This window comes from Streptomyces sp. NPDC051109, from assembly GCF_044455885.1.
Classification (GTDB): Bacteria; Actinomycetota; Actinomycetes; order Streptomycetales; family Streptomycetaceae; genus Streptomyces.
Map to the genome: position 1 here is coordinate 1 of NZ_JBITFF010000021.1, position 108,351 is coordinate 108,351.

Below are 108,351 nucleotides of genomic sequence, written 5' to 3' on the forward strand. Positions count from 1 at the left end.
ATCCACACCAGGCCAGAAGGCCCTCACCCATTTCAAGATCCCTCAGCGGAGACCTACATCACCCGTCCACAACCTCCCTGGACAGAACACCTAGCTCTCGCCTGCGGCCGCGAGCGCCAGTACGAAGAAGGGCAGCGCCAGACCCCGTTCTGCCCTGACTCGACGCCCAGGCCGTCGCGGACGAGCGCCGGGACCCGCCCGTGGGAGAAGGCTTGCTGTCCGAGCGCGGCATCCGTCGGCGCCAGGACGATGGCGACCAGGGCCGACTCCCGGACGGTCAGGCCGGGGCGGCAGGGGCCGTGCGACCAGCCATCCCGGCGCGATGGTGAGCGGCAGCCCTGCCACGAGGGGTCGCAGCGGCAGGAACTCCTCCGTGCGCAGGTCCCGGGTCTGATGGCTGCCGCGTCCGTGAACACCACCAGGATCAGCGCGCCCCTCCAGCAGTGCGCGGGTGACTTCCAGGTCCCGGTCCGCGCTCGACAGGTCCAGGCCCGAGGCCCGATCGCCAGTCCGCAGACGAGGAACACCAGGGGCCGGGCGGCACGGTCGTCGACAGCCGCCCGCGCGAGCGCCCCGTGGGCGACGACCACGCCCCACCACACTCCACCGGCTCATCCGTATGCCTCACCCGGGGCGCCGCTCGATGCGCCATGTGCCCGCGACCACGCGTACGGTCACACAGCGACATGAGCGTTGACCCCACGTGTTCATCGGGAGGGGCCGGGGATGCAAACTCCTGCACGTGGAATCCAGTGCCGGCCACGACCCACTGCGCTTGATGCACGCGCGCCCCGGCGCGAGCCACAGGGCCGCCGGAGTGAAGTTCTCGGGCGCGCCGGGGGCTGCATTGCCCCACGTACGTCCTGACGGCGTCAGTCGGCGGATGCTGCAGAGCGGCCGGCCAGGCTCAGCAGCACTCGTAGAGGGGCCGCCGGGGCTCTCTCGCGCTGCGGGGAGCGGCCGGGAGTGGTGCTGTTCCGGCGACGGGAGGCTCGGGTGCTGCCCCAGTGGCCCCTGACAGTCGGAGAGCACCGCGACTGACGACGTGGTCCGCACGTTCCCCTGCGAGGACCGGAGCGCGGAAGAGGTCGCGGAGGTCCTGTCTTCGGCAGCAGTCGGGCAGGGCCTCGCGGACGAGGTCTTCGTCGACGGGGAGGCAGCCATCGCCCCGCGGCCCTGGCTGACCGGATCAGCCCCCGGGTGTGGGAGTCGGATGCCCGCCGCCGCCTCTGGGACCGAACGTCGGCGGGTCCTCCACCGGCGGCCAGCTCCATGCGCCGCAAAAGCCGATCGCCCTGGCCTGACGCATCGCGGACGCTGCCGGGAATCCTAGGCCGGATCCCGGCGCGGAGTCGTGGTGCGGCGTACGGCTTCGGTGACCGCCGCGCGGTGGCGGGCGAGGCGCTCGGCCTCCCAGCCGGCGCCCGACTCGCCCGCCGCCGGGCCGCCCACCGCACCGAACCAGGCCTGGGACAGGCCCATCACCAGCGTCAGGACGTCGGCCGGGTCCATCGCGGCGTCGACGTACCCCGCCTTCTGCGCCTCCTCCACCACTGCGATCTTGCCGCGGTACGACGCCGACTCCGTGTCCGTGGCTCCGGGCCGTTCCAGCTGCTTCCACAGCACGAGCCGCATGAGGGAAGGCTGTGCGACGAGGTGGTCGAAGACGGCGCCCGCGTAGCCGGGCAGGTCCTCGGCGTTGAAGGGGACCGACTCCGCACCCGTCTCCAGCGCCCGCTGGAGCACGGCGTCGAAGAGCTGCTCCTTGTTGCCGTAGTAGACGTAGATGAGCCGCTTGTTCGCCTGCGCGGCCTCGGCGATGCGGTCGACGCGCGCGCCGGCGATGCCGTACGCGGCGAACTCGGAGAACGCCGCGTCGAGCAGGCGTGCCTTGGTCGCGCTGGAATCCCGTGCCATGGGCGAAGCCTAGCAAGTAACTATCCGGTTATTGACATGTGGCGCGGCCCGGTGCATAGTCGAACTATCCAGTTAGTTACTTACAGAGGAGTACGTCATGGAGATGCGCGCACTGGGCGGTCAGGGCCTTGAGGTCGGCGCCGAGGGCCTCGGCCTGATGGGGATGAGCGCCCACTACGGAGCCACCGACGAGACCGAGTCCCTCGCCACCATCGACCGCGCCCTGGAGCTGGGCGTCACCCTGCTCGACACCGCCGAGGGCTACGGCCCCTTCCTGAACGAGCAGCTCCTCGGCAAGGCCCTCGCCGGGCGCCGCGACGCCGCCGTCGTCGCCACCAAGACGGGCGTCGAGTTCACCGACGAGGGCGCCTTCCGCGGGCACAACGGCACCCCCGAGTACATCCGCAGGTCGGCCGACCGCTCCCTGCGCCACCTCGGCACCGACCACATCGACCTGTACTACCTGCACCGCGTCGACCCGAACGTCCCGATCGAGGAGAGCGTCGGCGCCTTGGCCGAGCTCGTCGCCGCCGGCAAGGTCCGCCACATCGGCCTGTGCGAGGCCGCGCCCGCCACCATCGCCCGCGCCCACGCCGTGCACCCGCTCGCCGCCGTGCAGACCGAGTACAGCCTCTTCGAACGCGGCATCGAGTACGACGGCGTCCTCGACACCCTGCGCGAGCTCGGCATCGGGCTCGTCGCGTACTCGCCGCTCGGCCGGGGCTTCCTGTCGGGTGCGATCACCACCCCGGACGATTTCGCGGCGGACGACTTCCGCCGTACGGACCCCCGCTTCCAGGGCGAGAACTTCGGCCGCAATCTGGCCGTCGTCGAGCAGGTGCGGCGCCTCGCCGCGGAGAAGGGCGTCACCCCCTCGCAGCTGGCCCTCGCCTGGACGCTGCGCCAGGGCGCCGTGCCGATCCCGGGCACGAAGCGCCGCCGGTACCTGGAGGAGAACATCGCCGCCACCGCGGTGACGATCACGGACGCGGAGATGGCCGCCATCGACGCCGTCGCCCCGCACGGAGTGGTCTCGGGCGACCGCTACGCCCCGGAGCTGATGCAGTCGCTGAACGGGTGAGCACCCGGCCCGGGGCGAGGACGGGCCCCGTACCCGCCCGGCACGGCCGGGCGGGTACGAGGCTGAGGAACGCAGACCGAGCCACACGGCAGTCATCCGGTGTGGCCGTGCAGGGCGGCTCCCTCCGACGGGCGGAATCGCACGCGGCAGAGGGGGACCGGTCATTTTCGCGTCGAGCGCGGCCGCCTGGAAAGCCGAGCGGCCACGCCGGGAACATCCTGTCCGGTCGGCACGGTTGCACCGATCGAGGGACCGGCGCCGCACGGGGGAACACGCAGACCACCAGGTCGTTCGCCCCAGCAGGATCCGTGCCCCAAGATCGCGGTACGCCCGCCGCACACTGGGACCAAGACGTATTCCTGCAGGAGGACCGTTTTCATGACCGACCGGCCTTTGACGCTCATGGCAGTACACGCCCACCCCGACGACGAGGCCACCGGAACCGGAGGGGTCCTCGCGCGGTACGCGGCTGAAGGCATCCGCACGGTTCTCGTGACGTGTACCGACGGCGGTTGCGGTGATGGGCCGGGAGGAGTCAAGCCGGGCGATCCCGGGCACGATTCGGCGGCGGTCGCCTTGATGCGCCGTCAAGAACTTGAGGCGAGCTGTGACGTCCTGAAGATCAGCGATCTGGAGATGCTGGACTATGCCGACTCCGGGATGATGGGCTGGCCGAGCAACGACGCTCCCGGATCCTTCTGGCAGACCCCCGTGCAGGAAGGCGCTGCCCGACTCGCGGAGCTCATGCGGCACTATCAGCCTGATGTGGTCGTCACCTACGACGAGAACGGCTTCTACGGTCACCCCGACCACATCCAGGCCCACCGCATCACGATGGCGGCGCTGGAGATGACCGCGCTGGCACCGAAGGTGTACTGGACGACGATGCCCCGCTCGATGATGCAGCGGTTCGGCGAGATCATGCGCGAGTTCCATGAGGACATGCCGGAGCCGGATCCCGCCGAGGCCGCCGCGATGGCCGAGATCGGCCTCCCCGACGACCAGATCACCACGTGGGTGGACGCCACCGCCTTCAGCGATCAGAAGTTCGACGCGTTGGCCGCGCACGCCAGCCAGGGCGAGAACATCTTCTTCCTCAAGATGGGCAAGAAGAGGTTCGGCGAGTTGATGGGCATGGAGACCTTCGTACGGGTCCGGGACACCACCGGCGCGGCCATACCCGAGAACGATCTCTTCGCCGGACTGCGCTGATCAGGCAGCGGCCGCTGGCGCGCGGCCGACGGCCGCGGCCTCCTCGGCCGCGCTCAAGGGCAACGCCCCGACCCGTCAGGGCAGGTCGGGGCGTGGCCTCTCCGTGCTTTCCCGCCGCTGAGGCGGATGCCGCGGGGCCCGGTGCCGGCGCCTGGTCAAGATGAGTACGAAGACCGGCCGACCCTGAGTACGCCCGCGCAGGCGAACCGGCGTCGGAGGTGATTGGCTCTCCCCATGCACGATACGACCCCCGCCCCGACCACCGACGGCGCCGCCGAGAACCCTGCCGTCGACGGGGTGTTGATGTGGACCACGACCCTGTCGGTGGCCCTGATCCCGGTGGCCCTCCTCTTCGGGGGCCTGGCCCAGATGGCCGCGAACGTCCACCCCCATACCGTCTCGGTCGTAACGGCCGGCTGGTGGGTGTCCTGGACGGCCACGCCGCTGCTCGCGTTGGCCTTCCGGCTGTCCCTGCGGCGCCCCCGCCCCGCACTGGCCCGGGCGGGCCGCTGGGCCGGGTGGATGGCGACGGTCCCGCCGACGCTCACCATCCTGTTGGCCCTCGGCCTGTAGTGGCGCTCGACGCGGGCCCGGACCCGGCGGTCTCCTCGGGTGTCCTCCTCCTCCCTGACCGCGCGGTAGCAGCCGTCGGGGTCATTTCACCGAGCCCGCCATCACGCCCTGGACGAAGTGCCGCTGGAAGGCGAAGAAGACGATCAGCGGGACCACCAGGGACAGGAACGCCCCCGGCGCGAGGACGCCGATGTTGCTTCCGAACTGCCGCATCTGGGACTGGAGGGCGACCGTGAGGGGCTGGGACTCGCTGTCCGCGAAGAGCAGCGCCACGAGCATGTCGTTCCAGACCCACAGGAACTGGAAGATGGCCAGGCTCGCGATGGCCGGGCGGCCGAGCGGCAGCACGAGCCGGGAGAAGATCCGCCATTCGGTGCCGCCGTCCATCCGGGCGGCTTCCAGCATTTCGCGCGGGATCTCGGCGAAGTAGTTGCGCAGCAGGAAGACCGCGAACGGCAGCCCGTAGGCCACGTGGAAGAGGACGACTCCCGGGATGGTGCCGAACAGGCCGACCGCACCGAAGAGTTTGGCCACGGGCAGCAGCCCGATCTGCACGGGCACGACCAGCAGACCGACGACCACGAGGAAGATGCCGTCCCGGCCGGGGAATTCCAACCACGCGAAGGCGTAACCGGCGAGTGCCGCGATGCCGACCACCAGGAGGGTGGTGGGCAGCGAGATCAGGACGGTGTTCCCGAAGGCCGTCGCGATGCCGGAATCCTTCAACAGGGCGCTGTAGTTGTCCAGGGACAGCTGGGACGGGTCGGTGAGTGCGTTCCACCAGCCGTCGGAGGCGTTGTCCCGTTCGGAGCGCATCGAGGACAGGAACAGGCCGGCCAGCGGAGTGATCCACACCAGGGCGACGAAGAGCAGCAGTGCCTGGACTGCCGATCTGCTCAGCAGGCGCGACAGCCGGCCCTTGTGGGGCGGCTTGGGCCTGGACGTGGCAGGGGCGGGCGGGATCCCGGTCGTACGCCGTGGTGCCCGGCGCTCGATGGTGCCGTGACTGCTCATGCCGCACTCCTTCGGAAGCGCCGGATGTTGAAGACCATCGCCGGGACGACCAGGAGGAGGAGCACCACGCTGAGCGCGCTTCCGAGCCCCTGGTTGTTGCCCCCGCCGAAGGAGACCAGCCACATGCGGGTGGCCAGCACGTTCGCTTCCTCCTGCACGGGTCCGGGCGCGATGATGTAGACGAGGTCGAAGACCTTCATCACGTTGATCACCAGCGTGACGAAGACGACGGTGAGCACCGGCGCGAGCAGCGGCACGGTGATCTTTCGGAAGATCTGGCCCTCGGTGGCACCGTCCATCCGCGCGGCCTCCAGCGCGTCGCGGGGGATGGCAGCGAGCCCTGCCCCGATCAGCACCATGGCGAAGCCGGTCCACACCCAGAGGTAGGCGCCGATGATGGCCGGCGTCACCAGGGCCGGGCCCAGCCAGTTCACTCCTTGGTACGGGACCGTGAAATTGGCCGCGGGCAGGCGCAGGACGTACTCGCCGTCGGCCAGCCCGGTGAAGCGGAAGGAGCCGTCGGCCGCAGAGGTGGCGGTCGCGGCCGTCCGGCCGTCCCGTACGGCCTCGACCGTCATGCCGGGCAGGCCCTTCTCACCCCGGTCCACCGCGCCCGGCCTTCCCGAGCCGCCGGGGGCGAAGTCGAGGTAGACGACGCCGCCGATGCCGTCGGGTCCGGGTGCCGCAGCGGCAGCCTGCTTCGCGCCGACGGGCACTGCGTCGGGGGCGACGCCGACGAGGCCGAGGTCGACCGAGCCGCCGGGACGCGTCGCTTTCGCGGTCGTGTAGGGGCCGCCCGCGCTCCCCGTCAGGGCCTGGCCCTCGCGGATCCGGGCCGTCGGATAGGCGGCCGCGTCCTCGAAGGTGTCATGGACCCCGACGACGACCGCGTTGAGCACGCCCCGGCCGGGATCCTGCTCGTAGGCGAGCCGGAAGACGATGCCCGCGGCGAGGAAGGAGACGGCCATCGGCAGGAAGAGCGTCAGCTTGAACGCGGTCGCCCAGCGCACCTTCTCGGTGAGCACGGCGAGCACCAGTCCGAGTCCGGTCAGCAGTGTCGGGGCCACGACGACCCATATCGCGCTGTTGCGGATCGCTTTGAGAGTGGCCGGATCGTGGGCGATCGCCACGTAGTTCCCGGCTCCGACGAAACGGTCGCCGCTGGCGTCGAAGAGGCTGCGGCAGAAGGAGAAGACGACCGGGTAGACGACCAGCGCGCCGAGCAGGAGCAGGGCGGGCAGTACGAAGACGACCGCGAGGCGGCGCCTCCTGTTGCGGGCCCGGCGCCGGGGATCGGTCGCGGCGCGGGCGGTCAGGGTGTCAGCCATGGGGGCCGCCTCAGTTCCCGTACGCCTTGGCGGCTTCGGCTTCGAGCTTCGCGGCCGTGCCCTGCGGATCCGCGGGGTGGCGCAGGAAGTCCTGGAGGAGCTTCCACTCGCCCGCGCCCTTGGTGCCGCCGAACGCCGCCGGTGCCTGGTCCGACATGTCGAAGCGGACCGAGTTGCCCGCGGCGACGAGCGACCGGGCGGTGCTGCGGGTGGTGTCGTCGCCGTACGCGCCGAAGTCGACCTTGGTGTTCGGGGACAGGAAGCCGCCCGCGCCGGCCCAGACCTCGGCGGCCTCGGGGCCGGCGAGGAATTCGAGCAGCCTCATGCCCGCCTTGCCGTTCTTCCCCGACTTGAGGACGACGGCCGCGTCCCCGCCGCTGACGACGGGTGCCTTGCCTCCGTCGACCGCGGGGAACGGGAAGAACTTGGCGTCCTGCCCCGGCTTCTTGCCGAACTGGTCCTTGGCGACGCCGCCGACGAAGTCGCCCTCATAGACCATGCCGGCCTTGGGCGCGGGCCCGAACACCTGCTCGACCGAGGAGGGGAAGTCGGTGCGCAGCGCCGTCTCGGCGCCACCGGCGACGAGTTGCTTGTCCTTGAACAGTTCGCCGAGGGTGGTAAGGGCTTTCACGACGCTGGCGTCGGTCCACGGGAGCTTGTGCTGTGCGAGTTGGTCGTACTTTTCCGGCCCTGCCTGGGAGAGGTAGATGTTCTCGAACCAGTCGGTGAGGGTCCAGCCGTCCTCGCCCGCCACCGCGAAGGCCGGGCGGCCGGAGTCGGAGAGGGCGCGGCCGGCCTTCAGCAGGTCGGCGTAGCTCTTGGGCTCGTCGACTCCGGCCTGGGCGAAGGCGTCGGGGGCGTACCAGACGGTGGACTTGTGGGCGGCTTTGAAGTACAGGCCGTAGTACGTGCCGTCGACGGTTCCGTAGTCCTTCCATACCGGGGGGAGGGTGGAGCCGGCCGTCCGGGCCGCCTCCTCGGACAGGGGCTGGAGCCAGCCCGCCTTCGCGAACTGCTGGAGTACGCCCACCTGGGGGATCATCACCACGTCGGGGGCGTTGCCGCCCTCGATCTTGCTTCCGACGAAGGTGGAGACGTTGTCGCCGGAGGGGACGAAGACCGTCTTGGCACCGGTCTTCTCGGTGAAGGCTTCCAGGACCTTCTTGAAGTTCTTCTGTTCGCTGCCCGTCCAGACACCCGCCACGGTCACGGTCTGGCCGCTGAGTTCGCCGCCGCTCGCGGGTGCGGTGGGGCCGCCGCAGGCGGTGGCTCCGAGGGCGAGCGCGAGGGCTGCCGAGGCGGTGGCCGCGGTCCGGCGGGTGGTCTTGCTGGGTCGTCGCATGGTGCGGTCCTTCGCTTCGAGGGGGTCGGTCCGGATCTGCGGAGCCGCATCCGGCGTCACCGCAAGGGGAGTTGCGTCGGCACTCGGGGCGCCGCGCGGGTTCAGGGAGCGGGGCACTCCGACGTCCACCAGGCGGCCGTCGCCGCGGGGAGCACTCCGTCCGGGCAGGGTGCGCTGGCGAGCAGCGGGGTCCCCGGGACGGGGGCGGGCACCGCCTCCGTGCCGAAGTTGACCGCGCAGACCAGGCCGTCGCCCCGGGCGATGGCCAGCACCTGTGGGGGCGTCTCCAGCCAGCGCAGGGTGCCGTCGCCGAGCTGCGGAAGGCTGCGCCGCAGCTGGAGGCCCTCGCGGTAGAGGTGCCAGAAGGAGCGGGTGTCGGCCAAGGCGCGGTCTGTGGCGTGCTCGGCGAACCACTCCGGCTGCGGCAGCCACGGCTTGGCGCCGGCCTCAGCCTGGCTGAAGCCGAACGGGGAGGCGTGGCCCGACCAGGGCAGTGGCACCCGGCAGCCGTCCCGGACCCGCTTGCGGCTGCCGGTGCGGTGCCAGATCGGATCGGTCAGAACGTCGTCGGGCAGGTCGAGGACCTCGGGCAGGCCGAGCTCCTCCCCCTGGTAGACGTAGGCCGCTCCGGGCAGGGCGAGCATCAGCAGGGCGGCGGCGCGGGCGCGGGCGGCTCCCAGTCCGCTGCCTTCCACGCCGGGCTCGCCCGCGTAGCGGGTGACGGTGCGGACCTGGTCGTGGTTGTTGAGCACCCAGGTGACGGTGGAGCCGGTGCCGGCGATGTCGCGCATCGCCACGGTGATCGTCGAACGGAAGGCATCGGCGTCCCAGGGGGCGCTGAGCAGGTCGAAGAAGAACGCCTGGTGCAGTTGGTCGGGCCGGACGTACTCGGCGTGTTCGCGCGCCGTCGGTACGGACACCTCGCCGACCAGCAGCCGCTCGTGGCCGTCCCGGGCCGAGTACTCCTCGCACACCGTGCGCCAGCGGCGCCACACGCCGTGGACCTCGGGCTGGTTCCAGGCGAGTTGGTTGACGGAGTCGCGGGCCCGCTCGTCGGCCCCGGGGTCGTCCGAGTCCGGCAGGTCGGGGTGCTTGAACAGCCCGGCGGCGACGTCGATGCGGAAGCCGTCGACACCGCGGTCCAGCCAGAAGCGAAGCACGCGCTCGAACTCGACGCCCACGGCCGGGTCGCGCCAGTTCCAGTCGGGCTGCTCGGGCGTGAACAGGTGCAGGTACCACTCTCCGGGAGAGCCGTCGGGCCCGGTGGTCCGGCTCCAGGCGGGGCCTCCGAACATGGCGCGCCAGTTGTTGGGCGGCTGCGCTCCGTCCGGTCCGCGGCCGGGCGCGAAGTGGAAACGGGAGCGCAGGGGGCTCCCGGGCGGCGCGGCGAGGGCCTCGCGGAACCACGGGTGCTCGCTGGAGCAGTGGTTGGGGACGATGTCGAGCAGCAGCTTCAGGCCGAGGCGGTGGGCGTCGGCCACCAGCCGGTCGAACTCGTCGAGGTCGCCGTACACGGGGTCGACGCCGCAGTAGTCGGCGACGTCGTAGCCGTGGTCGTGCTGCGGCGACGGGTAGAAGGGGCTGAGCCATATGCCGTCGACACCGAGCTTCCTGAGGTAGGGAAGCCCGGCCCGTACGCCGGCCAGGTCGCCGATGCCGTCCCCGGTGCTGTCGAGGAAGCTGCGGACGTAGACCTGGTAGATCACCGCGTCGCGCCACCAGGAGTCGGGCGTGGTGGCGCTGGGGGAGGGGTGGCCGGTGCCGGCCGGAAGGGTGCTGAGCATCTCGCGTCGACCTGTTTCTGCTGAATGCGAGAGCGCCCTGGATCAGGTGCGCTGTTATGCATGCATGTTAAGTAGCAGCAGCTGGAAGGTGTCAACGATGTGTCCGGAAACAGCGAGAAGCTGGGGTGGTTTGTCCCTAAGTGAGGGGATGCATGAAGAAGCGCGCCTACTTAACATGTAAGTAGACGCGCTGAAGGAGGGATCGTATGGGGTCAGCCGGTGCCGGAAACGCCGCGGAGTTCGCGCGCAAGCCGCGCCACCGCCTCGTCCGGCGTCTCGCGCTGCGTCATCAGGTCCTGGGCCACGGCCTGGACGGCCAGGCTCACCTGGTCGTAGCGGGCGCTCTTGGGGCGCGGCACCGCAGACAGCACGCTCTGGCGGAGCGTCGACAGGTAGGGATAGGCGCGCATCAGTTCGGGGTCTTCGTAGAGCGCGGCGCGCACCGGTGGGAGCGAGCCCTCGGTCAGCACCTTCCGCTGGACCCGCTCGCTCGTGAGGTAGGAGATCAGATCGGCCGCCGAGGCCGGATGGCGGGAACGGCTGCTGACGGCCAGGTTGGAGCCGCCCAGCACACTGCTGCCGGGCCCGTCGCGGCCGGGCAGCGGCACGACGCCGAACCTCCCCGCGACCTTCGACCCCGGCGCGCTCGCGTCCGCGTACACGTAGGGCCAGTTCCGCAGGAAGAGCAGACGGCCCTCCTGGAACGCCCGCCGGGACTCCTCCTCCTTGTAACCGAGGGCATCCCGGGAGATCCAGCCGTCCCGAACGCCGTCCGCGAGGAACCGCAGCCCGGCGCGTGCCGCGTCGGAGTCGACCGTCACACGGGCGCCGTCGTCGCGCAGGATCGAACCGCCCGCCGAGTGGACGGCTTCGGTGACGTTGACGGTGAGCCCCTCGTACGGCAGGAACTGGCCGGCGTACCCGTCCAGTCCGTGCTTCGGAGCGATCGTGCGCGCCTGGCGGACCAGATCGGCCCAGGTGCGCGGTGGCTGTTCGCCTTCCTCCTCCAGCACGTCCTTGCGGTAGTAGAGCAGCCCCGCGTTGGTGACGTACGGGACCGCGTACAGCCTGCCGTCGAAGGTGGCGGTGTCGACCACCGGCCGCAGGAACGCGTCCAGGGGGAAGCGGCTGCGGTCGAGCGGGGAGATCCATCCGGCCGCGGCGAACTCGGACGTCCAGGCGACGTCGATGTTCAGCACGTCGAAGCGGTTGCTGCCCGAACGCAGTTCGCTGATCATCTGGGCGCGGGTCTCGTCGGCCGAGTCGGGCAGTTCGACGAGCGTGACGCGCTCGCGGGGATGTCCGGCGTTCCAGTCGTCGAGCAGCGGGGCGAGGTAGCCGGTCAGGTCGCCCGCCGTGACGAGGGTCATGGGGCCGCGGCCGTCGGAGGCGAGGCCGTCGCGGGCGCCGAACCCGGAGTACCCCGCGAACACCACCGCCACGACCAGGAGAGCCCTACCCGCGGCACGCATCCACCGCATAGGTTCCTCCCGGTGCACGATCCGGCTGCGCCGCCGACCATCGGGGCTTATATATACCCGTTAGGCATGGGCGATACTAGACGCGTCCCGGCAGGCGGGCAGGATGGCGGTGCCACCCGGCCACTGCCCGGTGAACAGGTGACTACCGAGCGGGAGGGAGGAGGAGCGAGTGCGGCTGCCGCTCCTGGCACTCCTCACGCGTGGCCCCGCCCATGGTTACGAGCTGAAGCAGGACCTTGAGAAGCTCTTGGGCGCCGCGTACCCTCAGCCCAACGTCGGCCAGATCTACGTCACCCTCGGCCGGCTGGAGAAGAGCGGCTTGATCGACGGCGAGGACGTCGAGCAGTCGGGCCGGCCGAACAAGCGCACGTACAGGCTGACCGACGCCGGACGAGAGGCCGTACTGGCCTGGTTCGACGAGACCGCCGAGGAGCCCCGGGTACGGGACGAGTTCTTCATGAAGCTCGCCCTCGCGCCCCGGTCGGGTCTGGCCGACCCTGTCGCGTTGATCAACAAGCAGCGGCGGCAGTACCTCAATACGATGCGGGACCTGTCGAAGCTGGCCGCGGCCGAGGACCGCGAGAACAAGATCTCCCAACTGCTGATCGAGGGCGCCATGCTGCACCTGCAGGCCGACCTCGACTGGCTGGAACGCTGTCAGGAGGAGCTGGAATGAGCGAGGACGCCGCGACCGCTCCTGCCGCGCCCATCGTGCGGGCCGAGGGCCTGACCAAGACGCACCACGGCGAGGGCACTCCGGTGCACGCCGTGCGCGGGGTGGACCTCACCGTCCAGCCCGGCGAGTTCGTCGCGGTGACCGGGCCGTCGGGAGCCGGAAAGTCCACGCTGCTCCATCTGATCGGCGGACTCCAGCGGCCCGACGGCGGGAAGCTGTGGATCGGCGGAGAGCGCGTCGACGAGTACCGGGAGGCCCGCTGGGCGGTGCTCCGCCGCCGCAGCATCGGAGTCGTCTTCCAGTTCTTCAACCTGGTCTCCAACCTCACCGTCGCCGACAACGTCGAACTGCCCGCTCTGCTCGCCGGCGCCTCCCCGAAGTCCGCACGCCAGTCCCGCGCCGAACTGCTCGCCGAACTGGGGCTCGAAGGTCGCGAACGCTCGATGCCCGGCGAACTCTCGGGCGGCGAACAGCAGCGGGTGGCGCTCGCCCGGGCCCTGGTCAACCATCCCGCGCTGCTGCTCGCCGACGAGCCTGCCGGCAGCCTCGACAGCAAGGGCACCCGGGAGGTGCTGCGGCTGCTCTCCCGCTTCCACCAGCGCGGTCAGACGATCATGATGGTCACCCATGACGCCCGGATGGCCAGTGCCGCCGACCGCGTCATCAGCTTTTTCGACGGCCGCATCGCCGACGACGCCCAGCTCGGCGACGGACGCCGCGGGCCGGCCGGCGGGGTGTCCCGCGTACTCGAACTGAAGGAGTGAGCGTGCGGGCCACTCTGCGCTGGGCGCACGCCGACTTCCGCGCGCACCGCGGGGAAGCCCTCTTCGTCGTCCTGACCAGCGCCGGAATCATCGCCTCGCTCCTGCTCGCCGGCGCGATGTTCAGCTACGCCGCGAACCCGTGGCAGCGGATCTTCAACCAGTCCCAGGGCGCGCACATCTGGCTGCACACCCGTGCCGGGGCCGCCGACGTGGACGCCCTGGGCCACCTGGAGGGGGTCGCGGCCCTCTCCGGGCCCTACCGCACAGCGGCGACGACGGTCGAATCGCGCGGCGCGCGGGCCGGAGTGACACTGCGGGCGACCTCGGTGCAGCCCCCCGAGACCGGGCGGCCGCTCCTGACCGCGGGCAGCTGGCTCGCCGCGGCCGACAGCGGGGCCGGCGCCGGGGACGGGTCCGGGGGCGGGGACGGGTCCGGGGGCGGGTCCGGGGCCGAGGGCGGGGGCGGGTCCCGGGGCGGGACCGGAGCCGTCGTGCTGGAGGATTCCGTCGCGCGGGCGCTGTGGGCGGAGCCGGGGGAGACGGTGCGGGTCACCGGACCGGACGGCGTCCCGCACGAACTGCGGGTGGCCGGCATCGCCGAGGCGGCCGAGCCCCGCTACCAACCGGGCGGCGCACCGGGCATCGGCTGGGTGCTCCCCCCCACCCTCGACACGATCGCCCCCTCGGGCACCGGGCAGAGCGTCGGGCTGCGACTCAAGGATCCGGAAGACACCGACTTCATGGTCCAGCGCGCCGTGACCCTCCTGGGCGCCGACCGGGTCGCCCAGGTCACGAAGTGGCAGCAGGCCCGGGCGGAGGCGGGCGGTGACGACCGGCTCCTCGGGCAGATGTTCGCCGTGTTCGGTCTCGGCGCGCTGCTCGCGGCGGCACTGGCCGCTGCCGGAGCGATCGGTGCGCGCGTGCGCGGCCAGCTCCGGGACATAGCCGTCCTCAAGGCCATCGGTTTCACCCCCGGCCAAGTCGCCCGCGGCTTCCTCGTACAGCATCTGGCCTTCGCGCTGATCGGAGTGGCCCTCGGCACGACGGCGATCGCCCTGGTGGGCGCCCGGATACCGGGCCGCGTCGGGGAAGCGGCAGCGGTCTGGCAGGACCTGCCCGGCCACACGGCGCTCATGATCGGCGTCCCCTGCGGCGCGGTGCTGCTGATCGCGGCCGCCACGGGCATCTCGGCATGGCGGGCCGGGCGGGTGCCGCCGGTGCCCGCGGCCCGCGCGGCGTTGCCGACCGCCGCGCCGATGACCGCCCTGGGCAGGCGGGCGCTGGGCCTGCGGGTGCCCGCCGCCCTGGTGCTCGGGTGGCGCGCGGCGTTCCCGCGACGCGGCCGGACGCTGGCATCGGTGGGCCGGCTGGCCCTGCCGCTCGTGCTGATCACGGTGGCGCTCGTCGCGTGGTCGACGCTGGACCAGTTCCGCAGCCGGCCCGCGCAGATGGGGCTGCCCGCGGCCATGACCGTACGGGCCGAACGGCCCGCCGGGCTGTCGGACGCGGAGCTGGAGAAGACCCTGGCGGCGATCCCGGACATCGCCGCGGTCCATCCCGGTGCGGAGATGGCCGCCCTGGTGCCGGGGCAGACCGGCACCATCACGCTCCGCGGGCTGGGCACGGCCGCGCACCCGTACCCCTCCCCGGTGGTGGAGGGGCGGGCGGTCCGCGGCCCGGACGAGGCGGTGGCCGGGCAGGGACTGCTGGACCTCCTCGGCGTACGGGTCGGCGACTGGGTACGCATGACCGTCGAGGGACGTCCGCAGATCCTGCACCTCGTCGGCCGGACCATCGAGCCCGATTCCGGAGGTCGGGTCATCACCACCACCATCGACGCGCTGCGCGAGCGCGATCCGCAGCTGCGGCCCCACTTCCACGCCTTGGTGCTGCGCCCGGGCGCGGACCCTCGGGCCGTGAGGAGCACGCTCGCCGAGGCGGCCGGGGGAACGCTGGAGATCCGGGAGACGCCCAATCCGGCCGACCGGCTGGAACCGGCACGCGGAGTGATCGCCGCCCTGATCGCGGTACTCGCGCTGATCGGCTTGATCGAGCTGCTGACGCTGATCAGTGCGGGGGTGCGCGACCGGGGCCGGGACCTGCTCGCGCTCAAGGCGATGGGACTGACGCCCCGGCAGATCGGCTCGATGATCGTGACGGCCGCCGGACTGACCGCGCTGGCTTCCGCCGTGGCCGGAACGGCGGTGGGCGCGGTGTCCGGCAGCTGGCTCGTGGACGAGCAAGGAGCTTCGAGCGGGATCGGCGCCGGAATCGCCCAGCTGCCGTCGCTGCCCGTGCTGCTGACGGTGATCGTCGGTGCGGTGCTGGGTGCGGTGCTGGCGGCGACCCTGCCCGCCACGCGGACTGCGCGGCGTCGGCTGGCGGATTCGCTGAGCGAGACGCTCTGAGCCCGCGGGAAGGCCGTCGCCCGTGAGGAGCGGGCGCCGTGCGTAGTGCCGCGGCGGTTGTCGAGCGCGGCGGCCGGCGTCGCGGCGACGCGCCGCCACCGGGGCGCGAGAGCACCAACAGAGCCGGTCCTGCCGCCCGATTGCCGGAGCGCGGTCTGGCGACCGCTTGTGGCGTCCGTGTGGGCCGTGTGCTGCGGCCCCGGCCGCCCCTCGGCGTGCGGGAGTTTGACGACACGACCCGTGGTGGAGCCGCAGCTGGTACGGCCTCACCCCATCCACCGGCACCGTGCAGGCCCTGAACGCTGCGGGACCCGAAAATTTCTCGGCGCGGGGCGAATCCTTCCGCGCCCACCGTGTCTCTCATAGGTGTGCGGACGAACGCGTCCGCCCCGCACCCCACCGGGAGGACCCCACATGACCACCATCGTCATTGCCGCGGCCGCGGCGCTGCTGCTGTGCGCGTGCACCGTCACGCTGCTGCGTCGCCGGAGGCGGCAGCGTGGCTGACCGCACCTGGCCCGGCGCGACATTGGTTGCCGCGGCGCAGCGCGGCGACGCGGAGGCGCTCACCGCCCTGGTGTACGACTCGTACCCGCACGTGCGCCGATTCGCGCACACGCTGTGCGCCACACCCCAGGACGCCGAGGACGCCGCCCAGGAAGCGCTGATCATCCTCTACCGCAAGATCGGCATGCTGCGGGCCTCCGGGGCCCTGGCGTCGTGGATGTTCCGGATCGTCCGCAACGAATGCCTGCGCCGCACCCGCGACCTGCTCCCCCGGGGACCGCTCGCCCCGCACCGCGGCGGACCCGGCCGCCACGACGGGCCGGGCCGGTCCGAGGCGCCGGACGACCACGACGCGTCCGCCGGCACCGCCCGGTCCGCCGAGGAGGACGTCCTGCTGCGCCTGGAAGCCGAGCGCGTCGGAGCCGCCCTCGCCGCCCTCCCCGCCGACCAGAGACGGGTACTGGTCATGCGGGACATCCAAGGCCTGCCCGGCCGCACCGTCGCGGACCGGCTCCAACTGAGCACCGCCGCCATGAAATCCCGCCTCCACCGCGCCCGTTCGGCGCTGCGCGAGGCGCTGCGCGAAGAACCGGCCTGCACGAGGGGAGACGACGATGACACCTGACCTGAGCACGACGAAGACCACCGCCCGGCCCGGTTCCCCGCCCGGCGCCGCCGGTACCGACGCGCCGAAACGCGGCGGCTTCGCCAGCGCCACCGTCCCGCGCCATCTGGCCCGCGGCGCGGTCGGGTTCGGCGCGCTCGCAGGATCGCTGGCCCTGCTGCCGCTCGTCGGTCCGGCGAGCCTGCTGCTCGCTCCGGTCGGCCTGGTCGCCCTGCGCGGCTGCCCGATGTGCTGGGCGATCGGCCTGGTGGAGACCGTATCGGCCGGGCGGCTGCGCCGCTCCTGCACCAACGGGAGCTGCGAACTGCGGCGCGCCCAAGTGGACTGACACTTCGTGGCGATCACCTCGCGGCCCGGATGGGGAGGGCCGCGGGGTCCTGTACGGCCACGAGCGGCAGGTGCCCACTTCGGTGGCGCCTACGGCCGACCACCCTGGCAGGACGGCCTTCGGGATGGCTCCGCCGGGCAGATGCCCGATGTCCGGAAGGACCTGCCGGTGAGGGGATTGGTTTGTCGTGTACCTGTGAGACAGGCTGTGCCCATGGCGAGACGATCACAGGTCCGGGCGGGTACGGCAGGCGGTTGTGTGCTCAACGGCTGCCTGACCTTCCTGGGCCTGCTCCTCGTGGCCGCCGTCGGCATGTGGATCTGGCTGGAGACGCAGCCGGCGCGTGACGACGCCCAGGCGCGCAAGAACCTGCGGGCGCGCGTCGAGGTGTTCCGCCACCGGCTGGGCGGGGCAGCGGCCGACGGCATCCTGTCCGACACGGAGATCGCGCAGGTCTTCCCTCCGTCGAAGCCCGCCAGGGGCCTCGTCGGCGTGACGCGGCAGGGCGGTGCCGTCACCGTCGTCGCAGAAGTGCTCGGCCAGGGACCGCCTCGGAGCTTCCTCTCCGTGTACGAGCGATCGGTGGCGGGCTGTTACGCCTTCGAGGTGGCGGCCGCGTCCCCCGGGGCGCCGCGGCCGTCCGTCCGGGAACTGCCCCGGGAGGCGTGTGCGGCAAAGCCGGCCGCGCCCCGCGGATCCGGGCGTTAGGAACCCGCATTCGCACCCTCGAGCGGCCGTTCGTGCTTCGTGCGAGCCAGATTCTGGCAGTCTCCGCGAAATACCCTTGCCCAATGGTCAAGAATCGTTGACCATTGCTCGCATGCCTACCGATGACCTTCCCGAGACGTTTCACGTCACCACGGACGAGCAACTGCGCGCCGTCTCCAACCTCACGCGCCACCGGATCATGGCCGTGCTCCGCTTCGAGCCGGCGACGATCACGCAGATCGCCGAGCGGGTGGGCCTTGCGAAGGGGAGTTCCAGCTATCACGTACGGCTGCTGGAGCGGGCCGGCCTGGTGAAGGTGGTACGGACGCGGAAGGTGCGGGGTGTCACCGAGCGGTACTACGCGATGGCCGCGCGGTCGATCGCGCTGCCGGATCCGGGCGAGGGCGGGCCGGATGTGCTGATGCGCCATGCGGTGGCGGACCTGGAGGCGTCGCCGGCGGGTGAGCGGCACGTACGGATGGCGCATCTGCGGCTCACCGGCGAGCAGTTCGCGGAGCTGGGGACGCGGTTGCAGGCTCTGGCGGACGAGTACCGGGAGCTGTCCGATCCGTCGCTGCCGGACGCTTCACTCGTCTTCGCACTGTTCCACCCGACATCGCGCGAGCCGGCCGAAGGGGAGTCCAAGTGACCTCAGACGTTCGGAAGTTGCCGACCGGGTTCGGACGGCTGTGGACCGCGCAGACGGTGTCCTCGCTCGGTGACGGGGTGTCGCATGCCGCGCTGCCGCTGCTCGCGTTGACGTTGACGCGGGATCCGATGGCGCTCGCCGTCGTCGCGGCCGCCGGGACGCTGCCGTGGCTGCTGTTCGGGGTGCTCGGCGGTGCGCTGGTGGACCGCTGGGACCGCCGGCGCACGATGTGGGTCATGGACGCGGCGCGTGCGGTGCTGCTCGCGATACCGGCGGCAGCGGCCGCGCTCGACGTGCTGAGCGTTCCGATGCTCGGGGCCGTCGCCTTCCTGCTCGGCCTCGGCGGACTCTTCTTCGACACCGCCGCCACGGCCTATCTGCCGGAACTGCTCGGCCGCGACCCCGCACTCCTGGAGAGCGCCAACTCCCGTCTGCGCGGGGCCCAGACCGCCATGTCCGGCTTCGCCGGGCCGCCTGCGGGCAGTGCGCTGCTCGCGCTCGGGAGGGCGGTTCCACTGCTCGCCGACGCGGTGTCGTTCGCGCTCTCCGCGCTGCTCGTACGGTCGCTTCCCGCCATGCCCCGGCCCGTGCCGGAGGTTCGAGAGTCCCTGCTTCGGCAGGCGCGGGCCGGCGCCTCGTACGTCTTCCGGGACCGGCTGCTGCTCGGGCTCGCGCTCCGCCCGGCGGTCGGGAACGTCGCCTTCCTCGCTGTGGAGACCGTCCTCGCCCTCTTCGCGCACGATCGCCTCGGCATCGACACCTACGGCTTCGGCCTGCTCCTCACGGCGGAGGCCACCGGCGGCCTGCTCGGTGCAGGCATCGCCTCCTCCCTCGGCCGACGGCTCGGCACCGGCACCGCACTGACCTGCACGGCTGCCGTGGAAGGGCTTGCCATCACGGGCCTGGCCGCTGCCCCGAACCCGTACGTGGCAGGGCTGGCGCTCGCCGTCTGCGGGGCTGGAATGGGCGCCACGATGGTGCTCGGGCCCTCCCTCCGGCAGGCGATCGTCCCGGCCCACCTCATGGGGCGGGTCGCCTCCACCTCCCGCATGCTGGCCATGTGCGCCGCCCCGCTCGGGGCCTTCCTCGGCGGCTGGTTGGCCACCACCTACGACATCCGCACCCCGCTCTACGCCGCCGCCGGCCTCCTCCTGGCGATGACGGCCGTCACGGCGTCCATGACCAACAACCGCCGGGTCGAAGCAGCACTGCGTGCCGCAGCCCCCGTCGACGGCTCGGATCACCCGGCAGCCAGGGAACCCGCCCGGGAGAGTGCACCCGACGCGTTGTGAAGCCTGCGGTGAAGGCGTCACAACACGTCGGGTGCGTCGGGGGCCAGCCCCCGGAGGGGCGCAACAGTGGCCGGGGCCGCCGGTTTTGACAGCGATACCGGGCTTGTCAGCGCCGGCCTTCCCGAACCAGACCATGCGTCAGCGCGGTGAGTTCCGAGGTCGAGCGTTGGCGTCCGCTGACAGATCAGGCCTGCGACGATTCACGGGCAGCCGAGCGACGCCCCCCGACGGAAGCGACCAATGCGTCTGCCACGATCGCCGCGTCCGCCTCCGCGACGTCTGCCGGGTATTCCGGTAGCAGATCGTCCCAGACGGGCATCCATGATCCGTAGAGCTGGGTCTGTCCCTCGGGCCGTGCGAAGAACCAGATGTGCAGGTGCGCGCCTCCGTCGCCGATGCGGTAGACGTGGGCCCGCGAAATGTGTGGCAGGGCCTGCACGTGACGGACGATGTGAGTGGACAGGACGCCCAACTCGGCTGCCAGCTCATCGGGCAGGTCGGCCATGTCGTAGTGCTCACGCGTATGCAGCATGAGCACCAGCGGAACACCGACTCCCGTGATCCGGGTCAGCCGCCAACTGTCGTTGAACCAGATCCCTTCGTCTCGGTCACGGCACGCGTCGCAGTTCGACGGGTCCTCGCCGTGTCGCGGAGGCTCGGGCAGCACCGGAGGGCGCAGCGCCGCCACCCGCAATCCGTCCGCTTCGAACGGGCTGATGTCCCACCCCGTCATGCGCGCGAGCGGGAGCCGACGCTCGCCATCCGCAGAGGCAAGCGCGTGGTCGTAGAACTCGTCAGGTCGCAAAGCCATGATCGAAGGTTAGTTGGGCCTCGACGCCCGTCGAGGACCGGGGTGACCTGACTCCTCCTTGGTGGGGGCAGACCACGGTCCTGTCGGACACACGGCTGGTCGGTTCTACTGCCCCGTGACATCGGGTCCTTTGGGCCGGCAACGCGTACGGCGCCAGTCCCGGCGCGGCAGCCCGACCAGCAGCCACACCCGCTCTGTTCACACTCTCGGCGAGGCGGTCGGCGTAGGCGTCGGGGAGCTCATGGACCATGAGGTGGCGGGGCATCGCTCCGGGCGCTGACAAGAGGGATCTCCTGGACTGACGCCGTACCAGGCGACGTTCGCCGTGCAATTTTGCGGCGCGGTGTGGGACGGATGCCGTTAGAGTCACCTGCATGGCTGAGACACAGCGCCGCAGGGTGCCCCGCAATGACGGTGGCGAGCTGGACACCGCGATGGCTTTCCTATCGTTCGCCAGGCAGTCCGTGATGAAGAAGGCGGACGGTCTGACGGAGGAGCAGCTACGCCAGGTCCTGGTGGAGTCGGGGACCACGGTGTTGGGCCTGATTCATCACCTGACTCTGGCGGAGCGGTTCTGGTTCGGCTATCACGTGGCCGGTCGGGAGTCGGACGATCCCGGGGACATCGGCATGCAGGTGCCGGCCGGTCGCAGTTCCGGGCAGGTGCTGGCCGACTACCACGCGGCGATCGCGGCCAGCGACGCCGCGATTCGTGCCGCCGGTGATCTGGGAGAGCCTGTCGCGATACCGGTCGAGGGCACGTTCCTCTCGGTGCGGTGGGTCGTTGCCCACATGACCAGCGAGACCGCAAGACATGCCGGCCATGCGGACATCCTGCGGGAACAGATCGACGGGACGACCGGGCGCTGACCCCGCTCTGGACGCCCTCGCCCCCCATTACGCTGGACTCGCACCCACGACCCGCAGTTCAGGGCCCTCGATCCGCGGCGAACAGCCTTCCCCGCCGTGGGAACCAGTCCCCACGGCGGTGAAACCCCTACACCCAGTGGACTTCCAGGGAGAACCGCTCTCCACGAACGGGGGGATGGGGCCCCCGTCGACCCGATCCGGCGATGATCGCCCGTGAGCTGCTGTGTAGGCTGTGCAGGCTGAGCGCGTTCAAAAAACTGAAAACGGGGGGCTCGGTGCGCAATCGCCGACTCGTAGTGTCCGCTGCCGCCATCGTGGCGGGAGCCATCGGTTTCATGCCCGGACCGGCTCAGGCCGCTGATCCGGTCGAGCCCGCCGCGCAGGCCGCGGGAGCACCTGCCGTCGACGCGACAGAGGGCGTGGCGGCAGGGTTCGGAACCTTCACCAGCACAGCCGGCGCCACCGCCACCGGTAGCGCGCAGCTCAGTGTCTTCCTGAGCGCCCGGATGTCCTCGGCGCACGGCTTCGAGCTGACGACCTCGCTCAACAGGGGTACCCCGCCGTTGGACACCACCATCGACTGGGGTGACGGCAGCACGGACACGGTGGTGGCCTCGGGTTCTTCGGAGACGAGGACCAGGCACATCTACAAGGAGCTGGGCGAGTACACGATCAAGGCCGCTGTCGCCGATCCGGTACTCGGGACGCACGCCACCAACGAGGTCCGGGTCACGACGCTGGGCTCGGAGTTCACCCCGTACGGCCCCACCCGACTGCTGGACACCCGCAGCGGCACGGGCGCCGTCAAGGGCAAGGTCCAGGGGTACTCCTCCACCCGTCTCAAGGTCGCTGGGAACGGCAGCATCCCGGCCGGGGTCACCGCCGTCGCGCTCAACGTGACCGCCACCAACACCACCAGTGGCGGGCACGTCAGCGTCTTCGCCTCCGGTGCCACGCGGCCGACCGCGTCGAACATCAACTTCGAGGCCGGTCAGACCGTTCCGAACCTGGTGATCGCGAAGGTCGGCGAGGACGGCTGCGTCGAGCTGTACAACGGAGGCTGGGAGCCGGTCGATCTGATCGCGGACGTCACCGGCTACTTCAGCCGGCAGGAGGCCGGCGGGTACGCCCCGCAGGCCCCGGCCCGGGTCGTCGACACCCGCTACGGGACCGGCACGCAGCGCGGTCCGGTCGCCGGCCAAGGGTCCTTCACCGTCAAGGTCGCCGAACCGGGCGCCACCGCCGTCGCGCTGAACGTGACGGTCACCAACCCGCAGGAGGCCGGTCACCTGACCGTCCATCCGGCCGGGCAGACGGCGCCGACCACGTCCAACGTGAACTTCACCGCCGGGCAGACGGCAGCCAACTCGGTGATCGTGCCGGTCGGCAAGGACGGCGAGGTCACCGTCCGCAACGGAGCCTGGACCCGGGCCGACGTCATCGTGGATCTGGTCGGCACGTACGGCACCGCGAGCGGCGGTGCCGCTAACGTGCCGACCACGCCCGTCCGGACGATCGACACGCGGAGCTGGCCCAACGGACCGTGGCCCACGCGCGGGTACGTCCGGCAGGGTTTCTCGAGGGAGCAGGAGGCCTGGGTGCTGAACGCCACGGTCACCAACACGCGCGGCACGGGCTTCCTCTCGGTGGCACCGGACCCCAATTCCAGCAACGACTACGCCCACGGAACCGCCGTCACTCCGGAGCGTCCGGTGTCCTCCACACTGAACTGGACGGCGGGCAACACCGTCGCCAACCTGGTTCAGACGGGCACCGGTGCCCACGGCATCGTCGACCTCTGGAACCAGGGCTGGGACGCCGCCGACCTGGTCGTCGACATCTTCGGCTACTACGACAACGAGTAGCCGAGCACTGCTTCGAGGCGTCCCGGGACCGGCGCTCGGCCGTTCCCGGGACGTCGACTCAGATGATGTTCTTGTAGATGTTCCAACCGGTGCCGAACTTCACCCGGGCAGTGAAGGTCGCGGTGCCGGCGTTGCCCGTCGAGGTGTACCGGTACAGGTCGCCGTTCGGGAGACGGCCGATCAGGTCGCCCTTGCTGTCGCCGTCGATGTCACCCGGGACGAACAGCAGGTCGTACTGGCCGAAGCCGCTGCCGACCTGCTCCCGGGCGGCGAACGGCGCGGTGGCCGTCCCCGTTCCCTTGAAGAGGAACAGGCGGCCGGAGGTGTCCCGCGCGAGCAGGTCGGCCCGCCCGTCGCCGGAGTAGTCGCCCGCGCCGACGAGCGCGTCGTAGCCGTTCCAGCCGGTGCCCACCTTGATGCGGGCGCCGAGCTTGGTGTACAGCGCACCGTCGCCGGGGTGGAGCCACAGCGTGCCGCCCGAGTCGCGGCTGAGCAGGTCGCCCTTGCCGTCGCCGGTGAGATCACCGGGGCCGACCATCATGGTGTAGTTCCACGTCGTGCTGACCCGCTGGCCGCGGATGTACAGGTCACTGCCGATGTTCTGCACGTAGCTCGCGTGGTTGTGGTTGTTGAGTGCGGTGGCGTACGTGGTGCGGGAGCCGGGTGTCTCGGTACCCGCCGCGACCGGCGGCGTCAGGTAGTCGCCGTTGGCCAGGGCGCTGTACTTGGCAAGGACGCCGTTCGACTGCGTGGCGAGGTTCTGTGCCTTGCCGTAGAGCTGCGTGGTGCCGGCACCGACCATGAACTTGTTCCGTTCCCACCCGCTTCCGTAGTAGGTGGGGGCCGCGAACTTGCCGCCGCCGATCGACTTGTGGAAGTACTGCTTGCCGTCGCGGCTGCGAGCGATCAGGTCGCTCATGCCGTCGCCGTCGACGTCGTCCGGGCCGCTGATCACGTTGTACGTGTTCCAGCCGGTGCCGACCTTGACGCGGGCCTTGAGCGGGGCCGTGGCGCTGCCGGCTCCCTTGTGGAACCACAGCTCGCCGTTCAGCGTACGGGTGAGGACGTCGCCGAGCCCGTCGCCGTCGACGTCGCTGGCGCCGACCAGTTGGTCGTACACCCCCCAGCCGGAGCCGGCCTTGACCCGCGTGTTGAAGGGTTTGCTGACGCTTCCGGTGCCGGTGTACAGCCACAGGTCGCCGGCGTGGTCGCGGGCCAGCAGGTCGGGGTAGTGGTCCCCTGTGAGGTCGCCGGTGGCCATGACGCGGTCGTAGATCTGCCAGCCGCGGCCTGACCACAGGGGTGCGGAGGTGCCCTGCAGGCCGGTCTCGTAGAGCGTGAGCTCGCCGTCGAAGGAGAGGGAGAGCAGCTCCGCCTTCGTCGTGCCGCCCACATCGCCGACCGGCAGCAGGTCCTTGTACGAGGCATCGGGATCGGTGCTGTAGATCGCGTAGTCGCTCCAGGCCGCGACCTTCGACAGGTAGACGGCCGTGCTGTGGTCGTACTCCATGACGATCATGTCGCTGATGCCGTCGCCGTCGACGTCGTGCCGCGGTTTCGCGGCAGCCGCCACCCGCGCCGGATTCGCGGCGCGGGTCGGCAGGACGACGCTCGGGTGGTCGTGGTCGTGGTCGCGGTCGCTGCGCGGTGTGGCCGCGGAGACCGAATCCGCCGCCGGGTCGGCTGCGGGCCGGGTGGTGGCGGAGCCGGATACGCGGTGTTGCGGGGCTGCGCTGCTCGGGGCGGCCGCCAAGGCGCCGACGGCCAGGGCGAGTACGCCGCCGGCGGCCAGTGCACGCAGTCGTCCGCGGTGCGATGAAGTCAAGATCCCCCCTGAGGATCGAGCCGGGATACGCCCGGACACGTGTTGCTGTGTGCTCGTAGACGTGTATTCATACGCGAACGGTTCCCTCTTCCGTACGCGCCTCTTCCCGGAGCCGGGTCCGTCCTGACGTTCCGATGTTCGATCAGGGGAGTCGGGTGGCGACTTTCTCGTAGTCGGCAGTCTTTATCCAGGTGAGAAGCCTGCTGACGTGGACCGGGGTTGCGTCGCGGAGGTATTCGTATTCGGTGAGGGTGAGGGGTTGCCTTCATGACGGCTTGGATGTAGCCGTGGCGGGCTTGAGCATCAGTTGCGTTCGCGAAGGTTTCGATGCTGCCGCCGAGTTCGATGTCAGCGGGCTCGTTGCCCTCGATCTGGACGGCCGGGATCCGCCCGTCAGTGAACGTGGTCTTCGACGTGTGGTGACGGGGGCGCCCACGGCCCGACCCGCAGACCGGCGAGATCCTCGTGTGGGACCAGGCGCAAGGCGGAAGGAGCAGCCGCCTCCCGTGTTCCAGGGCGCCGGCGGCGGGCAGCACGGCGGCTGGGGCTTCGGAATGGCAGTACGCATCCGTCGGGTCGGCCACGATGGCGAACGGCTCGCCACCGAGCCCCTGTTCACGACGGAGCCCAACGCGGCCAGGCGGCAGCGCGGCGGCACCGGCCGCACTGGAGAGCGCCGGGCGGGGCGTGCGGGGGTGTCCGTGGCGCCATCCGGGTCCGTGGCGGGACCCGGCCGGGGTGGCTTCGACCGGCCGGGGCCCGCGCATGTGGACCTCTCGTCGCCGTGCCACCCTGACATGCCGTGCCCCGCGCTGCGCGCCGGGCACGGGGCGGGATGCGCCAGGCGGGTGACAAGCTCACGCCTGTGGCTGCACCAGGGCGCGGCGGGCACTGGGGCGGTCGAGGATGGGGTTTCCCCTTGTGCCTCGTCGAATGGAGCCCTTCATGTTGGAGCGCAGGTCGCGCAAGGACGGTACCGAGGTAACGTTCGTCCTCCCGCGGGAGGATCCGCCGGGGCCGGTGAGCGTGGTGGGGGACTTCAACGACTGGCGGCCCGGTGTCCACACGCTCCAGCCGCGCGAGGACGGCAGGCGGGCGGTCACGGTTGCGCTGCCGGGCGACACGACGCAGTCGTTCCGCTACCTGGCGGCCGGCGACTACTGGTTCAACGAGGAGAGCGCCGACGGCGACGGCGCCAACAGCCGCCTGCACACCTGACGAAGCCTCCCGCCATGGCTCCGTGCCCGGGCGTTGCCGGCACCCGGAGACATGGCGGAGTGCGCGGCCGTCGGGGGCCATGAGGAACGGCGGTCGCATAATCTGCTGCCGAGGTCAGCGAAGCCGGCCGACGCCGTAGTCGCGGACGGACCGGTGCCGGGGTAAGGCGAGGCGGCCCGCCCCGCCGCCACCCGTGGATGAAGGACAGCGCCGAATGAATCCCGATGACGTCGCGGCATACGCACTGGACCTGCCCGAAGCCAGTGAGGAAGAGCCGTGGGGCCCGCACCGGCCCGTCTACAAGACCGGCGGCAAGATCTTCGCCACCCTGGCGTCGGCCGGCACCTCGCAACCCGAGCGGCTGAGCGTGAAATGCGAATCCGCCCTCGCCCTGCACCTGTACGAGCAGTACCCGGCGGTCCGTCCCGGGTACGGGTACCAGGGCCCCCGGTGGCACTGGCTCACCGTGCACCTGGACGGAACGGTCCCCGACGAGGAACTCGCCGAGATGATCAGCCACTCCTGGCAGTGCGTGGTGGACGGTCTGCCCCGCACCACCCGCGACCGGCTGCACGGCCTTCGCCGTGATCAGACCCGGCCCCCGGCGCAGAGCCGGGTGGACGGTCCCGCGTCGCCGTAGCCGTTCGGCGCCGTCAATACCTGATGGGGGGTCAGGTATTGGGAGAGCGCGCGGCTACCACGTGGGCAACGCCGTGTATGCCTGCGACAACGAGCGGGACGGCAGGCAGCGGCGTGTACGTCGACCGGCGTTCGCCCGGCCCCGCTGGCCTCTCGCCCGGTGGGTGCTGCCTGACCTTCAGCGTCGCAGGTAGGCGAGGACGGCGAGGACCCGCCGGTTGTCCTCGGTCGAGGGGGCGATGCCGAGTTTCGCGAATATGCTCGCGGTGTGCTTGGCGACGGCGCTCTCGCTGAAGTGGAGAGCTCCCGCGATGGCGGCGTTGGAGCGGCCCTGCGCCATGAGTTCCAGCACGTCGCGTTCGCGCGGGGTGAGGGCCGAGATGGTGCCGCGGGCCTCGCCGCGCGACAGCAGCCGTCCGATCACCTGCGGGTCCAGGACGGTCCCGCCCGCGGCGACGCGGCGTACGGCGTCGACGAACTGGCCGGTGTCCGTGACCCGGTCCTTCAGCAGGTAGCCCACCCCGCCGTCGTCGCTCGACAGGAGCTCGTTCGCATAGAGCTGGTCGACGTACTGCGACAGCACGAGCACCGGCAGGCCGCGATGGCGGCGCCGGGCTTCGAGCGCGGCCTGGAGCCCCTCATCGGTGTAGGTCGGCGGCAGGCGTACGTCGACGACCGCCACGTCCGGTCGCTCCTCCAGCAGGGCGCGCGAGAGACCGGGGCCGTTGTCCACGGCGGCGACGACCTCGAAGCCGTGCTCGGTGAGCGTGCGGACCAGGCCGTCCCTCAGGAGGAAGAGGTCTTCGGCAAGTACGACGCGCACGGGATCTCCAGGGTGACTGTGGTCGGGCCGCCCTGCGGGCTGTGCAGGACGAGACTTCCGTCGAAGGTAGCCAATCGCCCTCGGACACCGAGCAGTCCGGTCCCCCGGGAGGGATCCGCGCCACCGCGGCCGTCGTCGGTGACGGTGACGCGCAGCCGCGGGCCGCCGGCGCAGGCGTCGTCGTGTGCGAGGGCGACGTCGACGCGGCCGGCACCGGAGTGCTTCGCCGCATTGGCCAGCAGCTCGTTGACGGCGAAGTAGGCGGCCGACTCCACAGCGGCAGACAGCCGCCCGGTCAACTGGACGTCGACATACACGTCGAGGAAGCTGTCGAGGGCCAAGGAGCGAACGGCGTCGCCCAAACCGCGGTCGGTGAGGACCGGCGGCTGGATGCCCCGGACCAGGCCGCGGAGGTCCTCAAGGGCCCGCCCGGACAGTTCGCGCACCTCAAGCAGCGCGGCCCGCGCGGCCGGTAGATCGTCCTCAAGCAGACGCGTCGCGCTGTCCAGGCGCATGCCGAGGGCGACGAGCCGTGCCTGCGCCCCGTCGTGCAGGTCCCGCTCGATGCGCCGGAGCTCAGCCGCCCGGTCGTCCAGCACGTCCGTGCGACTGTCGGTCAACTCACCGATGCGCCGCTGGAGTTCGGTGACGAGCGGGGTGGCGAGCAGTCGTTGCCCCCACCGCGCGTGCAGGCCCAGGACGGGCGGTGCGAGGAGGAGCCCCGCCGCCGTGAAGCCGAGGCCCAGCACGACGGCCGCGAGCATCAGGGGAGTGCTGTGCACGGGGACGAAGGCGTACCAGTTGCCGTCGTCCAAGAGCCGCCACACGAAGGGCTGCACGAGCACCCCGAACAGCCCGTACACGGCCAGGGACGGCGGTACGGCAACCAGCAGACCGCCCACTACGGGCTCCAGCCACGCCCAGGTCAGGTCCCGCCAGAACCCGGCGTCGGCCAGGACCGCACGCCCCCGCGGTCCTCGGGAGCGGATCGGGCGCAGCGATCCGTACGCCCGACCACTGCGCCGCCCGCTGCCGGGCGCGGTCACCGCAGCGGCGCAACGCGGCCGCGGCGGGAGGCAGTACGCGGAAGCCCACGCCGACGGGCAGCAACAGCAGGGCTCCCACGACGGCCGCTCCGACGGCTGCCACCTGCAGGCCCAGCAGACCGGCGAGCTGGCAGCGGCCGACGGCGGCCATGCGGCGGGACAACGCCCTGCGGAGCCGGAGGAAACTCGAACTCATGTCCTGTGCAGGGTAGCCGGTCCGGGCGCCGCCGGGTCCGGTGCACGCCAACCCGCCCGCAGCGCGCCCACGATCACAGCCACCGCCAGACAGGCCAGCCCGAAGCAGACCATGGGCAGGACCGCTCCTGACTCCTCGTCCATGAAAAGGAGCAGTCCGAGGTTGACCAGCGCGTGGAAGCCACCCGCGAGCAGCAGCCGCCGCCATCCGCCCACGCCCTCAAGTGCGATGCCCAAGACCACCGACATCGCCACGGTGGCCGCGAGGAATCCGGCGGCGTAGGCCGGCGCCTGCCCGAAGACCGGCACGTGCCAGGCCCCCCACAGCACTCCCACCGTCACCGAAGAGGCGACCGTGCCCAGACGGGTGCGCAGCAGCGGCTGGAGGTAGCAGCGCCAGCCGACCTCCTCCTCGCACGCCCCCACCAGCTGAGCCACGGCTATCAGCACGAAGGAGTGGTGCAGAGAGCCCGGCGGCGTGAAACGCACCTGCCCGCAGACCGCGTCGTACCCGAGCACGGCGAGCGCGACGATCAGCCCGGCAGCACCGAGAAGCACCACACCGCCGGCGGATCGAGCGCCCCCTCGTGTCCCCGTGCCCCGGAGCAGCTCACGCGTCTGCCGGCGCCGGTACAGTGCGGCCCCGCCCACCGCGAGGGCCGGCCCGAACTGGGTCAGCTGCACGACCTCGTCCGGAACACCGGTTCCCGGCTGCGCCGCTCCCAGCACTCCGGCCGCCACGAAGGCCACGGCAGTGAACACACCCACCGTGCTCCACACCTCGACACGCTCCGCCCGCCCCACACAATCCCCGTCCGTGCGTCCCATGAGCGCCTTCCCCCTCCGTCCGACGTATCCAGTACGCGGACCACGATGCCGCCCGACGGCCTGCGATCCGCTGTACCTGGCAGCAGAGTTGGGGTGGAGCTGGGTGCACCCGTTGACGGTCAGGCGGGTGCGGCCGTCGCGGGCCCGGCCTGATCCGAAAGAGGCACGGCTCGGCTGCGGCGGAAGTCCTGCATGTAGAACACCTTGTCGTAGCGGCGCTCCCCGACGGCGACGAAGTCGGGCAGGCGGCCGTACTCGGTGAAGCCGAGCGAGCGGTAGAGCCGTAGGGCATGGGTGTTGTCGCCCCGGACGTCCAGGGTGAGGACCTCGATGCCCGCGGCCCTGGCGTCCGCGACCAAGGCAGCGGTCAGCGCCCGGCCGATGCCGCGCCCGTGCGCGGCGGCGTCCACCGCGAGCTTCTCCAGATCGGCGTGCGGCCGGTGCGTCGGCCGGGCGTAGCGCCGCCAGTAGCCCAGTCCGACGAGGCGGCCGCCCAGGTAGGCGACGCGCAGGGCCGCGTCACCGGCCTCGGCGGCAGACAGCACCTGGTCGAGCAGCTGAGCCACCTCGTCCCGCGAGGGTGGATCGACCCAGCCGAGGGCCGCGCCGCCTGCGATCAGATCCGCCAGGATGCGGTGCACCGCCTCCGGGTCGCGGGTCCACTCGCGGCCGTCCAGGACGGTGATCTTCTCCGGCTTCATGTCCGCACCCTAGGTGATCGACTCCAGGGGTGGCTGCGAAGGCTGCCGGGGAGGGGAGGGGAGGGGAGGGGAGGGGGCATGGGGTGTGGTCTGCCGAAGCACGCCGAGATCTCTCCGCGACCGGTCGTCGCGAGAGCACCCTCTCGAGGGCGCTCTCCAGGGGCCCGGTAGAGCACCCGCGCGGGGCGCTCCGCTCTGGGCGAAGGCGCGTGACCCGGACCGGCCGGCCGTGGTCCAGTGGGCTGATGGAAATATTGGTACTGGGTGGAACGGCATGGTTGGGCCGCGAGATCTCGCGGCAGGCACATGGGCGGGGGCATCAAGTGACCTGTCTGGCCCGGGGGGAGAGCGGGGGTGTGGCCGAGGGTGCGCGTCTGGTGGCCGCCGACCGGCGCAACCCGGCAGCGTACGAGGCCCTGGCGGACCGCGACTGGGACGCCGTGGTGGAAGTGTCCTGGCAACCCGGCTTCGTGCGCGGTGCGCTGGCGGCCCTCGGCAGCCGCGCCCGCCACTGGTCGTACGTGTCGTCGGTCAGCGCGTACGCCGAGCACGCGCGGCCGGACGCGGATGAGTCGGCCGCACTGCTTCCGGCGGCCCAGCAGGCCGAAGCCGGCCGCGAGGTGTACGGGGAAGCGAAGGTGGCCTGCGAGAAGGCCTCCGCGGCCGCGGTGGGGGACCGGCTGCTCATCGCGCGGGCTGGGCTGATCGCCGGTCCCGGCGACTGGAGCGATCGCAGCGGCTACTGGGTGGCCCGCGCCGCCCGCGCCCCGCTGGCGCCCCTGTTGGTACCGGATTCCCGGGACCTCCTGACGCAGGTGATCGACGTCCGGGATCTCGCGTCGTGGCTGCTGGACGGCGCGGAGAACGGTACGAGGGGCACGTACGACGCGGTTGGCCCGGTCGTGCCCTTTGCCGAGTGGGTCGCCCTGTCCCGGGAGGTGGGCGGACACACCGGGCCGACGGTGGAGGCCGACCCCGAGCGGCTGCTCGCGCAGGGCGTGGAGCGGTTCATGGGTCCGGAATCGCTGGCCATGTGGATGCCCGATCGGGAGTGGGCCGGCTTCGGAGCGCGCAGCGGAGCCGCGGCGGTCGCGGCCGGCCTGCGCCACCGGCCCCGGGTCGAGCTGCTGAGGGACACCCTGCGCTGGGAGCGGGAGGAGGGCCTGGACCGGCCGCGCCGTGCGGGCCTGAGCGCCGAGCGCGAGCGCGCCCTCCTGGAGGCCCTCGCTCCGTAGGCCCTGGTCCGCGCAGGCGCAGCGCGGTGCGGGCGGAAGCGCGCAACTCGTCCACGGGGTGTGTGCCGAGCCCGTGAGGCAACGTCACCCGGCTCCGGCGAAAGGGGGGTTGTGGGCTCCCGGTAGCGTCGCCGGAGTCAACCGTACCGAAGGAGAGGCCCCTACTCGTGGACCTGGGCATCATCGGGCAGGCCGCCGGGCTGTTCGCCGTCACCAACATCGACGACATCCTGGTCCTGGCACTGTTCTTCGCCCAAGGGGCCGGCCACCCCGGCTCCGCCCGGCGCATCGTGCTCGGCCAGTACCTCGGCTTCGCCGCGATCCTGGCCGTGGCCGTGGCCGCCGCCTTCGGCGCCACCTTCCTGCCCGAGTCCGTGATCCCCTACCTCGGCCTGCTGCCGCTCGCCCTCGGCCTCAAGGCCGCCTGGCAGGCGTGGAAGGACCACCGCCACGGTGATGCGGACGACGGGGGGCCTCAGGGGAAGGAGGGCGGCCCCAGCCCGCTGGAGGTCGCCGCGGTCACCTTCGCCAACGGCGGCGACAACATCGGCGTCTACGTGCCCGTCTTCGCAGCCGCCGGCGTCGGCGGCATGACCGCGTACGCGGCGGTGTTCCTCGTCCTGGTCGCGGTGTGGTGCTTCGCAGGACGGTTCTTCGCCACCCGCCCCGTCATCGCCGAGGCCCTCGCCCGCTGGGGCCACGTCCTGCTGCCCCTGGTCCTCATCGCCATCGGACTGCTCATCCTCATCGAAGGGGGCGCTTTCGGCCTGTGACACGGCTGGACGCGTCCCAATCTCGACGAGGTCCGGGTGCCCCCGCTCGGCGACGCCATCCTCCGCCCTCAGCTGGACGTTCAGCGTTTCAGGCTGGAACGCGCGTCAGCGGGTGAGGAAGCGGGTGGCGCCCACGTAGACGCGCCCGGTGGAACCGATGGGCTCCTCCCTGACCGGGTCACCGGTGCGAGGCGAATTGATCATCATGGGTTCGCCGTTCCTCGTCCCCGAATAGATGCCGACGTGGGTGACCTCGGTACCGGTGGCGGGGCGGAACGCGACGATGTCGCCGAGCCTGAGGTCTTCCGTACCGGTGATCCGCACGCCCGCGGCCGAGCCGGCGGGCACCTGCCCGCCACCCGCATCGAACTGCGGCTGGGCGTCCCGGGGGATCGTCACGCCGAGGGCGGAGTAGACCTGGCCCGTGAGACCGGAGCAGTCGTAGCCGAATCCGGAGGTGCCCGACCACAGGTAGGGCAGACCCAGGAAGGCGCGTGCGGCAGCGACCACGTCCGCGCCGCTCGGGGCGGCGGCCGGCACCCTCGCCAGGTCGTCAGCCCGGAAGAACAGCCGGCCACCGCTGGGGGAGTAGGCGGCGACGACTCCGGGCAGTGGACCGGCCTTCACCGGGAAGGAGGTGTTGTACGAGTACTCGCCCGCCTGCCCGGACTGGCGGCCATCAAGCGCGGCCCGGGCGGTGGCGAAGCCCCGGGCCGTGGGACGGGCAACGCGTTCCTCGTGCGTACCGCCGGGCGCGCGCCGGTGCTCCGAGGTCAGTTGCCGGTCGGGAATCCAGCCGGGGTAGGCGCCCCGTCCTGCCTGGTCCCTGGGGGTGGGCTGGCCCTGCACCCATACGTGGTCCCAGAGCAGACCGCCGTGCCACTCGGTGCGGTCCACGCTCACCCGGATGCCGTGGAGAGCCTGCGTCTCCCCGGCGACCTCACGCCGCTCGTCCAGGGACATGGTGGTCAACCAGCCGCGGATGTCGGCGGGATTGGTGGTCGCCGGGGAGTCCACGGGGCGGACCTGTTCGGGGCTCACCCAGACCTGAGCGACCGTCACGTCGACGTAGCAGGTCGCGGCGCCGTTGCAGGGACGGGGCGCGGTGGACACGGAGGGGCGGGCCGATGTGGTGGGAGCCGCGGGGGCTGCGGTGGCCGGGGCGGCGAGGGCGAGGAGCATCGCGGAGGTTGCCGTCAGGACGGTCTTCACGGAATACATACGTCGATGCTGTCCAGGGCAGCACGCCTGCGAACCCCTCCGGCCCGGTCGACTCCCGCGGGGCGTGGGATCGACCTGACGCCGTCAACCGGTACCCGGCGTCGTGCAGGGGAACGGGTCGGGCAGCTGCTGCCGAGGCCGACCCGGACGTCCTCCTCGGCCGGACCCCGGCACGAGCGAACACCACCCACGCCCGCCCGCACCCGACTCTCTGCGCCATGCCCAGCGAGTCTCCGAACCGATCCCCTCACCGGGGAGTTGACAGGCGAAGGCTGTCCCGCGCGGCCAGTCCGGCGCCGCGGCCTTATGGTCCACGCGACGCCCTTCGAACGGCGAAGACTTCGCCGTGACCCGTCCTCACGCCAGGAGCCTTCGCATGCCCGCACCCATCGGTCTGATCGACGTCCACCACCACGCCATCCCGCCCTTCTACGCCGAGGCCCTCGGCGACCGGAAGGCCATCCCCGGTGTGGACTATCCGACGTGGACCCCCGAGCAAAGCCTGGAGGTCATGGACGCCCACGGCATCGCCGCCGCCGTCCTGTCCGTCACCGCCCCCGGCGTCACCTTCCTCGACGGCCCGGACGCCCAGAAGCTGGCCCGTCGCGTCAACGAGTACTTCGCCGAGCTGGTCCGCGAGCACCCCACCCGCTTCGGCGCCTTCGCGATCCTGCCCCTCCCCGACGTGGCCGCCGCCCGCGAGGAGCTCCGCTACGCGCTCGACGAGCTCGGCCTGGACGGCGCCGGCGTCCTGACCTCGTACGGCCACCGCTATCTCGGCGACCCCGAGTTCGAGCCCCTCTTCGCGGAGATCGCCGAGCGCGGCGCGGCCGTCCACGTCCACCCCGCCGCCCCGCCCAGCCGCGACCTGGCCACCTTCGACCTGCCGGTCTCCCTCTACGAGTTCACCTTCGAGACCACCCGCACCGCAGCCAGCCTGCTCTTCAACGGCGTCCTCGACCGACTGCCCGACCTGCGGATGATCCTCTCGCACGCCGGCGGCACCCTCCCCTTCCTGGCCCGCCGCCTCACCTACGGCACCACCATCGGCGCGTACCTCGCGGACCGCGCCCCGGAGGACGTCATCGGCACCCTCGGCCGCCTCCACTACGACATCGCGATGTCCGCCAACGACTTCGCGCTCCCCGCCCTGACCCGCCTCACCGGCACGGACCACATCCTCTACGGCAGCGACTACCCCTTCATGCCCGCTGCCCACACCACCGAGAACACCAACGGCTTCGCCGAGTTCGACGGCTGGACCGACGCCCAGCGCGCCGAGGTCGGCCGCACCAACGCCCTCCGCCTCCTGCCCACCCTGGCCGCCCGCCTCACCCCCTGAAAACCCGCCTGGCGCGGATGTGCCCCGATACGGCTTCGGCGGCTTCGCACCACGACGGCGCCCCCGTCACCTGGCCGGACGATCCCGTTTCCGGAGACCCCGACCCCGGACTCACACCCGTGAAGCCGGGGAGCGGGCCCCCGCAGTGCACTTCCCCACGGTTGCGCCCCGCCGTTGACCGTTCCGCAGCAGAGGACCCCGGCAATGATCGTCCGGGTCCTCTGCCGCGAGGCGTTTGCCGAACCGGGAGGACGCGCAGCGCCTGCCTGCTCCCACCCGGTCCGGTGGGGTCTCGCCCGTACCGGCTTCTCCGCGACGGCGAGGGTCCGTCGAGGCCCGGGCCCGCGGCAGGCACGTGAGTGCGGAGCGTGTCGGTCACGCCGTCGCATTCACTTCGGTTTACGGTGAGATCCAAGATCCCGGTCTCGTGGCGGGCGAGCGAGCGGGGGACGGTCGTGGAGGCAGCCGCCGCCACACGACTTCATCTTCGAGGAGCCGCAGATGAGTGCGACGTCATGGGCGAACGGCGCGACCCGCCGTGCCGCGACCCGCCGTGCCGTTACCGCGGCTGACCGTACGATCTGACCCGCCACCGAGCCCGGGCAGCAGTCGGCCGTGACCGGACACACTCCCTCCGATGCGAACCGTACGGGCGATCCGTACGAGCCGGAGCCGCAGCCTGCGCAGTCCGCAGAGAGCCGCTGGCCGATGGCCGGAGCCGTCATCGCCTCCGCGGTGCTGACCCTGCTCCTGCCCGACGATTTGCGCCTGGGGCCCCGGTGGGCGCTTCCCCTCGCCGAAGGACTGCTCCTGGTGGCGCTGCTCTCGGGCGACCCCCTTCGGATCAGCCGCCGCTCGACTGCCTTGCGCGCAGTGTCGATCGCCCTGGTCGGCGTGCTGGCGTGCGGCGCCATCTGGTCGACCGTCCGGCTGATCGACGATCTCATCCACGGCGGGAGCGAGACCAACTCCGCCACTGCCCTGCTGCTGGCCGGCAGCAGCGTCTGGGCCTCGACCGTCCTCGCGTTCTCCCTGCTGTACTTCGAACTCGACAGCGGCGGGCCTGCCGCCCGAGCCCACCGCATGCCCCGGACTCCCGCACTGGCCTTTCCCCAACAGCTCAGCCCCGAACTGAACGCCTCAGACTGGCGTCCCCGCTACATCGACTACTTCTACCTCGGATTCACCAATTCCACCGCCTTGAGCCCTACCGATGTCATGCCCCTCGCCCCTTGGGCCAAGATCGTCATGACCCTGCAGTCCATCGTCTCCCTGGTCATCCTGGGACTCGTCGTGGCCCGGGCCGTCAACGTCCTCGCCTGACAAACCGCCGAACCACCGCACCCGCGCGACACCTGCGACCCACCACGCCCCTCTGCAGGGGCGGAACCGCATCCGGAATCCACCGCAGGTTCCACAACACCACCCTGAGTCGGCAGGGTTGGGACGGCGGCATCCGCCGTGTGGCCGTGACGGCGGCCGGACGGCTCGGTGACCGGATCCCGGGTCCTCGGTCGTGCCGGGACCGGGAGCCGGTCATCGTCGTGGCAGAGGGTTATTCGCCCTGGAACTTGGTCAGGATCCACTCGCCGAGTTCCTCGGTCATCAGCGTGTGTCCCTCGTTGTCACTGGCGCACATGAAGGCGTCGAGTTCGCTGTCGGCCGGGTCGATCTTGCTGTAGAGCATGTCGCGGTCGTCGATGTCGCCGGCCGCCACCGCGCTGACGCTCGGGACGAACGTGCTCGTGTTGTAAGTGAGTTCGGCAGGCTGGCCTTCGAGAAGCCCGGCGAGGAGGGCGGCGGTCCCGAAGTTGCCGGGGTGGCCCGGAAGATTGTGCGCTTCGGGGAACAGACCTCCGGGAGCGCCGTCGATGTCGGGCAGGCCCCTGGTGGTGATCTGGATCTGGGGGGCTCCGGCCTTCTTCAGGACGGCGACGACCTGTTCTCCCGTGTTCTGCGTGTCCAGACGGGTACCGGTCAGCTCCTGACCGGTCGTGCGCATCGCCGTCACGCCGGCCGGAATGTTGTTGCCGGCGCCGGTGCCCATCCCGTTTCCGACACCGAGCCTGCGTACGCCCTCGGGCCAGCCGCCGACCCGTTCGAGTTCGGCGAGGAAGTCGGTGCGGGCCTGGTCCTGACGGGCCTCGGCCTCGACGGTACCGATGTGCCAGCGCAGCAGTTCTCGGGCGGCCGGGCTGTTGACCAGCACGGAGAAGCTGCTGAGGAGTTCACCGAACCCCGGCATCGAGCCCCAGTTGTCCTTCACCCAGTGCGCGAACGCCTGTACCCCGATGGGCAGCCAGGCGCCGCGGTGCGGGGTGTCGTAGGAGAGGTAGGTCGAGGTCTGGGGGTCGTCACCGTCGTGCTGCATCTTCGCGAGGGCGTAACGCGTGACCAGCCCACCCATACTGAAACCGCCGACCGTCAGCTTCGCGGTCCCTTCGCGGTCGTCGATCGTCTTCTTGATGCACTGGATCGCCACGTCGGCGTTGTCGATGATGGACGCGGACCGCTCGTCGAAGCCGAGGAGGACCAGATCGAAGCCGGCCTCCCGCAGCGAGGAGACGAACGGGTACTCGCCGTTCTCCAGGGCGTTCCACAGGGCATCGGGATCGCTCTTCCCGCCGGAGAAGCCGTCGGAGAGGATCACCGGCTTCCTGACCCGGCTCTGGCCCGGAGTGCTGTAGAACACCCAGGCGGTTCCCCCTTCGAATGGCCACGTGGTGTCCCACGCTGAAGTCCTCGGGTAGGCGGGCTGAGAGCCCGGCATGGCGTTGTCCCAGATGCTCACAACAGGCATGGTCATAATCCGGTTCCTCCCTCTCGTGGTGCGGCCGGGCTGCGCCACCCGTGAGGCCGCTGCTTTCAAGGCGAAAGCGGAACCCATGATTGCGAGGCTCGGTTCCCGCTACCAGCGGATCCACACCACGTCACCCTTTCGACCAGACGCCCTTTCTGTGCAGGTCACAGGGCTGACAGGGAAGAAACGATGATGCGGTCCCCGAGGTCCGGGAGCATTCGGCCGGGCGTGAAATTCGCCTGAGAGACGGCTTCGAGCGCCCCTGGTATTACGGGAATACCGTGATTTCGGTCAGCCGTGTGCGTCGACCAGAAGAAGGTGACCGAGAGGTGCATGGCGGTCAGGTGATCGGGTGCACGCAAGGGGGCGTGGTCAGCTCCTGACCGCCGTCACATCCGGCGGGGGTGGATGAGGTGACCGAGGACCGCAGACGGGCCACCGCCGAAGCGGTCACCGGGCCCTTGAATCCGGGATCTGGAACGGAAGTGCCGGCCAAGGCGGGATCAGCCACTTGCTCACTTCTTCAGCGGCCGACACCAAGCCCCGGCGTACCCAACAGCCGGCTCCGCGTCTTAGGACCGCTGGTGTCAGCGTCGGGCGTCAACTCTCGTCCGCGTATGTCACGCGGGATGTCGAACGCCGTGCTTCTCATGCCGCGCGATGGCCGGGCGTGGCTATGGTCGCCTCAGTCCGCGTCGAAAGGGCGTGCGCGGGCGAGGCCCGGTGACCAGAGCGCTCTGGCGGCAGTAACACCGGGCCGCCCCACCACCTGACGGACACCGGACCCCTCGGCCCGCCGACCGGCCGGCTGAGGGGGAGGCCGGCCGCGGCCTTAGGGTTCGGGAATATGACGAGGCCCCCGCCACCGCGCCCGCTCGACGTCGCGGTGCTCTTCCCCGGGCTCGCCGCCCACCGCGGCACGACCACCCCGCTGCACCCGCGGCCGGGCAGCCCCGACGCGTCGGTGAGCTCCGTGCGCGGGCCGATGCTCTGACCGGCGGACGAGCCGTGGCCGGTGTGCACCGACCGCACCCCCGCGGGCGTGGTCGGCGCCCCGCAGACATCCACCGGGAGCGGCAGCTCCTTGCCACCGCGGGGCGGACGAATCGACGGATACGTGTGGGTGGAGGTGCCCTGCGGGGCCGTAGCCGGTCAGCACCGTGGCGTAAGGGCGCTCCCAGGGCAGGGCGGCGCCGCTCACCGGTGCATGCGGGCGCCTTTGAGGACCTTGTCCACGGAGTTGCGCGGCCCGTGGACGGCGATCCCCACCAGGTCGAGCTGGTCCTTGCCCACCGCCGCCACCGCTGCCCGGTTCGCGAGGTCGTGGCCCGTGCCGAAGAGGTCCGAGGTGAACACCGCGGTCGGCAGTCCGCGCCGCACCGCCCGGTCGTGCGCCGCCGTCACCGCTTCCTTCGCGCCCTCGAAGACCAGAACGGGCTGGCGGAACATGGGCAGGTAGGGATTGCCATCGGCGTCCTGGTACGGCTCGCCGACCACCTCGGGGAGGGCCGTTCCGAGCCCGCTGACGAGGAACGCGGTGACGTTCAGCCGCTGCCACGTCTCCAGGTCCTCGCGCAGAAGCACCGCGATCTTGGTGTCGAAGCGTACGGGCACCTCCGCGCGGTCCGCTTCGGCCTGTTCCTCGTTCTCGTTCTTCGTCTCGTTGCTCATGGCTTCGAGACTGCCGTGCTCGGCCTCCCGCGGTCTTGTACGTTCTTTGCGTGCAGCTCCAGCAGGAAGTCTCGGCCTGGCGCCCGCGGGTCGCGGGTGTCGTCGAGGTCTTCCACGCCCGATTCACCGCGCACGCGTACCCCATGCACGTCCACGACGAGTGGACCCTGCTGATCGTCGATGACGGCGCCGTCCGCTACGACCTGGACCGCCACCGGCGCGGCACCCCGGGCGGCACCGTGAGCCTGCTCCCTCCCCAGGTTCCGCACAACGGTTCCGCGGCCACCTCGCACGGGTTCCGCAAACGCGTCGTCTACTTCGACACGACGGTGCTGGACGAGGGCTTCATCGGCGCCGCCGTAGACGGTCCGGACCTCGCCGACTCGCTCCTGCGCCGACGCGTCGGGCAGCTCCACCGGGCGCTGGTCTCTCCCGGTGACGAATTCGAGGCGGAGAGCCGGCTGGCCCTGATCGGCGAACGGCTGCGCCTGCTGCTCCAGCCGCGCCTCGAACTCCCCGGCGGCCACACTGCATCGCTCGGCGCCCGCACCCGCCACGGCATCGCGGGCGACCTGCGCGAACTCCTCGACGAGCGGGTCGTCGCGGGAATCTCCCTACTGGAAGCGGCCGGTCAGATCCAGGCCCACCCCGCCCATCTTGTGCGCTCGTTCAGCACCGCCTTCGGTATCGCACCGCACCAGTACCTCATTTCGCGCCGGGTCGCCCTGGCGCGCCGGCTGCTCCTCGATGGCCGCCCTGCCGCCGAGGTGGCGGTCGAGTCGGGGTTCCACGACCAGCCCCACTTCACCCGGCACTTCAAACGAGTCGTGGGCACCACTCCCGGGCGCTACGCCTGCTCTGCGGCTGTTCGATTGCCAGACGGCTAGGAGCTGTCCGGCCGATCGACGTCAGTCCCGAGTTGGCCTGGTTGCGAGCAGGTGTGGCCGTCCACTTGAATCGGCGGAAGATCGCTTGGTCTGTCGAGCCAATCGGCGGTATCCGCTGCTTCGACAGACGGCAGGCCTCAACAACGCACCAGGGGGAGCGCACCATGGCGGTCATTCACTACTGCCTGCACCGGGACGGCGAGCCGGAGTTCGGGGCCGATACGGCCCGCACCACCCGGCCCCTGCCGTATCCGACTGCGACGATCAGCGAGGACGGCACCCAGTACCAGTGCCATCAGTGCGGGGGCCGCAAGTGGGACGCCTGCGGGGATGAATGCTACCTGTGCGAGGTGACCGGCTGGTTGGACATGCCCGTCGGCTACGAGTGCTCGCCCAGCCCACAGGATCTGGTTGCCTTCGTCGCCGAGCGCGGGCGGCCCGCCGCTGACGGCGACCGCGTCATCGCCTTCGAGGGAACAGCCACCAGCTACCGCGACGGCACGCGCCTGCTGTACTACGGCATCCCGACCCACGTCGTGGAGAGCCTGCCCTGGAAGGGGTTCATCGCCCGCCACCTCGCCAGCTAGGACTTGTCCAGCTGATTATGTGACCACTCCGCCTCCGGGTCGTTGGCGTGGACATGGAGCGGGGTGATCTGAGTGATGCCGCGTTCGGGGCGAGTGGGAACGGCTGCGGACGTGCCTGCTGGTCAGTAACAGGCGTTGCGGCAGGTGGCTGCCCGAACGGTTCGGGCATTGGAAGACGGTCTACGAGCGGCACCGCCTGAGGTCCGGTGACGGGACGTGGGAGCGTCTGCTCCAGCAGGTCCAAGCCGCGGCCCACTCGGCCGGTGAGATCGACTGGGACATCTCGGTCGACTCCACCATCGTGCGGCGCATCGACACGCGGCCGGCGCCTGCACCGACCCGCCGCCAGCCCCGGCCCCGATCCGCGTCCCGAAACTCGGGCCGGGCAGGCCCCGCAAGAAGCCCGACAGCCTCGCGGCCGACAAGGCCTACAGCAACGGGCCGTGCCGGCAGTACCTGCGGCGCCGGGGTATCCGGCACAGGAGCTGAGAGGTCGGCCGAGCTGCCCCGCGTGAGGTTCCCCAGGGCCGCACGCGGCCAAGGGCTGCGCACGGCTGGTAGCCAGACCAAGGTGTGCCGGAAAGTCCCCCGGTCGGCCCGGAACAGGTGGGTGGGGAGCGGCACGTGCGGTTGGTGAGAGACCAGCCAAAGCCGCACCCCCCAGCGGGATGGCACGGGCACCAGATGTCCCGACGCCGTCGGGCCGGTCTGAGCGTTGAAAACACCCCGACGCGGACCCATCACGTTGAAGGTGGGCGCTTCGCAGGGGGCTTCAGGGTTCACGGGGTTGCCTCGTACTCGCCCTGGATGCGCATGTGCGCGCCGGCCGCCCAGATGTACGGGATCCGGCCAGGGGGTACCCAGCCGCCGTCCTTCGGGCGGCTCGCGAACACGGTCGCCACGCTGCCGCCGCCCGCGATGACGGGGGTCAGCGCCTTCCAGGTGCCGCGGGTGCCGTCACGGTAGCGGCCGGTGCCCTGCCAGCCCCAGTCGGTTCCGCCGGCTCCCGCCGCCGGGACGGGTAGCGACGCGTTGATCTCCGCCGGTCCCAGCGTGCTGCCGGCGCCCCAGGACAGTTCGGCGACGTAGAGGACGGTCGTACCGATCCGGGTGTACCGGCCGCCCGGTACGCAGGAGCCGAGCGCGGTCAGACCCGACCAGGTGGGGGTGTAGGGGATCCAGGCCGGCTGGTGTCCGTCGGCAGGCGGGACGGCCGCGGCCATGGCGAGGGCGCGCTCGATCGTCGGCCGGTCGGCGGGGGCCTTGGCGAGCAGTGCGGTGATCAGCGAGGTCAGGGGGGTGTCGGCGTGCTGCGGAGGGGGCGGGTGGTGCAGTGCCACCGCCGCCAGTGTGGCGGTGGGCGTCTCGCGCCGGAAGGGTGACCGGCCCTCCAGTGCCTCGTACAGGGTGACGCCGAGCGAGAAGAGATCCCCGGCGCCTTCGTCCTCCGTGCCGTTGAGCCTCTCGGGAGCCATGTACTCGGCGGAGCCGAGCACCCCGCCCGTCACCGTGAGCGCGGTGTCGGCCTCGTGCACGGCGATGCCGAAGTCGCCGAGCAGCACGTCACCGTCCGCGGCCAGCATGACGTTGGCGGGCTTGAGATCCCGGTGCACGATCCCCGCCGCATGGGCTGCCTGGAGCGCCTTGAGCAGCGCAGTGGCCACCTGCGCCACCCGGGCGGCGGGCATCAGCCCCTGGACGCGAAGGTACGCCTCCAGAGAGCATCCCTCCACCAGTTGCATGACGATCCACGGAATCCCGTCCTCGACCACCACGTCATGGACCGCGACGATGTGCGGCCTGTCCCGGAGCTTCGCCGCGTTGCGCGCCTCCCGTGCTGCGCGGGCCAGCCGCGACGCCTGCTCGCGCTCCGAGCCGACCTGCTGGGGCAGCCAGACTTCTTTGACCGCCACCTCCACGTCCAGTGCCTCGTCACGGGCGCTCCACACCCGGCCGAACCCCCCGGAGCCCAGGGGCCCGACGAGCCGGTAGCGCCCCCCGATGGCCTTGCCCGGCTCTGCCTCCGCTACCAAAGGCCCTTACCTCTCGCCTCGTTCGCCGCCCGACCCGCTGCCCCGAGCCGCCCGGAGACGACACTACGGACGCCCCCACCAAGGTTCAATGGCCACGCAGCGCGGTCGACGGAATCCGCGGTCGACGGGATCCGCGCTCCCGTCCACCGGCGTCTGCCGCCGTCAGCCGTGAGGCTTCAGCCGGCCAGGGCGACGAGCCTTCCGTACTCCAGCTGGCCAGTCCGCCTCGCGGTGAGGTGGACGTGAACGTCGGGGAGGTATTCCTTCAGGGCGTCGTACCCGGCCGTGTATGTCTCTTCGTGCCTGCCGGCGTCCGGCGGCATCCAGAAGATCAGGAGCTCTTCGTTCCTTCGCGTGCCCTCGGGGCTTGCGAAGGACAGCTGATGGACGACCAGTCGCGGTTCGTCCGAGGGCATGGCCTGCACGAGCTCGTCGTGCGTCAGGTTGCCCTCGACTTCGGGGACCAGAACTCCTGGGGCGTCCGCGTATCGCAGGATCACGGTATTGATCTCCCGGGTCTCCCTCAGGCTGTGCAGGGCGGTAAGGCAACCTTCCGAAAGGCCGATCGGGGTGTTCACGGGGGTCTCACCTCGGTGGTGGTCAGGACCTGGGCATCAAGGTGCGGCAGGCAGGCTGTCATGGCGGCCCAGCCGGGTGAGAACAGGCACCCTCTGCCGCCGCACGGGGCGGGTCGGCGACGGCGGCGGTCAGGTGTGGAGGTGGCTGTTGGTGCCGTCGTGGCTGTCCGCGTGTTCGTCGTTGAACCAGTGGCCGCCGGCGGCGAGGTAGCGGAACGAGTGCGCCTTGTGGGCGGGGAGCGTGACGGTCGCGGCGCGTGTGCCGTCGCCGCGGGGTTCGAGGGGGTGGGCTGCCGGGTTCCAGTGGTTGAAGTCGCCGACGACGCTGACCGGCCCGTCCGGGGTGTCCTCGGGGAGGACGAAGGTGACCTGGGTGCGGCCCTTGACCTGCTTGCGTTCGAGCACTGAAAAGACTCCAGGGCGAAGAGGCGGATGTCAGCTCGCCATCTTCGCGCCGGCGGCCCCGGTACACACGGGTACGGGGCCGTGGGCCGGTCGCAGGTCACCCGGGTGGTGGCGTACCGGCCTTCGCGTGGCCCCGGTGGTCGGAACGGCGGATCCCGAGCCTCCGGCCCACCGGCCGGAGTCCGGTTTCGAGGAACACCCCTCCTGGCCGAAGAGGGTGGACGAGGTCGGACAGGACCCGGCGGTCCGGATCGTCCGCCTCCGCGATTCGTTGGAGGCCGGCTGCCGCGCCGCCCTGGGCGTACCCGAGGAGAGACAGGTGGACGTGCATGATCTGGGGCGGCGTCAATCCCACGCACTGTTGTTCAACTCCTGCTCCAATGCCGGATCCGGCTCCGGACCGGCCGATGTTGCGGCCGCCGTGCTGCGGAGGGGGAGGGCCGGGATGGCGGGCCCTTTCCTCGCCAGGCTCCCACGCCCGGCGGCCGCCAGTACGAGCACGGCGGAGGCGGCGGCCGCGCCGCAGGACACGGCGAAGGCGGCCCGGTACCCGTACGCCTGCGCCAGCGGGCCCGCAGCCGCCGCGGCCAGCGCCTGGCCGATGATCAGGCCGCTGCCAACCGTGCTCATGGCCTCTCCCATCCGCTCGGCGGGGCCGGCACGTTCGACGAGCCCGAACAGCGCGATGAGGTGCGGAGCCACCATCAGTCCGATTCCGGCGACGGTGAACGCCGCGCCCCACAGGCTCGACACCGCGAGCAGCGGCAGGGTCAGCAAGGCCTGGAGGGCGATGGTGCGGCGCAATCGGCCGGTCAGGTCGGCCGTACCGGGCCGGGCCACCGTCACGAACCCGGCGATCGAGCTCGTCACGGCCATGGCGGACCATACGAGCCCGGCGGCCCCTGGGGAGCCGACGGACTCGGCGAGAGCGTTGACCCCGGTGTTGGCGCCGCTCCACGCGGCGCCCTGCAGGACGGCCACGGCGAACAGCAGCGCCAGGCCCGGGGACCACAGCCGTACGCGGCCGTGCGCGGCGGAGGCGATGGCCGTCGCCCCGGGCGCCGTGCGGTGCAGGGCGAAGAGCGTTCCGAAGATGACGATCAGGGCGGCTGCGAGGAGGAGCGCTGCCGTGGGGTGGAGGGTCACCGCGAGGATCCCGGCCAGCGCGGGTCCCACCATGAAGGCGACCTCGTCGAGGGTGGTGTCGAAGGAGAGCGCGGCCCCGACCAGAGCCTTGTCGTCTCCGGCCAGCCGAGCCCACCGGGCCCGGGCCAGCGGCCCGACCTGCGGCACGGTGAGGCCGGTGGCGACGGCCAGCGACAGCTGGCCGGCCAGGGGCCGTCCGGCGAGGACGGCTGCGACGAGGGCGAGGAGCACGGCTGCGTTCGCGGTACAGGCCGCCAACAGGACGGGGCGGTGGCCGCGCCGGTCGGCGAGCCGCCCGATGACGGGGCCGCCGAGGGCCTGGCCGAGCCAGAGAGCCGCCGCGACGGTGCCCGCGTCGGCGATGCCGGCGCGTTCGTTGACGAGCAGCAGCGTCCCGATGGGACACAGGGCGGCGGGGAGCCGGGCGAGGAACCCGTAGAGCGGGAGAGCGGCACCGCCGAGGGAGAGGACCCCACGGAATCCGCCGGACACGGATCCGGGTACGGGAGGAAGCGGGGAGCCGGGTGGGGAAACGGGGACGGGCACGGACATGGACGACCTCCAGTCACACGCCGACCCTCCCGTTTCTCCGGCGCGCGCTGTTGCCCGTTGACGGGGACCGTAGTGGAGGAACGAGTGGTTCGGTAGGCCCTGTTCGGGGGACGGGGCCATGCCCTGGGTGAAGGTGGTCGCAGCCCCCCACCGCCCCGGCTCCGGTCTCCGCGGCCGCGTGGGGCCCGTGCCCGTGCGATCGTCGGCCGCTCCATCGGCACTCCAGCCGGGGAGGGCCGAACGGGAGCGCAGCCAGGGCCGAACCTGGTCTAGGACGCTGCTGGTACCTCACTGCGGGTCGCCGTCATGCTCACGATCGTCCAGGAAGCCGTGGCCCACAGGGAGAGCGCGGCGCCCCCGCCCACAACCAGGCGTACGAGCGCGTCGGACCCGTCGGCCCAGTGGATGACGGCTGCCACCGCTCCGACGGCCACCAGCAGGGCGGCGGGGAACTTGAGGCGGGGCTGCTCGAACGTCGCGGCCAGGGGGAGGAAGTGCAACCCGACGACCACTGCGACCAAGGAAGGGATCAGCGCCTGGGCTCCCGTGCTCGCGCAGCCCGCCACCACGGCGGCGATCACCAGCCACTGCAGGGCGTTGATCTGGTTGAAACGCCGTCGCCGCGCCGGGTCGGCGAGTGGATCCGGCTGCGTGCCGTCGAGGAAGCGACGGCGTGCGACGAGCAGCAGCCCCACCGTCACGAGGCATCCGGCGATGACGGCGACCAACCGACCCGGTGCGCCGAACGCGCTGGTGCCCAGCAGCCACCAACCGAGACCGAACAGTGCAAGAATCCCTACCCCTGACTTGAACATGCCAGCACTGTAGATCGCTGGGGGCTACGCGCACCACGGAACAGCGCAGCCGTAGGCCGCGGCGGCTCTGGTGTCTGTTCCGCCGTGCGCCTTCGTGGTGAGCAGTTCCTGCGGGCGGTCTTTACGACTGCACGCCGACGGCCCCCGTGGCTGCCTGCCGTCGATCGTGTGGCAGGGACCTCGCTCAGCCGTCGGTCGGCAGCCAGCAGCCGTGCAGGCCCAGCGGGACCCGGACCGGGATCCGGGCGCGGGCCACGGGGCCGGAGGCCGGGTCCTGGGCCGGGACGACCAGGAACCAGGCGGACCCGTCGGTGCGGTCGGTGGCGAACGTCAGCCAGTGGCCGTCCTCCTCCGCCTCCCGCCCCGGCACCGGCGCGAAGACCGGCTCCCCGACGGACAGGTCGCCGGCATCCCAGACGCGGGTGGTCCCGGTCTCGGTGTCGTGGAAGCGCACGGCGTCGTACTCGCCGGGCAGCAGGTCCGTACGGCCGGTCTCGGTGGCCAGTGCCGCGTACCGGTGGCGGCGGCCGATGCGCCGGTCGTCGATGCGCGGGAACTCCACCCGCGCGTCGTCCAGCGGCGTCCGGGCCATGGTGCCCGCCTCCGGGTCGATGCGCGCCCGGACGAGTCCGCCGCTCGCGGGGGCCGCCCCCGGCTCCGGTTCTCCGCCGACGGTCAGCCGGCTCCACTGCACGTAGTCCAGGACCACCGGGGCCTCCGGGTCCGGTCCGTCGTCGTACGCGTTCACCGTGTGCCAGAGCCAGAACGCCTCGTCGGTGGCCCAGCGCGGAGGCCCGCCGTCACGCGGGACGAGGACCACGCGCGTGCCGCGCTCGGGCCGCCAGGCGAGGAACGAGCCGCCCGCCATGGCCGCGGCGAGGTCGAAGAAGGCGGGCGCGAGGACGATGACCGCGTAGCGCTCGGTCAGGGCCATGTCGTGGATCATCATCGGCTCGTCCACGCCGTCGATCGGTGTGGGCCCGCGCGTGACCGCGCCGTCGCGGCCGATGACCGACCAGGTCAGGTACGGCGCCTCCAGGCCGTAGCAGAAGACGACCATCTCGCCTGTGACCGGATCGATCTTGGGGTGGGCGGTGATGCCCATCGGCAGAGTGCCGTCGAAGTCCTCACGGCCGAGCGTCTCCAGGCCGGCGCCGATCCGGAAGGGGCAGGCGGACTCCGCGAGGGCCAGCAGCCGGCCGCCGTGCCGTACGACGTTGATGTCGGGCATCTCCCTGAAGGTGCCCGCGAGCTCGGGCCCGACCTGGTCGGCGTCCGGCACGATCATCGACTCCAGGCCGCCCCACAGGGCCCGGCCGACCCGCTCCTCGGCCAGCAGCGCGGGGGTGCGTACGAAGCGGTTGCGGTAGCGGGCGCGGCCTTCCGAGAGCCAGATCCCGTGCAGCATGCCGTCCCCGTCGATGGGGTACAGGTACGAGCCGATCGGGGTGAAGCGGGGATTGGGGCCGTTGCGGAGGTACAGCCCGTCCAGCGCCGTCGGGATCTCGCCGGTCACCTCCAGGTCCGCGACGTCGACCTCCTCGCTCACCGGCGCGAACGAGCCCAGCAGGTGGGGAACCCGGGTGGGGTCGAAGCGAGGCGGCGTGTGCGTGTTCACGGGACCTCCCGGGGTGTGCTGGCTCCGGTCCTGTCGACACTTTCCAGTGAAGCGCGGTGGCCGGGGCGGCGCCACGCGTCCGGCACGGCGCGGACGGGCCGCCGGGCGCCGCCCGGCACACCGGCGGAGCCGCCCCCCTCGACGGCGCGTACCCCGCCGTGCCCATCGGCCCCGGCGGAGCACGGAACTGCATCTTTGGGCCTACTGCGTTTTCGTACCTGAAGAGGACGATCTTGCGGCACCGCTGCGCGATCGTTGATCCGTGCGAACAACCATCGGATACACCCTCGAAAGCATCGGCTACGTCATAGGAGCCCAGGGGCTTGTCAGCTTCGTTTCGCAGACCTTCTTCGGTACGGAGTGGGGCTGGATGCACAAGCTCGTGGACCTTCCGTCCACCGCGTACCTCGGCATCCTCGCCGTGGGGCTGGCGCTCATCGTCGGCGGGGTGAAGACGCGGAAGACGCCCCAGCAGCAGAAGGTCGCTTGACCAGCGGGGATTTCAGCCCGACTGCCATTCCGGTGTCGAGTGGTTGAAGTCCGCAGGCCGAGGGGATGCCTTCGGGGATGCGGGCGTTCGGGCCGGGCTACGTCGGCCGGCCGGTTCCGTAGCGTGGGACAGGAGGGAGGCCCTGCGTTCAGAGCCATTTCGCTCGGTCGAGGACCGAACCCCTCCTCCCTGCGCCGCCGCGGGGGCTACCGTGGCGGTACGACCTGTCTGGAGGAGCCCGTGAGCGCCCGACCCGCCGACGACGTACCCGTCCCGCCGTACGCGCCCGCGCCCGGCGCGCCGGCCGAACTCCGCGCCCTGCTGCGCGCCGACCGTCGTGCGGACACGTGGGTGGCGGCGTTCGAACGGGACTGGGCCAAGGCCCTGGAGGATGCCCGCCACACCTTCAGCCTCACCCCCCTGCACGAGGTGGTGCGCGCCTGGCAGCTGCGCCTGGCCGCTGCCCCGGCCGTCGACGCTTTCATGGACTCGGGCCGCGACGATTCCACCTTCGTGGACCTGGACGACGTCCTCGGCGGCCGCGGCTGAGTGATCGGCCGTGGGGCGGTGCCTGCGGTCCAGCCGAGCGTCTGTTTGCGCAAGGGCCGGTGCCGGTTCCAGGGCTTGTGCGGTCGCGGTCGCGGTCGCGGTCCGGTGCCGGTCGGTGTCGGTGACGGAAACCGCGGTGGCCTCGCCCCACTTGGTCGGGGGTCATTTCAACCGGCGCTGTCAAGCGTCCGCAGGCCTCGATCCGGTCGAAGGGGCTTTCAGGCCTGCAAGGGACGTCGTTCCGAAGAAGTCGCTGAGGCATCCGTCGGGGCCCGTCGCCGTTCCCGACGTTCTCAGGCCGATGAGATCGCGTAATTGCCTGGGGGTATGGCCGGAGAGATTCCGGAAGTCCCGGTTCATGTGTGCCTGGTCGTGGTACCCGCTCATGGCCGCGAGCTCAGCCAGAGAACGGTAACGGCTGGACGGGAGTTTGAGAGCGTACTGAAAACGAATGATCCGGGACAGGGTCTGGGGCGGGATCCCTATGTTTTCACGGAAGAGAGTCTGGATGCGGCGGCTCCCCCTTCCCGTGGTCCGGCACAGCTCGCGAACGGACATACCGCCATGACTGGACCAGAGCTCGTTCCACGCTTCGGTCATCAGAGGTGAAACAGGCGGACGGTCCGCCACCCGTTCCGCCAGGGCGTCGTCGACCACGGCCCACCGGCTCGTCCAATCCTGGGCCGCTGCGAGCCGTTCAGTGGTCCTTGTGGTCCAACCCGGTCCCATGGCGTGGTCGGGGTGGGCGACTGCGTCGGTGAGGTGGTGCAGCGGCAGGCCGAGGCAGCGGTATGCGCCCATCGGCGTGAACTCCACCTCGATCGCGTGCCCCGCTCCCTGGTACCCGGCCACGAGGGGTGTGGTCCGCAGGCCTGCGAGCATCGAGCGCCGGCCGTCCGCTGTCGGCTCAGCGGCGTTGCCGTCGTGTACGTACAGAGGCTCCCCCCAGCCCAGGACCAAAGTCACCCTGGCGGAAGGGAGGTTGACCCTGGGCGGTCTCGCGCCAGGCGTCCGGTACCCCCGATACCTGATCACCTGATCTGACAACGATGCCGGGGGCCTTCGCTCGACGTTCTCGCCCCGGTCGGACTCCGGTGCCGGTGCCATGGCCCTCCCGGTCTCGTGGCGGGTTCATCCGTTCGTGACGGGCGGATGGGTGCGCATGCGTACAAGAAGCGCGTCGTTTCGGGCCTCATTCTGATGGGGCGTGAAAGCCGCGGTGTAGGTCATGACCGGACAAACCTGCGCGAGGGAGCTCTGGGTGCCGGAGAAGGGTCGGGCCGGAAGTTGCACGCGCGACGGGCCGCTCCCTGTGTCCGGCCCCTGCGGGCCGTCCCAGGCAGGGGATCCACCGCGGTCTGCGACCGGAAACGAATCAAGGAGAGATGCATATGCGTACACGTCGATTACTCACCGGAATGGCGCTCGGGGCCGCCGTGCTGGCCGGTATCACGGCCGCACCGGCCCAGGCCGCCCACGCCGCCCCTGCCGGGCCCGCAACCACGGCCGGAGGCCGGGCAATGTCCATCGGCGGCCCCATCAGGTCCTGTGCCTCGGTCAGCTGTGCTCCGGTCGGGCAGACCGAGTACGGGGACGACGTCTTCTGGACGTACTCCGTCGTCAACTCAGCCGGAAATCGGTGGTACCGAGTCACCTCTCCGCGCAACGGCTTCATCTACTGCATGAACATCACCGCACCCTGCTGACCTGCCGCCCCAGGTCCCTGATGCGCGTGGCCCCCACGGTGGCACCGACGGCATCCGGGCCGTACGCGGGCGGTGTTCGGTCGTAGCGGACGGGGGAGCGTGTCCGGGGTTCTCGACCCGGACCGGGTTCATGCCGACCAGGGGGAGGTCGGCCCGGCCCGCTGAATGCCCTCGTGGCTGCTCGCAGCCGTCTGAGCCATCAGGGCTCGGTTGTGCAGGGAGATCGTCTGCCGGTCCGCCACCGCAGTTCGTGGCGGGCCGGCTCGGCGCGGCGGGTAATCGTCAAGCACCAGGTGACGGGCGACGGCGCCGGCCACTCCCCACCCGCATCCGTCAGCCCACCACGAGCCACCGCGAGATCAATCGTCAGACAGGTCCCGGCGGCGGGCGAGTGAGGCGAGGAAGGAGTCGACCAGCGCGGTCTGCACGTCCAAGGTGAAGTGGTCGGGGTCGAACAGAGCCTGGACGACGAGGCCGTGGGTGAAGGCCACGGCGGTGGCGGCGAGTTGCTCCGGATCGGCGGTCGCGGGGAGCTCGCCTGCTTCGCGTGCGGCTTCCAGGTGCGGGCGGATCGTCGAGCGCAGCCGGGTGTAGCGCCCGGCCTGCGCCGCGGCGAGGCCGTCGTCGGCGAGGGAGAGGTCCCAGGAGCTGACCCAGATGCGGTTGCGTGCGGTGTCGCCAGGGGTCAGCGGCAGGATGTCGAGGAGCATCGCGCGCACCGTGGCGAGCCCCGGCGCCGGGCGCGCTCTGCGGGGTCGCTGCGCGGTCTCCTTCTCCAGCAGGTCCAGGGCGTGCGTGACGAGGGCCCGTTTGGTCGGGAAGTAGTGCATGAGCATCCCGGTCGAGACGCCCATCGCGGTGGCGACGGCGCGCAGGGTCAGCCCGCCGAACCCCTTGGCGGCGAGGACGCGCCACACCGCTTCTGATACGTCCTTGCGGCGGGCTTCACGGTCTCCAGGTGCGGGCGGCATGCTGCTAGCTTACGTACCGAACGCTTGTTACGTACCTGGAGAGCGAGGCCCCATGTTCACCCTGCCGCTCGGCGACCGTGCTCAGCTCCGCCCCCTGGAGCCCTGGCAGGCACCGGAGTTCCTGGCCCACATCGACCGGGCCCGGGCCACCGTCGACCCGTGGATACCCTGGGCCTCCCTCAGCACCGACCTCGCCTCCGCCGAGGCCACCCTCCAGCGCTACGCCGACCGGCAGGCCACGGACGGCGCCCGGATCCACGGCATCTGGCTGGACGGCACCCTGGTCGGCGGTGTCATGTTCACCCGCTTCGACGGCGCCTCCGGGGTGTGCGAGGTCGGCTGCTGGCTGGAGCCGGCGGGGGAGGGGCAGGGGCTGGTCACGCGGGCCTGCAGGGCGCTGATCGACTGGGCCTTCGCGCAGCGCGGGATGAGCCGGGTCGAATGGTGGGCCTCCTCGGGCAACGCCCGCAGCATCGCGGTCGCCCGCCGGCTCGGCATGAGCCGCGACGGTGTGCTGCGGCGGCACTCCGTCCACCGGGGCGAACGGCGTGACATCGAGGTCTGGTCGGTACTCGCCGAGGAGTGGCCGACCGTCGGTGACGAGTCCGAGGCCACCGTACGCGCTGAACTCGACCGGCTGATGGGCATGTTCGTGGGCGCCTTCAGCAACACCGGTGGTAGGCGGCCAGACCTCGACGTCATCCGTGACGTCTTCGTGCCGCAGGGGAGGATCATCGCGAACGTCGGCGACGAACCCGTGGTCTACGACCTCGACGGATTCATCGCACCACGCCAGAAAATGCTCACTGACGGGACCCTGACGGAGTTCTCCGAATGGGAGGTGACCGAGCGTACCGAGGTCTTCGGGTCGATAGCCCACCGGTTCAGCGAGTACCGCAAGTCCGGGTACCACAACGGCGAGTGGTTCGAGGGCCGCGGCCACAAGACCATCCAGTTCCTGCGCACCCCTGCGGGTTGGAGGATGTCCTCCCTGGCCTGGGACGACGTCCCCGCGGGGCCGTGAAGCCTCTCCAGCAGCGCGAGGCGTCCGTGGAGGGTCTTGACACGGCCCGGACCGCTTGGGCAGTCCCCGCGGGGCACACAGGCGTACCCGCGCCCCGGCCCCCTGGGTGCCCTCGCCCGGGCGGTCCCCGGAATGCTCGCGGCCGCCACCGCCCACGTGTCCGGCGACGCAGGGCCGGACGGCCGCCGACCGGCCCTCACCCGGCCTGGGTCGAAGAGTTCCTCACCGGGGCGGGCCTCGACCCCGAGGGAGGTGGCCTTCGTCGTCCAGGGGGAGTACGGGCCGAGAGGCGCCGCAGAAGCGGCGTTTCGCCGGTGCGGGGCCCCGGCTGTTGCTGACCGGGTTGGGCGGAGAGGGGGTGGGGCCCGGGCGTCAGGGGGGAAGGGGTGACAGCCCGGGCCGGTGTCGCGGTACCGCGGGGGAGCGGTGTGCATTTCGTCGCGACACATGAAGGAACGATTCATCAGTCGAGAGGTAACGGGTCTGGAAGGCGGAAACGATCCACGTGTTAACCGGCAACGGGGCGGGAGCCGGCGGGTCAGACCTTCTGGCGCGGCCTGTCGGGAGAGTTCCTGGTCGGAGCGAGTCGGGGGTCGTGGTGGAGCGGCCGGGGATGCGCGGCGCGGTGGCCTTCTCATGCGGCTCGGCCCTGGTCGGCCCGTCCGCTCGTTGAAGCGGCGGTTCCGGATCCCGTCGGCGGTGCCCCGCTGCAGCTGGTGGAAGTGGATGGTGTGACTGCGAGCCACCGGCGACGTCCAAAGGCCGGCTCTGGCGCGCTCCGGTCCCGGTACCCCCAGCAGCACGAACCGGCCAGCTGCCCTGGTAACACCAGCTCGAGTGCGCCGCAACGGAGGCTTCTCGGCCAATGCGGGGGGCGAATCGGGCAGTTCGGAGCATCGATGGTGTGCCGCAGGCCGTCCCGCTCCATGATCTGCGGCAGCAGGGCGCCGTCCACAACCGAGACACGCCCCAGGAAAGGGAGGGCAGTGTCAGACAGCAGGCCGCAGGCCGCCGGCCGCCGGCTTCGAGGCGGGGATAGGGGCCGGAGACGTGTACAACGTCCCGCTGATCGTCACCGTTTCCTCGCGGCTGCACGAGCCCTGCTTCCCTTTCGGCTCGGAGCGAACCGGGGCCTCGCAGCCGCTCTACGCGCGGACGTTGCCCGGAGCGTCGGAGCCGCTCAGCCCGCTGGCCCCTACGCATCAGGCGCTGGCCCGCACCGACCAGATCGCTCGGGCCGAGCCCTGGACCATGTCGCGGCCGCGGTCCGTCTCGACGCTCTCCACGGGCGCCGCCGGGACCCCGCCCGCCGCATCGGCGAACGCTGACAGAAGGGAACGTCCACGTGAGCCAGCACGCCATCGCGTACGTGCACAGCAGGAACATCGGCGACGAGACGGCCCGGCGGGTGTTCCTGGCCGTGGCCGAGCAGAGCAAGGGGGAGGGCGACGTCCTCGGCCTGAACCTGTGGGACGCCGACATCCCCGTTCTCGCCCAGCGGGCCGGCATCGACGCGGACGAGTTCCGCCACCAGCTGCGTACGCTCAAGCAGCACGTGCGGATGGACGTCCTTGAGCACTCCGACGGCCTGTGGGAGATCGTCTACGGGCCGACGTACACCCAGCCGCCCCGTCCCCGGCCGGTGACCCCGGACGCGCACCGGGCCGGTCCGCAGGCGTTCTGGATGCCGGGCTGGGACCACTACAGCACCTGGGGCTACGACGAAGGACTGGACTGCCTGTACGCCCAGCTCTTCGCGAACCAGGACGACCCCGATGCCGCGCCCCGCATCTGGATCACCCCGCCCGGGTACCAGGTCCGCACCGTCGGCGAACTCGCGGCATCCATCGCCGAGGCCCTCACCCCGTACCTACCGGTGCCGGTGGCGGCCGAAGCCGTCAAGGCCTGGCTGACCACCCCGCCACGCTGAGCGCGCCCAGGCACCTGCTCCTGACCGGGCCGGACACTGCGCGCACATGCTGGTCGTGCGCCGCGCCGGCCTCGGCAAGCCCCCAGCCCGAACCCGCCCCGCCTCCACAGACCGGCGACCGCGGCACGACGCGGGGCCTTCAGGACGGGGTGGTGGACGTGACCCTCGGCGCTCGCCCGAATGCGCTGTTCAGCTCTTGCGGGCCAACGGTTGCCCGGCGAACCTCACCCCTGCCAGGCCATGGGCCATGAGGTTGCGGATGTTGCCGTGATCATTGTCGTTCGGCGTTGCGAGCACACTGCGGTAGTGCTCACCGAACGCGAGCAGCGCCTCTTGGTCGCTCAGCCCCTCCAGCAGGGCCAGTCCCAGCGTCTTGCAGGAACCCTCGTTCTCACCTGCGGCATTTTCCAGTTCCCCGTTGCGGAACGCCTGCGGCCGGTACTCGTAGTGCGCGGTGACGAAGGCCAGGGTGTCGGCGAACTCGTGCTCACCTGACGCAAGGCTTGCCCGCAGCGAGTTCAGATCAGTCATGTTGCTTCCCCTGGGTTGAGCAGACGATCCGATCGTCGTCCGTGATCGGACGAAGATACCCCCTCGTCGCCAGCCGGCAGGGATCGCGCCACATGTCGGAACGGCGGCAACTGCGCAGGTCACGGTGTGCGTCTGTGAGACCCGGCGGAAGCTGCTTTCGGTCCGCGCGATCGGCAGGGAGGGCAGTGCTGATCAGCGGGGCCGTTGCTGTTCTCGCCCCGCGCGCCCCCGCGCCGCAAAGCGGCTCGGTTGCGTGCCGTGGCACCGCGGGGCCGGGCGGTGGCGTTGTCAGTGCCGGGCAGGATGATGACCCTCATGACCGAAAACAGTGCCCTGCTCTCTCCTGCCGCCTACGTGGAGGCCGTGACCACCGCCGTGGCTGCGTCGGCCGCGTACTACGGCGACGGGACCACCCCGCTCGGTGACGACGAGTACGACGGGCTGCTGCGCGCCATCGCGGCCTACGAGGAAGCCCACCCGGACGAGGCGCTTGCCGAGTCGCCGACCGGGAAGGTGGCGGGCGGGGCCGTACAGGGTGACGTGCCGCACTCGGTGCCGATGCTCTCCCTCGACAACGTCTTCGACGCCGACGAGCTCGCCGAGTGGGCCGCAGGGCTGGAACGGCGTCTGGGGCGCCCTGTGGCCGGGTGGTGCGTGGAGCCGAAGCTCGACGGGCTCGCGGTGGCCGCCCGGTACCGGGGTGGTCGGCTCGTGCAGGTCCTCACCCGCGGCGACGGCTTGGCCGGCGAGGACATCACACACGCCGCCGACGCCGTTCTCGGTCTTCCGCCGGTGCTCACCGAGCCGATCGATGTCGAGTTGCGCGGCGAGGTGCTGCTGACGGCCGCGCAGTTCGAGGAGGCGAACCGGATCCGCCTCGCCCACCAGGCCACGCCCTTCGCGCACCCGCGCAGCGGAGCGGCCGGCACCCTGCGGGCCAAGGACCGCCCCTACCGGATCGAGTTGACCTTCTTCGCCTACAGCGCGATCGGCCTGGACGACCTCGGCCACGTCGCTCTGCTGGAGAATCTGGCCGCGCTCGGCGCGAACACGGCCGCCAGCACGGCCGCCGCCCCGATGCGATGCGAGACCGTGGAGCAGGTACAGGATCGCATCGACGTGATCACCGGCCTGCGCGGAGACCTCCCGTTCGGGATCGACGGTGTCGTCGTCAAGGCCGACACCGCCGAGGACCAGCGGCAGGCCGGCAACGGGTCGCGCGCCCCGAGGTGGGCGGTGGCCCGGAAACTGGCGGCCGAACACAAGGTGACGCGCCTGCTGGCGGTGGAGTGGAACGTCGGCCGGACCGGGATCATCGCCCCGCGCGCCGTCCTGGAACCCGTGGTCATCGACGGGGTGACGGTCACCTACGCCACGCTCCACAATCCGTCCGACATCACCCGTCGCGGGCTCATGATCGGCGACCAGGTGTTCGTGTACCGCGCCGGCGACGTGATCCCCCGGGTCGAGGCGCCGCTGGCCGACCAGCGCACCGGCGCCGAGAGCCCGATCGTCTTCCCCGAGGCCTGCCCCCGCTGTGGCGACGCGATCGACACCTCCGAGCAGCGGTGGCGGTGCGTACGCGGCCGAAACTGTCAGGCAGTAGCCTCGGTGATCTACGCGGCGGGCCGGGACCAGCTCGACATCGAAGGACTCGGCGGCACGCGCGCGATCCAGCTGGTGGAAGCCGGTCTGGTCAAGGACGTCGCCGACCTGTTCACGCTGACCCGCGAGCAGCTCCTGGGTCTGGAGCGGATGGGTGAGACCAGCGCCGCCAACCTCCTGGCCGCCATCGAGACCGCCCGCGGTGCCGCATTGAGTCGCGTGTTCTGCGCCCTCGGCGTCCGCGGCACCGGGCGCACGATGTCCCGCCGCATCGCCGCGCACTTCGGCTCGATGGCCGCGATCCGGGCCGCCGACGCGGACACGCTGGCCGGGGTCGACGGCATCGGCGCCGAGAAGGCACGCGTCATCGCGGCCGAACTCCTCGAACTCGGCCCGCTCCTCGACAAACTCCAGGCCCAGCAGGTCGGCACGCAGGTCACCGAGCCGCAGAAGCCCGCGACCGACGGAGGCGACGGCGAGGACTCGGCGGGCGGCCCGCTGGCCGGACAGGCCGTCGTGGTAACCGGCTCCATGACCGGCCCCCTTGCGGTGTTGTCCCGGAACGAGATGAACGAGCTGATCGAGCGGGCCGGGGGAAAGGCATCGTCGTCGGTGTCCAAGCGCACCACTCTCGTGGTGGCGGGAGAGAAGGCCGGCTCCAAGCGCACCAAGGCCGAAGAACTGGGCATCCGCATCCTCGACCCCGAGGAATTCGCCGTCCTCGTCGCCGACTTCCTCCCCACCACCTAGTGACCTGAGTCAGACGTCTCCTGGTAGATCTACCGCCGCCTGGTCCGGGAAGGAACGTCTGCCACCAGCCGGGAGCCAGCCAGCTCGAACGTCGTGTCTAGGAGAGAATCTCTGACTCAGGTCACTGGAAGCCGTCCGGCCGATCACGCGCGAAGCCGGATTACCAGGGCGGCGTCGGGGATGGTGTCAAGGAACGCCGCCCAGGTGGAGCGTCGTGAGGCTCATGGGATGGTGCCACCCCGGCCCGGGGATGATCGTTCTTGTCGAGGGCGCCCGGGCCGAACCGTGGCGGCAGCTCCCGGCCCGCAGCCGGAACGCACTCAGCCAGCTCGCGCTCGGCGAGGCGGGCCGGGATCAGACGGTCAACTTCCTGATCGCCGGCGCCCTGCTGGTCATGGGGGGCGTCGGTTTGCGCCGGGTGCTGGGCGGCCACCCGGGTGGCATCTGGGGTCCGGTCCTGGTCGGTGTCTTCGGTGCCTCCTTCGGGGCTGCGGCGGCTTTCCCGGCCGACGCCGGAGCGGGCTTTCCCGCCGGAGCGCCCGACGTGACCGTGATGAGCGGCCACGGCGCCGTCCACATGGCGGCCGGAATGGTCGGCTACCTCGCTGTGTGCGCCGCCTTCGTCCTGCTGGCCGGCTCGCGCGCCGCCCGAGGCCGCCGCGGGTGGGCCGTGGCCTCGCGTCTCGTCCCGGCCGTCGTCCTCGCCGGCTTCGCGGCCTCCGCAGCCTCCGTCCTGGCCTTCACCGCCGGAGCGGGCTTGGCCTGTTGTGGCTGAGCGCGGTGACGGCCCGTCTGGCTTCCGTCCCGGTGAACCGCTGAGCGCTGCTCGACGGCCACTCACGCCACGGCCCTCGTCGGCCACACCCTCGCCGAGGACGCCGCCACGTCCTTCGGACGCGAGAGCCGAGTGCGCCTACCCCTCGCCCAGGCGGTCCGGCAGCCCGAAGAGGCAGAAGAGGCGGTCGGTGTCACGGTAGGCCGTGATGCCGCTGATCCGGTCGTCGCGGAACTCGACGACTTGGAGGGCCCAGGGCACGTAGCCGGTGCCGTCGGCCTGGGGGCGGTACTGACCGAACGCGGGCGAGCCGTTCGCCACGGTCGCAACCAGACGTGAGCCGCGGCAGCCGATCGCGGGGCCGGTGAGCCACGCCTGGATGTCGGGGACACCGCGCATCCACTTCGCGTACGGGGGCAGGCACAGCGTGGCGTCGACGTGGAGGAGCATCTTCAGCTCCTCCATGTCGTAGCGGGAGAAGGCCGTGGCGTACCGCTCGGCCAACACCCGGCGGACGCCGTCGTCCGACGGCCGTGCGGCCGACCCGTCCGGCGCGTGGCGGCGGTCGGCCAGCGTGGCCCGGGCCCGCTGCAGGGCACTGTTGACCGAGGCGACGGTGGAGCCGTGCAGGTCGGCTACCTCCCGTGCCGAGAAGCCCAGCACGTCCCGCAGGATCAGCGTGGCCCGCTGCCTGGGCGGCAGGTGCTGCAGCGCGGCGACGAACGCCAACCGGACCGACTCGACCGTTGTCGCGGCGGTCTCCGGATCGCCTCCCGGGCACGGTTCCACCCACAGGACGGAGTCCTGCGGCGGCGCCGGCGGGGTGCCGCCCCCGCTCGGGCCGGACAGGTCCATCGGCAGCGCCCGCCGTTTGCCCGAAGCGAGAGTGTCCAGGCAGACGTTGGTGGCTATGCGGTACACCCACGTCCGCAGCGCTGAGCGGCCCTCGAAGCGGTCCATGTTCCGCCACGCCCGAACCAGCGCCTCCTGCACGGCGTCCTCGGCCTCGGCGTACGACCCCAACATGCGGTAGCAGTACCCGGTCAGCTCCCCCCGGTATTCCTCAAGCCCTTCCGCCACTGCGACGGCCGCCCTCGTTTCCCCCATGCCGCACTCCTTCAAAGAGACAGTCCCAGGCCGTGGACCTGGCGCTCCACTGTAGGAGGAGACTCCATGGACGAAGCGCTGGGCTCCTCCGAGTACTTGCTCGCTCGGTGACGTGCCGGCGGCGACAATCGCCCGCTTCAGTTCGCATACCGGGCGGCGTCCGCGGGGTGTGTTCGCAGGCAGTCCCGCAGGATGCGCTGGTTCCGGGTCGGCCAACTCCTCAGGCTGACCGCATGCAGGATGTGGCTGCGACGCCGGCCGTCTGGCAGGGACTGGGGCGCCACCGACGTCGTGGCCGAGCGCGGGGAGGAGGGCATCACGAGGGTGATGGACCTGACGGGCGGAGAGGGCTCACACGTCGTCCTGGAGGCTGTCGGGCTGATGCCCGCGTACGAGCAGGCGTACGGCATCGTGCGTCCCGGCGGGATCATCTCCCGCGTCGGTGTCCCGCAGTACGAGGAGGCCCCGGTAGGGTTCGGGTCGCTGTTCGGGAGGAACGCCCAACTGGCGGGAGTTCCCGTCGCGGTGCGCGCGTACCTGGAGCCCGCCATCGACGACGTGCTCGCCGGCCGCATCGACCCGGGCCGGGTGTCCGATGCCCAGGTAGGACTGGACCAGGTCGCCGACGCCACACGGCCATGGACGCCCGTACCCGCCTGAAGGTGCTGGTCCGCCCGTGACCGCCCCCCATCGGCGTCACCCCGATTCAGGAACGGATCGTCGGCGAAGAGGACGTGGACGACATGTACGCGAACGCGCCCGCCGACGAGCAGCACGTCCGGCGTCTCCTGGGCGCGAGTTCCGGCGACGACCACACCCGCACCGGCGTCGACTTACCCGCACGGGCACTGCTGACCTTCGCGATGCTCGCCGCGCTCTGCGGCGCGGACGCCCAGGTGGAGGGCCATGTCGCCACGAACCCGTAAGTCGGCACGCGCATCATTGAATCCGCCGACACCGACCCTGCCCCGCTGCGGATGGTCCTCGGCTCTCGGGCCCTGGACTCCACGCTCGGGGTGCCGCGCAAGCGGGGCGACGACTTCGAGGCGCAGCTCGACCTGGCAGCGGCGGAAGCAGGCCGGAGCAGCCGACCGCTCCCGTACACCCGAACGACAAGGAGACCCCCGTGCAGACCGTCACCCTGAACAACGGCATCGAGATGCCGATCCTCGGCTTCGGTGTCTACCAGATCCCGCCGGACCAGACCGAGCAGGCCGTCTCCGACGCCCTCGCCGCCGGCTACCGGCTCCTGGACACCGCAGCCGCCTACGGCAACGAAGAAGCCGTCGGCCGCGCCATCGAGAACAGCGGCGTCCCGCGCGAGGAGCTGTTCGTCACCACCAAGCTGTGGATCCAGGACGCACCCGCCCAGGACAACGCGCGCCGCGCCCTGGAAGCCTCCCTGGCCAAGCTGGGCCTGGACCGCGTCGACCTCTACCTGATGCACCAGCCCTACGGCGACGTCTACGGGCAGTGGCGCGCCATGGAGGCCGCGAACCGGGAGGGCCTGGCCAAGGCGATCGGTGTCGCCAACTTCTACCCCGACCGGCTCTTGGAGCTGATCCTCAACAACGAGATCGCCCCGGCGATCAACCAGATCGAGACCCACCCCTTCTTCCAGCGCACCGTCGACCAGGCGCTGATGCGGCAGCACGGCGTCCAACACCAGTCCTGGGGCGGCTTCGCCGAGGGCAAGAACGACCTGTTCACCCACCCCGTCCTCAGCGAGATCGGCGACGCCCACGCCAAATCCGCGGCTCAGGTCGTGCTCCGCTGGCTGATCCAGCGCGACATCGTCACCATCCCGAAGTCGGTCAAACCCGACCGCATGGCGCAGAACTTCGACGTCTTCGACTTCGACCTCACCGACCGGCAGATGGCGCAGATCGCCGGCCTCGACACCGGCACGACGCTGTTCTTCGACCACCGCGACCCCGAAATGGTCGCCTGGCTCAGCAAGCGCCGCCTCGACGGCTGACCCGCTGCACCACGCAGCAGCTGCCGGCAGGAGTCCGCCACTGCCGGCCGCCGCCGCGGCGCGCGCTCGGGCGCGGAGTCGATCCGCACCGTCCACCACGCCAACGGCGGAGGCGACGTCCGGCGCGGCAACCCGCGCTTCACCGGGGAGGACTGCCAGCGGAACCTGGCATGCGCCGATGCGGTGCTGGCCGCGTTGCCTTCCGCCTCCGGCCCCCGATGCCCCGGCTGACGATCTGGCGCCTTGGGTCGTCTCGTAGGCAGTGGGGCACGCCCTCGCACGGCAGCTCGGGCAGGACTACGTGTCAGTGGCGATGACCAGCGGCAGCGAGCGGCAGGACCGTGAAGAACGTGTGGCGGCCTTGGACGCCTACGACGCAGTCCTCTGCGTTCCACGCACCACGCTCAGCGCCGACCTTATGGGCAGGTGAACCTCATGCCCACAGCCGGCACCGAGGGCGGGGGCTCAGCGGGCGCGGAGGTGGTCACCACTCGTCCAGCCTCTACTACCCCTATGCGGCCCTGGGACGATGCGGGGCACGGCAGCGACCACCCTCCCTCAGCCAGTCACGGTACGCCCCCGCCCGTTCGTGCAGTTGGCAACGGCGGGTAGTCGTCGACGGCCATGGAGTTGTGGAGGCGAGCAGTCCTGGTGGTCAGGCGCAGGAGCGCGCGGCTGGGTCCTGCGGGCAGGGCGGAGATCAGGCGGGCGCCCTGTGACAGTGCGTGCACGCCCAGGCGGGAGGCGGGGATGAGGGGCTTCGCCGCGCTGAGCGCGGCCGCGCGGCTGTTTTGCACGTGGGGAGTCATCACCCGCTCGTAGGCGGGGAAGGCGCGCTCGTGGTCACCTCCCGCGCGTGCCAGTTCGCCGGCCAGGACGTAGGCTCCGACGACGGCGAGGCTGGTGCTGCCTCCCACGGCCGGCCCCGGGGAGTAGCCCGCGTCGCCCACGAGCGTCACCCGTCCCCGTGACCACGTGTCCATGCGGAGCTGGGTGATCGAGTCGAAGTAGAACGCCGGGGTGCGGTCGAGGCCGTCCAGCCAGCAGTCGACGTCGGGGTGCAGGCCGGTGAACGCAGTGCGCAGCACTTGCTTCTGCCGGGTCAGGTCGTGGTGGTGGTAGTCGAGGCCGTGCTCGCTGCGAAAGAGGAACAGTGCCCGCGCATCGCCGAGGTGCCGGGCCCCGTACATGCCGGCAGTGCGGTCTTTGCCGGTGTGCATGACGAGCTCGCGGTCAAGCCCCGCGAGGTTCGGCAGGACGAGAACCCCGAGGTAGGCCCCCACGGGGACGCTGAAGCGGGACTCGTCGCCGAAGACGAGGCGGCGCACGTTGGAGTGGAGTCCGTCCGCGCCGACGACGAGTTCGAAGCGCCGCGGCGGGGCCTTCTCGAACTGCACCTCGCCGTCGGGCGAGATCGCGGTGATCGAGTCGCCGAAGACATATTCGACGTCCTCGACCGTGAGGTCGTAGTAGATCTCGCTCAGGTCGTCGCGCATGATCTCGACGTGCCGGTCGGAGGCGGCAGTGAAGATCTTGGAGAGGTCCGCCCGGACGGGACGCCGCGCGCCTTCCCGGTAGATGGTCATCCGGTTCGTGCCAGTGGCTCGCGCCTCGATGCGCGGCAGTGCGCCCATCTTCTCCGAGATGTTCATCGCGGGCCGGAACAGGTCGATCGCGTGTCCTCCGGTCCTGCGCGGCGTCGGCGCGCGCTCGACGACGGTGACGCGGAAGCCGTGCCGGGTGAGCCAGTAGGCCACGACCGGACCGGTGACACCGGCGCCGGAGACCAGGATTCGCATCGCACTCCTCCGTGTCATTCAGTCCACCCGCGCGGTCCGCGGCGCGGTGAAGGCCAGCAGGGCGGTGGCCGTCCGCCGCGGATCCTCAAGCAGGGGCGAGTGCCCGAGGCCGGGCAGCAACTCGACCTCCGCACCCGCGACCGCGCGGTAGTCGGCTGCGGAGGAGGATCGCCATCGGCGGTCGTCCTCGCCGAAGAGCACCAAAAGAGGCTTGCCCAGAGCCGCCAGCCGATCCGGCAGCGGCCGCTGTCGGAGGTAGGAGCGGGTGGCTTCCATCGTCGTGGTCAGTGTGTCGGAGGTCATGCCTCGTACGTCGTCCAGGAGCTCTTCGGGGATCTGGTATCCCGCGCGGCTGACGCTGGTGCCCGCGAACGCCCGGAGTTGCTCATCGGTCGGCGGCCACTGCGAGAAGTCCATCGCGGCGGTCTCCGGTGCGATGAAGGCGTCCAGGCCGGGGCCGGTGTTGATGAGCGCGAGCGCCGTGACCAGGTCAGGCCGCTGTTCGGCGAGGGCGGTGGCGACGGCGCCGCCGCTGGAGTGGCCGACGACCACGGTGTGTTCGACGCCGAGCCGGTCCAGCGCCGTGCCGGCCCGGCGCGCCTGGTCCGGGATCGCGTAACTGCTCTCGGCCGGACGGGCCGACCTGCCGTGCCCCAGCAGGTCGATCCGGACGACGCGGTGGGATGCGGTCAGCAGCGGAACCATGGGGTCCCACGAGCGGGTCGAGGATGCGGACCCGTGGATGAGCAGGAGCACGGGGGCGCCGCGCGGGCCGTCCTGGCGTACGTGGATGTCGCCGTCCTCCATCGACAGCGTCGTACTTCCGGTGGCCTCGGCGTCATCGCTCACGAACGAGTCGTCGTCAGAATGGGTCATGAGCCCACTGTCTCCGCCGCTCGCGCCGGTGGATTGGATGAATGTTCCCTCGGGCCGACTCGCCGTAGCATGAGTCGATGCAGACGTTCACGCACGGCGCGGTCATGTGGAATGTCGAGTGCCCGCGGCAGCGCAGCCGAGTGACGGGCGTCACCATGGCCGGGTTCGATATACGTGACCTGGACGTGCTCCAGATCGTCCCGCACCCGGCCGTCACGCTGCTCGTCGAGTTCGGCGAAGGTTCGTCCGTCATAGACTGCGCACCGGGCCGGCAGGAGCGGGGAAGCGTCGCCGCGGGACCCGGCCTCGGGTCCGGGGGCGCAATCCGGGCACGGGGAGAGGACATCAAGTGCGTGCAGGTGCGCCTGTCCCCGGTGCTCGCACGCGCAGTTCTGGGCACTCCGCCCGCCGAGCTCGACGGCGCCGTCGTACCGTTGGGCGACCTGTGGGGCCGGGAGGCGTCACGCATCCGCGAGCAACTCGCCGATGCCACGTCGTGGCAGGACCGCTTCGCGCTGACGGACGCGCTACTCGCCCGGCGGCACGAGGCGGGGCCCACGGTGGACCCGGAAGTGGCCTGGGCCTGGCAACGCATCGTAGTCAGCCGCGGCCTGGCCCGGGTTGACGCACTGGCGGCCGAGGTCGGCTGGAGCCGCAAGCGCCTGTGGTCCCGGTTCCGGTCGCAGCTCGGCCTGCCTCCGAAGCGCGCTGTGAAGCTGGTCCGCTTCGACCACGCCGCTCACCGCCTGATCGCCGGGGAAGGCGCGGCCCGTGTCGCGGCCGACGCCGGTTACGCCGACCAGTCCCATCTGCATCGAGACGTCATGGCCTTCACCGGGACAACGCCCTCAACCATGGCCGGGGAGCCGTTCCTTGCCGTTGACGACATGGCATGGCCGCTCCATCGAACGGCCGCCGAGCCCGTGTACCGCGCGGGACCCCCGGCACGGTAGGCAACCACATAGGAGGAGTCACGCTGCAAGGCCGCCCAACCCAATCGAAGGCCCCTTGGACATCTCGCGGCGCACCGTTGAGCGGGTGGCGTGCCGCCGGATGGGAGTGCGGGCGCAGATGGGCCGTGGCGGCCGCCACCGGCATCAGCTCCGCGCTGGCCGATGGCCGCGGTCCGGGCACTGCGTAACAGGACGACAGTGCGGGGTCGCCCCGGCCGCGATTCCTTTGAATGCAATCGTTGATCTTGGTGCTGGTTCTAGGCTTGCGGTGTGGAGGCGAGGGGCGAGCGTTCAAGTCCAGCTGCGCGGAACGTGATGCGCTGGTCGTTGAGCCTGCATGTCACCGTCGTGCTGCTGCTGGCAGTACTGACGGCCTGCCTCGTCGCGGGAGTCCTGTGGCTGCTTTTGGGCACGCCTCCTCTGCACGTGGCCGGGCCGCTCAAGCCGGGAGACATCTACGACGGCATCAAGATCGCTCTGGCGATCGTCGCGGGGACCGGTGGCGCGGTGGCTCTGGTGGTCGGCTATCGGCGTCAGCACCTCAGTGAGGTGAGCGAGGCGCGCGAGCACGAAAGGGCATTCGCCGACCGGTTCGGTGCCGCCGCCGATCAGCTCGGGGCCGATCAGCCCGCCGCTCGGATGGCGGGCGCGTACGCCATGGCCAGACTTGCCGACGCGTGGTACGAGGAACGACAGACGTGCATCGACGTACTGTGCGGCTATCTGAGGATGCCCTTTGCGCCGGAACCCCCCGCCGGTGAGCAGGCTTTCGACGCCTGGCGGCGCGAACGTGAGGTTCGCAAGACCGTCCTGCGGCTCATCGCCGCCCGTCTGCGAGACGACTCCGTCGCATCCTGGCGGGGTTACGATCTCGACTTCACAGGAGCCGTCCTCGACGAAGCCGGCTTCCGCGGCGCCCGCTTCACCGGAGGCGAGATAATTTTCGTCAATGCGCTCTTCGTCGGCCACGATCGCGACCAGGTCGTTTTCGACGAGGTCGAATTCGCCGAGGGCAGTTACGTGTACTTCCGTCTCGCCGAGTTCCGCAGCGGTCAGATCCGCTTCGACCGGGCCACCTTCAGCGGCGGCTGGGTGACGTTCGACAACGCGCGTTTCACCGGCGCCCGTGTCAACTTCCGAGATGCCGCCTTCACGGCAGGAGAGGTCCGATTCGAGGGCGCGGAGTTCACCGACGGACTCATCGACTTCGCCGGCTCCGCCTTCACCGGCACCGAAATGAACTTCGGCGAGCGCCATCTCGCACACCTCCACAGCGCGGTCCCACCCGCCCGATTCAACGGAGGCACCGTCGACTTCTCCCACACCGCGATGTTCACCCGCCCCCCGCGCTTCGGCCTGAGCACAACCCCCGAAGGGCTCTTGCTGCCGCCCGGTACCAGCATCTCGGACCTGCCGTGACGACGACCAGGCGTCGCGGGGGGAGGACTGGGGCGGGTGTTGCCGCCGTGGCCTTCTCGTGCAGCTCGGCTTTGACCAGCCCGTCCGGCTCGTCTTCTTCGGCGCGGAGCGAGTCCGCTGCCTCACGGACGGTGGGTGGGGCATGTCCCGAGGTCGTTTTCGGCTTTCACGGCGATGAGAGATACGTGCTGTCGCGCACGAACGTCGCGATCCCCCGTTCCAGGCCTGCCAGGGCGGCAGCGTTCGGCCTCGCCGGGGCTGTTGCCGGTCTGAGCGCGCTGGACGACGCGACCAGGGGGTGCGCCGGGCTGCTGCCGTCGGGTCCGCGCCCGGGGGTCGGCGGTATGAGCGCCGGTTCCGGGGGTTCGCCGGGCGGCTCCTGTTCCGGCCGGGGAGGTAGCCGGAACGGGGCGTCCGGGTGCCGTACGGATCCGGGCGGCAGCCCGTCGTGCGGGCGGGCCTTCCCCATGACGCCGGGTGGAAGGGCGGCGTCCGGCGGGGCCCGCTCAGGGAGCGCCCCATCCTTGGCGGGGGCTTCCCCTATCACGCGTCTAACCCGGCCTTCCGCCTCCAAACGCCCTGTCATCCAGGTTTTTGAGAGCACGTCAAAATCATCAAGGCTGTAGTGGTCCGCGCGCGGGGGTGATTCCCGGTGCCGGACAGGCCGGCTCGCCTGCGGGGTCCTCCGAACGCCTGCGTGTCCCTCTGTGCGCGGCTGCTGCATTTCAGGGCGTCGTGGTCGTATGACGGTGATGGCCATTGCCGCGATTTCCGGCGCTGCCGCGGCCCGGTTCGCGCCACCCGCCCCGGCGGTCAGCCTTTTGGGACCGTGCCGCTCTCTCCCGCTGGGGTCGTCGGTTCCGCGGGTGCGGTGGTGGCGCAGGGGCGTGGGACACGCTGGCGAGGATCGAAGCCGGGCAATGGCCGCCGTACGACGGCTCGGGCACCCGCGGTGGCACGGCTTGGCCGAGCCGAGAGAGCCGGCCGCCCCGTGCCGATGCGGCCGGCAAGCAGGACGGCAAACGCGCCCTTGGCCTGCTGCACGCAGGCGGGGAGCTGCCCGCGATAGCGCCAGCCGGGTCCGGGACGGGCCGGGCGAAGGTCGGCGCGCAGCGCCGCCGTAGCGCCCTTGCCGACTCGGCGTGGCCCGCACGACTCCTCCTCCGGCTCTCTCGCCCTCCACCGCGTCCGGCGCCGCCAGAAGGGACACCTCCTCCTGGCGGGCCAACGCTCACAGCTCCACCACCTGCAACTGACTCCCGAGGCGCAGCCCGTAGTGCCATGCTCGCCTGAGCGACGTCGCCGCGTGGCCCAGCACGGTACCGAGGATGCGGTCCTGCACGCAGAAAGCCGTGAAGAGCCGGACCGATTTGGCGCACTGCGCCGACGGGGCGTCGCCGCCCCCCGACCCGGCGGATTCTGTGCGAGAGGCCTTCGGTGGCCTGCTATTTAGGCGTTTGCGGAAGCCAGGGGCTGTTCCAGTCATCGATCGCCTCCCGGGTACGGGGAGGTTCCGGCCTGTCGCGGGTCTGGTCCGTGTGGCGGGGGAGCGGGCGGCTGGCGGCGAGGCAGCTGAGGATGTTGGTCCAGGTGCCGTCGGTGTTCCACAGGCGCAGGCGTTCGGCGCAGCGGTGCCAGGGTCCATAGCGGGTGGGCAGGTCGTGCCAGCGGCGGCCGCCTCTTTGCTGCCACAGGATGCCGTTGACGATGGTCCGATAGTCCGGGCCGCCGGGCCCGCAGCGGGGCAGCAGCGCGCGGATCGCGGCCCATTCCTGGTCGTCGAGGTCGTCGGATGCGTTCATACCACTTCAACGGTTCTTCCTGAATACCGACACGTCCCGCCGTCAGGGGGATGTCCTCCCTCTGCTCCGGTGGCAAGAACGCGCTCTGGGGCGAGTGCGTCCAACTGCGGCCGGAGACCGCGCCGGAGCCGACGCCCCGGCCAGGTTCCCGTCCCCCTGGGGGAGCCTTGCGCGTCCACGTCGGACTTCAAAGGCGTGAGCCGCGTCATCTGCGGAGGAATGCCGCCGTGGTCGCCACGAAGCAGTCGGCGTCGTCGAGCCACGGATAGTGGCCTGCTCCCGGCTGCACCACGAGCGTGGCGTCAGGGAACGCTTCCGCGAACTCGGCCGCGGCCACCGGCGGGCTGTTCAAATCGAACTCCCCGGTCAGCAGCAGAACGGGAGCCTCGCAGGAGGCGAGCGCCGCACGAGTGCTCTTCGGGCTGAAGGCGCCCTCGGCCGCGAAGAGAGCGACGGCTTCCTGGTTGCTCGGCTGGCTGGCTGCGTGGTGCTTCTGCGCCACGGCGTCCCATCGGCCCCAGAAGAAGGGGGCGATGGCTTCCCAGTCGCTGCCGGTGCCCTCGGTGATCGCCTGCAGGGCGGCGAACGCCGTCGGGAACCACGGCTCGTCCTTCCGGAGCTGCGCGAGCTCGCGCCGCGTCTCTGCCGTGATCGCCACGTCGACAGCTCGGGGACTGGGGCCGATGAGGGCGAGCTTGCGGACCTTCTCCGGGTGCCGGGCCGCGTATTGCGTCGCGATGTTCGTGCCGGCGGAGTGGCCGAGCAGGTCCATCCGGGGAAGGCCGAGGCGCTCGCGCAGTGCCTCGACATCGTCGACCAGGCGATCGCAGCGGTAGGAGGAGGTGTCTTGGGGAACCGCGGACCGGCCGGTGCCGCGAAGGTCGAGGACGATCAGCTGGCGGTGCGCGGACAGGCCGCCGAGGTCGCCGAGGTAGACGGAGTCCGCAGGCCCTCCCGGGATGCAGACGACGGGGTCGCCATCACCGATCACGCGGTAGGAGAGCTGGGTTCCGTCAGGTGCGGGGAAGGTAGGCATGAGGTGATCCTGCCAGTCATAACCTGGTTCTACAACCAGGTTATGAGGGCGGTGTTCTGGTGTATAACTGGGTTGTGGCAGGTGAAGAGAGCGCACACCAGATCCCCGAGACGCTGACCGAGGAACAAGCCGAGCAGATACTCGCCGGCATGAACGAGGTCATCCGTGCAGGCGAGGAGATGCGCAAGCTGCGCGCCGAGATGATCAAGGTGTTCGCAGGCTTCGGCTGGACGCAGGAACGCATCGCGCGGCTCGCTGACATGAGCCAGCCCGCCGTGTCCAAACAGATGGCGAAGCACAAGACCGATGAGCTACGGCCCCCGATGGAGGTGTCCCTCGATCAGCGCGACGTCCCCTGGCTCGAAGGGCGACTCTGGGGCCTCGCTGAGGGGATCTCCGAGACCCTCGATGAAACCGCTCATTGCACCCGCTACGTCAACGCGCTCACCCGGGGGAGGAAGCGCTTCACGCCCCAGAACATCGACGAGCTGAGGCGTCTCGTCGAGGAGGACCTCAGACTGCACCGGGCAGAGCTGTCCGGCGGTTACCGAGCCGCGTACGACGAGATCAGCCGCGGCCTGGACCTTCCCTCGAAGGTCACCACCACCACATCGGCATCGGTACGCCGCTCCATCGCTCACCAGATCCAGCGCGATCTACTCAGAGGCTGCTGACGCGCGTCGATGAGCAGGCGGGCCGTGGTTAGTTCCTTCCGCCGAGTCGTTGTGCCCCGATCTCCTCGGTGCGACCGTGCCCCGGCACGGTGAGCGCCCGCGCAAGCGGGTGGCGAGTCGAGGTGGGCCGCGACATCCAGCGGCGGCACCGGTTGGCGACCGTGTCGTGCCGGCCACGGCGTAGGCCGAACGGGGCGAGGGTGGCGCGCGCCCGGCGCGCCACCCTCGGGGGTCACTTCGTCTGGTAGACCCCGAAGACGTCGAGCACCAGGTCGGCGTCCTCATGGCCCTGGTTCCAGAAGGTGATGACGCCGTGGTCGCCGTCGCTCGCCTGGACCAGGTTGGGGACGGTGTCGCCGGTCGTCCAGTTGAGGGTGGAGGAGACGGGGCGCGGTCCGGCCGGTGCGGCGGGCTCGCCCGCCGCCGGCAGTGCGTACGGGCTCGGGGCGACCGAGAGGAATCCCGTACCGCGGGTCTCGGTGACGGTGGCGTTCAGCACGTAGGCCTCGACACCTGTCGCCGCCTCGGGCGTGAACCCCTGGGTGATGTACTCCCGGGCCCGGAACCTGCCGCCGGGCCAGCCGTACGCCTCCTCGCGGGTGTCGAGCGTACGGAACGGGGTGAAGGGCAGGAAGGCGGCCTTGCTGTCCGGGCTGTAGTAGCCGACGACGTCGACGACCACGTGGGTCGGGGACCAGGCCCCGTTGAAGATCTTGATCGTGCCGTCCTCGGCCACCGGTACGATCACGGCGTTGGCCACGGTCTGTCCGGGTACGAAGTTCAGGTTCGACGCCGTCGGTACCGGGCCGGTGCCGGAAAATGCGGTCATGTGGCCGGGCCCCTCGGGCTCGGTCACCGTGACGTTCAGCGCCACGGCCTTGATGTTCTGGGGCACCCCCTGCAGTCCGCCGATCCGCGTGGTGAACGCGCTGCGGGCGGCGAGCTTCCCGCGGGCCGTGCCCACGCCCTCTCGGGTGTCGACGAACCGGGCGGGCGTCATCGAGGTGTAGCCGCTCGCCGAGGCCCGGGTGAAGTAGCCGGTCACGTCGGCGATCAGGTCGACCGGCTGCCAGCCGCCGTTGAAGAGCTCCACGTACCCGTCCTCGCCGACCGGCACGATCACCATGTTCGGGACGGACCGGCCGGCCGTGTAGTTGAGGTTCGAGGTGTTCGGGCGCTCGTAGCCGGCTCCGGGCCACACCGTCACGTGGCCGCTGTCGACGGTCTCGGTGACGGTGACGTTGAGCGCGACGGCGGTGACGCCCGCCGGGACGGAGGCGTTGCCGGCGACCTTGACGCGGGCGGAGCCCTGCCCGGGGACCTTGCCGGCCGCGGCTCCGGTGCCGTTGCGGGTGTCGAGGAGGCGGGTCGGGGTGTGCGGGGTGAAGTCGGCGCCGGGGGTGAGGAATGCGCCGCCGTTGGTGGCCTGGACGGCATTGGCCGTGTCGGTCACCTTGACCTGCACCTGGTACTCGCCGGATTTGTCGTAGGTGTGCGAGTGGTGCAGTTCGTAGGTGCCCTGGGCCGTGACCGTGTCGGTCTTCCCGTCGCCCCAGTCGATGACGACGTCGAGCGCGAAGTCGGCGCTCGTGATCAGGGCGGTGAGCTCGATCCCGTGCGCGGTGTAACTGGTGCCGCTGACATCGACCGCGAGGGCCGGGTTGGCTCCCGCGTCGAGCGCGGCCTGCCCGGTCGGTGCGGCCTCCGCGTTCTGCGCGGGCGCGGCCTGCTCGGTACGGGCAGCCTGTGCCTTCTGTGGTGCGGCGGTTTTGGAGTTCGCCTTGGCCTTCCCCTCGGTGGCGGTGGCGGTGGGCAGGGTGGTACGGATCGTGCGGTCCGCGGGGCTGTGGAAGCCCTCGGACGTGGACGCCTTGGTGATCGCCTCGGCCACGCCGGCCGCGGCAGGCACGGGATCCGCCGCCTGCGCGATGCCCGGGATGATGCCGAGACCGGCCGCCACGAAGGCAGCGGTCATTACGAGTCGGTGGTTGCGCACCGGCCCCCCAGTTGTGGTGATGAGTGAAGAGGGGCCACGGTATGGAGGGTTCCGGCCAAAGGTCACGGGGTTCTGGCGCGATTCACTCCATGGGGGTCAATGCTTTACCGGCTGTGCGGTTTGCGATCGACAGGGGGGCGTCTGCCGTTCCGCGCGGGCCGATTGTCCGCTGGGGCCTGGGGGACGGTGCGGGCCTCGGAGAGCTGCACCATCCGGCTGATCGTCCTGAAGGGCGGAGGTTCGGCCGCCGCCCGGAAGAGCGTGCTGGAGACGTTCCACCGCCTCGGCACGACTGGCCCGTCCGTCAGTCGAGGCCTTCGATGATGCGGAAGTCGCGCTCGACGCCGTCGGAGAGGGCCGCCAGCGCCTTCTGGTAAGCCTCGCTTTCGTGGGCTGCGACGGCCTGTTCGAAGCTGTCGAACTCGATCAGAACGACGCGCTGCGTGTTTCCGGCCTCATGGGCGACGACTCGACTGCCACGGGACAGGAGGCGCCCGCCCCCAGCTTGGACGGCCGGACCGGCCAGCTTGTCGTAGGCAGTCAGCCTCTCGGGGTCGGAAATGGCGCGGTAGACACTGACCCAGTAGCCCTTGGCCATGGAAACCTCCTGTGCTCGGCCGGACTTGTCCGGCTTCGAAGTGACGCTCAGATTGTCGGCTGGGATCTCCGTGCCGGCGATCACGCCGTCGTGGCGGGCGCGGCTTGCGCCTGGGGGCGGGTGCCGTCCGGCGCCGCCCAGCGGGTGGTGCTGTCGTCCTCGGCGCGGTCTTCGGTCAAGGCGCGGCGCACGGCGCCCGCCATGGCGCCGACCGCGACCGCCGTCTGGTGCGCCGGGTGCGGAGCAGGGGCCACGGGGTTCGGGCGAGAAATGCATAAAGCATTCATATAAATATTGTATGTTTCCCGTATGAGCCGTCAAGATGCCACTCGTGGCGCTTCCACTGCGATCGGGTCGGCCCTCTACGGGCTGGCCACCCGGGCTGTGCGACGCCTTCCGCGCGATATGAGCATCACGTCCGCCGCCACCCTGGCCACCCTGCACAGGACGGGCCCGCGACGCATCACCGATCTGGCCGTGATCGAGGGTGTCACCCAGCCCGCGATGACCGTGCTGGTCCGGGTGATGGAGGAGTCCGGACTGGTCGAGCGGAGGGGCGACGCGTCCGACAAGCGGGTCACGCTGGTATGCCTGACCGAGGCCGGCGCGTCGTACGTTCAGACGCGACGCCAGGCGGGCGTCGATGCGTTCGCGCGGCTGATCGACGAACTCGCCGACGACGAGGTCGAGGCCTTGGTGGCGGCGCTTCCGGCGCTGGCGCACCTGGCAGAGCTCGAAAGCCAGGACCGCGAAGGGCCGAAGCGGTGACGGGGCGCACCCCGGAGCGCTCCGAGGCGCGGCTGCTGGCCCCCGCCCTGATGTTCATCGCCCTGGTCGTGGCGGCGGTCGCCAGCCTCGGGACGCCGCTGATCACCAGTGTGGCGACCACGTTCCACGTCTCGCTCGACAGCGCGCAGTGGACGCTGACCGTCGCACTGCTGAGCGGCGCCGTCGCCACGCCCGTCCTCGGCCGGCTCGGTGCCGGCCCGCACCGACGGGCCGCGATCCTCGCCACGCTGGCGATCGTCGTCGCCGGCAGTGCGCCGACCGTGCTGCCGCTGCCGTTCGCGGGGCTGCTCATCGGCAGGGCGGCCCAAGGCGTCGGGCTCGGTCTGACGGCGCTGATGATGGGCGTGGCCCGGGACCATCTTCCCGAGGAGCGCAGCACGGCCACGATCGCCCTGATCTCGGTGGTCTCGATCATCGGCGCCGGCGTCGGCTACCCGCTCACCGCACTGCTGGCCGAGATCGGCGGCGTACGGGCTGCCTACGGCTTCGGTCTGTTCGTCACCGCTGTCGCCCTCCTCACCGCGTGGCGTTCCATACCCGCGGCTCCCGAAGGCCGCTCCGCTCACGTGAGCGTGGCGGGCGCGCTCGTCCTCGCGGGCGGACTGTTCCTCGTCCTGTTCCTGGCCGGACAGCGGAGCCTGTGGAGCCGTCACCTCGCCGTGGCGGTGATCCTCGCCGTCGTCGCCGTGCTCCTGCTGTGCGTCTGGGCGGCCTCCGAGCTGCGCAGCAAGGCGCCCCTGGTCGATGTCCGGGCGGTACGGCACCCGGCGGTCGCCGGAGCGAACATCGCCATGTTCGTCGGCGGGAGCGGCATGTACCTCCTGCTCACGCTGATCACGCGGTACGCGCAGACGCCGCACAGCGCCGGCTACGGCTTCGGGCTGACCACCTTCGCCGCCGGGCTGGTCCTCGTCCCGTTCTCGGTGCTGGGGTTCGTCGCCGGAAAACTCACGCCCCGGGTTCGGACGCTGATCGATGCACCCGTGCTCCTGGCCGGCAGCGCCGTCATCGTCGGTGGCGGGTTCGTCCTCTTCGCCGCGGCCCGGTCGAACCTGGCCCAACTGCTCGTCGCGATGGGTGTGCTGGGCTTCGGCGTCGGCAGCTTCTCAGCCGCCATGCCCGGCGTCATCCTGGCCGTCACGCCCAAGAGCGAGACGTCGAGCGCGATGAGCTTCAACTACGTCGTCCGCAGCGTCGGGTACTCCCTGGGCAGCGCGATGGGCGGCCTCGTCCTGGCCACCGGCACCGACACCGGTCATCTCTTCCCGAACGACCACGCCTACACCACCGCAGCGCTGGTCGGCATCGCCGCGATGGCGGTCACCGCCCTGACCGCCACCGCTCTCGCCCGCCAACGCCCGCCCGAGGCCCACCCCACCGCGGCCACGGCCAGCGTGCCGAACGAGGGCCGGTCGAGCCGATGACCGGCTCGCCGGAGGGCGGCGGCCCCGTCGCCCTGGTCGCGCCGAGGAGACACATCGACGATCACCAGCGCCAATGGCCCGCTGAGACGCCTGCGTTGCGGACACGGCCACGCTCGGCGCGGGAGGCGTCGGCCCCGGCCGGCCGCATCTGGCGGGGCCGACATCGCCCGGAGTCGGGCCGCCCGCAGCCCACGGTGTGCCGCGACCGCGGAGTGCACCGCTGGGGCGTGGAGAGTCCGCAGAGCGAAACCGTTGTGGACTGTCCATGTACGCAAGGCGGAATGTGGCAGCGGGCCGCGGGCATTTGGGCGGTAGCGGCTCGCGTGTTTGCGGCCGGAGGAGCCCAGCGCTCTGAGAACGTTGCGACGGTGGGCTGATTCCAGACAGCAACCGCGCGCCGCGTACCGCGCACATTGACCAGGAGATAAGTATGACCATCAAGGACATTGGGCCGGAACCTCAAAGCTTCGACCTTGAGGGGGCGACGCTGGAGAACACGAACTACCGCGCGGTCGCCTGGTCTGGGAAGTACCTTCAGTTGACCCTCATGTCGATCCCGGTGGGTGAGGACATCGGATTGGAGGCGCACCCGGAGACTGACCAATTCCTACGACTCGACGCAGGCCGCGGCCGCGTCCAAATGGGCCGCACGAAGGATCGACTCGACTTCGAACAGGAGGTCGAGGACGGCTGGGCGATCTTCGTGCCCGCCGGTACTTGGCACAACGTCACCAACATCGGTGAGGACACCCTGCAGCTCTACGCCGTATACGCGCCGGTCCACCACGCTTCGGGCAAGATCCATACGACAGCCGCCGACGCGGAGCGCGACGAGGACTCAGGCGGCGACGAGCCGCCGAGCTGGTCGGTCCAGCCTCCCCAGCAGCCATCGGACGAGCACGCCTGACCGGCGAGGCTCATCGCGACAGTAGTTCCCGGCGCTGAGACGAGCCGAGAGAGTAACGATCGTCCCTCCCGCATGTTGGCCGTGGCTATCGCTGATTCACAGAATCCGCAGCCTGATCGGCGCCGGTACTCATGCGGCGTTGCTGATGACGGAGTTCGCCAGCGTGAACCCGACGGAGGACAGCCGGGATGCCGCCCGGAAGCTGGCGCGCTCGGCGGTGGATTCGAACGGCAGATAGTCGTTGCCATTCCCGCCCCTTCACAGGCCGTCGCAGCCTGTGCCGTGGACGAGCAGGAAGAGGGCTGTCCCTGCGGTGAGGGTGAAGCCGGCCGTGGCCAGGGCCGCGAGGCCTCGGCCGCGCCCCTTTGCGGGGGCGCGGTAGGTCCGCCAGGCGCCGTGGCTAGGAAGAGGCTTGCCAGTCCGGCTGCCGCGATGGTCAGGCGTGGACGTGTGCGACCAGGGCATCGTGATCGTGACTGTGCCACTCACCGGTCAAAGGGACGCGTTCTAGGTGGTCCTGACGAGGACGCCGACTTTGTCGATGCGGTGCTCGGGGTTGTTCTGTGCGTCCCGCCAGGTGTTGCCCGCGGCGTCGTCCTCCGGGGTGAGGCAGGTGGTTACGGTGATCATCGCGCGGCTCGGCTCCACGCCGCTGGAGCCGGGGACCGCGGCGCGCTGCTCCGCCATGGAGGACGGGGACCGGAAGGAAGTCGTCCGGGTGGTGCCGATGACGTACTCGTACGTCACGCCGCCCGCGCTGACGTAGACGGACGCGCCCTGGCGCAGTGACGGCAGGGCTTTCAGCGGCCCGCCGCCGGCGACGCGGTGGCCCGTGACGATGTAGTTGCCCACGTCGCCGGGGCCGACGCCGCCGCCGGGGCCGTAGGGGCTCGCGGCCATGCCCCGGTCTTGGATCGCGGTGCCCGGGGCGTCGTCGGGGCTGCCCGCGTACGGGATGACGGGCAGTCCGGACAGACCGATGGAGGGTATCGACAGCGTGGCGGCCTGGATGCGGGTCACGGCCTTGGCCGGCGCCGCATGCGACGCCGGCTGCTGCGCGAGGGCGCCGGGAGCGGCCGTCAGCAGGACGGCGAGGGACACACTGGAGAGCGCCGCCAGCACGCTGCGTGCGGGGCGGAAGGGGTGTGGAGACATGGAAGTGTCCAAAGTATGCCGGAGTCGTTCGGTCTAGCCGGCCGGTCGGCCCTTCCAGCCTGACACAGGCCCGGGAGGGCGGCAGCCCGGCGCAGCGCCGTGAGCGGCGGCTCCGCCCGGCCCGGAACCAGCGAGCCCGGGCGCCCCGGAGGCGGCGGGGCGCGGAGGCCCGGAGGCGGTGGTGAGTGACCGGAAAGCGCTCCAGGACGGCGTAGAAAGGGACCGGATCGAGGTGTTCCGGCCACGCGGCCGGATGGGCGCGGGAAGGGTGGTCCACCGCATCACCGCCCTAGCGGAACCGGACCCCGGAGGCCCCCATGGACCCCACCCCGTTCCACCCCCAACCCCCTTTATCCCGCGAGGAGTTCGCGGCCGAGCTGACGCATCTGCGAGAGAAGGCCGACCTGACCGTCCGCGCCGTCGCCGCCCGCGTCGGCGCACCGGGCGCCCACAGCACCATCGGCGGCTGGTTCGCCGGCCAGAACCTGCCGTCCATGGGGTCCCTGCCCCTGTTCCGCAAGGTGCTGCACGTCTGCGGGGTGACCGACGCGGCCGAAATCGAGCACTGGCTGGGACGCCTCGCCGAGCTGCGGCGGTCCCGGGTCCTGCGCGTCGCGGGAGGCGCGTCGCCCTACCGGGGGCTCGCGGGCTTCGAGGAACGCCACGCCGACTGGTTCTTCGGCCGGGAGCACCTGCGGACCGTCATCGTGGACCGGATCCTCGCCGAGGGAGGCGCCGACGTACCCCAACTGCTCGTCGGAGCCTCCGGTTCCGGGAAGTCCTCGCTCCTGCGGGCAGGCGTGCTGCCCGTCCTGCGCCGCGAGCACGGCTGCACACCGCTGCTGCTCGCCCCCGGCCGCGACCCGATGCGCGCCCTGACGTCCGCCCTGTCCGCGGAGTCCGCCCTGGGCGAGGAGTGGGCGGACCCGGCGGGCGACCCCCTCGAACTCGCCGCGCGCGTCAAGGCGGTGGCGCAGCACAAGGGCGTGCGCATCCTCGTGGCGGTCGACCAGTTGGAGGAAGTGTTCACCGCGTGCCCCGACCCCGCCGGACGGGAGCGGTTCCTGCGGTGCCTCGCGGCCCTTCCCTCCTCCGACGTGCGCGTCACGGGCTGTCTGCGCGCCGACTTCTACGGCCAGGCACTCGACCAGCCTCCCCTCGCGGCAGCACTGCAGAAGGGCCAGACCGTCGTGGGCGCGCTCAGCGAGGACGAGATCCGTGCCGTGGTCGGCGGCCCCGCCGCCAAGGCCGGTCTCGTCCTGGACGAAGGGTTCATCGACGTACTCCTCGCCGACCTGCGGGACTCCGGCCCCGGAGCCCTGCCCCTCCTGTCGCACGCGCTGCTGTCGACCTGGGAACGCGGCCGCGGCACTGCCCTGACCATCGCCGACTACCGCGCGGGCGGCGGGATGTCCGCGGCCGTGTCCGAGACGGCGGAGGAGGTCTACGCGGGACTGTCGGAGGCCGAGTGCGCACGTGCCCGGCAGCTGTTCCTGCGGATGGTCGCGGTGGGCGACGGGGTGCCCGACGCGCGCAGGCTGCTGCCGCTGCCCCCGCCCACGGGCCACCCCGACCGGGCCGGAGAGGTGTACGCGGTCCTGGAGCGCTTCGTCGACCGCCGCCTGGTCACGCTCGACGGCGACGGCGCCAGGATCACCCACGAGGCGCTGCTCACCGCCTGGCCGAGGCTGCGCGGCTGGATCGACAACGACCGGGCCGGACAGATCGTCCGGCAGGACCTGACGCGTGACGCCGACCGCTGGCTCGCGCACGACCGCGACCCCTCGCTTCTCTACCGCGGCACCCGCCTGGCCGTGGCCTCCGGCTGGGCCCGGGACAGCGGCCACGCCCCGGAACTCGACGCACGGGAAAGCGGGTTCCTCGACGCGAGCCGGCTGGCGGAGGACGGCCGGGCCCGGCGCGAGCGGCGCGGCGCCCGCCGGCTGCGCCGGCTCCTCGTCCTGCTCTCGCTGCTGGTCCTCCTTTCCGGCCTGCTCACCGGTGTCGCCGTCGTCCAGCGCCGTGACGCGCAGAGACAGCAGGCCGTCGCGCTGTCCCGGCTGGTGGCGGCGCGCGCAGAACGGCTGCGGGGCAGCGATCTCGCCCTCTCCGCACAACTCGGGCTGGTGGCCTACCGCACGGCACCCACGGCCGAGGCACGGGAGGCGCTGATGGACGCCTCGGCGCTGCCCGCCGTGACCCGGATCCTCGCGTTCCGTGGCGTCGTACAGGCGGTGGCCCTCAGCCCGGACGGACACACCCTGGCCGCGGGTGGCCTGGACCGTCAGGTCGCGCTGTGGGACCTGCGCGATCCGCAGCGGCCACGACCGCTCGGGGCGGCGCCGGTCACGTTCGCCGACACGGTGTACGCGCTCGCCTTCAGTCCGGACGGCCGCCGCCTCGCCGCCGGGTCCGGGGACGGGACCGTACGGGTGTGGGAGCCGTCGGCCCCCGGCCCGGCGGCGGCCGGGGCCCGGTCGTTCAAGGGACCGGATTCGGCCGTGTACGGCGTGGCCTTCGCGCCGGACGGCAAGACGCTGGCCGCGGCGGGCGCCGACGGCGCGGTGTACCTGTGGCCGGACCCGGAGGTGCCGGCCCCGACGGCGGGCGCCGACGGCAACTCCGCGAGCAGCTCCGCCGCCGGGACGCGCCTCACCGGCTTCACCGGGGCGGTGCACACGGTCGCGTTCCGCTCCGGCCCCGGCCCCGGTACGGCCCTGCTGGCCGCAGGGGGCGCGGACGGCTCCGTACGCCTGTGGGACCTCGCCGTTCCCGGGCACCCGATCGCGTACGGGCAGCCGCTGACCGGAGCGGCCGGCCCGGTGTTCGGGCTGGCCTTCACGTCCGACGGCGCACGGCTCGTCGCCGGGAGCCAGGACCGGTCCACGCGGCTCTGGGACGTACCCGCCCCCGGCTCCGCCCCCGCCCCGCCCGCGGTGATCGGAGGGGCCCCGGCCGCCCCCGACGGCCCGGCCAGCTACGTCAACGCCGTCGCCTGCAGTCCTGACGGGCAGTGGCTGGCGACCGGCAGCGCGGACAACCAAGTGCGCCTGTACGACGCCCGGACACGCGTCCTCGCCGGCGTGTTCCCGCACCCGGGTCCGGTCACCTCGCTCTCGTTCCATCCCGGCGGCCGGCAGATGGTGACGGCCGCCGCCGACGGGACCGTGCGCCTGTGGCAGCTGCCTCCCCGCCCGCTGCGCGGCTTCCAGGGCACGGTCAACGCGATCGGCTACGCGCCGGACGGGAAGCTGCTCGCCGTCGCGGGGCGCGACGTACAGCTGTGGGACGTCTCCGACCCCTGGATCCCGCGCCCGGTCGGACCACCCCTGACCAACCCCACGGGGTACTCCGCGACGGTCTCCTTCACCCCGGACGGCCGCACCCTCGCGGTGGGCGGCCGGGAGGGCAAGCTGTGGCTGTGGGACCTCTCCCGCCCCGACCGCGCCGCGCCCTACGGAGAACCCCTGACCGGCGGCACCGGAACCATCCAGTCCGCCGCCTTCGACCGGACGGGCCGGACCCTGGCCGTGGGCAGCGAGGGGCGGACCGTACGCGTGTGGAACACGGCGGACCCGGCGCACCCGCAGCTCTCGGCGGAACTGTCCGAGCCGACGAACTACGTCTATTCGGTGGCGTTCAGCCCGGACGGCCGGCGGCTCGCCGCCGGCACCGTCGACAAGCAGGTGCTGCTGTGGCGGCTCCCGCAGGACGGCGGCCGACCGGTGCCGGAGGCGACCCTGCGCGGGCCGGGCAGCTACGTCATGTCCGTCGCGTTCAGCCCCGACAGCCGGATCCTGGCGGCCGGTACCGCCGACCGCGACGTGTGGCTGTGGGACGTGAGCGGGGACCGCCCGCGCACCGCCGGGCCGACGCTGACGGGGCCGAGCAGCTACGTGTACGCCCTGTCGTTCGCCCCGGAGGGCGGCACGCTCGCCGCCGCCAGTACGGACGGCACGGTGTGGCTGTGGGACACCGGCGATCCGTCGCGGACGCGGCCCCGCACCGTGCTGAGCGGCCTCGGCGGGAAGGGGTACGCCGTCGCGTTCAGCCCGGACGGCCGCTCCCTCGCGGCCGGCGGCGCCGGCCCGGCCGCCCTGCTGTGGTCCCGCGACGAGGAGGAGATCGCCCGGAAGCTGTGCGAGCGCGCGGGGACGGCCATCACCGCCCAGGAGTGGGCCCAGCTCGTCCCCGGACTGCCGTACGCGCCGCCGTGCCGGTGAGGGCCGCCGGGCTGTACGGAGTTGTACGGACCGCCGTACGGGCCTGGTCGACCTGCGGTTGGTTCCTTCCCCCGGCCGCCGTCGGGATGGCTCTCTGGTGGAGCGCCGCCGGATCGGCCGGGGCGCCGCACACCACCGCGAGTCTCACGAGGAGAACGACGATGCGCATGACGACCACCACCCTGCGGTCCCGGGCCGGACTGGCCGCCGCCGCGGCCGCCGTCGCCCTGACCGGTCTGCTCGCCGGCGCCGGCGGCGCCGACGCCGCCGGCAGTTACATCTCGTCCAACAGCGGCGGGGCGAACGAGCGGACCTGCGCCAACACCGGGTGCGGTTCGCTCGGCTACCTGTCCAACGGGACCGGCGTCACGATGCTGTGCTGGACCGACAGCCAGTGGGTCTACCCGCCGAGTTCGAACTACGCCTCGAACCGCTGGTTCCGCGTCTCCAGCTACGTGGGAACCGGCTACGTCCACTCGTCGCTGGTGGCCGGCCAGACCAGCGTCGGCCACTGCTGACCTCCCACCGGCTCGGCTCCCGGCCCCCGGTCCCCAGTTGGCGCCGGGGGCCGGGGGCCGGGGCGTGCCGCTACCGGTCCGTTGACGGGGCCTCCGCGGTCTGGAGGGCCTGGGCGGCGATGGTGATCGCCTCCTGGTCGTGACCCGCCGTCTTCGCCGCCCTGGCCTGGTCGAGGGAGACGCGGAGCAGTTCGATGGTGTGTTCCGGCAGGGAGCGGGACGCCACGACGTCTTCCAGTTTCCGGATGGTGTCCGCGGCCAGGTCGTCGGGCATGGGGGGCCTCCTCTGTCGTTGGGGCTGGGGCTGGGGCTGGGGCTTTCCGACGGTGCCACGCGGCACCGCACCGGACAAGGCGACGGGCCGGTCGGGCGGCGCCCGTCCGTGGGCGGAGGCCCCCGGAGCGAGCCCGCCCGGTCGGGGACGAGTGACGCGGCGGTGGGGTGGAGCTCTTTGGGATCATGCCCGCATGGATTTCGACCTCACTCCACCGACCGGCGTTGGCCCGTTGCGGATCGGTATGACGCGCCACGCGGCCAACACGGCGCTGGACTCGCTCCGCGATCTCTCTGCGATCTCGGAGTCTGACCGCCCGGGGCAGCACGTGTTCCGTCCCAGCGGACTGATGATCAGCATCCACTGCGTGCGCGACATGCTTGAAGCCATCGAGCTGGGAAGGCCGTCGTCCCAGGCGGACCACGTGCTGTTCCAGGGTGTGGACGTGTTCGCGCTTTCGGCCCGCGAGGTTGTCCGGCGCGTCGGTGAGTTCACCTCGATCGAGGAAGATCCTGACGACGATGCTTCATTCGTCGCCCCGGATTTGCTGCTGAGCTTCTGGCGTCCGTTTGCAGCGGACGACCAGCCGGATGAAGAGCAGGGCTATTTCTTCAGCTCGGTCCTGCTGGCACGGCCTGGCTACTACGACACCCCTGCTCAGGCTGCGGAGCGCCTCCGGCAGAGCTCGTGACGGGCCGGTCAGGAGGCCGGCAGGACTCGCTGGGGCCATGGCCGAAGCCGTGCCCTCGAAGACGCCGGGGCTCCATGGCAGTGCCGGGCCAGCGGGCCGGGTGGACGGGTGCTGTCGCAGACTCGTCGCGGGTACCTGATCCAGGACCGTTCCTGCACCTGGCCTACGCCGACCGCCCTGCCCTCCTGGAGCGACTGTTCACCGAACACGTCCCGACCGCCCCTGGACGCCGTGCCCGATGGCCTCCGACCTGGCCAAGGCCGGGGAATGGCTGGAGACCCGGGCGGACGTTTCCGGGGTGGAGAGCATCTTGCAGCCTGGGGGGTGACGTCCGACCGGTGCGGTGACTGCTGCGTCAGTGCGGTCACTCGTCCCTACGCCCCACGCGCTCCTTCTTCACCACCACGCGCCGTGTTACGGTGAGTCACGCATGCGTACTGTCGGCGATGACAGCTGCTGGAGCAGTCGGAAGGTGGACAGGCGATGCGAGTGACACGGCGTGCGGCGAAGGTATGGGGGGCGTGCGCGGCGGCCGCGATCTTGGCGCTGGCAGCCCCCGGTACGGCCCAGGCGGCCCAGGGAGTCCTGTTCGTCGACCGCGCGCCGCACCATGACCCGAGAGGCTGCTTCCCGCTGGGGGACTTCGCCCCGTCAGAGGTCGCCAACTTTACTGACGAAGCGGCCTTTGTGTGGTCGGGCCCGAACTGCGACGGTCGGGTGGTACAGGCGATCCTCCCCGGCCAGATCGCGATCGGGCACGGTCTGAGCCTCTCTATCGAATGAGTAGCCACCCGGCCTTCGGTGGAGGGGGCTACGCCGCCGCCTGCCGCATCCTCAACCCGACCGCCACAGCGGAAGCCGCCCAGGTCCCCGGCCACACACCACGGCTCGGCAAGGAACAGGAAGGCACCGAAGGCATGACGAACGCCTGGCTCCCGCCCGAGGAGTACGTCGAGACCATCGCCCGCGCGACCTCGTACGCCTGCCTGTACTTCACCGACGGCCGAGGCAGGCCCGTCCAGCTCAAGGCCGCCTACAACACCGAGACCTGGCAATGGCCAGGCGGGAACATGGACCACGGGGAGACGCCGTGGGAGTGCGCGGTGCGGGAGTGCCTGGAGGAGACCGGCATCGCCTTCGAGGGCGAGAAGAAGCTCCTCGGCGTCCAGTTCGTCAGCCAGCGCGGACACGACTGGCCCACGAACCACGTCGGCTTCATCTTCGACGGCGGCACCCTCACCGACGAGCAGATCGCCGGCATCGTTCTGGACCCCGCAGAGCACACCGAATTCCGGGTGCAGACGGTACGGGAGTGGGAGGAGATCATGACGCCGGTCAACTTCGCCCGCCTCGGCGCCGTGGACGAGGCCCGGCGTACCAGGACCGTCGCCTACCTGGAACGTTGACCGTGGACGCTCTGCTGATCGTCCTGCGGGGCAACTGGAGGACCGGAAGGTCCCGCGCTTGCCGTTTGAACGTCGGCGTCCGGTGGAGCAGGTTTGGCTCCGGCGGCGAGGGTGACTTGAGCGGTCCATGACCAGGGCTCCTGAGGGGGATCCCAGCTCACCTCGACGTCGGTGTCGTGGAAGTCGCGCGCGAGTTCCGTCACCATCCGGGCGGCCGCGGCTCGCGCGTCTTGAGGGTCGGTGTTGACCGGCACGTCGAGACGCCCGCAGAGCATGCCGCCTTCCATGGTGATGACGCTGTGGCGCCATCCCTCTGGCGTCGCCAACAGCACGATGCCCTTCGGGACGCCCCAGTCGGGCCGCTTCTTCTTCTCCTTCTCGCGTCTCACCATGCGGCTATCCAACATCGTCGGAGTCGTGGCGATGAGGTTGGGTGGCAGCTCAGCTCGCCGGTTGCCCAGTTCTCCGGGGTTTTGGTGCCGATCTGGAGGCGTGCCGGTCGGGTGTAGATGCAGCTCTACTGCGGTTTCGCGGTCCTGCGCACGCTCGGCGGCTCCCCGCCCGCGCGACATCACTTCATGGATCATGCGCCCCCGGAGCCACTCAACACCTGAGACGTAACCCAGCTCGATGCTGTGCGGAGTGCCTGCCCGGAGATCGCCCAGGTCTTCGACCTCGCACGGGAGTTCAGTAGACACCTAGATCGTTTCGTTCGGATCTTGCGAGGGTTGCCATACTTCCCGAATGGAGATGCAAGCCGTGGAGGCGGCGCGGCGTTGGCTGGCCGATCAGGGCGTCAGCCAGGTGCGCGACGGGTGGGTGAGCGACGAGAAGCCGGACGTGTTGCTCACATCCAACGAGGTGGCGCATTCCTGGGCCGGCGATGTGTTCGCCGAAGATCTTGATGCAGCCGACCAGGTCCGGTTGGCCTTCGGGCTACTGGACCTCCTCGACGAGTACTGGGTCACGTGCGAGATCCGCTTCGCGAACGAGGGTGCGGAGGGCCCCCTGCCGGCTGACGTGCTGTGGGACGGCTACCGTCGGCGACTGGAGGCGGACCGGGACATCGAGGCCGTCACCTACTCGCTGTGGGTGGACTGGTTCGAGGATCACACCACCTCCGCGAGGGCCTTCGCCGAGGTCCTCGGTAACGACGTCGACCGAGTGGTGGCCGAGCGGTCGGAAGTCCTGCTCCGCCGAGCCCGTCGCGTTCTGGAGTGTTCGGGCCCGGTGCGCTGGACGGTGAAGGAGCCGACGTACCGCACCGCCATGCGGCTCCCCGCCTTGCACCCAGCCGTCTTCCGCGGCCTTCGGGCGAGCTTCCACGACGTCTACGGCGACCTGGAACCGGTTGCCGCACTGGCCCTCCTCGACCGGCTGGATCTCCCCACAAACACCCAGCATCTTGCCGAACTGCGCCACGTACTCGCCGCGGGGCACAAGAACCACTACCGCAGCCCCGGTGCCTGGGACGACGCGGTTCGCTCCTGCTCCTGAGTCGTCGGCCTGGCAGACCGAAGAAAGATGCTGGCGACATAGAGTCCGGCCAGGTAGCTGGTCGCCGCCTTTTCGTAGCGCGTGGCGGTGCCACGCCACTGCTTCAAGCGGTTGATGCACCGCCCGACGGTGTTGCGGTGCGTTCCTCCGATAGCCCGAGCATGGGTGCGGGGTCGCGGATCTCCAGGACGTCGATCTCGGATCCGGCGAGGAAGCACCGCTCGGTAGCCTCCGGCAGGTCGAGCTGGGCCAGCCATGCGCCGTAGGTGCAAGTCCGGTTCGTTGCGGATGTGCGTGCCGTGCTGCCGGCGCTGACGTCTCCGGCGGACGGTCACAGGCTGCGTGGGTCGTGAGTGACCTGGCGGAGCTGATCGGTGTGGCGGGTGAGGGCGTCAATGCGTACGGCGACGTCGGCGTCATCGGGCCGGCAGGTGAGGGCGGGTGCCGGTCAGGGGGCTGGCCGAGGCCGGCGGCGTCGTTGTAGGCGAGGGCCGTGTTCAGCTCCTCGACGGCCGCCTGTGCGTCGGCGGGCACCCCGGTGAGGGAAGTGATCTGGCCGGCGAGGCGGCGCAGGGCGGCCGGAGCGGGATGCGGTCACGGTCCTGCGTCCGGCGCCGGTGTGGCCTCGGTCGGAGTTCTGCAGGCCGCTGTGCGTTCTTGAGGGCGATGTCGATGGTTTCCATCGTTGTCGCGGCGGCCAGAGGTGGCCAGCACGGTGACCGCCGGGCTCGGCTCGGGGGTCTCGTGCCCGACGTTTCGGTGACTCCGTCATCCTTTCGATGACTCCTTACTTGTCATCCTTTCGATGACATGTTACAACGGGAGCACGTTGAAGCGCATTGGCAGTCCCTGCCTGAACCAACTGGAGGTGTTTCGCGATGTTGATGCGCACTGACCCCTTCCGCGAGATGGACCGCATCGTCCAGCAGCTCTCCGGCGCATCCGGCACCTGGTCGAAGCCGTCCGTGATGCCGATGGACGCCTACCGCCAGGGCGAGGAGTACGTGATCGCCTTCGACCTCCCCGGTGTCAGCACCGAGGCGATCGACATCGACGTCGAGCGGAACATGCTGACCGTGAAGGCCGAGCGCCGGCCCGCGGGGAAGTCCGACGGCGTGCAGATGGAGCTCTCGGAGCGGCCCCTGGGTGTCTTCTCCCGCCAGGTCATGCTGGCCGACACCCTCGACACCGAGCACATCGAGGCGGACTACGACGCGGGTGTCCTGACCCTGCGCATTCCGATCGCCGAGCGTGCCAAGCCGCGGAAGATCAGCATCGGCAGCGCCGACGACCGCAAGCAGATCGCCGGCTGACCCCGCCGCCACCCGGACGCGGAGGACGGGATCCTTCCCCCCCCGGCAGCCCGTCCTCCGCACACACCCTCCCTGGAGGTGGAGTGATGCCGATGCGCCAGGAGGCGTTCCTGGATCACGTCCAAGAACGCGGCGAGTACCGGACCCGGGAAGAGGCCGAACGCGTCGCCCGCGTCGTTCTGGCTCTGCTGGGTGCGCACCTGGTGGGCACCGTGCGGGCTGCGCTCGCGGCCCGCTTGCCCGAGACGTATGCCCTGATCCTCCTCAACCCGCTGCAGGCCGCGGAGCCGCTCTCTCCCGAGCGGTTCGTCCGCGCGACCGCGGCCTGGATCGAAGGTGCCAACGAGACCACGGCCCTGTGGGATGTCGGCGCGGTCCTCTCCACTGTCGCCGCAGCGGCGGAAGACACCCTTCTGCACGAGGTCCTGCTCCAGCTCCCGCCGGGCTACGACCTCCTCTTCGGTCACCCCCTGCCCACCTGACCGCCCGCGTCAGCGAAGAGAAAGGCAACCGCAACCCCATGTACGACCAGCCTCGACCGAACCCGGCCCGACCCGCCATGACGTTCGACCAGATGCTGGAACGCGTGCGCTACGAAGGCGCCTACCCCACCCGCGAACGCGCAGAAGAAGCCGTGCGCACCGTCCTGGCCGCCCTCGGCCGGCAAGTCACCGGAGACGGACGGGTCGACCTAGCCCAGGCCCTGCCCGTCGAAGCCGCCCTCGCCCTGACCGCCCAGGTCCCCGACACCGAACAACTCACCGGCTGGGGCTTCGTCAAAGACATGGCCGCCCGCACCGGTACCACCCCGGCCATCGCCCGCTGGGACACCGGCGCCGTACTCGCCACCATCGCCGTCCTCGCCGGCCCCGACCTCCTCGCGCGCATCCTCCACCAGCTCCCCGGCGGGTACGCCCTCCTCTTCGGTCAGGCAGAACTACGACAGCCCCAGCACGCCGTCTGACCCGGCCCAGCCGCCCTCGCACACAGCAGGCCCCGGCCAGCGGGCCGGAGCCTGCTCCCTTCTGGAGGATTCGCCCGGGGTTCAGCGGCCGCCGGGTCGACGCCGGAGCGCCGAGCGCCGCCGGCACCTGCCCGACCATCCGCGGGCCGGGACGGCGGCGACGAAGGCGGCCGCCGAGGTGGGTGGCCCCAGCGCGAGGGCCTGCCTCCGGTCGAGGTCGTGTATGTCGTGCCGACGGCGGAGTGCGGCTGGAGGCCGGGCCTTGCCCGCGCTACGCGCCGCGCTGCTCGGACGCGGCCGAAGGTGCGCCGGCAGCGGGCTCGTCAGGGGTTGACCAGGCTGGTGTGTCGCCGGCTGGTTGGTCTCTGGGCCGGCGGCTCGCCGTGGTGGCTCGAGGCGTGGTGTCGTTCCGGTCGGGTTCCCCGTACGGTGCGGTGTAAGACGGTTTGTGTCGACGGAGAGCGGGACCGGAGGGTTGTATGGAGTCGCCGAAGGTGACGGTTCGTGCCGAGGCGGACACGGCGTGTGTGGTGGCCTGCTCGGGAGAGTTCGATCAGGACACGGTCGGTCTGCTGCAGGCCGCGTGTGAGGGTGAGACGAACGGCGCGAGCCCGTTGGTGCTCGATGTGAAGAACGTGACCTTCGCCGACTCGTCGTTCCTCAATGCTCTGATCCGCTTGCGCAATACTCGCCCGCTGGCTTTGGAGGGACCCCTGCCGGACCAGCTGCACCGCCTGCTCGATCTGACCGGGACTCGTGCCCTGTTCGACATACACGAGGACGGCGAGGAGACCGGCTGAACGCCGACGGGATCAGGATTGGCCGCTCGGGGTGGCGGTGAGCGTGGCTGTGATGGTCTTGCCGTCGCGGTGGATGTGGACGTCGGTGGTGGCGAGCTGATTGACCAGCCGCCAGCCGAAGCCGCCGGGTTCATCCGGGGCCCAGGGCTTGATCCGAGGTGGGGAGGTTGAGCGGTCGCGGACCTCGACGGTGACGGTATCGTCCCCGGCGGTGACCCGGAAAGCGGTGGCGCCGCCGGCGTGGCGGCTGGCGTTGGAGATCATTTCGGAGACCACGGTCAGCACGTTGTCCAGCGCGGCGGGGGGCAGATTCAGACCGGCCAGGATGTCGCGGGCGGAATCCCGGGCCTCCGCGCAGCTGAGGCCCGCTCCCAGAGACTCCGGCAGTAGCTGGTCAGGCAGCGTCCACTGTTCCATCTCACGCACTTTCCCCCGCTTTCATCCGGTAAGCGGCGGGCGGATGCCTCCCCGCTGTCCGCCCCCGCGGCCCGCTGAGGCCAACTCGTTGCCCGCCAGTGGCGCAAAAACTTCGGCACTTGAAGACTCAGTGGCAAGGCTAACCCCGCCGGGGCCGGCGTCGGTAGGGCCCTTCCCCGATGTCCGAGGGCCACCGGCCGGGGCCGCTGACGGACTCGCGATCGAGGCGCCGCCAGGCCGAGCCGCCTCGACCTGAAGCGTCTTGAGCCCGCTTTCGATGGGGAGGTGAGGCTGGACCCCTGCGGGGATGCCGTCTCATCACACCATCGATCTCGTCTACCCACAGTTCGTCGTGGTGAACGATGGTCCGGGTTGTGCCTTTAATCCACGGTTGTCTTCGAGAAGCCGCGTCGGGGTTCGGCTATCACGTGGTGGATTTTCGTGTGGGAGGGGTGACGCGGAGGCGGGCGGATCGTTTCAGCTGATGTGAATGATCGATTCCGCTTCCTCTGGTCCCGCCGTCCCGACCGCGTCAGCCCGCGCGGACGAGGCCTGCCGCCCGCAATCTGCGCCCGCGTGCCGAGCCGCCACAGGGGACCAGCGTTGTGAGGGGCCGGGCGTTCTACTGGTGCCGGTCCTGCCGCCAGCCGCTCTACACCACCAGTTCCCCCGCGCTCCCGGCCGGCAGGGACTGGGAAATCGACCATCAGCAGCTCGACGACTGCGCCAACGAGCACCTGATGCCCCTGACCGGAACCGCCACCCTGCCCGAAGACCTGCCCAACGCGCCGCGCGTGCTGCGCGCCTTCGGAGCCTGAGCTCCGCCCGGAACCCTGAGGCCCTGACCGACGCCGCGCCCTCGGCGCAGCCCTGTTCCACCGCGGCTGACCGGCCGAGTGGACGAGACCCACGGCCACCCCGCTGAGGGACTGTCTGCGGGAGCCCGAGCGCTGACGCCGGCGTCCGCCGCCTGGGTGCTGAACAGCTGCGCCGGGGGAGCGGTACTCGCTGTTCGGCTGTGTGCGTCGGGTGTAAAGGGCGGGCGGCCAGGGGATCGTCACGGCCGCGTGGGCTTCCTGCCTGCGGACCTGCGCCCGGCGGTGATGGATCGGCCGGTATCGGTGAAGTCTCTCCACATGCCTGAGGACCCCATGGAGTTCGTCGACGCGATTGCTCTCGCCGTGCGGGCGGGCGATGACCGCCGTATCGGCCTTCTTCTCGACCGGTTCAAGGAAGTGGCGGGCCTTTCCCACTTGATACAGCTACGTGAGCGGCTGTGCGGTACGGGCGGGCAGCGGAGGTGACGCCCCGTGGTCGGCCCCGGCACCGTGCGGATCCCGACCAAGATCCGGTGCGGGCGGGCTGGCGGGCGGGGGAGCTGACCGTGACCGGGTGTCCCAGCGAGCGGTTCGGCTCGGAGCAACAGGGACGCAGGCGCGCGCCGGAGGAAGGTCGACGGGCGACGGGCCGGCATGCGCCCGGCCCGTCCCCGCGTCAGCCAACCAGGGCGCGGCGTCCAAGGCCGGCGCCGTCGGCCTCCACCCCGGCCGTCCCAACGCAGGCACTCCACCAAGAGCTGTCCGGCCGACCACGTCCGAAGCCGGCTACGGGTGTCCTGGCCGAGCGTCAGGGAGCGAAGGGATGAGGGTGCTCATGCCGGCGGGTCCGGCAGGTCCATCTGCGCGAGCTTGTCCGGGTCGACCACGGCCGTGATGGCGGTGATCCGGCCGTCGGTGACGGTGAACGCGAGGACGGAGAGCGGGGCGCCGTCCTCGCGCCAGGAGATGATTCCGGGAAGGCCGCCCACGAACGCTGCCCGGCCCAGGGTGGCCGCACTGGCCGCCAGCTGCGCGCCGGCGGCTACCTTGGTGGCGCCGAGGGTGACGACCATGCCGCCGGGGGTGTCAACGGTGAGCCGCACCTCGGGGTCGAGCACGCGCAGCAGACCCTCGAAGTCGCCACCGCGAGCTGCCGCCAGGAAGGCAGAGACCACTTGGCGCTGTTCCCGGCCTGCGCCGGTCGGCCGTTCGGCTGCCCGGACCTTTCTGCGGGCGCGGCTGGCGAGCATCTTGGCGGCGTCGGTGGACTTGCCGAGGATGCGGCCGATCTCGTCGAAGGGCACCGCGAAGAGGTCGTGCAGCACGAACGCCAGCCGTTCGCCGGGCCGGAGCGAGTCGAGGACGACGAGGAGCGCGAGCCCGACCGAGTCGGCGAGCACCGCGTCGTCGTCCGGCGCGGGAGCGTCGTCGAGCGTCACCACGAGTTCGGGCAGACGGTCATCCAGGGACGCCTCGGGGCGGGCCTGGCGCGACCGCAAGACGTCGAGGCTGATCCGGCCGACCACGGTGGTGAGCCAGCCGGCGAGGTTCTCGATGGCCGTCGCGTCCTGGCGGGAGAGCCGCAGCCAGGCTTCCTGGACCACGTCCTCGGCGTCGGCGTGCGAGCCGAGCACGCGGTGGGCGACCGCCCGCAGCCGGTCGCGCTGGGACTCGAATGCCTGGACCACCGGGTCCGTCGAGCCAGTCTCGAACATGTTGTCACCTTCCCCGAATCCGCTCCGTCATGAGTGATGACGGGCCCGGACGGGCCCAGGTAACCGCTCAAGGCGCAGGAGGACAACACCATGCTGACCAACATCATGTACGTGACGCTTTATGTCACTGATCAGGAGCGCGCGCTGGGGTTCTACACGGAACAGCTCGGCTTGGAGAAGCGCGTGGACCACCCGGGTCCGGACGGGCGCTTCCTCACGGTAGGTGTCCCCGGCAGCCCGCTCGAAATCATCCTCTGGCCGCACGCTGCGGCCGCGGGGATGCCGGCCGAGCTGCAGCCGGGCCCCACTCCCGGTCCGGTCTTCCTCGAATCGGACGACCTGCGCGCAGACTTCAAGGTGCTGCGTGAGCGCGGTGTGACATTCGACCAGCCTGAACCAGAGGACTACGGGTACGGAGTCCGCATCGAGGCCCTCGATCCGGACGGCAACCGGATCTCGCTGCGCCAGCGCGCAGCATGGCAGAGCTCTGGCCAGCGCTGACCGTTCGCAGACTCGGCGTTGGCGGAGCCGGACGGCGCCAGCCACGCCAGCTCGCAGGTCACCGAGCGGTGCTGCGACACCCTCACGGGGGGCCCTCGAATACCCACCGGCGCATGTCCGGCAGGCTGCCGACCCCCTCCGCCGAACCACCACCCACCCCCTCGTCCCCGCCCCGAGAGACAGGAACCGTGATGTCACGCGAGCGATTCATCCAGCTGCTGCCCGGCGAGCGCAGGCCCGGCCGCGTCCCTCTGCCCCCGACTTTCCAGGTCAAGGCCCGCACCGAGGACACCGAAGGCCGCCTGTCCCTCGTGGAAGTCACCCTGGTCCGTGACATCCCGAGGCACACCCACCACCTCGACGACGAGATGATCTACGTCCTTGAGGGTGAACTCGGCGTGCACTTCGACGGCGAGGACCAAACCGTGCCCGCAGGCTCCTTCGTCCTGCTCCCCAAGGGAGTTCCGCACGCACTGAGCCGCGCCACCGACGCACCGCCCCGCGTCCTGCAGGTCTCCTCACCCGGCGGCTGGGAGTGCTACCTGGAAGACCTCACCGAAGCCGGCCCGGCCACGGACCCCGGCGGCTCCTTCACCCCTGCCACGCTCAACCCCATCGCCGCCCCCCACGGCATTCACTACGAGGAGTAACGCAGCGACGTCGCCAACCCGGCCTGTACCAGGGAACGCCAGAGAGCCCCGCGGGGCCCGGCCGGGGCTTCTCGGGGCGCACGGCCGGGCTCCGCGCGCGTGGGGTGGCAGCAGCGTGACGGTGACGGCCCATTTCCCCCACGGACCGACGGCAACCTGGCCGGTCCGCCCTTCGGCCCGTTGACACGCATCTGCCAAAATATTGCTACGAGGCGCTGCTCAGCCGGACCTGCGCCGCGCCGCATCCCGCTCGGGCACCGGATCGACGGCCTCCTGACCGGGGACGGCGCCCTCGAACCCAAATGAGGACCCATGACTCAGCGCGCCGTGGCCATCGTCGGCGGCGGGATCGGCGGTCTCGCGGCGGCCGTCGCCCTGCACCGCCGGGGCTGGCGCGTCGAGGTGCTGGAACGGGCCGGGGAGTTCACTGAGATCGGCGCCGGCATCTCCCTGTGGCCCAACGCGCTGCGCGCGCTTGAGGCGCTGGGCCTGGCCGGCGCCGTCCGGGCACTCGGCGCCGTCGAGGCCACAGGCGGCGTACGCGACCTTCGGGGCCGCTGGCTGTCCCGTACGGACAACGCGGAGCTGGCGCGCCGCTTCGGCCATCCTTTGGTGGTCCTGCACCGCGCGGACCTGTTGCGGGTGCTCAGCGACGCGCTGCCCGCTGACAGTCTGCGCTCGGGCAGCGAGGTGTCCGCGGTCCGCGAAGACGGCCACCGTGTGGTCATCGTTCACCGCAAGGGCGAGTCCCGGCACGATCTCGTGGTCGGCGCCGACGGGCTGCACAGTGCGGTCCGTCGCGCCCTGTGGCCCACCGCGGCCGGCCCACGGTACGCCGGATACACCGCCTGGCGCATGGTCACCGAGCCCCTCGCCGAGCCGCCCCGCGAGGGCGCGGCGACCTGGGGCCGCGGGGCGAGATTCGGCTACACGGCGCTGCCGGGCGGGCGGACGTACTGCTTCGCGACCGCGTCCCTCCCGGCGGGAGCAGCCTCCGGCTCATCCGAGTACGCCGAACTGCTGGGCCGGTTCGCATCCTGGCCGGATCCCATTCCCGCCCTGCTGGCCGCCGTCCCCGCCGGCGCGGTACTCCGGCACGACCTGTACGACCTGCCGCCGCTGCCTTCCTTCGTCCGCGGCCGGGTCGCGCTGGTGGGCGACGCGGCCCACGCCATGACCCCCAATCTGGGCCAGGGCGCGTGCCAGGCGCTGGAGGACGCGGTCACGCTCGCCCACTGCCTCGACACCACCCCGGACGTTGCCGCCGCGCTGCGCTCGTATGATGGCCTGCGCCGCCCGCGGACCCAGGCCATCACACGCCGCTCCGCCCGGCTCGGCGCAGTCGGCCAGCTGTCGTGGCCGCCGGCGGTGCTGCTGCGCGACACGGCCGCCCGGCTGACGCCGACGCGGGCGACGCTGCGTTCCATGACGCCGGTGCTCGACTGGACCGTGCCCGGCGCCCCGGTGACCGAGACGGAGCACGAGAGCCACTGATGCCGGACTGGACGTACCACCCGCTGCGCGGCCTGGCGGCTGCCGTCCTCGGCCGGCGCCGTTCGCAGCGCACCGCGCTGCGGCTGCTGGCCTCGATCGGTTCCCGCCCCGCCGGCGCCCGGCTGATCGCCAGCGGGTTCGGCCACCGCCATCCGCCCGAGCAGCTCGCCGGCGAGATCGCCGGCGTGCCCGTGACCGTCCGCCTCGGCATATCCGTCCCGCCCTCGCTCGCCCGCGAAGCGGTACGCGCCATGCCCCCGCTCGGGGCCGGTGTCGTCGAGGTGGCGCCCGTCTCGGCGGCCGACGCGGAGACCATACGCGAGGCCGCTGCCGACCGCGCGATCCCGCTGCTCGTCCGCGCCTGCGACCCGGACGCCGAGACCGCCCTCAGACCCCATGTCGACGGGTTCACCAGCAGCGATGACCCGCACGTAGTCCACGTGTCCGACCCGTCGGTCACCGCCGCGGCCGCCGCGCTCAAGGCGCCGGGCGCCATCGTGCTCGCCCGGCCCGGGGTGCTCGTCGAGGCCGGACCCGGCTGGTTCGCACGGGTCACCGAGGCCGCCACGCCCACCACGCCCGCCCCAGCGCTAGGCGACGTCGGCCGCAACCCCCGCCGCTGGCCCGCCTGGTGCTGGGCGCTGCTCGTCGGGCTCGGGATGACGGGCGCCGGACTCGGCGCCGCGGCGATCACACTCGGGCCGGTGCTGCTCTGGTACGACCGCGACTACCTCGGCATGACGCTTCCCGAACTGCATGCCGCCAACCACCACCTCGTGCACTTCCTCCAGCACGACCGGATCACCATGGCCGGCACGATGGTGGCGATCGGCGCCCTCTACACCGGCCTCGCCGTGGGCGGGATCAGACGCGGGTGGCTCTGGGCCCGTGAGGTGTACCTGCTCTCGGGGGCGATCGCCTTCCCCACCTTTTTCTACTTCCTGGCCACCGGCTTCGTGGAACCCCTGCACACGGCCACCACCATCGTGCTGTTCCCGATGTTCGTGGCCGCGGTCCGCCGGACCCCGCACGCACCGCAGTGGCGCCTGGCCCCCGAGGGGCCGGAGCCGGAGCGCCGACGGGCGCTGGTCGGCCAGTTGCTGCTGATCGTCACGGGAGCGGGGCTGCTCGTCGGGGGAGCGGTGATCTCGCTGGTCGGTCTGACCGGTGTCTTCGTACCGACCGACCTGGCCTTCCTGGGCACCAGCCCGCAGGTGCTGGAAACCGTCAATCCCCGGCTTGTGCCGTTCGTCGCCCACGACCGCGCCGGGTTCGGCGGCGCCCTGATGGCCGCCGCGGTGGTCATCATTCTGCTCAGTGCGTGGGGCTGGCGGCGCGGTGAGGCCTGGGTGTTCTGGACCCTGGCCGTGGCGGCGGCCGCCGGTTTCCTGCCGACTGTCGTGGTGCACGGCGCGATCCACTACACGGACTTCATCCACCTCTCGCCGGTCTACTTCGGCATCGCCACGACCGCCACCGGCCTGCTGCTCGCGCATCCGTACCTGTGCGCCAAGGCGTCCGCGAGGCCGAAGGACTGACGGGCCGCCCCTGCGAAAGTTCCACCCCCGACGGCCAGGGCACGTCCGAGGTGTAGATCCCGCTGAACATCCCGGCGGCGCTGTCCGGCGAGCGCCTCACCGCAGACGTGCAGGGCCCCTGCGCTCCGGAGTCGACGCGGGCATGGTCGCCCCCGACGCCGTCGACACGAAGGTCACCGCTGATTCGGATTAGGACCGCGCCCCCGTGCTTACAGATGGCAGCTAGGGGGGAATACCTTCCGTACGTGCGTCCGTACGTGTCTCCGCCTTGGATTGAAAGGATCCCCCATGTCCGCAGTCGGAAGTCGTCCCGAGCCCCCGTCCGCTGCGGTCGCTCACGCCGGCGGGCCTCTGACCGGCACTCCGACGACTGTTCGGGTGGTGGGGATGCTGATGGCCGCGACGCCCTGCACGGCCCGCGACGCGCGGCGGATCTTGGAGGCTGCTGCCGACCTCGCGAGCACGACCCCCGAGGCGCTGGCCGCCGCCGTGGTCGCGGGCACCCTGGGCACACCTGTTCCCGCGTACATCGCTCGGGCCCTGCGCCGCGCGGTGCATGCGGGTCGCACCACCGTGGTGAGCGGCGGGCGAAGCCGGGGGAACGTGCTGACCCCGGCCCTGGCCAGGACCGAGGAGGTCCTGACGCGGCTGCGCGGCTGCCGAGCCAGCCTGGCGGCCACGCCCGAGGACCCCGCGGCCGTACGAGCCATGGACGATGCCGGCTACACCCTGTGTGTCCTCATGGGCCAAGCCACCGTCCACGATGCCGTCCTGGCAGCGGAGGCGCTTCTGTCCTCGTCGGCTCCACGTGACTGAACCGGGCCGCTGGCCCGGGCGCCCCCGGGGTGCCATCAGGAGGCTGCGGCCGGGCCTTCCGGCCCGCGCGGTCAACGCGCCCGCTGGGAGGGGTGCCATACCTCGGGGGAGCGGGCTTCGGTGATGCCGTCGCTGTACAGCAGGACTCGGTCGCCGGGTTGGAGCCGGACGTGTTCCTGCGCCGGAGGGTCGGCGGTGTGGAAGCCGTAGCCGAGGGGGAGGTGGGCCGGGCGTTCGAGGGCGTTCTGCAGCACGTGGCCGTCGCGGATGAGGTGCGGCGGTGGATGGCCGCAGTTGATCCAGGTGAAGTCCCCTTGGTCGGAGTCGAGTTCGGCGATGACGGCGGTCAGGAGCCGGTCCGGGATCCACTGGGTGAGGGTGCGGTCGATGGTGGCGACGATGTCGCGGAGGTCGCCCCCCGAGCGGCGGGTGGCGCGGCATGCTGCCAGGGCGGCGCCGCTGGCGCCGCCGGAGGCGAGGTCGTGACCCATCGCGTCGACGAGCGTCAGGTGCAGGATCGCGTCGATGCTGGTGATCGGCGAGCTGGTGACCAATGCCGTCCGCCACACGTCCGGAGGCTGCGTGCTGGAACTCCGCGGGGCACCCGACGGCGGCCTGGACGTCGATGTCAGCGACACCAGCAGGCGGAACCCGGCCCCGACAGCCCGACGGCAGTGTGAGGGGGGTGGGGGACGCCACCTCGGGAGCGGATGGCAAGGGCATCCGCGTCCACCTGTGCCGCTGGACGTTCTCGCAGATCAGCGGGGATCGTCTCGCGATTCCAGGCCGCGCCCCCGGTGCGTGCCAGTACCAAGACGGGGTAGGCGGAAAGGTCCGGAATACGGACCTGAAAGCGAGGAGGCGTGATGAAAGCCGTGACCTGGCAGGGCCGCCGCAAGATCGAGGTGGCAACCGTTCCGGACCCGCAGATCGCCGATCCCACGGATGCCGTGATCAAGGTGACGACGACGGGCCTGTGCGGCTCGGACCTGCATCTCTACGAGGTGCTCGGCCCCTTCATGGACGCGGGGGACATCCTGGGCCACGAGCCGATGGGGGTGGTCGCCGAGGTGGGGCCCGAGGTCCGGGAACTGAAGGTCGGCGAGCGGGTCGTCGTGCCGTTCAACGTGTCCTGCGGTACCTGCTTCATGTGCGAGCGGGGACTGCACTCGCAGTGCGAGACGACCCAGGTCCACGAGCACGGCAGCGGCGCGAGCCTGTTCGGGTACACCAAGCTCTACGGGCAGGTGCCCGGCGGGCAGGCCGAGTACCTGCGCGTCCCCTTCGCCGACACGCTCCCGATCCGTGTTCCCGAAGGGCCACCGGACGAGCGCTTCGTGTACCTGTCGGACGTCCTGCCGACCGCCTGGCAGGCCGTCGTCTACGCCGACATCCCGCCCGCCGGCAGCGTCGCCGTCCTGGGCCTCGGGCCCATCGGCGACATGTGCACCCGCATCGCCGCCCACCGAGGGGCCGGCAAGGTGATCGGCATCGACCTGGTCCCCGAAAGGCTCGCCCGCGCCGCAGGCCACGGCGTACAGGTCTACGACCTGTCCCACTACGGAGACCAGCTCGTCGACGCGGTCCGCGGCGCCACCGGCGGCCGGGGCCCGGACGCCGTGATCGACGCCGTCGGGATGGAGGCCCACGGCAGTGTCGGCACCAAGGCCGCGCAGACCGCGACCGGCCTGCTCCCGGACGCCCTGGCTTCCGCACTGATGAAGAAGGCGGGGGTTGACCGCCTGGGCGCCCTGAAGCTGGCCATAGAGCTCGTCCGCCGCGGCGGCACGATTTCGCTCTCCGGCGTCTACGGGGGAGCCGCCGACCCGCTCCCGCTGCTCACGATGTTCGACAAGCAGATCCAGCTGCGCATGGGGCAGGCCAACGTCCGCCGGTGGGTCGACGACCTGATGCCCTTGCTGACAGACGGCGACCCTCTCGGAGTCGAGGGTTTCGCCACCCATCACCTGCCACTGGACGAGGCCCCGCGGGCGTACGCGGACTTCCAGGCGAAGCGCGACAACATGGTGAAGGTCCTCTTCCGTCCCTGACCCCCGAGGACTGTCGCACCCCGCACGGCAACGCCGCCCGTTCGCCCGGAAGGTCCTCACCTGCGGACGTGTCCCGATGATCGGCAAGCCTGCCTACCTCACGGCGGCGTTCTCTCCGTCCAGCAGGTCGAGCAGCAGTGCCCGGTGGAGGGCGGCGACCGGCTCCAGCAGGTCGGGATGGCGCAGCAAGGGCGCGGCGTCGTGTTCGTGGTCGCCGGGGCGGGTGAGACGGGCGACGTCACCGGCACCTGCCTGGCCGCGATCGACGACGTGGTGGGCGTCGAGGGCGAGGGCGGGGGCGGCGAGGAGGCAGGCTGCCCAGCTGACGACGGTTTCGTCCACCCACGTGCGCCAGCCGGCTTCGGCGTCGCCGCCCTGATCGCCGCTGGTCAGCCATTCCAGCTGGGCGCTTCCACCCGGGCCGAGGAGATGCAGGAGCTGTGCGTCGAGCGGCGTCGGGTACCGCAGAGCGGCGGCGAGGGTGACGGCCTGGCGGGCCTGGGCCTCGGCCAGGGCCTGGTTGAACGCGCCCGGGGAGGGCGGGAAGGCGGTGAGCAGCCAGCGTGTGCTGGCGGCTATGACGGGCGTGAGATCGGCGGACACGGCGGCTTCCTCGGGGGGCGTGCTCGCCGGGGCCCGGCCGGGTCCGCGAGCTGCGGGGCGAAGCTGCGCCGCTCCGCTCGTGGCCGACCAGCGTAGCGGCAAGCACCGGACCTGCGGCATGACGCACGTCACCGTCCGACGGGGGCGGCGGGCCCGGACGCGTACCTGCGGCCCGCCGTCCCGGACCGGAGGTCAGGACTTGCCGCGGCCGGTCACGAAGTCGCGTGCCCGGTCCACCAGGCCGGCGCCCGGTGCGAGGAGCTTGCTTGCCGTGGGGCTGCTCGGAGCGGCGGGGTGCGGGCGGGTGGGTGCCATGGACTTGGCGCGGCGGATCTTGTCACCGAGATCGTCCAGTTGCTGCGGGGTGCAGGCTCTCCTCAGCATCGGGAAGAGGTTGCTCTCCTCGTCCTGGACGTGGGCGGCGACCTCGTCCATGAGCTGCTGCAGGAGCGGGCTCATGTGCGCGTCATCGGTGCTCATCTTCTCCAGCCGCTTGAGCATCTTCTCGACGCGGGCGTGGTCCTCGATCTCCTTGTCCGCCATCGGCCCGCCGCCCTCGACGTGCTCGCGTACGGCCGGGTAGAGGTACTGCTCCTCGGCGACCGAGTGCCGCACCAGCTCGATGGTGATCTCGTCGATGAGATCGCGGAGCTCCTGCCCGGTGCCGGTCATGGCCTGGATCCGGGCGAACATACCCTCCACCTCGCGGTGGTCGGCCATCAGCTCGTCGATCACGTTCCCGCCGTGTCCCATGTCGCCTCCATGTGTTCGGGTCGGGCCTGTCCGGCCCGATCCGATCGGTTCCCCGCCGGACGTGCGGGTGTCCGGCCGCAGCGGATGTCTCACCCGCTCGGGTGAGGCGGCCACCCGCGGAAGGCGGAGGGTTCACCGCCTGCCGCTTCTGCTCGTCAGCAGTCGGCCGAGCGGCCAAGTCGTGATCAGCCGGTCCGCGCCCAGGCCGATCCGGGCCGCCCGTGCGTAGCCGGTGCTCTGCCAGCGCAGCTGTTCGGGGGCGTGGGCGTCGGTGTCCACGGCGAAGAGGCAGCCCGCGGCGGCGGCCTGGACGAGCAGGTCGTCCGGGGGGTCGCGCCGTTCGGGCCGGCAGTTGATCTCCACGGCGGTACCGGCCTCCGCGCACGCGGCGAACACGGCCTCGGCGTCGAAGCGGGACTGCGGGCGGCCCCGGCCGGTGATGATCCGCCCGGTGCAGTGCCCCAGGACGTCGACGCGCGGGTTGCGCACTGCGGCCAGCAGGCGGGCGGTCATGGGTTCGGGTTCCGAGCGGAGTTTGGAGTGGACGGATGCCACGACGATGTCGAGTCGGCCGAGGAGGTCTTCGTCCTGGTCGAGCGAGCCGTCGTCGAGGATGTCGCACTCGATTCCGGTGAGCAGCCGGAATCCGGGGCCCGTCCTGGCATTCAGGTCCGCCACGGCCTCCAGCTGGCTTTTGAGGCGGTTCTGGCTGAGCCCGTGGGCGATCGTCAGCCGCGGCGAGTGGTCGGTCAGGACGGCCCACTGGTGGCCCAGGGCGCGGGCCGCTTCGGCCATGTCCTCGATCGGGCTGCCGCCGTCCGACCAGTCGGAGTGCAGGTGACAGTCCCCGGTGCTCGCGGCCGCCAGGTCCCAGCCGGCTCGGGCGGCCGGGTCGGCTTCGGCCTGCAGGCGGGCGAGGTAGGCCGGTATCGCTCCGGTCGATGCCTGGGCGATCACCTCGGCGGTGACGGGGCCCACCCCGCGCAGCCGTCTGGCCTGGGCGGCGTCCACAGGGCCCGGCGGGAGGTCGCGTACGGCGTCGGCGGCCGTGTGGAAGGCCCGCACCCGGTACGGGGACGCGCCGCGCCATTCGAGCAGGAAGGCGATCCGACGGAGAGCTTCGTCCGGATCCATGCTTCCAGTGTCAGCCCGCCATCGGGTCGGCCATGGCCGGAGGACCCGGGCAGTCGCTCGCATCAGAGTTGTGGCCACCCCATGTGTCCCCGAGGACGGAACCGTGCCCCCGGGGCCGGGGCCGGGGCCGGGGCCTGCGCCGAAAGTGCTTGAATCGGACGTCATCCGGTGGGGGAGGGGTCGGCTGCTTACGCCGGCGCCCGCACGCCCGGCGCGAGCGGGGTGTCCGTGCCGCCAGTGCCCGAGGGGGCGCTGATGGGGGCGGCCGTGCAGCGTGCGCTCTGGTCAGGGGAGGGAGGTTCCGGGGAGTGAAGGGCCCTTCGGCGCTTCCCAGGCAGACGGTCCGCCCGCGACGGCATGACTGCACGGGAGGGAGTGGGGTAGGCGCGGCCCATGAACCGAGCCGCGTTGTTCGACGCCGGCGGGACGCTCGCGGGCACCGATCATCTGCATGTGGCGTGCCGGGCGATCGGCCTGCCGGGCGGGGATCCGCTCGCCCACATGCACATGCACATGCACATGCACATGCACGTGCTGGGCAGCGGCCGCGACGTCGGCGAGGCCCCTACCGACTCAGACGAGGTGCACGGCGGCAAGCCGGCGACCCGCCTTCATCCACTACGCCCTGACCTCACCGAGTGCCTGCGGACGGCGCGGTTCTGGTCGGCGACGCCGTCCGGGACATGAAGGCCGCGGCACGGGGCGGCGGCCGGGGCCTACTGTGGGGCGGCAGCCCGCGCCCGCGACCGCGAAGACGCGGCAGCGATACGCAGGCACCCGTCAAGCTGACCTCCTCGAAATAACCGGACCGCGACCCTTCGCCCACGCGCCCCATGGCCCGGAAGGGTGGGGCCGCTCGGAAGGGAGTTCCGATGACACTCACTCCACCTCTCCGGATCGTCGTCGTCGGTGCCACCGGCAACGTCGGGACCAGCGTGGTGCAGGCGCTGGCGGCCGATCCCCGTGTAGGGGCCATAGTGGGCCTGGCCCGCAGGGTCCCCGACTGGCAGCCCGAGAAGACCACCTGGCACACCGTGGACCTCGAAGCCGACGGGGACGAGCTCGGACCGCTCTTCGACGGCGCCGACGTCGTGATCCACCTGGCGTGGAAGTTCCAGCCCACGCACGATCCCGCCGAGACCTGGCGGACCAACGTTCTCGGGAGCATTCGCGTCTTCGACGCCGTCGTCGCCTCGGGCGTACCCGCTCTCGTACAGGCCTCCTCGGTCGGCGCCTACTCACCCGGGCCGAAGGACCGCGCGGTCGACGAATCCTGGCCCACACACGGCTGGCCCGGGGCGGCGTACTGCCGGGAGAAGGCGTACTGCGAACGGCTGCTCGATGTCTTCGAACGTGACCACCCGGGCATCCGCGTGGTGCGGATGCGCCCCGGATTCCTGTTCAAGCGGGCGGCGGCCTCCGAGCAGCGCCGTATCTTCGCGGGCCGGCTGCTTCCAGGCAGGCTCGTCCGGCCCGGTCTGATCCCCGCCGTGCCCGACCTGCCGGGCCTGCGCTTCCAGGCCATGCACACCGACGATGCCGCGGCTGCGTACCTGGCCGCCGCGGTCCGCCCTGTCCAGGGGGCCTTCAACCTTGCCGCCGACCCGCCCCTGGACGCCCAGGTCCTGGCGGGCATGCTCGACGCGCGGCCTCTGCGCATGACGACGGCGCCGGTGCGGACCGCGCTCGCCGCCGCGTGGCGCCTGCACCTCGTCGGGGCCTCCCCCGACCTCTTCGACGCGGTCCTGCGCCTGCCGCTGCTGGACTCCTCCCGGGCGCGCGAGCTACTTGACTGGGAGCCCCGGTACACCGCCGTAGAAGCCATCGAGGAGTTCCTCGCCGGGCTACGCGAAGGCGCGGCAATGGCGACGGCCCCCTTGGCGGCCTGAGCCGTCCGGGGTACCCCCGCCGATGAGCCGCGGGTTCGCGCTCCTGTGGAAGCCGTCCTTGCCCGCAGGCCTGTTCCGGCTCTGGGCAGATACCCCCGCAATTGATACCTCCCGCAGAATCGACCTCAGGGGCGACGCAGGGGAGGCATGACACCGCCGATCAGGGGGAGTCGCCAAATATGACCAGAGACATTCCGGCAAGCAACCCGGATCCCGATCCTCGTGTGACGCCAGGACTCGAAGCCGGCGGCGCTGTTCCGCCCGGGGAGACGCCGCCGGGGGAGGCAAGTACCGGCACCGGCGCCGGACCGTACCGGCCCCCGAAGCGGGGTTGGGCCCGCGGCCCGCTTGCGATCATCATCGCTGTGGCGGTGATATGCGCCTTGTTCTTCCTGGTGTTCGCCATAGTGCTGGCTCTTTGACGACCTATTGGCACGGCGCGGTACGCCGACGAGGTCGGCCGGCCTCGCGGGGCGGCGACCCGTCTTCTCACGGTCGCGGCGCGCGGGCCCCGACAGCGTCGCATTTCGCACCCACCGGGGCGCGCCTGCCCGCCCGTAGCCGCTCCACCGCTCCGCCTGCCATCAGGCGGGGGGCGGCGTGGGCTATTCCACGACCTTGAGGATGAGGGGGCAGCCGTCCCCGGCAACCGGATCCCTGTCGGTCACGGCGCCGTCCTCCTCGTTCCAGACACGCACGTACTGCGAGCGGGCTGCCCAGTCACCGAGATCGCCCGTATCGGCGTCGTACTGCTGCCACGTCGTCCCTCGCCCCTCCGGGTCGAGGCGCCCGGTCTGCGGCCTGGACGCCCACACCGTGACGTGGGCGAACCATGCGAGGTATTGATGGAGGGGGTGCTCGGGGTCGTCCGGCTCCGGAGGGAGCCGCAGAGAGCCCAGGCGAACGAGCCCCAGACGGGCGAGCGAGTAGACGACCGCCCCGCCGTCTTCCTTCCACCTGTCGGGCGATATCGAGACGGCGGCGCCCTGGAAATCGGGCGCGTCGTACAGGGTGGCATGCATCAGGGTGCCGGCCTGCGTTGCCATGCTCATCCTCCGGCCCGCAGTTCGGTGGGGACGACGCGACGAGGATCATCACGTAAGAGAGCCTTTGCCATTCCAGTGTCGGCGGAGGCTGGCGCGGGGCGCTTGCGGAAGTTCGCGCCATTGCAGGGCAGCCGATCACTGCCGCGGTGCGGAGACCGTGAGCTCGTGATGGGCATCCGGCCCGGCGCGGGCAGGACGTGGGTCATTCACGTGGTGGGAGGAGGGGCCCGAGGGGGCCCAAATCGAGATTGAGGTCCTCAAGGGCGTAACCGTGTTCGGTGCACAGATCGGACAGGGTGTCGTGGAGGGCGAGGAGGGTGGCTCCGAGTTCCTCTTCCTGGGCGTCAGTGAGGTCGCCGGCGTCGACGCGGCGCAGGGCTTGGCGTTCGATGAGCTGGCGCAGGAGTTCGACGAGGGTGAGAACGAGCTTGAGAAGGTCTTCGCCGACGGTTTCAGGGTTGGTGTTCAGATGCCGGGCGGGCGGGGAGGCCCGGTCTTGGGGCACCGGCGGCGCCTGGATGAGGCGGAAGGCGTGGGAGAGGCGGTCACCGACGTCTTGGAGCTGGCCGGGACGGGGGCGGGGAGGCGGGGATGGTTCAGGGTTCATCGTGACCTCCACCGGGCGCTGGGGCGGGAGGGGTCTCGGAGGTGACGGAGACGATGAGGGCTCGCAGTGAGATGCGCACGAGGTCGATGTCGGCGATGGACAGGACGATGTCACCGGTCAGGACGACGCCGCCGCTCAGGAGGCGGTCGAGAAGGTCGACGAGCGCGACTTGCCGCTCGGGCAAGGGCTCGTCGTAGCGGGCGGGTGTCATGGTGGCGGCTGTCGGGCGCCTGCCGGGGCGTCGGAGCCATCGCGAGTGCCCTGGGGGTCGACGGGTGTGGCGAAGGAGTAGGGGGCCCAGGGCCCGGTGACCTCGATGCGGACCTCGGGGAAGAGGAGGGCTGCGTCGGCGAGGGCGCTGCGGAACTCCTCGGCCTGGTCGTCCGGGACGAGGTAGGCGTCGTTGAGGACGTTCTCCTGGGCGGTGGCCAGCGCTCCGCGCTGTGGAGCGTGGCGCGCGCGCTCGGCGGTGTGGCGGGCAGCGATGGCTTCGATGGCCTGGGCGGCAAGTTGGGCCTGCCGGTAATTCACGTCGCGGGCGTTGTGCTGGGCCTTGCGGGCGCTCAAGTAGGCCTTGCCAGGGCCGATCGGTTGGGCGGGGTCGGCGGCGACCGACTGGTTGGCATCAGGTGGGGTGGAGGCCGCGAGGTAGATCTTGACGCCGTATTCCGTGTGGGCGCGGAGCTGGTCCAAGCGCTGGCCGAAGGCGCGGTGCTGAGCTGTGAGGGCCCGGCTGGCGCGCTGGTCGTCCTGATAGACGATGGCCAGGCGCAGAGGAAGCAGGGGCGCGTACGCGCCGACGCCTTGGACGACGTCGTGGTGGGTGCGGGCGACGTACTCCAGCCAGTCGAGGTTTTCGAAGTGTTCCTTGAGGGCGGTCTCGTTGAAGTCTCGTTCGGGCACGTCGCCGGCGACGAAGGCGAGCGGCGCGATCTCGCCGGAGGTGGCGGTGAGGTCCTCCGCGGGCGGCAGAAGCCGCAGGGGGGTATCGCCGATGCCGCGTAGGCGGGGGAGTGCCTGCGTCAGGGGGCCTGTCGGCTCGGTGACGGCGTACACGTAGGTGAGGGCGGCGGGGGTGTTCACGGCTCGCTCCTACGGCGGCGCGGGCCGGTCGGCGGACGGACCGACTCGTCGTTCGGGTCGTCTCCCTCGGCAGGATCGGCGGGGCCGAGCTCGCTGCGGAGGGCTTCGAGTTCGGCGCGCAGGCGGCGGTTCTCCTGTTCCAGGGGGCTGCCGGTATGCCGGCTGGACAGGGACGGGTCGTGTTCCCACCAGTCGATGCCCATCTCCTTCGCCTTGTCGACCGAGGCGATCAGAATGCGGAGTTTGATGGTCAGCAGTTCGATGTCGAGTAGGTTGATGCGGATGTCGCCGGCGATGACGATGCCCTTGTCGAGGACTCGCTCAAGGATGTCCGCGAGGCTGGAGGTGGAGGTGGGCCCGTACGGCATCGGCGCGCGGGATGCGAAGGATCCGGGACGGCCGGGCAGGGAATCGGTCACGGTGGCGCTCCCTCCGCGCAGTCAGGGCCGCTGGCGGTACTCGTTGATCTCCGCCAGCCGAGCGAGGAGCTCGTCCTCCTCACGGTCGAACGCCTCCTCGTCGATCTCGCCGCTCAGCAGTTGCTTTTCCAGTTCGGCGAGCCGGTGCCAGACGGGTGCGGGGTCGTAGTACTCCTCTTCGGCCTGGTCGACGACGCGCTGCGCGACCCAGGTGACGGCACGTACCGGCGCTGCGGGGAGCGTCAGCAGATAAGTCAGCAGTCCCATCGGTCGGTCCTCCCTTCTCCCCAGGGGACGCTGTCGGCTATTGGACGAAGCTGTAGGGGGGCAGGGGCCCGGAGAAGCGCAGGTCGATCCCCTCGCCGATCTCGCGGGCGATGTTGGCTTCCGCCGTGCGCAAGCCCTCCTTGTGCTCGTCGGGTACCAGGAGGGAGAGGTTGAGGAAGTCGCTTCCCGAAGGCGGGCGGACCAGGTGCTCGCGGGAGAACGGGATGAGGGCCTCAGTCAAGCCGACGGAGAGGGTCTCCTGTCGTGCCTGTACCTCGTGGGCGACCATCTCGCCCAAGGCGAGCGGCAGCCCCGGGTCGCGGTCGCCGCCGCGGATCCGTTCGTTCAGGTCCCGGGCCTCGGGCAGGTCCTCAAGGATCTGCTCCAGCAAGGGCGTGTCGTCGGTCTGCGAGGCCCGCACGTGGTACTCGGCGCAGCCCTCCAAGCGCGACAGCGTGGAGAGATAGCCGTCCGTGTTGGATGCGAGGGCCTCGGAAACGGCGAGGTCGTCGGGGGCGGTGTAGCCGAATTGCAGCGGCAGGACGACCCCGTCGGTCATCAGCCGCTCCTGCACCTCTTGGTGGGCGATGAGGTCGCGGCGTTTCGGCTGGATCTCCTCGTCGACGTCGCTGACCACCGCGCACAGTGGTCCAGCGGTGACGGTGCGCACTGGCGACGGCTTCGCGCCCACGCCGCGGAGCCCGTCCAAGCGGCAAGGGTGACCCTTTGTGATGATCGAGTACACGTAGAGCGGCATCGCTCACTCCCTCTCCCGCCGTGCGGTGCGCCTGGCGGCGGGACGCCGCCGCCGCGGGGCTTCCTCCGCCTCCTCTTCGTCTTCGTCCGGCTCACGGGACGATGATGCGCCGGTCAGGGATTCCGTTACGGCTTCGACGGCTCCGCCGAGAGCTCCCTTGCTCTTTCCGCGGGCGCCGCCCTCCATCACCCTGCCCATGACGTCGGGAAGCTGGGCGGGGGCCTTGCGGCCGGCTTCGAGGTCGAGGCGGTTACACGCTTCGGCGAAGCGCAGGTAGGTGTCGACGCTGGCCACCACGATACGGGCGTCGATCTTGATGAGTTCGATGCCCACCAGGGAGATGCGGACGAAGACGTCGATGACCAGTCCGCGGTCGAGGATGAGTTCCAGGACGTCGTAGAGGCTGGACGAGCCGCCCCCCTGCCCTCGCGCGACGGGGCCGGCGCCCTGCGGCACCATGGTCATGGCGCCTCCTTCCGTCGGCCGGACCGTTCTCAGGTCAGCCGGTCGATCATGCCGCGGCTGTAGCGGCGTGTGCGTTCGTAGGAGATCAATTCGCCGTCCTCGTCCAGAGCGACCCGGTAGCTGGCCATCACGCTGGTGGTGTCCGGGATGCGTTCCAGCTCCACCACCTCCACCTGTGCCACCCAGCCGTCTTCGGTCGGCTTGAGCGAGGACACCGAATCGGGGAAGTTGCCCAGGAGTTCGGCGAGTTGCTCGGCTGCCGCACGCATGGCCGCCGCAGCCCCCGGTGTGCCGGAGCGGCGCCGGGACTTGGCGCGACGGCGCGCGTTCGTGTCCTGCTCTGCTCCCTCGCCGACCGGCCGAGACGAGGCCCGCCGGGGGCGTGCAGGTTCCGCTGCGGCCATATACCCCTCCCTTGGGGAGACAGCCTCACAGAAACTAGAATGTCACCAAATACAGGCATTAGTCCCGTGGTGAGGGTAGGAGCTTTTCGAGCGGCCCCGCCGGGACCTCTTTCCCCTGGCGGGCTACCCGATCGTCGCGATCGGCTGCCCGCGGGCGACTTCACCAAGTCCGCACGCGCCCGCCCTGCGAAGGGATGATCATGGAGGACACCACCAAGGTCG

109 protein-coding genes (1 of these 109 only partly in view) are annotated in these 108,351 nt (G+C 71.2%); 59 read left to right on the forward strand and 50 right to left on the reverse strand.

Going from position 1 to position 108,351, the window contains the following annotated elements:
- Positions 1 to 1,329: 1,329 nt before the first annotated feature.
- A complete protein-coding gene (locus tag ACIBAD_RS29775; protein WP_134067390.1) occupies positions 1,330 to 1,917 on the reverse strand; it encodes a TetR family transcriptional regulator in 588 nt (195 codons plus the stop codon).
- Positions 1,918 to 2,014: 97 nt separating this feature from the next.
- On the opposite strand from ACIBAD_RS29775, the gene ACIBAD_RS29780 reads away from it, so the two are divergent.
- From ACIBAD_RS29780 to ACIBAD_RS29790, 3 genes are all read left to right on the forward strand, one after another.
- Complete coding sequence (locus tag ACIBAD_RS29780) at positions 2,015 to 2,998, forward strand: aldo/keto reductase (RefSeq protein ID WP_134067388.1); 984 nt, start codon at positions 2,015 to 2,017, stop codon at positions 2,996 to 2,998.
- Between the two features lie 378 nt (positions 2,999 to 3,376).
- Positions 3,377 to 4,210: a PIG-L family deacetylase gene (locus ACIBAD_RS29785; protein ID WP_398909680.1), complete on the forward strand. Its 834-nt coding sequence runs from the start codon at positions 3,377 to 3,379 to the stop codon at positions 4,208 to 4,210.
- A gap of 234 nt (positions 4,211 to 4,444) precedes the next feature.
- Positions 4,445 to 4,783 carry a hypothetical protein gene (locus tag ACIBAD_RS29790; protein ID WP_398909682.1) on the forward strand — a complete coding sequence of 113 codons (339 nt, stop codon included), beginning with the start codon at positions 4,445 to 4,447 and terminating at the stop codon, positions 4,781 to 4,783.
- A gap of 81 nt (positions 4,784 to 4,864) precedes the next feature.
- Here the strand turns inward: ACIBAD_RS29790 and ACIBAD_RS29795 are convergent, their stop codons facing one another.
- The 5 genes from ACIBAD_RS29795 to ACIBAD_RS29815 form a co-directional block, all read right to left on the reverse strand.
- Complete coding sequence (locus ACIBAD_RS29795; RefSeq protein WP_398909684.1) at positions 4,865 to 5,797, reverse strand: carbohydrate ABC transporter permease; 933 nt, start codon at positions 5,795 to 5,797, stop codon at positions 4,865 to 4,867.
- The gene (locus tag ACIBAD_RS29800) at positions 5,794 to 7,125 is read right to left on the reverse strand and encodes a carbohydrate ABC transporter permease (protein WP_134067380.1); all 1,332 of its coding nucleotides are present in this window, start codon (positions 7,123 to 7,125) and stop codon (positions 5,794 to 5,796) included. The genes ACIBAD_RS29795 and ACIBAD_RS29800 overlap by 4 nt, the downstream gene beginning before the upstream one ends.
- Positions 7,126 to 7,135: 10 nt before the next feature.
- Positions 7,136 to 8,467, reverse strand: coding sequence for an ABC transporter substrate-binding protein (locus ACIBAD_RS29805; RefSeq protein ID WP_398909687.1), 1,332 nt, complete (start codon positions 8,465 to 8,467; stop codon positions 7,136 to 7,138).
- Between the two features lie 101 nt (positions 8,468 to 8,568).
- A complete protein-coding gene (locus ACIBAD_RS29810; RefSeq protein ID WP_134067375.1) occupies positions 8,569 to 10,251 on the reverse strand; it encodes a glycoside hydrolase family 13 protein in 1,683 nt (560 codons plus the stop codon).
- 212 nt (positions 10,252 to 10,463) lie between these two features.
- Positions 10,464 to 11,732, reverse strand: a complete 1,269-nt coding sequence (locus ACIBAD_RS29815; protein ID WP_134067373.1) for an ABC transporter substrate-binding protein — start codon at positions 11,730 to 11,732, stop codon at positions 10,464 to 10,466.
- A 169-nt stretch (positions 11,733 to 11,901) separates the two neighbouring features.
- On the opposite strand from ACIBAD_RS29815, the gene ACIBAD_RS29820 reads away from it, so the two are divergent.
- From ACIBAD_RS29820 to ACIBAD_RS29855, 8 genes are all read left to right on the forward strand, one after another.
- On the forward strand, positions 11,902 to 12,408 hold the full coding sequence (locus ACIBAD_RS29820) for a PadR family transcriptional regulator (RefSeq protein ID WP_134067371.1): 507 nt from the start codon (positions 11,902 to 11,904) through the stop codon (positions 12,406 to 12,408).
- Complete coding sequence (locus ACIBAD_RS29825; RefSeq protein ID WP_134067369.1) at positions 12,405 to 13,172, forward strand: ABC transporter ATP-binding protein; 768 nt, start codon at positions 12,405 to 12,407, stop codon at positions 13,170 to 13,172. Before ACIBAD_RS29820 ends, ACIBAD_RS29825 begins: the two co-directional genes overlap by 4 nt.
- 2 nt (positions 13,173 to 13,174) lie before the next feature.
- Positions 13,175 to 15,580, forward strand: coding sequence for an ABC transporter permease (locus ACIBAD_RS29830; protein ID WP_398909690.1), 2,406 nt, complete (start codon positions 13,175 to 13,177; stop codon positions 15,578 to 15,580).
- A 499-nt stretch (positions 15,581 to 16,079) separates the two neighbouring features.
- Positions 16,080 to 16,712, forward strand: a complete 633-nt coding sequence (locus ACIBAD_RS29835; protein WP_398909692.1) for an RNA polymerase sigma factor — start codon at positions 16,080 to 16,082, stop codon at positions 16,710 to 16,712.
- On the forward strand, positions 16,702 to 17,040 hold the full coding sequence (locus ACIBAD_RS29840; RefSeq protein WP_398909694.1) for a hypothetical protein: 339 nt from the start codon (positions 16,702 to 16,704) through the stop codon (positions 17,038 to 17,040). The genes ACIBAD_RS29835 and ACIBAD_RS29840 overlap by 11 nt, the downstream gene beginning before the upstream one ends.
- Before the next feature lie 213 nt (positions 17,041 to 17,253).
- Positions 17,254 to 17,748, forward strand: a complete 495-nt coding sequence (locus tag ACIBAD_RS29845) for a hypothetical protein (RefSeq protein WP_134067365.1) — start codon at positions 17,254 to 17,256, stop codon at positions 17,746 to 17,748.
- Between the two features lie 112 nt (positions 17,749 to 17,860).
- Positions 17,861 to 18,397: an ArsR/SmtB family transcription factor gene (locus ACIBAD_RS29850; protein ID WP_398909696.1), complete on the forward strand. Its 537-nt coding sequence runs from the start codon at positions 17,861 to 17,863 to the stop codon at positions 18,395 to 18,397.
- The gene (locus ACIBAD_RS29855) at positions 18,394 to 19,689 is read left to right on the forward strand and encodes an MFS transporter (RefSeq protein WP_398909698.1); all 1,296 of its coding nucleotides are present in this window, start codon (positions 18,394 to 18,396) and stop codon (positions 19,687 to 19,689) included. Before ACIBAD_RS29850 ends, ACIBAD_RS29855 begins: the two co-directional genes overlap by 4 nt.
- A 184-nt stretch (positions 19,690 to 19,873) precedes the next feature.
- On the opposite strand, the gene ACIBAD_RS29860 is transcribed toward ACIBAD_RS29855, so the two are convergent.
- Positions 19,874 to 20,500, reverse strand: a complete 627-nt coding sequence (locus tag ACIBAD_RS29860; protein ID WP_134067359.1) for a hypothetical protein — start codon at positions 20,498 to 20,500, stop codon at positions 19,874 to 19,876.
- 374 nt (positions 20,501 to 20,874) lie between these two features.
- Here ACIBAD_RS29860 and ACIBAD_RS29865 point away from each other — a divergent pair, with 374 nt between their 5' ends.
- Positions 20,875 to 21,369, forward strand: coding sequence for a DinB family protein (locus tag ACIBAD_RS29865; protein ID WP_398909701.1), 495 nt, complete (start codon positions 20,875 to 20,877; stop codon positions 21,367 to 21,369).
- A gap of 335 nt (positions 21,370 to 21,704) precedes the next feature.
- Positions 21,705 to 23,234, forward strand: coding sequence for a hypothetical protein (locus ACIBAD_RS29870; protein WP_398909703.1), 1,530 nt, complete (start codon positions 21,705 to 21,707; stop codon positions 23,232 to 23,234).
- 58 nt (positions 23,235 to 23,292) lie between these two features.
- On the opposite strand, the gene ACIBAD_RS29875 is transcribed toward ACIBAD_RS29870, so the two are convergent.
- A complete protein-coding gene (locus ACIBAD_RS29875) occupies positions 23,293 to 25,059 on the reverse strand; it encodes an FG-GAP repeat domain-containing protein (protein ID WP_398909705.1) in 1,767 nt (588 codons plus the stop codon).
- A gap of 1,020 nt (positions 25,060 to 26,079) precedes the next feature.
- Between ACIBAD_RS29875 and ACIBAD_RS29880 the strand changes: the two genes are divergently transcribed.
- Both ACIBAD_RS29880 and ACIBAD_RS29885 read left to right on the forward strand, forming a co-directional pair.
- A complete protein-coding gene (locus ACIBAD_RS29880) occupies positions 26,080 to 26,277 on the forward strand; it encodes a hypothetical protein (protein ID WP_398909707.1) in 198 nt (65 codons plus the stop codon).
- A gap of 214 nt (positions 26,278 to 26,491) precedes the next feature.
- Complete coding sequence (locus ACIBAD_RS29885; RefSeq protein WP_134067347.1) at positions 26,492 to 26,917, forward strand: MmcQ/YjbR family DNA-binding protein; 426 nt, start codon at positions 26,492 to 26,494, stop codon at positions 26,915 to 26,917.
- A gap of 177 nt (positions 26,918 to 27,094) precedes the next feature.
- Here the strand turns inward: ACIBAD_RS29885 and ACIBAD_RS29890 are convergent, their stop codons facing one another.
- The 4 genes from ACIBAD_RS29890 to ACIBAD_RS29905 all read right to left on the reverse strand — a co-directional run bounded on the left by ACIBAD_RS29890 (position 27,095) and on the right by ACIBAD_RS29905 (position 30,509).
- On the reverse strand, positions 27,095 to 27,739 hold the full coding sequence (locus ACIBAD_RS29890) for a response regulator transcription factor (RefSeq protein WP_134067345.1): 645 nt from the start codon (positions 27,737 to 27,739) through the stop codon (positions 27,095 to 27,097).
- Positions 27,703 to 28,785, reverse strand: coding sequence for a histidine kinase (locus ACIBAD_RS29895; protein WP_398909709.1), 1,083 nt, complete (start codon positions 28,783 to 28,785; stop codon positions 27,703 to 27,705). Before ACIBAD_RS29895 ends, ACIBAD_RS29890 begins: the two co-directional genes overlap by 37 nt.
- Before the next feature lie 192 nt (positions 28,786 to 28,977).
- Positions 28,978 to 29,808: a CPBP family intramembrane glutamic endopeptidase gene (locus ACIBAD_RS29900; protein WP_398909711.1), complete on the reverse strand. Its 831-nt coding sequence runs from the start codon at positions 29,806 to 29,808 to the stop codon at positions 28,978 to 28,980.
- A gap of 119 nt (positions 29,809 to 29,927) precedes the next feature.
- Positions 29,928 to 30,509 carry an N-acetyltransferase gene (locus ACIBAD_RS29905; RefSeq protein ID WP_134067341.1) on the reverse strand — a complete coding sequence of 194 codons (582 nt, stop codon included), beginning with the start codon at positions 30,507 to 30,509 and terminating at the stop codon, positions 29,928 to 29,930.
- Between the two features lie 245 nt (positions 30,510 to 30,754).
- Between ACIBAD_RS29905 and ACIBAD_RS29910 the strand changes: the two genes are divergently transcribed.
- Positions 30,755 to 31,744 carry an NAD-dependent epimerase/dehydratase family protein gene (locus ACIBAD_RS29910; protein WP_134067339.1) on the forward strand — a complete coding sequence of 330 codons (990 nt, stop codon included), beginning with the start codon at positions 30,755 to 30,757 and terminating at the stop codon, positions 31,742 to 31,744.
- A gap of 167 nt (positions 31,745 to 31,911) precedes the next feature.
- Positions 31,912 to 32,517: a cadmium resistance transporter gene (locus ACIBAD_RS29915; RefSeq protein WP_134067337.1), complete on the forward strand. Its 606-nt coding sequence runs from the start codon at positions 31,912 to 31,914 to the stop codon at positions 32,515 to 32,517.
- 105 nt (positions 32,518 to 32,622) lie between these two features.
- Here the strand turns inward: ACIBAD_RS29915 and ACIBAD_RS29920 are convergent, their stop codons facing one another.
- Positions 32,623 to 33,738 carry a C40 family peptidase gene (locus ACIBAD_RS29920; RefSeq protein WP_398909715.1) on the reverse strand — a complete coding sequence of 372 codons (1,116 nt, stop codon included), beginning with the start codon at positions 33,736 to 33,738 and terminating at the stop codon, positions 32,623 to 32,625.
- 376 nt (positions 33,739 to 34,114) lie between these two features.
- Here ACIBAD_RS29920 and ACIBAD_RS29925 point away from each other — a divergent pair, with 376 nt between their 5' ends.
- Entirely contained in the window at positions 34,115 to 35,080 is a 966-nt protein-coding gene (locus tag ACIBAD_RS29925; protein ID WP_398909717.1) for an amidohydrolase family protein, read from the forward strand.
- A gap of 615 nt (positions 35,081 to 35,695) precedes the next feature.
- Positions 35,696 to 36,403: a DUF1345 domain-containing protein gene (locus ACIBAD_RS29930; protein ID WP_134067331.1), complete on the forward strand. Its 708-nt coding sequence runs from the start codon at positions 35,696 to 35,698 to the stop codon at positions 36,401 to 36,403.
- 232 nt (positions 36,404 to 36,635) lie between these two features.
- Here the strand turns inward: ACIBAD_RS29930 and ACIBAD_RS29935 are convergent, their stop codons facing one another.
- A complete protein-coding gene (locus tag ACIBAD_RS29935; protein ID WP_398909719.1) occupies positions 36,636 to 37,886 on the reverse strand; it encodes an esterase/lipase family protein in 1,251 nt (416 codons plus the stop codon).
- Between the two features lie 841 nt (positions 37,887 to 38,727).
- Between ACIBAD_RS29935 and ACIBAD_RS29940 the strand changes: the two genes are divergently transcribed.
- The gene (locus ACIBAD_RS29940; RefSeq protein ID WP_398909721.1) at positions 38,728 to 38,874 is read left to right on the forward strand and encodes a hypothetical protein; all 147 of its coding nucleotides are present in this window, start codon (positions 38,728 to 38,730) and stop codon (positions 38,872 to 38,874) included.
- A 203-nt stretch (positions 38,875 to 39,077) separates the two neighbouring features.
- Here ACIBAD_RS29940 and ACIBAD_RS29945 read toward each other — a convergent pair whose 3' ends face one another.
- Positions 39,078 to 39,551: a DUF2000 family protein gene (locus tag ACIBAD_RS29945; protein WP_398909723.1), complete on the reverse strand. Its 474-nt coding sequence runs from the start codon at positions 39,549 to 39,551 to the stop codon at positions 39,078 to 39,080.
- Between the two features lie 50 nt (positions 39,552 to 39,601).
- Here ACIBAD_RS29945 and ACIBAD_RS29950 point away from each other — a divergent pair, with 50 nt between their 5' ends.
- On the forward strand, positions 39,602 to 40,438 hold the full coding sequence (locus ACIBAD_RS29950; RefSeq protein WP_134067325.1) for an AraC family transcriptional regulator: 837 nt from the start codon (positions 39,602 to 39,604) through the stop codon (positions 40,436 to 40,438).
- A gap of 164 nt (positions 40,439 to 40,602) precedes the next feature.
- Positions 40,603 to 41,025, forward strand: coding sequence for a hypothetical protein (locus ACIBAD_RS29955; RefSeq protein WP_398909725.1), 423 nt, complete (start codon positions 40,603 to 40,605; stop codon positions 41,023 to 41,025).
- A 779-nt stretch (positions 41,026 to 41,804) separates the two neighbouring features.
- Here ACIBAD_RS29955 and ACIBAD_RS29960 read toward each other — a convergent pair.
- The 6 genes from ACIBAD_RS29960 to ACIBAD_RS29985 form a co-directional block, all read right to left on the reverse strand.
- Complete coding sequence (locus ACIBAD_RS29960) at positions 41,805 to 43,058, reverse strand: serine/threonine-protein kinase (RefSeq protein ID WP_398909727.1); 1,254 nt, start codon at positions 43,056 to 43,058, stop codon at positions 41,805 to 41,807.
- 176 nt (positions 43,059 to 43,234) lie between these two features.
- On the reverse strand, positions 43,235 to 43,636 hold the full coding sequence (locus ACIBAD_RS29965; protein WP_134067319.1) for a cofilin family protein: 402 nt from the start codon (positions 43,634 to 43,636) through the stop codon (positions 43,235 to 43,237).
- A gap of 129 nt (positions 43,637 to 43,765) precedes the next feature.
- A complete protein-coding gene (locus ACIBAD_RS29970) occupies positions 43,766 to 44,041 on the reverse strand; it encodes an isoamylase early set domain-containing protein (RefSeq protein ID WP_134067317.1) in 276 nt (91 codons plus the stop codon).
- A 345-nt stretch (positions 44,042 to 44,386) separates the two neighbouring features.
- A complete protein-coding gene (locus ACIBAD_RS29975) occupies positions 44,387 to 45,739 on the reverse strand; it encodes an MFS transporter (RefSeq protein WP_398909732.1) in 1,353 nt (450 codons plus the stop codon).
- A gap of 269 nt (positions 45,740 to 46,008) precedes the next feature.
- Positions 46,009 to 46,554: a hypothetical protein gene (locus tag ACIBAD_RS29980; protein WP_398909734.1), complete on the reverse strand. Its 546-nt coding sequence runs from the start codon at positions 46,552 to 46,554 to the stop codon at positions 46,009 to 46,011.
- A 184-nt stretch (positions 46,555 to 46,738) separates the two neighbouring features.
- Positions 46,739 to 48,172, reverse strand: a complete 1,434-nt coding sequence (locus ACIBAD_RS29985; RefSeq protein ID WP_398909736.1) for a carotenoid oxygenase family protein — start codon at positions 48,170 to 48,172, stop codon at positions 46,739 to 46,741.
- Between the two features lie 262 nt (positions 48,173 to 48,434).
- Here ACIBAD_RS29985 and ACIBAD_RS29990 point away from each other — a divergent pair, with 262 nt between their 5' ends.
- Together ACIBAD_RS29990 and ACIBAD_RS29995 are read left to right on the forward strand one after the other, a co-directional pair.
- Positions 48,435 to 48,662: a hypothetical protein gene (locus ACIBAD_RS29990; protein ID WP_134067311.1), complete on the forward strand. Its 228-nt coding sequence runs from the start codon at positions 48,435 to 48,437 to the stop codon at positions 48,660 to 48,662.
- A 240-nt stretch (positions 48,663 to 48,902) separates the two neighbouring features.
- Positions 48,903 to 49,211 carry a DUF6247 family protein gene (locus ACIBAD_RS29995; RefSeq protein WP_134067309.1) on the forward strand — a complete coding sequence of 103 codons (309 nt, stop codon included), beginning with the start codon at positions 48,903 to 48,905 and terminating at the stop codon, positions 49,209 to 49,211.
- 180 nt (positions 49,212 to 49,391) lie between these two features.
- On the opposite strand, the gene ACIBAD_RS30000 is transcribed toward ACIBAD_RS29995, so the two are convergent.
- The gene (locus tag ACIBAD_RS30000) at positions 49,392 to 50,318 is read right to left on the reverse strand and encodes a helix-turn-helix domain-containing protein (protein WP_398909739.1); all 927 of its coding nucleotides are present in this window, start codon (positions 50,316 to 50,318) and stop codon (positions 49,392 to 49,394) included.
- 284 nt (positions 50,319 to 50,602) lie between these two features.
- On the opposite strand from ACIBAD_RS30000, the gene ACIBAD_RS30005 reads away from it, so the two are divergent.
- The gene (locus ACIBAD_RS30005; RefSeq protein WP_398909741.1) at positions 50,603 to 50,917 is read left to right on the forward strand and encodes a hypothetical protein; all 315 of its coding nucleotides are present in this window, start codon (positions 50,603 to 50,605) and stop codon (positions 50,915 to 50,917) included.
- A 359-nt stretch (positions 50,918 to 51,276) separates the two neighbouring features.
- Here the strand turns inward: ACIBAD_RS30005 and ACIBAD_RS30010 are convergent, their stop codons facing one another.
- A complete protein-coding gene (locus ACIBAD_RS30010) occupies positions 51,277 to 51,888 on the reverse strand; it encodes a TetR/AcrR family transcriptional regulator (RefSeq protein ID WP_134067305.1) in 612 nt (203 codons plus the stop codon).
- 52 nt (positions 51,889 to 51,940) lie between these two features.
- Here ACIBAD_RS30010 and ACIBAD_RS30015 point away from each other — a divergent pair, with 52 nt between their 5' ends.
- Positions 51,941 to 52,912: a GNAT family N-acetyltransferase gene (locus ACIBAD_RS30015; protein WP_398909743.1), complete on the forward strand. Its 972-nt coding sequence runs from the start codon at positions 51,941 to 51,943 to the stop codon at positions 52,910 to 52,912.
- 1,345 nt (positions 52,913 to 54,257) lie between these two features.
- Positions 54,258 to 54,842 carry a hypothetical protein gene (locus ACIBAD_RS30020; protein ID WP_134067301.1) on the forward strand — a complete coding sequence of 195 codons (585 nt, stop codon included), beginning with the start codon at positions 54,258 to 54,260 and terminating at the stop codon, positions 54,840 to 54,842.
- 189 nt (positions 54,843 to 55,031) lie between these two features.
- Here ACIBAD_RS30020 and ACIBAD_RS30025 read toward each other — a convergent pair whose 3' ends face one another.
- Positions 55,032 to 55,373 (reverse strand): HopJ type III effector protein, encoded by a 342-nt coding sequence (locus tag ACIBAD_RS30025; protein WP_398909746.1) that lies wholly within the window; start codon positions 55,371 to 55,373, stop codon positions 55,032 to 55,034.
- Between the two features lie 306 nt (positions 55,374 to 55,679).
- Here ACIBAD_RS30025 and ligA point away from each other — a divergent pair, with 306 nt between their 5' ends.
- Both ligA and ACIBAD_RS30035 read left to right on the forward strand, forming a co-directional pair.
- Entirely contained in the window at positions 55,680 to 57,728 is a 2,049-nt protein-coding gene (gene ligA, locus ACIBAD_RS30030) for an NAD-dependent DNA ligase LigA (protein WP_398909748.1), read from the forward strand.
- Between the two features lie 223 nt (positions 57,729 to 57,951).
- Positions 57,952 to 58,503 (forward strand): DUF998 domain-containing protein, encoded by a 552-nt coding sequence (locus ACIBAD_RS30035; protein WP_398909848.1) that lies wholly within the window; start codon positions 57,952 to 57,954, stop codon positions 58,501 to 58,503.
- A 138-nt stretch (positions 58,504 to 58,641) separates the two neighbouring features.
- On the opposite strand, the gene ACIBAD_RS30040 is transcribed toward ACIBAD_RS30035, so the two are convergent.
- The gene (locus ACIBAD_RS30040; RefSeq protein WP_398909750.1) at positions 58,642 to 59,610 is read right to left on the reverse strand and encodes a sigma-70 family RNA polymerase sigma factor; all 969 of its coding nucleotides are present in this window, start codon (positions 59,608 to 59,610) and stop codon (positions 58,642 to 58,644) included.
- Between the two features lie 240 nt (positions 59,611 to 59,850).
- Here ACIBAD_RS30040 and ACIBAD_RS30045 point away from each other — a divergent pair, with 240 nt between their 5' ends.
- The 3 genes from ACIBAD_RS30045 (at position 59,851) to ACIBAD_RS30055 (ending at position 61,588) form a co-directional block, all read left to right on the forward strand.
- The gene (locus tag ACIBAD_RS30045) at positions 59,851 to 60,270 is read left to right on the forward strand and encodes a zinc-binding dehydrogenase (RefSeq protein WP_398909752.1); all 420 of its coding nucleotides are present in this window, start codon (positions 59,851 to 59,853) and stop codon (positions 60,268 to 60,270) included.
- 74 nt (positions 60,271 to 60,344) lie between these two features.
- Positions 60,345 to 60,536, forward strand: a complete 192-nt coding sequence (locus tag ACIBAD_RS30050; protein WP_134067291.1) for a hypothetical protein — start codon at positions 60,345 to 60,347, stop codon at positions 60,534 to 60,536.
- Between the two features lie 200 nt (positions 60,537 to 60,736).
- Positions 60,737 to 61,588, forward strand: a complete 852-nt coding sequence (locus ACIBAD_RS30055) for an aldo/keto reductase (protein WP_134067289.1) — start codon at positions 60,737 to 60,739, stop codon at positions 61,586 to 61,588.
- A 566-nt stretch (positions 61,589 to 62,154) separates the two neighbouring features.
- On the opposite strand, the gene ACIBAD_RS30060 is transcribed toward ACIBAD_RS30055, so the two are convergent.
- Both ACIBAD_RS30060 and ACIBAD_RS30065 read right to left on the reverse strand, forming a co-directional pair.
- Positions 62,155 to 63,387 (reverse strand): FAD-dependent oxidoreductase, encoded by a 1,233-nt coding sequence (locus tag ACIBAD_RS30060; RefSeq protein WP_398909754.1) that lies wholly within the window; start codon positions 63,385 to 63,387, stop codon positions 62,155 to 62,157.
- Positions 63,388 to 63,405: 18 nt separating this feature from the next.
- A complete protein-coding gene (locus ACIBAD_RS30065; RefSeq protein ID WP_134067285.1) occupies positions 63,406 to 64,263 on the reverse strand; it encodes an alpha/beta fold hydrolase in 858 nt (285 codons plus the stop codon).
- A gap of 77 nt (positions 64,264 to 64,340) precedes the next feature.
- Between ACIBAD_RS30065 and ACIBAD_RS30070 the strand changes: the two genes are divergently transcribed.
- Entirely contained in the window at positions 64,341 to 65,216 is an 876-nt protein-coding gene (locus ACIBAD_RS30070) for a helix-turn-helix domain-containing protein (RefSeq protein ID WP_134067283.1), read from the forward strand.
- 327 nt (positions 65,217 to 65,543) lie between these two features.
- Positions 65,544 to 66,635: a pentapeptide repeat-containing protein gene (locus ACIBAD_RS30075; protein WP_398909757.1), complete on the forward strand. Its 1,092-nt coding sequence runs from the start codon at positions 65,544 to 65,546 to the stop codon at positions 66,633 to 66,635.
- Positions 66,636 to 68,080: 1,445 nt separating this feature from the next.
- On the opposite strand, the gene ACIBAD_RS30080 is transcribed toward ACIBAD_RS30075, so the two are convergent.
- Together ACIBAD_RS30080 and ACIBAD_RS30085 are read right to left on the reverse strand one after the other, a co-directional pair.
- Entirely contained in the window at positions 68,081 to 68,437 is a 357-nt protein-coding gene (locus ACIBAD_RS30080; protein WP_134067279.1) for a transposase, read from the reverse strand.
- A 205-nt stretch (positions 68,438 to 68,642) separates the two neighbouring features.
- Positions 68,643 to 69,473: an alpha/beta fold hydrolase gene (locus tag ACIBAD_RS30085; RefSeq protein ID WP_134067277.1), complete on the reverse strand. Its 831-nt coding sequence runs from the start codon at positions 69,471 to 69,473 to the stop codon at positions 68,643 to 68,645.
- Between the two features lie 74 nt (positions 69,474 to 69,547).
- Between ACIBAD_RS30085 and ACIBAD_RS30090 the strand changes: the two genes are divergently transcribed.
- Entirely contained in the window at positions 69,548 to 70,147 is a 600-nt protein-coding gene (locus ACIBAD_RS30090; RefSeq protein WP_398909760.1) for a sigma-70 family RNA polymerase sigma factor, read from the forward strand.
- 232 nt (positions 70,148 to 70,379) lie between these two features.
- Here the strand turns inward: ACIBAD_RS30090 and ACIBAD_RS30095 are convergent, their stop codons facing one another.
- The 3 genes from ACIBAD_RS30095 to ACIBAD_RS30105 all read right to left on the reverse strand — a co-directional run bounded on the left by ACIBAD_RS30095 (position 70,380) and on the right by ACIBAD_RS30105 (position 73,028).
- Positions 70,380 to 72,122, reverse strand: coding sequence for a PKD domain-containing protein (locus tag ACIBAD_RS30095; protein ID WP_398909762.1), 1,743 nt, complete (start codon positions 72,120 to 72,122; stop codon positions 70,380 to 70,382).
- A 325-nt stretch (positions 72,123 to 72,447) separates the two neighbouring features.
- Entirely contained in the window at positions 72,448 to 72,741 is a 294-nt protein-coding gene (locus ACIBAD_RS30100; RefSeq protein ID WP_134067267.1) for a DUF1330 domain-containing protein, read from the reverse strand.
- 80 nt (positions 72,742 to 72,821) lie between these two features.
- Positions 72,822 to 73,028 carry a hypothetical protein gene (locus ACIBAD_RS30105; protein WP_398909764.1) on the reverse strand — a complete coding sequence of 69 codons (207 nt, stop codon included), beginning with the start codon at positions 73,026 to 73,028 and terminating at the stop codon, positions 72,822 to 72,824.
- 22 nt (positions 73,029 to 73,050) lie between these two features.
- On the opposite strand from ACIBAD_RS30105, the gene ACIBAD_RS30110 reads away from it, so the two are divergent.
- The 3 genes from ACIBAD_RS30110 (at position 73,051) to ACIBAD_RS30120 (ending at position 75,861) form a co-directional block, all read left to right on the forward strand.
- Entirely contained in the window at positions 73,051 to 73,509 is a 459-nt protein-coding gene (locus ACIBAD_RS30110; RefSeq protein WP_389051990.1) for a MarR family winged helix-turn-helix transcriptional regulator, read from the forward strand.
- 50 nt (positions 73,510 to 73,559) lie between these two features.
- On the forward strand, positions 73,560 to 74,954 hold the full coding sequence (locus ACIBAD_RS30115; RefSeq protein WP_398909849.1) for an MFS transporter: 1,395 nt from the start codon (positions 73,560 to 73,562) through the stop codon (positions 74,952 to 74,954).
- Positions 74,955 to 75,384: 430 nt separating this feature from the next.
- On the forward strand, positions 75,385 to 75,861 hold the full coding sequence (locus ACIBAD_RS30120) for a cupin domain-containing protein (protein WP_134067265.1): 477 nt from the start codon (positions 75,385 to 75,387) through the stop codon (positions 75,859 to 75,861).
- 507 nt (positions 75,862 to 76,368) lie between these two features.
- Here ACIBAD_RS30120 and ACIBAD_RS30125 read toward each other — a convergent pair.
- Positions 76,369 to 77,016, reverse strand: a complete 648-nt coding sequence (locus ACIBAD_RS30125) for a sortase domain-bontaining protein (protein ID WP_398909767.1) — start codon at positions 77,014 to 77,016, stop codon at positions 76,369 to 76,371.
- A gap of 317 nt (positions 77,017 to 77,333) precedes the next feature.
- On the opposite strand from ACIBAD_RS30125, the gene ACIBAD_RS30130 reads away from it, so the two are divergent.
- Positions 77,334 to 81,239, forward strand: a complete 3,906-nt coding sequence (locus ACIBAD_RS30130) for a helix-turn-helix domain-containing protein (protein ID WP_398909769.1) — start codon at positions 77,334 to 77,336, stop codon at positions 81,237 to 81,239.
- A 161-nt stretch (positions 81,240 to 81,400) separates the two neighbouring features.
- Positions 81,401 to 81,757 (forward strand): hypothetical protein, encoded by a 357-nt coding sequence (locus ACIBAD_RS30135; protein ID WP_134067259.1) that lies wholly within the window; start codon positions 81,401 to 81,403, stop codon positions 81,755 to 81,757.
- A 70-nt stretch (positions 81,758 to 81,827) separates the two neighbouring features.
- On the opposite strand, the gene ACIBAD_RS30140 is transcribed toward ACIBAD_RS30135, so the two are convergent.
- Positions 81,828 to 82,031: a hypothetical protein gene (locus ACIBAD_RS30140; RefSeq protein WP_134067257.1), complete on the reverse strand. Its 204-nt coding sequence runs from the start codon at positions 82,029 to 82,031 to the stop codon at positions 81,828 to 81,830.
- 193 nt (positions 82,032 to 82,224) lie between these two features.
- On the opposite strand from ACIBAD_RS30140, the gene ACIBAD_RS30145 reads away from it, so the two are divergent.
- Entirely contained in the window at positions 82,225 to 82,722 is a 498-nt protein-coding gene (locus ACIBAD_RS30145; protein ID WP_134067255.1) for a hypothetical protein, read from the forward strand.
- A gap of 779 nt (positions 82,723 to 83,501) precedes the next feature.
- The gene (locus ACIBAD_RS30150; protein WP_398909772.1) at positions 83,502 to 84,128 is read left to right on the forward strand and encodes an NUDIX domain-containing protein; all 627 of its coding nucleotides are present in this window, start codon (positions 83,502 to 83,504) and stop codon (positions 84,126 to 84,128) included.
- Here the strand turns inward: ACIBAD_RS30150 and ACIBAD_RS30155 are convergent.
- Complete coding sequence (locus tag ACIBAD_RS30155; RefSeq protein ID WP_398909774.1) at positions 84,113 to 84,826, reverse strand: hypothetical protein; 714 nt, start codon at positions 84,824 to 84,826, stop codon at positions 84,113 to 84,115. The two genes, ACIBAD_RS30150 and ACIBAD_RS30155, sit on opposite strands and share 16 nt — an antisense overlap.
- 46 nt (positions 84,827 to 84,872) lie before the next feature.
- Between ACIBAD_RS30155 and ACIBAD_RS30160 the strand changes: the two genes are divergently transcribed.
- The 5 genes from ACIBAD_RS30160 to ACIBAD_RS30180 all read left to right on the forward strand — a co-directional run bounded on the left by ACIBAD_RS30160 (position 84,873) and on the right by ACIBAD_RS30180 (position 88,702).
- Positions 84,873 to 85,625 (forward strand): hypothetical protein, encoded by a 753-nt coding sequence (locus tag ACIBAD_RS30160; protein ID WP_398909777.1) that lies wholly within the window; start codon positions 84,873 to 84,875, stop codon positions 85,623 to 85,625.
- Between the two features lie 878 nt (positions 85,626 to 86,503).
- Positions 86,504 to 86,938: an Hsp20/alpha crystallin family protein gene (locus tag ACIBAD_RS30165; protein ID WP_134067249.1), complete on the forward strand. Its 435-nt coding sequence runs from the start codon at positions 86,504 to 86,506 to the stop codon at positions 86,936 to 86,938.
- Between the two features lie 86 nt (positions 86,939 to 87,024).
- The gene (locus ACIBAD_RS30170) at positions 87,025 to 87,420 is read left to right on the forward strand and encodes a DUF2267 domain-containing protein (RefSeq protein WP_134067247.1); all 396 of its coding nucleotides are present in this window, start codon (positions 87,025 to 87,027) and stop codon (positions 87,418 to 87,420) included.
- A gap of 38 nt (positions 87,421 to 87,458) precedes the next feature.
- Positions 87,459 to 87,902, forward strand: coding sequence for a DUF2267 domain-containing protein (locus ACIBAD_RS30175; RefSeq protein ID WP_134067245.1), 444 nt, complete (start codon positions 87,459 to 87,461; stop codon positions 87,900 to 87,902).
- A 479-nt stretch (positions 87,903 to 88,381) separates the two neighbouring features.
- Positions 88,382 to 88,702 (forward strand): STAS domain-containing protein, encoded by a 321-nt coding sequence (locus ACIBAD_RS30180; RefSeq protein ID WP_398909780.1) that lies wholly within the window; start codon positions 88,382 to 88,384, stop codon positions 88,700 to 88,702.
- A 12-nt stretch (positions 88,703 to 88,714) separates the two neighbouring features.
- Here ACIBAD_RS30180 and ACIBAD_RS30185 read toward each other — a convergent pair whose 3' ends face one another.
- Complete coding sequence (locus ACIBAD_RS30185; RefSeq protein ID WP_398909782.1) at positions 88,715 to 89,119, reverse strand: ATP-binding protein; 405 nt, start codon at positions 89,117 to 89,119, stop codon at positions 88,715 to 88,717.
- Between the two features lie 605 nt (positions 89,120 to 89,724).
- Between ACIBAD_RS30185 and ACIBAD_RS30190 the strand changes: the two genes are divergently transcribed.
- Positions 89,725 to 89,937, forward strand: coding sequence for a hypothetical protein (locus ACIBAD_RS30190; protein WP_134067239.1), 213 nt, complete (start codon positions 89,725 to 89,727; stop codon positions 89,935 to 89,937).
- Between the two features lie 249 nt (positions 89,938 to 90,186).
- Positions 90,187 to 90,423, forward strand: a complete 237-nt coding sequence (locus ACIBAD_RS30195) for a hypothetical protein (protein ID WP_398909784.1) — start codon at positions 90,187 to 90,189, stop codon at positions 90,421 to 90,423.
- 347 nt (positions 90,424 to 90,770) lie between these two features.
- Here ACIBAD_RS30195 and ACIBAD_RS30200 read toward each other — a convergent pair whose 3' ends face one another.
- Positions 90,771 to 91,652 carry a sigma-70 family RNA polymerase sigma factor gene (locus ACIBAD_RS30200; RefSeq protein ID WP_134067235.1) on the reverse strand — a complete coding sequence of 294 codons (882 nt, stop codon included), beginning with the start codon at positions 91,650 to 91,652 and terminating at the stop codon, positions 90,771 to 90,773.
- A 90-nt stretch (positions 91,653 to 91,742) separates the two neighbouring features.
- Between ACIBAD_RS30200 and ACIBAD_RS30205 the strand changes: the two genes are divergently transcribed.
- The 5 genes from ACIBAD_RS30205 to ACIBAD_RS30225 all read left to right on the forward strand — a co-directional run bounded on the left by ACIBAD_RS30205 (position 91,743) and on the right by ACIBAD_RS30225 (position 96,651).
- Positions 91,743 to 92,153 (forward strand): VOC family protein, encoded by a 411-nt coding sequence (locus ACIBAD_RS30205; RefSeq protein ID WP_134067233.1) that lies wholly within the window; start codon positions 91,743 to 91,745, stop codon positions 92,151 to 92,153.
- A gap of 191 nt (positions 92,154 to 92,344) precedes the next feature.
- Positions 92,345 to 92,803, forward strand: a complete 459-nt coding sequence (locus ACIBAD_RS30210; protein ID WP_134067231.1) for a cupin domain-containing protein — start codon at positions 92,345 to 92,347, stop codon at positions 92,801 to 92,803.
- Between the two features lie 312 nt (positions 92,804 to 93,115).
- On the forward strand, positions 93,116 to 94,297 hold the full coding sequence (locus tag ACIBAD_RS30215; RefSeq protein WP_134067229.1) for an FAD-dependent monooxygenase: 1,182 nt from the start codon (positions 93,116 to 93,118) through the stop codon (positions 94,295 to 94,297).
- The gene (locus ACIBAD_RS30220; protein WP_398909788.1) at positions 94,297 to 95,835 is read left to right on the forward strand and encodes a hypothetical protein; all 1,539 of its coding nucleotides are present in this window, start codon (positions 94,297 to 94,299) and stop codon (positions 95,833 to 95,835) included. Before ACIBAD_RS30215 ends, ACIBAD_RS30220 begins: the two co-directional genes overlap by 1 nt.
- 387 nt (positions 95,836 to 96,222) lie before the next feature.
- Positions 96,223 to 96,651 carry a DUF5133 domain-containing protein gene (locus tag ACIBAD_RS30225; RefSeq protein ID WP_398909851.1) on the forward strand — a complete coding sequence of 143 codons (429 nt, stop codon included), beginning with the start codon at positions 96,223 to 96,225 and terminating at the stop codon, positions 96,649 to 96,651.
- A 71-nt stretch (positions 96,652 to 96,722) separates the two neighbouring features.
- On the opposite strand, the gene ACIBAD_RS30230 is transcribed toward ACIBAD_RS30225, so the two are convergent.
- On the reverse strand, positions 96,723 to 97,220 hold the full coding sequence (locus ACIBAD_RS30230; RefSeq protein ID WP_398909790.1) for a PP2C family protein-serine/threonine phosphatase: 498 nt from the start codon (positions 97,218 to 97,220) through the stop codon (positions 96,723 to 96,725).
- A 297-nt stretch (positions 97,221 to 97,517) separates the two neighbouring features.
- Between ACIBAD_RS30230 and ACIBAD_RS30235 the strand changes: the two genes are divergently transcribed.
- Positions 97,518 to 98,702 (forward strand): zinc-dependent alcohol dehydrogenase, encoded by a 1,185-nt coding sequence (locus ACIBAD_RS30235; RefSeq protein WP_134067223.1) that lies wholly within the window; start codon positions 97,518 to 97,520, stop codon positions 98,700 to 98,702.
- A 93-nt stretch (positions 98,703 to 98,795) separates the two neighbouring features.
- Here ACIBAD_RS30235 and ACIBAD_RS30240 read toward each other — a convergent pair whose 3' ends face one another.
- The 3 genes from ACIBAD_RS30240 to ACIBAD_RS30250 all read right to left on the reverse strand — a co-directional run bounded on the left by ACIBAD_RS30240 (position 98,796) and on the right by ACIBAD_RS30250 (position 101,192).
- Positions 98,796 to 99,305 (reverse strand): hypothetical protein, encoded by a 510-nt coding sequence (locus tag ACIBAD_RS30240; RefSeq protein WP_134067221.1) that lies wholly within the window; start codon positions 99,303 to 99,305, stop codon positions 98,796 to 98,798.
- 192 nt (positions 99,306 to 99,497) lie between these two features.
- On the reverse strand, positions 99,498 to 100,058 hold the full coding sequence (locus ACIBAD_RS30245; RefSeq protein WP_134067219.1) for a hemerythrin domain-containing protein: 561 nt from the start codon (positions 100,056 to 100,058) through the stop codon (positions 99,498 to 99,500).
- Positions 100,059 to 100,190: 132 nt separating this feature from the next.
- Positions 100,191 to 101,192 carry a PHP domain-containing protein gene (locus tag ACIBAD_RS30250; RefSeq protein ID WP_134067217.1) on the reverse strand — a complete coding sequence of 334 codons (1,002 nt, stop codon included), beginning with the start codon at positions 101,190 to 101,192 and terminating at the stop codon, positions 100,191 to 100,193.
- A gap of 393 nt (positions 101,193 to 101,585) precedes the next feature.
- On the opposite strand from ACIBAD_RS30250, the gene ACIBAD_RS30255 reads away from it, so the two are divergent.
- From ACIBAD_RS30255 to ACIBAD_RS30265, 3 genes are all read left to right on the forward strand, one after another.
- Positions 101,586 to 101,879: a hypothetical protein gene (locus tag ACIBAD_RS30255; protein WP_398909793.1), complete on the forward strand. Its 294-nt coding sequence runs from the start codon at positions 101,586 to 101,588 to the stop codon at positions 101,877 to 101,879.
- A 185-nt stretch (positions 101,880 to 102,064) separates the two neighbouring features.
- Positions 102,065 to 103,081 (forward strand): NAD-dependent epimerase/dehydratase family protein, encoded by a 1,017-nt coding sequence (locus tag ACIBAD_RS30260; protein ID WP_134067215.1) that lies wholly within the window; start codon positions 102,065 to 102,067, stop codon positions 103,079 to 103,081.
- A gap of 179 nt (positions 103,082 to 103,260) precedes the next feature.
- Complete coding sequence (locus ACIBAD_RS30265; protein ID WP_398909796.1) at positions 103,261 to 103,503, forward strand: DUF6480 family protein; 243 nt, start codon at positions 103,261 to 103,263, stop codon at positions 103,501 to 103,503.
- 183 nt (positions 103,504 to 103,686) lie between these two features.
- Here the strand turns inward: ACIBAD_RS30265 and ACIBAD_RS30270 are convergent, their stop codons facing one another.
- From ACIBAD_RS30270 to ACIBAD_RS30310, 9 genes are all read right to left on the reverse strand, one after another.
- Entirely contained in the window at positions 103,687 to 104,127 is a 441-nt protein-coding gene (locus tag ACIBAD_RS30270; RefSeq protein ID WP_134067211.1) for a hypothetical protein, read from the reverse strand.
- Between the two features lie 202 nt (positions 104,128 to 104,329).
- On the reverse strand, positions 104,330 to 104,734 hold the full coding sequence (locus tag ACIBAD_RS30275) for a gas vesicle protein K (RefSeq protein ID WP_134067209.1): 405 nt from the start codon (positions 104,732 to 104,734) through the stop codon (positions 104,330 to 104,332).
- The gene (locus tag ACIBAD_RS30280) at positions 104,724 to 104,945 is read right to left on the reverse strand and encodes a gas vesicle protein (protein ID WP_134067207.1); all 222 of its coding nucleotides are present in this window, start codon (positions 104,943 to 104,945) and stop codon (positions 104,724 to 104,726) included. The genes ACIBAD_RS30275 and ACIBAD_RS30280 overlap by 11 nt, the downstream gene beginning before the upstream one ends.
- The gene (locus ACIBAD_RS30285; RefSeq protein WP_134067205.1) at positions 104,942 to 105,817 is read right to left on the reverse strand and encodes a GvpL/GvpF family gas vesicle protein; all 876 of its coding nucleotides are present in this window, start codon (positions 105,815 to 105,817) and stop codon (positions 104,942 to 104,944) included. The genes ACIBAD_RS30280 and ACIBAD_RS30285 overlap by 4 nt, the downstream gene beginning before the upstream one ends.
- A complete protein-coding gene (locus tag ACIBAD_RS30290) occupies positions 105,814 to 106,185 on the reverse strand; it encodes a gas vesicle protein GvpJ (RefSeq protein WP_208329037.1) in 372 nt (123 codons plus the stop codon). The genes ACIBAD_RS30285 and ACIBAD_RS30290 overlap by 4 nt, the downstream gene beginning before the upstream one ends.
- A gap of 72 nt (positions 106,186 to 106,257) precedes the next feature.
- Positions 106,258 to 106,503: a gas vesicle protein GvpG gene (locus tag ACIBAD_RS30295; protein ID WP_134067203.1), complete on the reverse strand. Its 246-nt coding sequence runs from the start codon at positions 106,501 to 106,503 to the stop codon at positions 106,258 to 106,260.
- A gap of 37 nt (positions 106,504 to 106,540) precedes the next feature.
- Positions 106,541 to 107,260, reverse strand: coding sequence for a GvpL/GvpF family gas vesicle protein (locus ACIBAD_RS30300; protein ID WP_134067201.1), 720 nt, complete (start codon positions 107,258 to 107,260; stop codon positions 106,541 to 106,543).
- A 3-nt stretch (positions 107,261 to 107,263) separates the two neighbouring features.
- Positions 107,264 to 107,725, reverse strand: a complete 462-nt coding sequence (locus ACIBAD_RS30305) for a gas vesicle structural protein GvpA (RefSeq protein ID WP_398909799.1) — start codon at positions 107,723 to 107,725, stop codon at positions 107,264 to 107,266.
- Positions 107,726 to 107,754: 29 nt separating this feature from the next.
- Positions 107,755 to 108,129 (reverse strand): gas vesicle protein, encoded by a 375-nt coding sequence (locus ACIBAD_RS30310; RefSeq protein WP_398909801.1) that lies wholly within the window; start codon positions 108,127 to 108,129, stop codon positions 107,755 to 107,757.
- Positions 108,130 to 108,329: 200 nt separating this feature from the next.
- Here ACIBAD_RS30310 and ACIBAD_RS30315 point away from each other — a divergent pair, with 200 nt between their 5' ends.
- A protein-coding gene (locus ACIBAD_RS30315; protein ID WP_398909803.1) for a histone protein crosses the window boundary here: on the forward strand, positions 108,330 to 108,351 show its 5' end (the start). It continues 1,283 nt past the right edge of the window; 22 of the gene's 1,305 nt are visible here — the first part of the coding sequence; it begins with the start codon at positions 108,330 to 108,332; its stop codon lies off the right edge, out of view.

Excerpts from the sequence above, each read along its gene's own strand:
- ACIBAD_RS29775 (WP_134067390.1), bottom strand. The coding sequence starts at position 1,917 with ATGGCACGGGATTCCAGCGCGACCAAGGCACGCCTGCTCGACGCGGCG.
- ACIBAD_RS29780 (WP_134067388.1), top strand. The coding sequence starts at position 2,015 with ATGGAGATGCGCGCACTGGGCGGTCAGGGCCTTGAGGTCGGCGCCGAG.
- ACIBAD_RS29785 (WP_398909680.1), top strand. The coding sequence starts at position 3,377 with ATGACCGACCGGCCTTTGACGCTCATGGCAGTACACGCCCACCCCGAC.
- ACIBAD_RS29790 (WP_398909682.1), top strand. The coding sequence starts at position 4,445 with ATGCACGATACGACCCCCGCCCCGACCACCGACGGCGCCGCCGAGAAC.
- ACIBAD_RS29795 (WP_398909684.1), bottom strand. The coding sequence starts at position 5,797 with ATGAGCAGTCACGGCACCATCGAGCGCCGGGCACCACGGCGTACGACC.
- ACIBAD_RS29800 (WP_134067380.1), bottom strand. The coding sequence starts at position 7,125 with ATGGCTGACACCCTGACCGCCCGCGCCGCGACCGATCCCCGGCGCCGG.
- ACIBAD_RS29805 (WP_398909687.1), bottom strand. The coding sequence starts at position 8,467 with ATGCGACGACCCAGCAAGACCACCCGCCGGACCGCGGCCACCGCCTCG.
- ACIBAD_RS29810 (WP_134067375.1), bottom strand. The coding sequence starts at position 10,251 with ATGCTCAGCACCCTTCCGGCCGGCACCGGCCACCCCTCCCCCAGCGCC.
- ACIBAD_RS29815 (WP_134067373.1), bottom strand. The coding sequence starts at position 11,732 with ATGCGGTGGATGCGTGCCGCGGGTAGGGCTCTCCTGGTCGTGGCGGTG.
- ACIBAD_RS29825 (WP_134067369.1), top strand. The coding sequence starts at position 12,405 with ATGAGCGAGGACGCCGCGACCGCTCCTGCCGCGCCCATCGTGCGGGCC.
- ACIBAD_RS29840 (WP_398909694.1), top strand. The coding sequence starts at position 16,702 with ATGACACCTGACCTGAGCACGACGAAGACCACCGCCCGGCCCGGTTCC.
- ACIBAD_RS29845 (WP_134067365.1), top strand. The coding sequence starts at position 17,254 with ATGGCGAGACGATCACAGGTCCGGGCGGGTACGGCAGGCGGTTGTGTG.
- ACIBAD_RS29850 (WP_398909696.1), top strand. The coding sequence starts at position 17,861 with ATGCCTACCGATGACCTTCCCGAGACGTTTCACGTCACCACGGACGAG.
- ACIBAD_RS29860 (WP_134067359.1), bottom strand. The coding sequence starts at position 20,500 with ATGGCTTTGCGACCTGACGAGTTCTACGACCACGCGCTTGCCTCTGCG.
- ACIBAD_RS29865 (WP_398909701.1), top strand. The coding sequence starts at position 20,875 with ATGGCTGAGACACAGCGCCGCAGGGTGCCCCGCAATGACGGTGGCGAG.
- ACIBAD_RS29870 (WP_398909703.1), top strand. The coding sequence starts at position 21,705 with ATGCCCGGACCGGCTCAGGCCGCTGATCCGGTCGAGCCCGCCGCGCAG.
- ACIBAD_RS29885 (WP_134067347.1), top strand. The coding sequence starts at position 26,492 with ATGAATCCCGATGACGTCGCGGCATACGCACTGGACCTGCCCGAAGCC.
- ACIBAD_RS29900 (WP_398909711.1), bottom strand. The coding sequence starts at position 29,808 with ATGGGACGCACGGACGGGGATTGTGTGGGGCGGGCGGAGCGTGTCGAG.
- ACIBAD_RS29905 (WP_134067341.1), bottom strand. The coding sequence starts at position 30,509 with ATGAAGCCGGAGAAGATCACCGTCCTGGACGGCCGCGAGTGGACCCGC.
- ACIBAD_RS29910 (WP_134067339.1), top strand. The coding sequence starts at position 30,755 with ATGGAAATATTGGTACTGGGTGGAACGGCATGGTTGGGCCGCGAGATC.
- ACIBAD_RS29920 (WP_398909715.1), bottom strand. The coding sequence starts at position 33,738 with ATGTATTCCGTGAAGACCGTCCTGACGGCAACCTCCGCGATGCTCCTC.
- ACIBAD_RS29925 (WP_398909717.1), top strand. The coding sequence starts at position 34,115 with ATGCCCGCACCCATCGGTCTGATCGACGTCCACCACCACGCCATCCCG.
- ACIBAD_RS29935 (WP_398909719.1), bottom strand. The coding sequence starts at position 37,886 with ATGACCATGCCTGTTGTGAGCATCTGGGACAACGCCATGCCGGGCTCT.
- ACIBAD_RS29940 (WP_398909721.1), top strand. The coding sequence starts at position 38,728 with ATGACGAGGCCCCCGCCACCGCGCCCGCTCGACGTCGCGGTGCTCTTC.
- ACIBAD_RS29945 (WP_398909723.1), bottom strand. The coding sequence starts at position 39,551 with ATGAGCAACGAGACGAAGAACGAGAACGAGGAACAGGCCGAAGCGGAC.
- ACIBAD_RS29955 (WP_398909725.1), top strand. The coding sequence starts at position 40,603 with ATGGCGGTCATTCACTACTGCCTGCACCGGGACGGCGAGCCGGAGTTC.
- ACIBAD_RS29975 (WP_398909732.1), bottom strand. The coding sequence starts at position 45,739 with ATGTCCGTGCCCGTCCCCGTTTCCCCACCCGGCTCCCCGCTTCCTCCC.
- ACIBAD_RS29980 (WP_398909734.1), bottom strand. The coding sequence starts at position 46,554 with ATGTTCAAGTCAGGGGTAGGGATTCTTGCACTGTTCGGTCTCGGTTGG.
- ACIBAD_RS30000 (WP_398909739.1), bottom strand. The coding sequence starts at position 50,318 with ATGGCACCGGCACCGGAGTCCGACCGGGGCGAGAACGTCGAGCGAAGG.
- ACIBAD_RS30005 (WP_398909741.1), top strand. The coding sequence starts at position 50,603 with ATGCGTACACGTCGATTACTCACCGGAATGGCGCTCGGGGCCGCCGTG.
- ACIBAD_RS30010 (WP_134067305.1), bottom strand. The coding sequence starts at position 51,888 with ATGCCGCCCGCACCTGGAGACCGTGAAGCCCGCCGCAAGGACGTATCA.
- ACIBAD_RS30015 (WP_398909743.1), top strand. The coding sequence starts at position 51,941 with ATGTTCACCCTGCCGCTCGGCGACCGTGCTCAGCTCCGCCCCCTGGAG.
- ACIBAD_RS30025 (WP_398909746.1), bottom strand. The coding sequence starts at position 55,373 with ATGACTGATCTGAACTCGCTGCGGGCAAGCCTTGCGTCAGGTGAGCAC.
- ligA (WP_398909748.1), top strand. The coding sequence starts at position 55,680 with ATGACCCTCATGACCGAAAACAGTGCCCTGCTCTCTCCTGCCGCCTAC.
- ACIBAD_RS30035 (WP_398909848.1), top strand. The coding sequence starts at position 57,952 with ATGGGATGGTGCCACCCCGGCCCGGGGATGATCGTTCTTGTCGAGGGC.
- ACIBAD_RS30040 (WP_398909750.1), bottom strand. The coding sequence starts at position 59,610 with ATGGGGGAAACGAGGGCGGCCGTCGCAGTGGCGGAAGGGCTTGAGGAA.
- ACIBAD_RS30045 (WP_398909752.1), top strand. The coding sequence starts at position 59,851 with ATGTGGCTGCGACGCCGGCCGTCTGGCAGGGACTGGGGCGCCACCGAC.
- ACIBAD_RS30060 (WP_398909754.1), bottom strand. The coding sequence starts at position 63,387 with ATGCGAATCCTGGTCTCCGGCGCCGGTGTCACCGGTCCGGTCGTGGCC.
- ACIBAD_RS30065 (WP_134067285.1), bottom strand. The coding sequence starts at position 64,263 with ATGACCCATTCTGACGACGACTCGTTCGTGAGCGATGACGCCGAGGCC.
- ACIBAD_RS30070 (WP_134067283.1), top strand. The coding sequence starts at position 64,341 with ATGCAGACGTTCACGCACGGCGCGGTCATGTGGAATGTCGAGTGCCCG.
- ACIBAD_RS30080 (WP_134067279.1), bottom strand. The coding sequence starts at position 68,437 with ATGAACGCATCCGACGACCTCGACGACCAGGAATGGGCCGCGATCCGC.
- ACIBAD_RS30085 (WP_134067277.1), bottom strand. The coding sequence starts at position 69,473 with ATGCCTACCTTCCCCGCACCTGACGGAACCCAGCTCTCCTACCGCGTG.
- ACIBAD_RS30095 (WP_398909762.1), bottom strand. The coding sequence starts at position 72,122 with ATGACCGCTGCCTTCGTGGCGGCCGGTCTCGGCATCATCCCGGGCATC.
- ACIBAD_RS30100 (WP_134067267.1), bottom strand. The coding sequence starts at position 72,741 with ATGGCCAAGGGCTACTGGGTCAGTGTCTACCGCGCCATTTCCGACCCC.
- ACIBAD_RS30105 (WP_398909764.1), bottom strand. The coding sequence starts at position 73,028 with ATGAATGCTTTATGCATTTCTCGCCCGAACCCCGTGGCCCCTGCTCCG.
- ACIBAD_RS30110 (WP_389051990.1), top strand. The coding sequence starts at position 73,051 with ATGAGCCGTCAAGATGCCACTCGTGGCGCTTCCACTGCGATCGGGTCG.
- ACIBAD_RS30115 (WP_398909849.1), top strand. The coding sequence starts at position 73,560 with ATGTTCATCGCCCTGGTCGTGGCGGCGGTCGCCAGCCTCGGGACGCCG.
- ACIBAD_RS30120 (WP_134067265.1), top strand. The coding sequence starts at position 75,385 with ATGACCATCAAGGACATTGGGCCGGAACCTCAAAGCTTCGACCTTGAG.
- ACIBAD_RS30125 (WP_398909767.1), bottom strand. The coding sequence starts at position 77,016 with ATGTCTCCACACCCCTTCCGCCCCGCACGCAGCGTGCTGGCGGCGCTC.
- ACIBAD_RS30130 (WP_398909769.1), top strand. The coding sequence starts at position 77,334 with ATGGACCCCACCCCGTTCCACCCCCAACCCCCTTTATCCCGCGAGGAG.
- ACIBAD_RS30135 (WP_134067259.1), top strand. The coding sequence starts at position 81,401 with ATGCGCATGACGACCACCACCCTGCGGTCCCGGGCCGGACTGGCCGCC.
- ACIBAD_RS30140 (WP_134067257.1), bottom strand. The coding sequence starts at position 82,031 with ATGCCCGACGACCTGGCCGCGGACACCATCCGGAAACTGGAAGACGTC.
- ACIBAD_RS30145 (WP_134067255.1), top strand. The coding sequence starts at position 82,225 with ATGGATTTCGACCTCACTCCACCGACCGGCGTTGGCCCGTTGCGGATC.
- ACIBAD_RS30150 (WP_398909772.1), top strand. The coding sequence starts at position 83,502 with ATGAGTAGCCACCCGGCCTTCGGTGGAGGGGGCTACGCCGCCGCCTGC.
- ACIBAD_RS30160 (WP_398909777.1), top strand. The coding sequence starts at position 84,873 with ATGGAGATGCAAGCCGTGGAGGCGGCGCGGCGTTGGCTGGCCGATCAG.
- ACIBAD_RS30165 (WP_134067249.1), top strand. The coding sequence starts at position 86,504 with ATGTTGATGCGCACTGACCCCTTCCGCGAGATGGACCGCATCGTCCAG.
- ACIBAD_RS30170 (WP_134067247.1), top strand. The coding sequence starts at position 87,025 with ATGCCGATGCGCCAGGAGGCGTTCCTGGATCACGTCCAAGAACGCGGC.
- ACIBAD_RS30175 (WP_134067245.1), top strand. The coding sequence starts at position 87,459 with ATGTACGACCAGCCTCGACCGAACCCGGCCCGACCCGCCATGACGTTC.
- ACIBAD_RS30180 (WP_398909780.1), top strand. The coding sequence starts at position 88,382 with ATGGAGTCGCCGAAGGTGACGGTTCGTGCCGAGGCGGACACGGCGTGT.
- ACIBAD_RS30185 (WP_398909782.1), bottom strand. The coding sequence starts at position 89,119 with ATGGAACAGTGGACGCTGCCTGACCAGCTACTGCCGGAGTCTCTGGGA.
- ACIBAD_RS30200 (WP_134067235.1), bottom strand. The coding sequence starts at position 91,652 with ATGTTCGAGACTGGCTCGACGGACCCGGTGGTCCAGGCATTCGAGTCC.
- ACIBAD_RS30205 (WP_134067233.1), top strand. The coding sequence starts at position 91,743 with ATGCTGACCAACATCATGTACGTGACGCTTTATGTCACTGATCAGGAG.
- ACIBAD_RS30210 (WP_134067231.1), top strand. The coding sequence starts at position 92,345 with ATGTCACGCGAGCGATTCATCCAGCTGCTGCCCGGCGAGCGCAGGCCC.
- ACIBAD_RS30215 (WP_134067229.1), top strand. The coding sequence starts at position 93,116 with ATGACTCAGCGCGCCGTGGCCATCGTCGGCGGCGGGATCGGCGGTCTC.
- ACIBAD_RS30220 (WP_398909788.1), top strand. The coding sequence starts at position 94,297 with ATGCCGGACTGGACGTACCACCCGCTGCGCGGCCTGGCGGCTGCCGTC.
- ACIBAD_RS30225 (WP_398909851.1), top strand. The coding sequence starts at position 96,223 with ATGCTGATGGCCGCGACGCCCTGCACGGCCCGCGACGCGCGGCGGATC.
- ACIBAD_RS30235 (WP_134067223.1), top strand. The coding sequence starts at position 97,518 with ATGAAAGCCGTGACCTGGCAGGGCCGCCGCAAGATCGAGGTGGCAACC.
- ACIBAD_RS30245 (WP_134067219.1), bottom strand. The coding sequence starts at position 100,058 with ATGGGACACGGCGGGAACGTGATCGACGAGCTGATGGCCGACCACCGC.
- ACIBAD_RS30250 (WP_134067217.1), bottom strand. The coding sequence starts at position 101,192 with ATGGATCCGGACGAAGCTCTCCGTCGGATCGCCTTCCTGCTCGAATGG.
- ACIBAD_RS30255 (WP_398909793.1), top strand. The coding sequence starts at position 101,586 with ATGAACCGAGCCGCGTTGTTCGACGCCGGCGGGACGCTCGCGGGCACC.
- ACIBAD_RS30260 (WP_134067215.1), top strand. The coding sequence starts at position 102,065 with ATGACACTCACTCCACCTCTCCGGATCGTCGTCGTCGGTGCCACCGGC.
- ACIBAD_RS30265 (WP_398909796.1), top strand. The coding sequence starts at position 103,261 with ATGACCAGAGACATTCCGGCAAGCAACCCGGATCCCGATCCTCGTGTG.
- ACIBAD_RS30270 (WP_134067211.1), bottom strand. The coding sequence starts at position 104,127 with ATGGCAACGCAGGCCGGCACCCTGATGCATGCCACCCTGTACGACGCG.
- ACIBAD_RS30275 (WP_134067209.1), bottom strand. The coding sequence starts at position 104,734 with ATGAACCCTGAACCATCCCCGCCTCCCCGCCCCCGTCCCGGCCAGCTC.
- ACIBAD_RS30280 (WP_134067207.1), bottom strand. The coding sequence starts at position 104,945 with ATGACACCCGCCCGCTACGACGAGCCCTTGCCCGAGCGGCAAGTCGCG.
- ACIBAD_RS30290 (WP_208329037.1), bottom strand. The coding sequence starts at position 106,185 with ATGCCGTACGGGCCCACCTCCACCTCCAGCCTCGCGGACATCCTTGAG.
- ACIBAD_RS30295 (WP_134067203.1), bottom strand. The coding sequence starts at position 106,503 with ATGGGACTGCTGACTTATCTGCTGACGCTCCCCGCAGCGCCGGTACGT.
- ACIBAD_RS30300 (WP_134067201.1), bottom strand. The coding sequence starts at position 107,260 with ATGCCGCTCTACGTGTACTCGATCATCACAAAGGGTCACCCTTGCCGC.
- ACIBAD_RS30305 (WP_398909799.1), bottom strand. The coding sequence starts at position 107,725 with ATGACCATGGTGCCGCAGGGCGCCGGCCCCGTCGCGCGAGGGCAGGGG.
- ACIBAD_RS30310 (WP_398909801.1), bottom strand. The coding sequence starts at position 108,129 with ATGGCCGCAGCGGAACCTGCACGCCCCCGGCGGGCCTCGTCTCGGCCG.